Origin of the sequence: Aeromicrobium sp. MLTX1, from assembly GCF_046452335.1 — a bacterium.
Taxonomy (GTDB): Bacteria; Actinomycetota; Actinomycetes; order Propionibacteriales; family Nocardioidaceae; genus Aeromicrobium.
On record NZ_JBKFDN010000001.1, the window covers coordinates 1,794,545 to 1,903,856 of the forward strand.

Below are 109,312 nucleotides of genomic sequence, written 5' to 3' on the forward strand. Positions count from 1 at the left end.
CGAGCATGACGTCGGCGTCGCGCCGGGCGATCTCCTCCAGCGTGCGCTGGATGGCCAGGTCGACGACCTTCTGGTCGGGCGTTCCCGACAGCGGCACGGGCCGGTAGCCGATCGACGTCAGCGCCTGCACGAACGGCATCGGCAGGTCGGTGTCGACCGCGAGGAAGAACAGGCCCTGCACGGGCTGGCTCCACAGGTCCTCGGCGAACCGGAGCAGCCGGTCCCACCGCGGGCGCTCCTGCGGTTGGGGACGGCGGCCGAGGATCGACATGCCGAGAGTGGCGTCGATGTTCTCGCCGTCCACCAGCAGGTAGGTCTGGGAGCCCGAGTCGCTGTTCACGCTCCGAACCCTACGCGGCCCCGGCGGTCGCCGGAGGCCGCGGACACGACGACGCCCCCGGGACCGAGGTCCCGGGGGCGTCGTGCGGAGGTGGATCAGACCAGGTCGAACCGGTCGAGGTCCATGACCTTCGTCCACGCGGCGACGAAGTCCCGGACGAACTTCTCCTGCGCGTCGGAGCTGCCGTAGACCTCGGCCAGCGCGCGCAGTTCGGAGTTCGAGCCGAACGCCAGGTCGGCACGCGTGCCGGTCCAGCGGCCGTCCTTCGTCGCGAAGCGCGTGCTCGACGGGTCCGTGGCGGTCCACTGGGTGTCGATGTCGAGCAGGTTGACGAAGAAGTCGTTCGTCAGCGTGCCCACGCGATCGGTGAGGACGCCCAGGTCCGAGCCGTCGTAGTTGGCGCCCAGCACGCGCAGGCCACCGACGAGGACGGTCGTCTCCGGGGCGGTCAGCGTGAGCAGGTTCGCGCGGTCGATGAGCTCGTACTCGGCCGGCATGCCGCCCTTGCCCTCGTAGTTGCGGAAGCCGTCGTGACGCGGCTCGAGGTGGCCGAACGACTCGACGTCCGTCTCCTCGAGGCTGGCGTCGACACGGCCCACCGTGACGGGCACCGTGATCTCGACGCCGCCGTCGCGCGCGGCCTTCTCCACCGCGGCCGCACCGGCGATCGCAATGACGTCGGCCAGCGAGACCGCCTTGTCGTAGCCGTCCGCGACGCCCTGGAGGACGTTGAGGACCTTCGCCAGCTGCGCGGGGTTGTTGACCGCCCAGCCGTTCTGCGGCGCGAGGCGGATGCGGGCGCCGTTGAGGCCGCCGCGCTTGTCGCTGCCGCGGTAGGACGACGCAGCGGCCCACGCGGTGGAGACGAGCTCGGAGACGGACAGGCCGGTCTCGAGGACCTTCGCCTTGAGCGCGGTGACGTCGGCGTCGCCGATGACCTCGCCCTCCCACGCCGGCAGCGGGTCCTGCCAGAGCAGGTCCTCCTGCGGGACCTCGGCGCCGAGGTAGCGCGCCTTCGGGCCCATGTCGCGGTGCGTCAGCTTGAACCAGGCGCGGGCGAACGCGTCGGTGAACGCCTGCGGGTCGTTCTTGAAGCGCAGCGAGATCTCGCGGTAGGCGGGATCCTCGCGCAGCGCGATGTCCGACGTGAGCATGCGCGGCTCGCGGGCGCCGGAGCCGTGGGCCTCGGGGACCATGTCGGCGCCGCCGCCGTTGACCGGCCGCCACTGGTGCGCGCCGGCGGGCGAGGTGAACAGCTCCCACTCGTACGCGAACAGGATGTGGAAGAACTCGTTGTCCCAGCGCGTCGGGTGGTAGGTCCAGGTGACCTCGATGCCCGACGTGATGGTGTCGGCGCCGTGGCCGGTGCCGTGGTTGTTCTTCCAGCCCAGGCCGAGCTGCTCGATCGGGGCGCCCTCGGGCTCGGGCTCGAGGTTGTCGGCGTCGGCCGCACCGTGCGTCTTGCCGAAGGTGTGGCCACCGGCGATCAGCGCGACGGTCTCCTCGTCGTTCATGGCCATGCGGCCGAACGTCTCGCGGATGTCACGGGCGGAGGCCAGCGGGTCGGGGTGACCGGCGGGGCCCTCGGGGTTGACGTAGATCAGGCCCATCTGGACCGCGGCGAGGGGAGCCTCGAGCTCGCGGTCGCCGGAGTAGCGGTGCTCGTCGCCCAGCCACTCGGTCTCGGCGCCCCAGTAGACGTCGGCGTCGGCCTCCCACACGTCCTCACGGCCACCGGCGAAGCCGAAGGTCGGGAAGCCCATGGTCTCCAGCGAGACGTTGCCGGCGAGGATCATCAGGTCGGCCCAGCTGATCTTCTGGCCGTACTTCTGCTTGACGGGCCACAGCAGGCGGCGGGCCTTGTCGAGGTTGACGTTGTCCGGCCACGAGTTCAGGGGAGCGAAGCGCTGCTGGCCGGCGCCCGCGCCGCCGCGGCCGTCGGTCACGCGGTACGTGCCCGCGCTGTGCCACGCCATGCGGATCATGAGCGGGCCGTAGTTGCCGAAGTCGGCCGGCCACCAGTCCTTGGAGTCGGTCAGGACGGCGGCGATGTCGGCCTTCACCGCGGCGAGGTCGAGCGAGCCGAACTCCGCGCGGTAGTCGAAGTCGTCGTCCATCGGGTTCCGGACCGGCGCGTTCTTGGCCAGGATGCCCAGGTTGAGGCGCTCGGGCCACCACTTGCGGTTCGCGTCACCGGCCACCGGCTTCGGCAGCTGGTTGTGCACGACGGGGCACTTGCCCTTCGCCTCGTCCGGGTCGTTGACCTCGGCGAGGATCGCGTCGTCGTGGTTCTTGTCAGACATGCTGGTCCTTTCGGGATTCGTCAGGCGTTCTCGGCAGAGCAGGAGGGGCACAGGCCCCAGAAGACGACCTCGGCCTCGTCGATGACGAAGCCGTGGTCCTCGGCGGGCGTGAGGCAGGGCGCGGCGCCGATGGTGCAGTCGATGTCGACGATGCGGCCGCACGACCGGCACACCAGGTGGTGGTGGTTGTCGTCCGTGCGCGACTCGTAGCGCGCCACCGAGCCGGCGGGCTTGATGCAGCGGACGAGGCCCGCGTCGGTGAGGGCGTGCAGGGCGTCGTAGACGGCCTGGTGCGAGATCTCGGGGAGCGTCGACCGGGCGTGGTCGATGATCGTCGAGGTCTCGGCGTGGGGGTTGGCGGCGACGGCGTCCATGACGGCCGTGCGCTGACGCGTGACCCTCAGCCCGGCGTCGCGGAGCGACTGCTCGATGGCGGGAGAGGAGGTCATGGCTCCACCCTAGGGGCTTTTCTTGAATGAATCAAGAAAAGGTCGTGGGTGTGTCGCGCTGGCCCGCGAGCGCGGCCGAGCGGCGGTCGCGCGCCACGATGATGTGCGCGCGGCGCCGACTCGTGAGCAGGCGGGCGTCCCCAAGCCGAATGCGGTCGCCGAAGTCGAACGCCCAGCTCTGGGACCCGCCGGCCGACCGGAGCATCGAGCGCGCCGGGCTCGAGACGTCGCTGTGTAGACCGAACCGAGCACTGAGGTCCTTCGCGGTCATCAGCCGCAGCCGCCCGGGCCGAGGTCGTCGTTCGCGCGCAGCACGACCCAGGCGATCGTGGCGGCACGACGCACCAGAGGCCCACGACGCAGGGCGCGAGGATCGCGGCGAGCGACCGTGGCAGCCAAGCGGCGCATCGCGGTGCGGTGCTCGATCGTGAGCCACTGGTCGGCACACGAGTCGAGCAGCGGCACGAGATCCTCGAGCGCAGGCACCAGGAAGCCCGGGACCCCCGTCCAGTCGAACGGCTCGTCAGGGAGCGGCTCGGCGTCGAGGCGCTCCAGCGTGGCGAGATCCCCGACGAGCTCGACGAGGTCCTGGAGCGGATGAAGGGGGTCGACGTCCCTCCAGCTCGTCACCGGTGTCCGCCAGCCGGCGGCGCCGACGACGCACAGGAACTCGGCACGGAGGCGCTCGATCATCTGGAGCGCCGCGCTGGTCTGGTCCGGCGACACGCGGTCGCGGTGCGCGAACTCGATGAAGTCGCTCAGCAGGTCGGGCAGGAAGCGCGCACCGTCCGGATCATGTCCGGAGGGATCTTCCAGCCAGGAGTTCAGAGCGCCGGCGGCGTCCTCCGGGGTCCAGCACCACGCGTCGCCACCGCGACGCAGGTGATGACCGATCGCTCCCTCGAGCACGCTGACGCACGCGCCGTACGGGTAGGCGCGGGCTCGTGGCTTGCGCAGGAACTCGTGCGAAGCCATCGCGGCGATGGACGGGTCCGGATCGGACGAGGCCGGCAGGTCGGGAAGCGCGTGGAGGTGGCGACGGATCATGGGAGGAGACGGTAGGACCGGGATACGACAACCCGTGCCGCTCGTCCACAGCCACCCGTCGCGGCTGTCGGCCCCGCGTGCTTTGCTGGAATCGAACCGACCCCGAGGAGATCAGATGCCGCTGACCGGAGAGTACGAACCGAGCACGTCCGAGTGGGCCCGTACGCAAGCCGAGACCTTCGAGGCCACCGACGGACGCGAGGCCAACCTGCTGCAGGGGGTGCCGATCATCGTCCTCACCAGCGTGGGTGCGAAGTCGGGCAAGCTGCGCAAGACCGCGCTCATGCGCGTCGAGCACGAGGGTGACTACGCCGTCGTCGCCTCGAAGGGCGGCCACCCGTCACAGCCCAACTGGTACTGGAACCTCAAGGCGAACTCGCACGTCGAGCTGCAGGACGGCGCCGACAAGCGGGACTACCGCGCCCGCGAGCTCGAGGGCGAGGAGTACGAGACCTGGTGGGAGCGCTCGGTGGCCGTGTGGCCCGACTACGCGAACTACCAGAAGAAGACCGACCGGAAGATCCCCGTGTTCGTGCTCGAACCGATGGGCTGAGTCGCGCTCGAGACGGTCGCGGCCCCGACCTGCCACGTGCGCAGGTCGAGTCCGCGGACCGTGTCGGCCAGCACGTCCAGGCGCGCGGCCTCGTCCAGGGTCGCGGCCCCGGCCTTGACCAGGGCCTCCTTGCGCGTCCACAGACGCGTGAAGTCACCGCCCGTCGCGAGCCACGCCCGCTCCGCCTCGGTGATCGCCCGCTGGGGAGCCGGTCCGGCGATCGGAGGCTCCACGTCGACGCCGCAGGGCCCGTGGGTGGCCAAGGCCACCACGGCACCACCGGCGTGGGCCCAGCTGACGCCGACCTCGGGCCGACCGAGAACCGAGGGACGTCCATGGTCGACGCCGCCGCAGGAGGGACAGAGCTGGACCAGTCGCACGTCGTCCGCCTCCGTGTCGAGCAGCGCGGCGACGCACGCGCGGGCCAGGGCGCGGGCCGCCGTGAAGAAGGCGCGGTCGAGGGGATCGGCGAGCCGGTCGCGTCGCGCCTCAGCCATGCGCCACCCGCCCGGCGATGATCGATGCCACCTCGCGCGCGACGGGCGGACGCACGAGCTCCCCGTGGGAGGCGTCGACGGGGACGACGTCGAGGGCGCCGGTCACGTACGGCTCCCAGCCCTCCGCCGCCAGCCAGTCCTCGGGGCGTGGCTTCGCGGCGACCACGACCGTCGCGTCGCCGGAGAGCACGGCATGGTGCGACGTCCGGGTGAGGCGGGCGGCCTCGGACACGGACGCGAGGCAGCCGGCCAGGGTGCGCTCGGGCAGCCGGCCCACCGCGCTGCCCGACGCCCGCAGGAGTCGCACCGCGGTGTCGCGGTCGAGGTCCTCGTCCGGATCGTCCAGCCCGCCGAGTCGCAGGATGCCGCGCAGCGCCTCCGCCTCCGTCGGGTCGGGGAGGTACCGCCACTGGTCGGCCGGATAGGCGTCGAGCAGCACGACCGCACCCACGTCCTGCCCGTCGCCACGAGCCTGGGCGGCCACCGCGTGAGCGGCCATCCCGCCGAGGGACCAGCCCGCCACGTGGAAGCGTCCCGTCCCGACGACCTCGCGGATCGCCGTCAGCTGTCGCTTCGCGAGGGCGTCCAGGTCGGCGACGGGCTCGGGTTCCCCCCGCTCGAGTCCGGGCGCCTGGATCGTGTGCACCGGGACGTCGGGCGGCAGCGACGGGAGCAGCGAGGCGTAGCACCAGCCGAGGCCGCCGGCCGGCGGCAGCAGGAACAGCGGCGACACGTCCGGACGCCCCCGGCGCAGGGTGAGGATCTCGCCGGTCTCGGCGTCCGGCGCACCGCGAGCCGCCCGGCGCGCCAGCAGGGACGGCGTCGGCGCCTCGAAGACGTCGGCCAGCCGGAGCTCCACGCCGAGGTCGGACTCGAGGCGGTCGAGCAGCCTCAGCACCCGCAACGAGTCGCCGCCGAGCGCGAAGAAGTCCTGGTCGGCACCCACGCGTGGTAGGCCGAGCACGTCCGAGAAGGCCGCGCACACGCGCTGCTCGAGCAGTCCGGCGGGCACCGCACCCGCCGCGGCGACCGGGGGCCGGAACGTCCGCGCGAGGGCGGCCCGGTCGACCTTCCCGCTCGTCGTGAGCGGCACGGCGTCGACGCGGATCCAGTGGTGGGGCAGCACCGAGGACGGGAGCACCGAGGCAGCCCGGTCGCGCAGACCGTCGGCGGTGACGGAGGGGTCCGCGGCGAACCACAGCACGAGTCGGTCGTCGACCACGGCGGCGGCACACGCGTCGACGACCTCGGACACGGCGGCCTCGACCTCGCCCAGCTCGAGGCGCTGGCCGCGCACCTTGACCTGGTCGTCGGCTCGGCCGAGGTACTCCAGCGCCCCGTCCGCGCGCCACACGGCTCGGTCGCCGGTGCGGTACAGCCGGTCGCCGTGGCCACGCAGCATCTCCGGCGCCGGAACGAATCGCTCCGCCGTCAGGTCGGGGCGACCCGCGTAGCCCTCGGCGAGCTGCACCCCGGCGAGCCAGAGCTCGCCGGGAGCGCCGATGGGCCGAGGTCGAAGCCGGTCGTCGAGGACGAAGCAGGCGGTGTTCCAGATCGGGCGTCCGATCGGCACGTCCGGCTCGCCGGGCGCGCAGTCCCAGGCGGTGACGTCGACGGCCGCCTCCGTGGGCCCGTACAGGTTCGTCGGCGGGACGCCGAAGGCCTCGGCGCACACGGTGACGAGGTCGGGTGTGAGGGCCTCGCCGCTCGTGACGAGGTGCCGCACGTGGGGCACGGCGTCGCGCGCGACCGGGTCGGCGAGGAAGGCCCGCAGCATCGACGGGACGAAGTGCAGCACGTCGACCTCGTGCCGCGCGACGACGTCGGCGATCGCGCGCGGCTCCCGGTGCGATCCCGGTGGCGCGATCACGAGGGTGGCGCCGTTCTGGAGCGGCCAGAACAGCTCCCACACCGAGACGTCGAAGGAGATCGGCGTCTTGTGCAGCACGCGGTCGCCGATGCCGACCGGCAGGTGGTGCTGCATCCACGCGAGGCGGTTGTCGATCGCGCGGTGGCTCACGACGACGCCCTTGGGACGGCCCGTCGAGCCCGACGTGAACAGCAGGTAGGCCGGGGCGTCGACGTCCACGGGCGGCTCGACCGCGCGTGTCGGGCCTCGCTCCCCGAGCGCCTCGGGGGAGAGCACGACCCGGGCGCCGGCGTCCTCGCGCATCGCCGCGACGCGCGCGACCGGCAGGTCGGGATCGAGCGGCAGGTACACGGCGCCGAGGAGGGCGATGGCGTGGACGGCCTCGATGAGTCCTATCGAGCGCTCCAGGGCCACGCCCACCACGTCGCCGGGTGCGACGCCCCGGTCGCGCAGCGAGCCGGCCAGCACCGCGGCCCGCTGGGCGAGCTCGGCGTACGTGACGGTCTCCTCGCCGTCAACGACCGCCACGGCCTCCGGTGTGCGGGCGACCTGATCGAGGAAGCGCCGTCCCAGGGTCCCGGACGCCCGCTCGACGTGCGTCGCATTGGACCCGTGGACGACCCTCTCGAACTCGGCGGGCGTCGTGAGCGCGAGGTCGGCCACCTCCGCGTCGGCGGGCGCGGCGGCCCAGGTGTCCAGCCAGGTCGCGATCCGGTCGAGGTGTCCTTCGACGTCCGTCGCGGCGTAGAGGCGGGGATTGGCGTCGAGCTCGAGTCGTACCGCACGCCCGCGACCGGGCACGCCTCGCAGGCAGATCGTCATGTCCTCGACCGGGCCGGCGGTGAGGTTGCGGACGTGCCCTCTCGAGTCCCCGAGGCGCAGCGACAGATCGAACGGCACGAGGTTGGCCTGCACCCCGAAGAGCTGGCGCCCGTCCACGCGCAGCACGCGGGCCAGGTCCTCCTGACGGTGCACGGGATGGGCGCGGACCTCGGCGTGGTCGCGGCTCGTGGCGGCGACGCACGAGGCGACGGTTCCCTCGGCGGGCACGGCGACCGGCAGGACGTTCATCGCCGTGCAGACCGTGGTGCCGGCGGGCAGGACTCCGATCCCCGGCCGCGTGCGATTCATGAGCGGCACCCCCAGCCGGGTCGCCGGGCTCCCCGTGAACCGTGCGACGTAGGCGCCGAGGGCCGCGAGGACGACATCGGGCCATGCGGCGTCGAGCCGCGTGGCGGCCTCCACGAGGCGCTGCTGCGCCTGCTGCCCGAGGTCCGCGGAGGCCCTCAGGGCGCGGGGTGCGGGCAGGGCCGTGCGGCCGGAGGGGGAGACCTCGCCGTCCATCGAGGGGAGGCGATCCCGCCAGAAGTCGTCGGCCGCCGCGAGCTCCTGGTCGCGCCGATCGGCCTCGACGAGATCGGCGAGCGGCACCGCCTCAACGGGTGCAGCGCCGTCGTACAGGGCGGCGACACGACGAAGGAGCTGCTGGGCGCCGTAGCCGTCGAGGACGACGTGGTGCGCCGCGTGGTACCACCAGCATCGACCGTCAGGACGTCGCAGCAGCGCGGTGCGGCAGGTCTCGACGGCGAGGTCGAGCGGTCGTGCGAGGTCGGCCTCCAGCCAGGCGGACGCCGCGTCCTCGTCCGGAACGTCGATCACGACCAGCCGGTGCGCAGGCGGCACGACACGCTGCTCCGGACCGGTCGGACCGAGGCGGAAGACGGTGCGCAGCTGCTCGAACTCGGCGTAGGCGCCCTGCACGGCGACCGCGAGGGCGGCCGGGTCGACCGGACCGTCGAGCTCGACCACCTCGGCCGTGGTGTGGCACGGGTTGTCGGGGTCGAGGTGGTGGGCGAAGTACAGCCCTCGCTGCGCGGACGTCAGGGGCAGCCAGGAGGCGGTCACCGGGTCGCCGCGACGTGTTCCTGCTCGAGCAGGAACGTCAGCGTGGGCCGGCGCACGAGCTCGCCGAAGTCGATGTCCACTCCGGCGTCGGCGAGATCGTCGAGCAACTCGAAGGCGCGGAGGGAGGACAGGCCCACGGAGAACAGGTCGGTCTCGGGATCGGCCAGCACGGACCCGAGCGCGGCACCCGGCAGCGCGCGGGAGAGGGACGCCCGCACGACCGCCGCCCAGCCCGACGGGTCCTCGGTCGGCACGAGCCGGTCGACCACGTCCCGGGTGAGGGTCACGACGCCGCAGGAGTCGGCCACGATGTCGAGCGCGCGCGCGTGCTGCTCGTGGGTGAAGGCGGCGATCGCGTCGGCGGGCACGAACGGGTGCACCTCGCGCTGGAAGGCGTCGAGAGCGGTGGCCGTGATCCCGATGTGGGCGTACACCCCCGTGATGACGAGCTGGTCGCGGCCGGCGGCGGCGAGACGCTCGCCGAAGTCGGACTTGGCGAAGGCGCTGTACCGGCGCTTCGTGACGAGGTGGTCGCCCGGCGCGGGCGCGACGCTGGGCACGATGGCCGTGTCCGCGGCGACCGCGCGCATGCCTGGACCCCACAGGTCGCCCTGGAGGCCGCGGTCGGAGTGGTCCCCGTCCTGTGCCGTGTAGAACACGGGCACCCCGGCTCCACGCGCCGCGGACAGGATGCGTGCGGTCGCGTCGAGCGCGGTCGTCAGGGCCGGGCATCCCGGGTCGAACGGGCGCAGGAAGTACTCCTGGAGATCGTGCACGAGCACGGCCGCGCGACGGGGATCGAGGTCCCAGCCGGCCTTGCTCGCAGGCAGGCCCCGGTCGGGCGGCAGCGGGGCCGCGTAGTCGATGAGGGTGGGCAGGGAGGTCATCGCATCTCCTCGGTCAGGCGGACCAGCGCCGGGCGAGCACCCGGCGCAGGTCGCGGCGGCTGTTCTTGCCGACATGGGTCCCGGGCAGGGCGTCGACGAACCGGAACTCGTCGGGAAGCTTGTGGGTGGCCAGCCCGCTGGCGCGCAGGTGGTCGGCGAGGTCGGTGGGCTCTGGACGCCCGGATTCGATCCGCACGGCCACGCAGATCCGCTCGCCGAGCACGTCGTCGGGGAGGCCGACCGCGACGGCGTCGAGGACGTCGGCATGGGCCAGTAGCGGGGTCTCGATCTCGTCGGGGCCGATCTTCTCCCCGCCGCGGTTGATCTGGTCCTTCTCCCGACCGGTCACGACGAGGTGTCCGCTCGTCAGTCGGCGCACGAGGTCGCCGGTGCGGTAGAAGCCGTCCTCGGTGAAGCTGTCGCGGTCGGCCGCCTCGGCGCGGTAGTAGCCGCGGATCGTGTAGGGCCCACGCGTCTGCAGGCGGCCGTCGTCGTCCACCCGGACCTCGTCGTGCTCGGAGATGGGCCGGCCCTGGGTGGTCAGCACGATCTCGTCGGGATCCTCGTCACGCGTGTAGTTGACCAGTCCCTCGGCCATGCCGAAGACCTGCTGGAGTCGGCCGTGCAGCACGGGCTGGACCTCGGCGGCCACGGCGTCGCTGAGCCTCGCCCCACCGATCTGCACGAGTCGCAGGCTGGACAGGTCGGGCGCCCTACGTCGGGCGGCCGAGATCCAGGCCTGGGCGAGCGGCGGCACGAGCGGCACGATGTCCACGCGATCGCGCTCGATCAGCCCGAAGGCCGTTCGCGGGCTGGGATCGCGGGCCAGGACGACACACCCACCGACATGCCAGACGCCCAGCACGCCGGGCGAGCTCATCGCGAAGTTGTGCGACACCGGCAGTGGCACCAGCATCACGCTGGACGCGTCGAGCCCGCAGATGGTGGCCGACTCGCGCACGGAGTACAGGTAGTCCGCCGCCGTGCGCGGGATCAGCTTCGACAGTCCGGTCGTGCCGCCCGAGAGCTGGAGGAAGGCGACGTCCTCGGCGCCGGTCGTGGGTCGTGCCGGCGTCGCGGCGTCGACCACGCCGTCCCACCCCGCCACGTCCACGAGAGCGGGCGCGTCGACGGAGGTGCGCTCGGCCACCCGCCGGTGCAGCGCGGCCGCGTCCGTGTCGGTGCCGCACAGCACGAGAGCCGCGGCGTCCGCGACGTCGCAGAAGTGCGACAGCTCGGCCTCGCGGTGGGTGGGAAGTGCGAAGACAGGCAGCGCGCCCAGGCGGAACAGGCCCAGGACGACCGCGCCGAACTCCACGACGTTCGGCAGGGCCACGACGACGCGGTCGCCCGGGTCCACACCGGCCTCGGCCAGGCGGGCAGCGGCGCCGTCCGCGTGACGTCCGAGGTCGGCGTAGGTCCATCGCTGCTCGACGCCGTGGGCGTCACGACCCACCAGCGCGGTGCGTCCGGCGAACCGCGCCGTGCGGTCGGCGACGAAGTCCGCGAACGTCTCGTCCGTCCACAGCCCGAGGTCGCGATACCGCTGCCTCGCGTCGTCGGGCCAGCTGCGGACCGGTGCGAGCGGCGACCTCACAGTCCCACCGCCCGACTCATCGTGCCGAGCTTCGCCGCGGTCTCCTCCGCCTCGGCGCGGGGGTCCGAGCCGTCGACGATCCCGGCTCCGGCGAAGAGCCGCAGGCGCTCGCCGGCGAGCACGCCTGCGCGGATCGTGACGGCCAGCTCGCCGTCGCCGCGGCCGTCCATCCAGCCGACGAAGCCACCGAACGGCCCGCGCAGGCCCGGCCCCTCCAATCGGTCGATGAGGCCGGTGGCGGCCTCGGTCGGGACGCCGCCGACCGCCGGTGTGGGGTGCAGGAGCCGGCCGAGGTCGAGCGCGGTGTGCTCGCCCGGCTCCGCCAGCCGGCCGCGCAGTGGGCTCGCGAGGTGCCACATCGAGTCCGTCGCGATCACCTCGGGACGGTCCGGGACCTCGAGCCGGTCGCACACGGGCGCGAGGGCCTCGGCGATGTGCCGCACCACGAACGCGTGCTCGGCGAGGTCCTTCGTGGAGTCCGCCAGGGCCGAGGCCCGGCGTGAGTCCTCGTCGGGGTCGGAGGAGCGCGGCACCGAACCGGCGAGCGGGGTGCTGGAGATCTCGGCACCGCGGCGACGGACGAGCAGCTCCGGGCTGGCGCCCACGAGCCACGGCGCGTCGGGGGCGTCGTCGAGCGGCAGGCAGAACACGTACGGACCGGGGCGCCCCGTCAGCAGGGCTGAGGTGATCTCCCCGGGGGAGAGCGCCGGGCTGCTGCACACCTCGAGGCACCGCCCGAGCACGACCTTCGCGACGTCCCCCGAGGCGATGCGGTCGAGCGCGGAGGCGACCAGGACGCGATAGCCCTCGGCGGTCGGCTCGGCGACCACGTCGTGCACGCGGGCGCGCGGCGCGACGGGCTCGGCGTGCCGCAACGTCCGCGGCGTGACGAGGTGCGCCACGACCGGACCGCCCCGCCGGAACGCAGCGCTGAGGACGGCGCGCTCGCCCGGCTGCAGCGCGGCGCGCACGTGGGTCGCGAGTCCGGCATCGTCGTTTCGCGCGTGCAGCGTGCGGCGCACCTCGTCGGCCGCGAACGGGTCCGAGCCGGCGAAGACCAGCGGTGAGTGCCGTAGTGCCGGGGCCGTGAGGGTGGGCTGGAGGGTGGGGTTCACAGGGAGGCGCCTCCGTCGACGTGGATCTGCTGCAGGGTGATGTGGCGGGCCTCCGGCGAGAGCAGGAACTCCACCAGCGCGGCGACGTCGTCCGGGACGGCGATGCGCCCGAGGGGGATGCCGACGCGGAACGAGGCGGGGTCGCCGTCGAGGGCGGCGCGACGCCCGGCCGCGGGGTCGGGCCACAAGTCGCGCTGCATGGCGGTGTCGGTCGACCCCGGCTCCACGACGTTGCAGCGGATCCCGCGCGCGGCGAGCTCGAGACCCGCAGCACGCACGAGCGCAGCCGTGGCGGCCTTGGACGCGGAGTAGGCGAGCATGCCGGTGCGGGGCACCCGCGCGGCATTCGAGCCGACCACGGCGACGGCTGCTCCGTCGCGCAGGCGCGGCTCGACGGCCTGGAGGCAGTGCAGGATGCCCGTCGTGTTCACATCGAAGTGCTGCTGCCAGTCGCTGGGCCGCGTGTCGCGCAGGCCTCCGGGGACGAGGACGCCGGCGGCGCAGGCCAGGCCGTCCACGGGGCCGAGGGCCTGCGCGGCCGCGGCGACCGCGTGGTCCACGTCCTCGGCCGACCGGACGTCGGCGACCTCGGTGTGGACGGGCCCCAGTCCCTCCGCCGTCTCGGCCAGACCGTCGGCGTCGACGTCGATCAGCCCGAGCGACCACCCGGCGGCGCCGAGCCGGTGGGCGATCGCCCTGCCGATGCCCGACGCGGCACCCGTGACGACGGCGACCCGCCCCACTGAGACCTTCATGTGACGATGGTAAGGCAAGCCTTACGCACGTCCAGTGAGGGTCCCGCGGAGCGGGATGCGGGTGCCGGTGACAGGAATCGAACCTGCACGCCCGTGAGGACACCAGGACCTAAACCTGGCGCGTCTACCGTTCCGCCACACCGGCAACGGCCCCAGCGTAGGGCCGCGTGACCGCGACCGTCAGGCCGCGTCGAGGCCCAGGTCGCGTCGCAGCTTCGCGACGTGTCCCGTGGCCTTCACGTTGTACTGCGCGAGCTCGACGTTGCCCTCGGCGTCGATGACGAAGGTCGAGCGAATGACGCCCTCCACGACCTTGCCGTAGAGCTTCTTCTCGCCGAACGCGCCGTACGCGCCGAGGACCTGCTTGTCCGGATCGGACAGCAGCGTGATCGACAGGCCGTCGCGCTCACGGAACTTCGCGAGCTTCTCGGGCTGGTCGGGGCTGATGCCCAGCACGTCGTAGCCCTCGGCCTGCAGCCGGTCGATGGAATCGCTGAAGTCGCAGGCCTGCTTCGTGCAGCCCGGCGTCATCGCGGCGGGGTAGAAGTAGACGATCACGCGGCGGCCGCGCAGGTCCGAGAGCGTGACGGTCTTCCCGGCGTCGGTCGGGAGGGTGAAGTCGGGGGCCGGATCGCCGGGCTGCAAGCGGGTCGTCATGGGCACTATCCTGACAAGGCACCCCGCACCGAACCGAGAGGACTCCCGTGGCACGAGGAAATGCGGACCCCGCCCAGGCGTCCCCCGACGAGATCGTCGACGAGCTCGAGGTGCTGCTCACGCGGCTCAGCGGCAACATCGACGAGCTCGTCGATCGCGTGAAGCCCGGCAACATCGCCAAGCGCCAGGTGCAGCGCCTCAAGGACTACTTCGTCGACGAGGAGACCGGTCCGCGATTCGAGCACATCGTCCCGGTCGTCGCCGCCACGGTCGGCACGATCGCCGGCATCGCGGTGCTGCGCCGACTCCTGAAGTGATGGACGCCAAGCTCCCGATCCGGATGCTGCACGACCGGCTCCTGGTCTCGCTCGACAAGGAGGCCGGCGACCGCCGCTCGTCCGGCGGCATCGTCATCCCCGCCACCGCGGCGATGGGCCGCCGGCTGGGCTGGGCCCGGGTCGAGGCCGTGGGCTCGCAGGTCCGGTCGGTCGAGGTCGGCGACCGGGTCCTGTTCGACCCCGACGACCGCGCCGAGGTCGAGGTGCGCGGCGAGAGCTTCATCCTGCTCCGGGAGCGCGACCTGCACGCGGTGGCCTCCGAGCGGATCGACGAGGGCCAGACCGGCCTGTACCTGTGAGCGATCGCGACCGGCTCCCGTTCCGCCGGTTGCGCGTGCCCCGCCTCGAGGTCACGCTGCAGGACCGGGTCGGCCGCGTGCGCCGCAGTTGGCGCATGCTGCTGCGGATCGCCCTGTCCACGGGGGCCGCGTTCGCCATCGCCACCTACGTCCTGGGCCACAGCCAGGCGTTCTTCGCACCGATCGCGGCCGTGATCACGCTGATGGGCGGCGCCGGCCGACGCCAGCGCGTCGTCTTCGAGCTCGTGCTGGGCGTGGCGTTCGGCGTGCTCGTGGGCGAGATGCTGATCCTGGCGATCGGCCGCGGCGCCTGGCAGATGGCGCTGGTCGCGTCGCTCACCGCCGTGGTGGCGATGCTGTTCAACCTGCGCGGGATGGCGCTCACGCAGGCCGTCAACTCGGGCGTGCTGCTGGCGGCGATCGTCCCGCTCGCGGGCGCGGCCAACCCTGCCGTGAGCCGCTTCATCGATGCCCTCATCGGCGGCCTGTGCGGCTTCGCGATGCTGCTCGTGCTGCCGCGCAACACCCGCCGCGACATCGACGAGGGCCTGCAGGAGCTGCTCGCCGGGCTGACCGGAGTCCTGGAGCGGATCGCCGCGGCCATGCGCGGTCACGACGCCCAGCTGGCCGACGCCGCCCTCGCCGAGGCACGCGACGCGCAGCCGATCATCGAGTCGCTGCACGCGACGGCCGCCAACGTCAGCGAGATCGTGCGGCTCGCGCCGCTGCGCTGGAAGGAGCGCGCCGACGTCGAGCGGTACGCCGGCAGCGTCAACGACCTCGACAACGCGATGCGCGACGCCCGGGTGCTCGCGCGTCGCGTCGGGGCGATGCTGCGCCACGGCGAGCATGCGCCCGACGGCCTGGCCGAGTCCGTCGAGACCCTGGTCGAGGCCGTGCGCATCTACGCCGACGAGTACGCCTCCTCCGTCGACCTCGAGCGGGCGAACGAGCGCCTCGTCCAGGCCTCCGACCTGGCGATGCACGCCATGGCCGACCGACTCACCGTCAACACGGCCTCGATCGCCGCCCAGGTGCGGTCGCTCGCGGCCGACCTGCTGATGGCCGGGGGAGTGCCGCGCACGGCCCTCGACGACCTGCTGGACGTGGACTGATGGAGCCCCGTCACCTGCTCGCCGAGCTGCGCCGACGCCTCGCCGAGCTGGTCCACGACGACGAATCCGACGAAACGCCGCCGGAACCCTCGACAGACGAGGATTGATCCACTAGTTTCGACAGGTCGCTCCGACCGGAGTGACACGTCACACAGACGCAGGAGGTGAGCACCGATGACCCCGTTCCTCGTGTTCACGAACGCCGCCGGGCGCTCCTCCGTCGTGTTGCTGACCTAGTCGACTTCTCTCTGTCGACACGTATCACCAGCCGCTTCGGACGCTCGTCCGGAGCGGCTCTTCTTTTGCCCACCATCCACACGAATCAGAAAGGAGGCGCGTCATGACCACGACTCTCACCCACCTCATGCCCGCGAACACCACCCCTGCCCCGACACCCGTCCCGAACTCCGGGACCGTCCACGCGGAGGCGACCACGGGAGAGGAGGTGACCTCCATGTCGTTGTTCGAACTGAAGATCAAGCCGCGACCGCGCCCCGATCTCGATCGCGTCGTGGTCCTGGAGCGGGTGAAGCACCGTCGACGCGCGCAGCGCCAGACCCGTTCCGTCTACAGCCAGGTGTGGGGCGTTCGCGCCAACCGCTGACTGAACCGCCACGAGGCGCGTACCCGGACTCTCGTCCCGGTACGCGCCTCGTTCGCGTTCTACGGCGTCAGCGGCCCTGCAGCGCCTCGGCATAGGCCAGGATCCGCTTCGCGTCGCGGATGTGCAGCTCCTCGATCATCTTGCCGTTGTACGTGGCGACGCCCTTCTTCTCGGCCATCGCCTCGTCGAACGCGGCGATCATGCCTTGGGCGCGCTCGATGTCGGCCTCGCTGGGCGCGAACGCGGCGTTGGCCGGCTCCACCTGCGAGGGGTGGATGAGGGTCTTGCCGTCGAAGCCCATCTCGCGGCCCTGACGGGCCTCGGCGGCGAAGCCCTCGTCGTCCTTGACGTCGTTGTAGACGCCGTCGATGACGACCTTGCCCGCGGCGCGGACGGCCAGCAGGGTCCACGACAGGGCCGTGAGCACGAGCGGGTTGCGGCCCGGGACGTGCAGCCCGTAGGTCTCGTTCACGATGTCGTTGGTGCCCATGACGATCACCGTGAGGCGCTCGTGCGCCGCGGCGATCTCCTCGGCGTGCAGCAGGGCGGTGGGCGTCTCGATCATGGCCCACAGCTGCGTGTGCGCCGGGGCGCCCGCGGCCTCGATGGCGGCGACGAGGTCGCGCACCTGCTGGGCGGACTCGACCTTGGGCACGAGGATCGCGTCGGGGCCGGCCTGCGCGGCCGCCGCGACGTCGTCGTCGTGCCACTGCGTGCCGATCGAGTTGACGCGGATGGCCAGCTCGCGGTGGCCGTACTCGCCCGAGGTGACCGCGGCGCACACGTTGGCGCGACCGGTCTCCTTGGCGTCGGGGGAGACGGAGTCCTCGAGGTCGAGGATCAGCGCGTCGGCGTCGATCGACTTGGCCTTCTCCAGCGCGCGCTCGTTGGCGCCCGGCATGTAGAGGACGGAGCGGCGGGGACGGATCTCGGTCATGTCAGGCTCCTCAGAGGTCGTAGGCCGCGGCCAGCTCGGGGTCGCGCTCGGCGAGGGACTTGGCCAGGTCGAGCATGACGAGGCACTGCTTGCAGGAGGCGTCGTCCTCCATCTTGCCGTCGATCATGACGGCGCCGGAGCCGTCGCCCATCGCCTCGACGACGCGCTTCGCGTGCGCGACGTCCTCGGGGCTGGGGGAGAAGACCTTCTTCGCGATGTCGATCTGCACCGGGTGCAGGCTCCATGCGCCGACGCAGCCGAGGAGGAACGCATTGCGGAACTGGTCCTCGCACGCGACGACGTCCTTGATGTCACCGAACGGGCCGTAGAACGGGAGGATGTCGTTCATCGCGCAGGCGTCGACCATGCGCGCGATCGTGTAGTGCCACAGGTCCTGCTGGTACGTGGTGCGGCCGACGGTGAGGTCATCGCCGGTCGGGTCCTGGCGCACGATGTAGCCGGGGTGGCCGCCGCCCACGCGGGTGGTCTTCATGCGGCGGCTCGCGGCGAGGTCGGCCGGGCCGAGGCTGATGCCCTGCATGCGCGGGCTGGCCGCGGCGATCTCCTCGACGTTGGCGACGCCCTCGGCGGTCTCGAGGATCGCGTGCACGAGGATCTGGCGGTCGAGGCCGGCGCGGGCCTCGAGCTGGGCCAGCAGGCGGTCGACGTAGTGGATGTCCTGGGCGCCCTCGACCTTCGGCACCATGATGACGTCGAGCTTGTCGCCGATCTCGGTGACCAGCGTGATGAGGTCGTCGAGCACCCACGGGGAGTCGAGGCTGTTGACGCGGGTCCACAGCTGCGTGTCACCGAAGTCGGTGGCCTTCGCGATGTCGACCAGGCCCTGGCGTGCGGCCTCCTTCTTCTCGGTCTTCACCGCGTCCTCGAGGTTGCCGAGGATGATGTCGACCTTCTTCGCGATGTCCGGCACCTTCGCGGCCATCTTCTCGTTGCTCGGGTCGAAGAAGTGGATCATCCGGCTCGGGCGGAACGGGACGTCGGAGCTGGGCTTCGGGGCGCCGACGGCCAGCGGACGCAGGAAGGCACGAGGATTGCGCACGGGAACTCTCTTCCGTGGGAGTCAGGGTCGGGGCCAGTATGGCGCGCCGCGCCCGGACGGGCGCGACGGGTCCGGGCTCACGGACCTCCGCCCGCCTCGAGATGTGCTCCTCAATCCACCTTTCAGGACCTCTCAAAGGTGGATTGAGGAGCACATCTCGGGAGCTAGAGGATCTCGTCGACTGACTCGATGGGCCGGGCCAGACGCGCGCCCTTGTCGGTCACGACGAAGGGGCGCTCGACGAGGATCGGGTGCTCGACCATCGCGGCCAGGATCTGGTCGTCGGTGGCGTCGGCGAGACTTAGCTCGCGGTAGAGCGGCTCGCGCCTGCGAGCCGCCTGGGCCGGGGTGAGCCCGGCCGCGGCGAAGAGGTCGCGCAGCTGCTGCTCGGTCCAGCCCGCGTCGACGTACTTCACGATCGTCGGCTCGACGCCGGCCTCGCGGAGCCGGTCCAGCGTCTTGCGGGAGGTCGTGCAGCGGGGATGGTGATAGATCGTCGCGTCCACGTCTCCACCGTAGTGCGGTGAGCGCCCTAGGCTGCGGGACATGACAACGGCCTCGCACGACCGGACCGGGTTTTGGTCCCGCCCCACCATCGGGAAGGCCGTGCTTCTCGTGCTCGGCTACCTCGCGTTCTACCTGGCCGTCGGCCAGCTGATCGGCCGCCTCTTCGGCGGCGGAGTGGACGAGGACGATCCACTCGGCACGGCCGGCGGCATCCTGCTCGTCGCCGCACCGATCGCGATCGGCGGAGTGGCGCTCGCGCTCTTCGCGGCGCGCCAGGGCTGGCTCGCGGAGATCTTCGGCCGTCAGCCGGTGGAGGGCCGACGCTGGATGTGGATCGCGCCGGTGCTCGTCCTCGGCGCGATCGTGGCGCACCTCGCCGGCGTCGACTGGAGCCGCTGGAGCGCCGGCCAGCTGGCCGCTCTCGCCGTGCTGGGCGTCTGCGTCGGCTTCACCGAGGAGCTCGCCACGCGAGGCTTCGTGGTGCGGATGGTTCGTGAGGCGGGACACGGTGAGCGGCTCGTGGCCTTCCTGTCGTCCCTGCTGTTCGCGCTCATGCACCTGAGCAACCTGATCTCGGGGATGAGCCTGCAGGTCGTGGCCGGGACAGTGGTCTACACCTTCGCGTTCGGCATGTGCATGTACCTGACCATGCGGGTCACGGGAACGATCTGGGCCGCGATCGTCCTGCACGGCCTCACCGACCCGACCACGATGCTCGCGGCGGGCGGGATCGACACCGCTGTGGGCGCAGCGCCCAGCGGCTCGTCGCAGGTGGCGCTCGTCCTGACCACGGCACTGATCGCGTTCGGGTTCGTGGCGGTCCTGTTCGTGAAGGGACGCGGAGGCGTCACCACACCCGAGGGATGACCTCGAGCGTCGCGCCGGACTCCACGCCGCCGGCCGGGACCACGGCCACCGCGTCGGCATCGGCGAGGCCGCGGAGCATGTGAGGACGGCTCGTTCCTGCCGGGACGAGGCCGTCGGGAGTGCGCGCGGCGGGGACGAGCGTGGTGCCGGCCCGACCCTCGAACCCCGCGGCGGCCACCTCCTGGTCGAGCCGGGGCAGTGGCGCGTCCGTGAAGCCCGCGACGAGCGCCGGCACGAAGGACAGCGCGGTGACGGCGGCGGCCAGCGGATTGCCGGGCAGTGCCAGCCACGGGCGGCCGTCGGGCAGGACGGCCAGCGAGACCGGGTGGCCGGGACGCATGTCCACGCCACGGAACCGGACGTCGGCGCCGAGCCGGTCCCACGCGGACTCGATCGGGTCGGCGGGGGACCGTCCGGTGCCGCCGGCGCTGACCACGAGGTCGGCGTCGCTGTGCCCGACCTGGGCGACCAGCGCGGAGGCGTCGTCGTGGACGCGCTCGTGGTGGGAGGTCTTGGCGCCGAGCGCCGCCAGCAGGGGCGGCAGCATCGGGGTCATGACGTCGCGGACCTGTCCGGCCGCGGGAACGCCGGCACCGATGAGCTCGTCACCGGTGACGAGCAGGTGGACGAGCGGCGCATGACGCACGCGGACGAGGTCGTGGCCCGCGGCCGCCAGCACCGCCAGCCGGGCCGGCGTCAGCAGTGAACCCGACGGCACGATGACATCGCCCTCCTGCGCCTCCTCGCCGGCCGGACGGACGTGGCGGCCCGCCGGGGGAGCCTCGCCCTGTAGGAGCTCGCCGTCGAGCTCGCCCCGCTCCGTCGGGAGCACGGCGTCGGTGCCCTCGGGCGGCACGCCGCCCGTGACGATGGGCCGGGCGCGACCCGACTCCAGTGGCTCGTCGGACTCGTCCAGCCGCCACGGACCCGGGCCCGTCACGGCCCAGCCGTCCATCGCCGAGGTCGCGGCGTGAGGGACGGAGCCGAGCGCGCACAGGTCGGCCGCGGCGGTGGTGCCGAGGGCGCCGTGCACGTTGAGGTCGGTGGGCTCGGCCGGGCGCGCGGCCGCGCGGGCCAGCTCCCGGGCCCGCTCCCAGGGCGGATCGGTCACGCGAAGTCCTCGGCCGCCCGCTCGGCCCGCGTGATGAGCTCGGTCATGCCGTCGGCGCCGGCGTCGGCGCGCCCCGCGGCGTAGCCCACGAGGAAGGTGGTGAGCGGGGCTGCGGGACGGACCACGGAGTGCGCGGCGGTGCCGGCCAGGTCGAGCAGCGCCTCGGGGTCCGCCTGCGGGTCGATGCCCAGCTCGGCGGTCAGCGCCTGCCACCAGCGGGTCAGGGTCTCGTCAGTCATCGGCGTGCTCCTCCAGGTCGTCGGGCGTGTCGAGGTCGGCCCCGGCCGCGGCGCCGACGGGGACGTCGACCGGGTCGAGCCGGCCGATCAAGGATCGCAGGGAGGCGCCCTCGGTGGGTGCCGCCGCGACGGCCGAGGCGAGCTCACCGGCGCGCACGACGCAGGCGGCCCACTGGCGTCGGCCGGTGGAATCGACGGCGACGCGGTTGCCCTCACCGCCTCGGAGCGCGGCGACCAGCAGGTCGGGCCGGACGAGGTCGGCCGCCAGCACGAGCACCTCGCCGTCCGCGTCCGGTGGGAGCGCCGCGAGACCGGCGGCCACGGCGTGCGCCGGTCCGGAGAGGGGCGGGTCCTCGCGCACCCACGCGACCTCGCGCGGCAGGTCGAGCCGGCGCCACGGGCCGACCACGACCACGCGATCGGCCTGCGATGCCGCGGCCACCGCGTGGGCGAGGAGCGGCCGTCCGCCGACCGGGACCATGACCTTGTCGATCCCGCCGAGTCGGGTCGCCCGCCCGCCCGCGAGGACGATCGCGTGGAACGGGGGCATGGACTCATCGTGCCCCACGTGATGGGTGGGTTGCGTGTGACCCACCCCACGCGTTCAGGTGGAGTATGGCGAAGCCCCTCGATGGCCCCGCAAGCGCTGCACTGCTGAAGACCGGGAGGTTCTTCACCCGTTGGGAGGAGACCGACGACGGGCGTGCCGTGTTCCGCGAGGGCGGCCGCCGGGGCGACGTCTTCTACCGCGACCGCTGGAGCCACGACAAGGTCGTCCGGTCCACCCACGGCGTGAACTGCACGGGCTCGTGCTCGTGGAAGGTCTACGTCAAGGACGGGATCATCACGTGGGAGGCGCAGCAGACCGACTACCCCTCCGTCGGACCCGATCGCCCCGAGTACGAGCCGCGCGGCTGTCCTCGGGGCGCTGCCTTCTCCTGGTACACCTACTCGCCCACGCGGGTCCGCTACCCGTACGCGCGCGGCGTGCTGCTGGAGATGTACCGCGAGGCGAAGCAGCGCCTCGGCGACCCGGTGCTGGCCTGGGCCGACGTCGTCGGCGACCCCGAGCGCCGCCGCCGCTACCAGCAGGCGCGCGGCAAGGGCGGCTTCGTCCGCACCAACTGGCAGGAGGCCGTCGAGATCACCGCCGCCGCCCAGGTGCACACGATCAAGCAGCACGGGCCCGACCGGATCGCGACCTTCAGCCCCATCCCGGCGATGTCGATGGTGTCGCACGCCGTCGGCGCCCGCTTCACCCACCTGCTCGGCGGCGCGATGACGTCGTTCTACGACTGGTACGCCGACCTGCCGGTGGCCAGTCCGCAGGTGTTCGGCGACCAGACCGACGTCCCCGAGTCCGGCGACTGGTGGGACTCCACCTACCTCATGATGTGGGGCTCGAACGTCCCCGTGACCCGCACGCCGGACGCGCACTGGATGGCCGAGGTCCGCTACCGCGGCACGAAGGTCGTGACGATCAGCCCCGACTACGCCGACAACACGAAGTTCGCCGACGAGTGGCTTCCCGCGCAGGCCGGCACCGACGGCGCGCTCGCGATGGCGATGACGCACGTCATCCTCAAGGAGTTCTTCGTCGACCGGCGGGTGCCGTTCTTCGTCGACTACGTCCGCCAGTACACCGACCTGCCCTTCCTCATCACGCTGAAGCAGAACGAGGAGCACGGCGGCCTCGTCCCGGGCAAGTTCCTCACGGCGCGCGACCTCGGCGACGAGACGCCGGAGGCCGCGTGGAAGACGGTCCTGGTGAACGCGGCCACGGGCGAGACCGTGGTCCCGAACGGCACGCTCGGCGACCGCTACTCCGAGTCGGGCGAGGGCAGGTGGAACCTCGACCTCCAGGGCGTCACCCCGGCGCTGTCGCTGCGGGACGCGAGGCTCGAGACCGAGGCAGCCGAGGTGCTGCTGCCGTCCTTCGCGGGCGTCGACGGCGAGGGCGAGGTGCTGCGCCGCGGCGTGCCCGTCACCCGCGTCGGCGACCAGCTGGTCACCACGGTCTTCGACCTCATGCTGGCGCAGCACGGCGTCGGTCGTCCGGACCTGCCGGGCGAGTGGCCCGCGGGCTACGAGGACGCGACCTCGCCCTACACGCCCGCGTGGCAGGCGGAGGTCACGAGCGTCACGCCCGAGGCGTGCGTGCGCGTGGCGCGCGAGTTCGCGAGGAACGCCGAGGAGTCGAACGGCCGCTCCATGATCATCCTGGGCGCCGGCGTCTGCCAGTGGTTCCACGCCGACGCGACCTACCGCGCGATCCTGTCGATGCTGCTGCTCACCGGCAGCATGGGCCGCAACGGCGGCGGCTGGGCGCACTACGTGGGCCAGGAGAAGTGCCGGCCGATCACGGGCTGGATCTCGCTGGCGAACAACCTCGACTGGAGCCGTCCGCCGCGCACGATGACGGGCACCTCCTACTGGTACATGCACACCGACCAGTGGCGCTCCGACGGCTACCAGGCCGACGCGCTCGCCTCGCCGCTCGCGGAGGGGCACCTGACGGGCATGCACACGGCCGACACGATCGCGCAGTCCGCGCGGCTGGGCTGGATGCCGTTCTACCCCCAGTTCGACCGCAACCCGCTCGACCTCGCCGACGAGGCGTTCGCCGCGATCGAGGCGGGCACGGCCGAGGACGTCAACGACTACGTCGTACAGCGGCTCAAGGACGGGTCACTGAGGTTCGCGATCGAGGACGTCGACGCCCCCGAGAACTGGCCCCGCACGCTCACCCTGTGGCGCTCGAACCTGTTCGGGTCGTCCGCGAAGGGCAACGAGTACTTCCTCAAGCACCTGCTGGGCACGCACTCGAACACGAAGGCGGTCGACGGGGAGGCCTCGGTCCGGCCGAAGGACGTCGTCTGGCGCGACGAGGCGCCCGAGGGCAAGCTCGACCTGCTCGTCTCGGCCGACTTCCGCATGACCTCGACGACCCTGCTGTCGGACGTGGTCTTCCCGGCCGCCACCTGGTACGAGAAGCACGATCTCTCCTCGACCGACATGCACCCGTTCGTGCACGCGTTCACGCCGGCGATCGACCCGCCGTGGGAGTCCCAGACCGACTTCTCGATGTTCCACCACGTGGCGAAGAGGTTCTCCGAGCTGGCGAGGACCCACCTCGGCGTGCGTCGCGACATCGTGGCCGTGCCGATGCAGCACGACACCCCCGGCGAGACGGCCCAGCCCGGCGGCGTGGTCCTGGACTGGAAGCGCGGCGACGTCGAGCCGATCCCGGGGAGGACGATGCCCGCGCTGCACCTGATCGAGCGCGACTACACCGCGGTCGCCGACAAGCTCAAGGCGATCGGGCCGCTGGCCGACCGCATGGGCTTCGGGGTCAAGAACGTGACGTTCGACCTCACGCAGGCGCTGTCGCTGCTCGCGCAGTCCGGGGGAGTGTTCGACTCGGGCGTCGCCGCGGGTCGCCCGGCGATCGACACCGACGCGAAGATGGCCGAGGCGATCCTGACGCTCTCGGGCACCACGAACGGCGAGCTCGCGACGCAGGGCTTCCACACCCTGGAGAAGCGCGTCGGGAAGCGGCTGGCCGACCTGGCCGAGGGCTCGGAGGAGAAGCGGATCACCTTCGCCCAGACGCAGGCCGCGCCCGTCCCGGTCATCACGTCGCCGGAGTGGTCGGGCTCGGAGACCGGAGGCCGGCGGTACGCGCCGTTCACCGTCAATGTCGAGCGGCTCAAGCCGTGGCACACGCTCACCGGCCGCATGCACTTCTTCCTCGACCACGACTGGATGCGCGACCTCGGCGAGGCGATGCCGATCTACCGACCACCCCTCGACATGAGCCGGCTCTTCGGCGGGCCACGGCTGGGCGAGAACGGCGACCGCGAGATCACGGTGCGCTACCTGACGCCGCACTCGAAGTGGTCGATCCACTCCGAGTACCAGGACAACCTGCTGATGCTGTCGCTCTCGCGCGGCGGCCCGACCGCCTGGCTCAGCCAGGAGGACGCGGCCGCGATCGGGGTGAAGGACAACGACTGGATCGAGTGCTCGAACGCCAACGGCGTGTTCGTGTGCCGCGCGATCGTCACGCATCGACTGCCCGAGGGCGTCACGTACGTCTACCACGCGCAGGAGCGCACGATCGACGTGCCGAAGTCGGAGTTCACGGGCCGGCGCGGCGGCATCCACAACAGCGTGACCCGCGTGCTCGTGAAGCCGACGCACCTCATCGGCGGCTACGCGCAGCTGTCCTACGCGTTCAACTACCTGGGCCCGACGGGCAACCAGCGGGACATCATCGCGACGATCCGTCGCCGGTCGCAGGAGGTGACGTACTGATGAGGGTCATGGCCCAGATGGGCATGGTGATGAACCTCGACAAGTGCATCGGCTGCCAGACGTGCTCGGTCACGTGCAAGCAGGCGTGGACGAACCGCGCGGGCACCGAGTACGTGTGGTTCAACAACGTCGAGACGCGGCCCGGACAGGGCTACCCGCGCCGGTACGAGGACCAGGAGCAGTGGAAGGGCGGCTGGGAGCTGAACCGCCGCGGCAACCTGACGCTCAAGGCGGGCGGCCGGCTGCGCAAGCTGTTCGGCATCTTCGCCAGCCCCGTCCAGCCCGAGCTGAGCGACTACTACGAGCCCTGGACGTACGACTACTCCACGCTCATCGAGGCCCCGCTGGGCGACGACTTTCCGGTCGCGCGCCCGAAGTCGCTCATCACCGGTGAGGACACGAAGGTCTCGTGGTCGGCCAACTGGGACGACAACCTCGCCGGAACGAGCGAGCTGGGGCACCTCGACCCGATCGTGGAGAAGGTCCGCCGCGAGAGCGAGGACAGGATCAGGTTCGAGTTCGAGCAGACGTTCATGTTCTACCTCCCGCGGATCTGCGAGCACTGCCTCAACCCGTCGTGCATGGCGTCGTGCCCCTCGGGCGCGATCTACAAGCGGGCCGAGGACGGCATCGTGCTGGTCGACCAGGACCGCTGCCGCGGCTGGCGCCAGTGCATCACCGGCTGCCCCTACAAGAAGATCTACTTCAACCACAAGTCCGGCAAGGCCGAGAAGTGCACGTTCTGCTACCCGCGGATCGAGGTCGGACTGCCCACCGTCTGCGCCGAGACGTGCGTCGGCCGGCTGCGCTACCTGGGCCTGTTCCTCTACGACGCCGACGCCGTGACGGACGCCGCCTCGACCCCGGACCCGCAGAACCTGTACGAGGCCCAGCTGGACCTCATGCTGGACCCGAACGACCCCGAGGTGGCGCGGCTGGCCCGCCAGCAGGGCATCCCCGAGGACTGGATCGACGCGGCCCGGAGGTCGCCCGTCTACGCGCTGGCGAAGAAGTACCGCGTGGCGCTGCCGCTGCATCCGGAGTACCGCACGATGCCGATGGTCTGGTACGTCCCGCCGCTGTCGCCGATCGTCGACCTGCTGCGCGAGCAGGGCCACGACGCGGAGGCGCCGGAGACCCTCTTCGGCGCGATCGGCTCGCTGCGGATCCCGATGGAGTACCTCGCCGAGCTGTTCACCGCGGGCGACACCGAGGTGATCGCCGAGGTGCTCAACAAGCTCGCGGCGATGCGCTCCTACATGCGCGACGTGAGCCTGGGGCGCGAGCCCGACGGCTCGATCCCCGAGGCCGTCGGGATGACCGAGGAGTCGATGTACGAGATGTACCGGCTCATGGCGATCGCCAAGTACGAGGAGCGCTACGTCATTCCGAAGGCGCACGCCGAGGACGCCCACCACCTCGAGGAGATCGGCTGCTCGCTCGACTTCGAGGACGGCCCCGGCATGGGCGGATCGGGCCCGTTCGGCGAGGCCAGCGGCGGACCGGTCCCGGTCGCGGTCGAGACGTTCCAAGCCCTCCGTGACCGTCAGCAGACCGACACCCCGGCCGGCGGCGAGCACCTGCGGTCGCGCGTCAACCTCCTCAACTGGGACGGCAACGGCGTGCCGCAGGGACTGTTCCCCGAGCGGGGCGAGGAGTCATGAGCACCCCGGTGGTCCACCAGGTCGCGTCGTGGGTGCTGTCGTACCCGCACGACGACGTGGTCGAGGCGCTGCCGCAGCTGGCCGCGGCTCTGCGCGAGCAGCGACCGACGCGGGCCGTCCGCGAGCTGCTCGACGTGATCGAGCGGCTCGTCGCCACGGACCCGGAGGAGCTGCGCCACCTCTACGTCGACACGTTCGACCTGACCCGCCGGCACGCGCTGCACCTCTCGTACTGGACCGAGGGGGACACCCGCCGCCGCGGCGAGGTGCTCGCCGCGTTCAAGCAGGTCTACCGCGACAGCGGCCAGGTCGTGCGGCTCGGCGGCGAGCTGCCCGACCACCTCCCGGTCGTGCTGGAGTTCGCCGCGGTCGTCGACCCGGAGGCCGGCGCCGCGCTGCTGCAGCGCTACCGCGCCAGCCTCGAGCTGCTGCGCATCGAGCTGGAGGACGACGCGTCCCCGTGGGCCGGGGCCGTGCGCGCCGTGTGCGCGACCCTGCCGGGCGAGTCACCCCGGACGCGCACCGAGGCGATGGCCCTCGCCGGGCCCGTGCAGCCCACCGAGACCGTCGGCCTGGAGCCGTTCGACCCGCGGCTGCTGCCGCTCGCGGAAGGAGCACGCCGATGAACGTCCTGCTGTGGGGCGTCCTGCCCTACGTCATGCTGGCGGTGCTGGTCGGGGGCACGATCTGGCGCTACCGGTACGACAAGTTCGGCTGGACGACCCGCTCGTCGCAGCTCTACGAGTCCCGACTGCTGCGGATCGGCTCGCCGGCCTTCCACTTCGGCATCCTCATGGTGGCGATCGGCCACTTCGGCGGCCTCGTCATCCCCGAGAGCTGGACCGAGGCGGTGGGCGTCTCGGAGGACCTCTACCACTTCAACGCGCTGTTCTTCGGCACGATCGCGGGCGTGCTGACGCTCGGCGGGCTGGCGCTGCTGATCTACCGCCGGCGCACGACCGGCCCGGTCTTCATGGCCACCACCACCAACGACAAGGTCATGTACGTCGTGCTCGTGGCCGCGATCGTGCTGGGTCTGTGGACCACGCTCGTCTCGATCGGCGCGGGCCACGAGGCGCACAACTACCGCGAGACGGTCTCGCCGTGGTTCCGCTCGATCTTCGTGCTCCAGCCCGACGTCGACGCGATGGCGGCGGCGCCGTTCCAGTTCCACATCCACGTGCTGGTGGGGATGCTGCTGTTCACGATCTGGCCGTTCACGCGGCTCGTGCACGCCTTCACCGCGCCCCTGCACTACCTGTTCCGCCCCTACATCGTCTACCGGAGCCGCGACGCGGCGCACGGTGCCGGAGCCCGCGACCCGCGGCCCGGCTGGGACCCCGTCGGCACCCGTGACAACGCGGGAAGAAGGAGAGACCGGTGAGCGATCAGCAGCAGGCCCTCGCGGCGGGCCGGGGCCGGAACCTGGCACTGGCGACGCTCGCGTTCGCGATCAGCTTCTGGGCGTGGAACGTCATCGCGCCACTGGGCGTGAGGTACGCCGAGCAGCTCGACCTGACCGCGGGGGAGAAGTCGCTGCTCGTGGCCACGCCCGTGCTGGTCGGCTCGCTCGGCCGCATCCTCGCCGGCGCCCTGACCGACCGCTTCGGCGGCCGGATCATGTTCCCCGTCCTCATGCTGGTGTCGGCGCCGTTCGTGCTGTTGGTCGCGTTCGCCGGCGACCGAGGCTCGTACCCGCTGCTGCTGCTGTTCGGGTTCTTCCTGGGCATCGCCGGCACGACGTTCGCGGTGGGCATCCCGTTCGTGAACGCGTGGTTCGACAAGCCGCGCCGGGGCTTCGCGACGGGCGTGTTCGGCGCGGGCATGGGCGGCACGGCCCTCTCGGCGTTCTTCACGCCGCGGATGGTCGAGTGGTTCGGCTACGGGATGACGCACGTCCTCATCGCGGCCGCCCTGGTGGCGGTGGCGCTCCTGTCGTGGACGATGATGCGCGACTCGCCCGCGTGGTCGCCCAACCACGACCCGGTGGTGCCGAAGCTGGTCGGCGCCGCGAAGCTGCCGATCACGTGGCAGCTGTCGTTCCTGTACGCCGTGGCGTTCGGTGGCTTCGTCGCCTTCTCCACCTACCTGCCGACCTACCTCAAGGACGTCTACGACTTCGACCTCGCCGCCGCGGGCACCCGGACCGCCGGCTTCGCCCTGGCCGCCGTGGCCGCACGTCCGCTGGGCGGCATCCTGTCGGACAAGGTCGGCCCCAAGATGATCACCGGGATCTCGCTGCTCGGCACCGTCGTGATGGCCGGCGTCGTCGCCCTCCAGCCCGTGCCGGAGGTCCCGGCCGGGGCGTCGTTCATCCTGCTGGCGCTCTTCCTGGGCCTGGGCACCGGCTCGGTGTTCGCCTGGGTCGCTCAGCTGGCCCCTGCCGAACGGGTCGGCAGCGTCACGGGCATCGTCGGTGCGGCCGGCGGCCTCGGTGGCTTCTTCCCGCCACTGGTCATGGGGGCGACCTACAACGAGGCCGACCACAGCTACACGGTCGGCCTCGTCCTCCTCATGGTCGTGGCGCTCGGCGCCTGCGCCTTCTCCCAGTGGGGGATCAGGTCGAAGCGGACCGCCTCGGCCTAGCGCCCCGTCTCCTTCGCCCTCGCCCCGACTCGACTTTTGTGACGCCTCTGCCGACTTCTGTGACAGGTTTCGGGCGAGATCGGGCGATCCGCCCGAAACGCGTCACAAAAGTTGGGTCGGGGCGCGCGTCAGCCGATCCCGAGCAGGTTCGCCATCACGGTCACGCCCGTGACGATGATGACGATGCCGATGATGTCGAACACGATGCCCGAGCGGAGCATCTTGGTGATCGGCACCATGCCCGTGCCGTAGACGATCGCGTTCGGCGGCGTGGAGACCGGCAGCATGAAGCCGAACGAGGCGCCGAAGACGGCGGCCAGCACGGGGATGGCCGGGTTGACGTCGGCGGCCAGCGCGAGCTGCGCGGCGATCGGCGCCACCACGACGACGCTCGCGGTGTTGCTGGTCGTCTCGCTGATGAGCACCGCGATGACGGTGGCCAGGATCGTGATGCCGACGAGGGTGTCCGTGCCGAGCAGGTCGGACAGCGACGTGCCCATCGTCTCGGCCAGGCCGGTGGACGACAGCAGACCGCCGAGCGCGATGCCGCTGCCGAAGAGGATGATCGTGCCCCAGTCGATCTTCACCGCGTCGTTCCAGTTCAGCGTGAACTCGCGCTTGCCCCAGTCGAGCGGCAGCAGGAACAGCAGCGAGGCGGCGAAGATCGCGACGGCGCCCTCGTCGAGGTGCTCGAGCAGCCAGTCGTACGTGTCGGACTCGCCTCCGGTGACCAGACCGACCGCGCCGGGCAGCACCCACAGGGCGACGGCGACGGCGAACGCGATGAGGGTGTTGCGGCCGCCGGGGCCCATCGTGCCGAGCTTCTTCCGCTCCTCGGCGATGTAGCCCTCCACGCCCTCGACGCGCTTGATCTCGGGCTTGTTCAGCCGCACCAGCACGATGCACAGCACGAGGAACATCAGCAGGACGAGCGGGAACGCCAGGATCATCCACTGGAAGAACGGGACGGTGACGTCGAGCTCCTCCTCGAGGTACGCGCGGCCGATGAGGTTCGGCGGGCTGCCGACGGGGGTGAGCAGGCCGCCGACGCTCGCGCTGTAGGCCACCATCAGCATCAGTGCGGTGGCGAACTGGAGTCGCTGCGGGTTGAGGTCGGTGTCGCCGTCGCTGCTGCGGCGCATGGCCGAGGCCATGAAGCCGACGATGCCGGCGCCGATCGGCATCATCATGGCGGCGGTCGCGGTGTTGGAGACGAAGCCGCTCAGCAGGGCGGTGATCGCGCCGAACGCCACGATGATGCGCGTGGTGGACGCGGCGACGCCGGGCAGGCTCAGGATCCCGAAGGCGAAGCGCCGGTCGAGCCCGTGCTTGCGCATCGACTCGGCGAGGATGAAGCCGCCGATGAACACGAAGATCGTGCTGTTGCCGAACGCGCCGAAGACGTCGTCGGCGGTCGCGATGCCCAGGGCGATCACGGCCGCCATGGCGAGCATCGCGGTGACCGGGATCGGGATCGCCTCGCAGATCCAGTAGACGGCGACCCAGGTGAGCACGCCCGCGAGGCGCTGCGCCGGCTCGTCCAGCGAGCCGCAGGCGATGTACGCCACGATGCCCAGGATCGGACCCGCGAACAGCCCGGTCGTGCGGCGGATGCGCTCGAAGCGCTGCTCGGCCGGACTGAGCGTCTCCTGGACCTCGTCGAACGTGCGGTAGGTGGTCGGTCGTTCCTCGGCCGTGCTCATCGCGCCCCCCCTGGCGGTGGTGATCGGAGTCACATCAGCCTAGGGAGGCCCCAGGGGTTACGCGAACGGGAGCTCGGCCTGGTCGTCCTCGTCGTCGGCGCTGCTGGCCAGGTGGCGGTGCGCCTGGAGGATCTCCACCTCGGGCCGCTCGGCCACCCAGCGCTCCACGGCGTCGAGCACCTCGACGACGTGCGCGCGGTCGATCGAGACGAGGGAGCCACCGATCCCCGCGCGGCGGTAGAGGTCGAGCGAGTCGGTCTCGGCGGCGGACACCGAGAACCGACGCCGCAGCTCGTTGACGATCGGGCGGACGATGGCGCGCTTCTCCTTGAGGGAGTGCACGTCACCGAGCCGCAGGTCGAACTCGATCCATCCCACCCACACGTGATCAGTGTGGCAGGAGGTCGTCGACGAGGCGGTGGAGGTGCGTGCGCAGGTCCTCCAGCGGCTGGACGGTGCGCAGGGCGCGCGCGGTCAGGATCGCGCCCTCGATGGCGCTGATCTGGAAGCGCGCGAAGGCGGTGGCGGGCTCCGGCTGCGCACCGGCCTCGACCAGGAGGTCGGCGAAGGAGCGCGTCCACGTGTCGAAGACCTCGGCCGCCGCCTCGACGACCTGGGGGAACTCGCTGCCGGCGATCGCGGCCGCGGCGACCGGGCAGCCGAGGGCGTAGTCGTGGCGCTCCAGCTGGCCCACCCACCAGTCGATCCGGAGATCGAGGTGGGCGTGCGGTCCGGCCGCGCCGTCGCGGCGGGCCATGAAGTCGCCGGCGCGACGGGTGGCCGCCGCGACGAGCTCGGCCTTGCCGCCGGGGAAGTGCTGGTAGATCGACTGGCGCGCCGTCCCGCTGGAGCTGAGCAGCTCGGCGATGCCCGTGCCCTGGACGCCGTGGCGCCGCAGCGACGTGATCGTGGCGTCGAGGAGCCGCTCGCGGGGCGAGGTGCGGGAGGCCATGGTGGACACCATAGACCGATCGGTCTACATTGACCAGCATGATCGCCCTGCCGCTCACCGATGAACAGCTCGCCCAGATGTCCCGCATGACCGGGCTCGAGTTCCTCCGGTTCGCCTTCACGCTGCCGCGCGACCAGCGCCCCGCCGTGATCGGTGACCTCTTCGACATGCAGGTGATCTCGCTGGAGGAGGGGAAGGCGACGTTCACGATCCAGTCGCTGCCGACGGCGGCCAACCCACTCGGCACGCTCCACGGCGGCGCCTGCGCGACCCTGTTGGACTCGGTGATGGGCTGCGCCGTGCACACGATGCTGGGCCCCGGAGTCGGCTACGGCACGCTCGAGCTCAAGGTCAACTACATCCGCACGGTCCCGGTGGACGGCCGCACGCTGACGGGCACCGGCTCGATCATCCACGCCGGTCGCAGCACCGCCACGGCCGAGGGCAAGGTGCTCGACCCCGACGGCAAGCTCGTCGCGCACGGCACCACGACGTGCATGATCTACTCCTGAGCGGTCGCGACGACGCCCGCTAGGGTGGTCGTCAGGTGTGCCGGGAAGTCTGGTCGGCGTCCTGCCACCGACCCCTGAAGGACCACCATGACCTCACCCGGCCTGTTCACCCGTGGCAGCTGGCCCGAGTCCGCCCGCATCGCCGACATCCTGCGCCGCGAGACCGTGGGCGGCACGATCCTCGTGGTCGCCGCCCTCGCCGCGCTCGTCTGGGCCAACTCGCCCTGGTCCGCCGCGTACTTCGACCTCGCCCAGACCCGCATCGGCCCTGCGGCGCTGCACCTGGACCTCACCGTCTCGCAGTGGTCGGCGGACGGCCTGCTGGCGATCTTCTTCTTCGTCGTCGGGCTCGAGCTCAAGCGTGAGTTCGTCGCGGGCGACCTCAGCGACCCGCGCCGCGCGGCCCTGCCCGTGGTGGCGGCGGTCGGCGGCATGGCCGTCCCGGCGCTGATCTTCGTGGCGTTCAACCTCGGCCACGGCACCACCGACGGCTGGGCGATCCCCACCGCCACCGACATCGCGTTCGCGGTGGCGGTGCTCGCGGTCCTCGGCACGCACCTCCCGTCGGCGCTGCGCACGTTCCTGCTGACCCTCGCCGTCGTCGACGACCTGCTCGGGATCACGGTGATCGCGGTCTTCTACACCGCCTCGGTCGACCTGCTGATGCTCGCCGCGATGCTCGTCCCGCTGGCGCTGTTCGCCCTGGTCGTCCGGCGTGGGCCGCGCACGGCGTGGCTGCTGGTGCCGCTCGCGGTGCTGACCTGGATCCTCATGCACGAGTCGGGCGTGCACGCGACCGTCGCGGGCGTGCTGCTGGGCTTCACCGTGCCGGCGCGCGGCGACCACAGCACCGCCGAGCGGATGGAGCACCGGGTGCGCCCCGTCTCCACGGGCTTCGCCGTGCCCGTGTTCGCGTTCTTCGCGGCGGGCGTCGCCGTGTCGGGCGACGTGCTGGCGGACGCGTTCAGCTCGCCGGTCACCCTCGGCATCGTGGCGGGCCTCGTGCTCGGCAAGCCGATCGGCATCGTCGGCAGCGCGATGCTGCTGTCGGCCACGACGAAGGCGCAGCTCGACCCGAGCATCCGCTGGATCGACGTCCTCGGCGTGGCGATGCTCGCGGGCATCGGGTTCACGGTCTCGCTGCTGATCGGCGACCTCGCGTACGCCACCGACGAGCTCGAGGAGTACGTGAAGATCGGCGTGCTCGCCGGCTCCCTGACGGCGTCGGTCCTCGCCGCGATCGTGCTGCGACGCCGCAACCGGCACTACCGCGACGTCGAGCGCGAGGAGTCGCTGGACGACGACGGCGACGGCGTGCCCGACGCGTTCCAGCGCTGAGTCAGAGCACCCAGACGAAGCCCGCGGCGCAGATCCCCAGCAGCAGGACGAGCCACGGGGTGGTCCTCCAGCCGAGGAACGGCTTCTGCAGGATCACGACCGTGACGGCGTAGATGATGATCGCGAGCGGGACCGAGACGCCGAGCAGGATGATCTGGTCGCTGCGCCGGTCGGCGCCGATCGCCTGCGCGGCACCGATCGCGCCGAACAGGCCGTGGATCGAGGTGACCACCCACGTGATCGCCATGATCCGGCGGCGGACGATGTTGAGGGACTCCTCCGAGGCGTCGGGGAGGCGCTGGCTCATGCCGTGGTCCTTTCGTGGGCCCGGTCGGCCCGCTCGATGAGTTCGTGCAGCCATCGGTTGACCTGCTGGAGCTCGGCGACGTCCATGTCGAAGCGCTCGAGCATCGTGGCCGGGACGGCCAGCGCCTGCTCGCGCAGGGCGCGACCCTCGTCGGTGACGGTGAGCGAGAAGGCCCGGTCGTCGCCGGCACGCCGGTCGCGGCGGATGAGGCCGGCCGTCTCCAGGCGCTTGACGAGCGGCGACACGGTGGCCGGCTCGAGGCGCAGGGCGTCGCTCAGTCCGCGCAGGGTGAGGCCATCGTTCTCCCACAGCGCCAGCATCACGAGGTACTGCGGATGGGTGAGGCCGAGCGGCTCGAGGACGTCGCGGTAGCAGCCGATCACGGTGCGAGACGCGACCGAGAGCGCGAAGCACACCTGCTCGTCCAGGGAGAGCGGGTTCGGGGCCGTCGTCATGTCATCAGTGTACTAATGGTTCGTGGGCTCACGAAATCGTCTCGCGCCCGGACCCGCCGGGGCTTAAGTTGGCCCCATGGCCTTCCGCCACCGTCGCGAGTACGACGAGACCGTGCCCCGGGCGCTCCGCGCGGCGCGCGACTCGTACGACGCCGCCACCTCCGAGTACGAGGAGGCCATCTCCCGCGCCCGGCGCGAGTGGGCGGCCGCCCTGGCCACGGCGATCGAGGCCGGGATGTCGTACCAGGAGATCGCCGACGAGGTCGGCGTCTCGCACACCAGCATCAGCCGCGCGATCAAGCAGTACGGCTCGGACTGAGGCCTCGGTGAGGCGGGTCCACGTGACGGTGCGCGGCCGGGTGCAGGGCGTCGGCTACCGCTGGTCCACGCGCCTCGTGGCCGAGCGCGCGGAGGTCACCGGCTGGGTGCGCAACTGCGACGACGGCACGGTCGAGGCCGAACTGCAGGGAGAGCCCGAGCGGCTCGATGCCGTCCTCGCGTGGATGGCCGAGGGGCCTCCCGGCTCGGTGGTGGAGTCGCACGACGTGACCGATCTGGAGCCGGTGGAGTCGAGCGGATTCGACGTCCGCTGAGACGACGAAAGCCCCGGTGTGAACCGGGGCCTCAGTGCTGGTGGTACACCCCCAGGGACTCGAACCCTGAACCCGCTGATTAAGAGTCAGCTGCTCTGCCAATTGAGCTAGGGGTGCTCGGTGACGCGATCACCAACTCTAGCGCACACCCTCCCGCGACATGAAATCGAGTGCCACCATGACGACATGACGACCATCGCGGACTGGAATCGCAGCACCTTCGCCCACGAGGGGATCACGCACGAGACGTTCCGGCGCGGCACGGGTCCCGGTGTCGTCGTCCTGCACGAGCTGCCCGGGATCACGCCGGAGGTCATCGCGTTCGCCGACGAGGTGGTCGAGCGCGGCTTCACGGTGGTCATGCCGAACCTGTTCGGCGACCCCGGACGGCCGATGACGGCGGGCTACACGGTCCGGTCGGTGGTGCGCGGCTGCGTCAGCAAGGAGTTCACGGCGCTCGCGCTGCGCCGCACGGCTCCCGTGACGCGATGGCTCGCGGCGCTCGCGTCCGACCTGCACGCCTCGGTGGGCGGTCCCGGCGTCGGCGCGGTCGGGATGTGCTTCACGGGCGGGTTCGCCCTGGCGATGCTGGTGGACGACGCGGTGGTCGCACCGGTCCTCGCCCAGCCGTCGCTGCCGTTCCCCGTCACGCCCGCGCGCTCGCGCGACCTCGGGCTGTCGCCCGCCGACCACGCGCGGGTGCTGGACCGGGTCGCTTCCGGCTGTCCCGTGCTGGGTCTGCGCTACGAGGACGACCCGGCCTCCGGCGGGCGCTTCGAGGTCCTGCGGCGCGAGCTGAGGGAGCGGTTCATCGCCGTGGAGTTCCCGGGCCGCAAGCACAGCACCCTGACGCTGCACCGACAGCAGCGCGCCGTCGATGCGGTCCTGGACTTCCTCGACGAGCGGCTGCGGTGACGGTCAGGAGAGCGCGTCGAGCAGCGCCCGGGCCGCGCTGTGGCCGCCGAGGCCGCTGACCGCTCCGCCGCGGCGCGCGCCGCTGCCGCACAGCAGCACCCGCGGGTGCGCGGTCGCGACGCCCCAGCGCTCGGCCGGCGAGTGCGGGCGCTCGCCCTCCTCGAGCCACGGCCACGCGAGGTCGCCGTGGAAGATGTGGCCGCCCGGCATCGCCAGCTCGTGCTCGATCTCGGTGGGGGTCTTCGCCTCGATCCCGAGGATGAGCGGCTCGATCGGCTCGGCGAGGTGCTCGTCGAGCGCGGCCAGGACCCGCTTCACGGCCTCCTCCTTGGCGCCGGGGGCGTCGAGGACGCCGGGCGGCGTGTGCAGGCCGAAGTACGTCAGCGTCTCGGCGCCGGTGTCGCGCAGCTCGGGTCCGAGGATCGAGCGGTCGGTCAGGGTGTGGCAGTAGAACTCGCCGGTGGCCGGCGGCAGGTCGCCCGACTCGGCGACCGACCACGCGTGCTGCAGCTGCTCGAAGGACTCGTCGAGGTGGAACGTGCCGGCGAACGCCACGCGCGGGTCCACGCCCGAGGCGAGCTCGGGCAGTCGTGAGAGCAGGACGTTGAGCTTGAGCTGGGCGCCCGCGGGCTTGCTGGTCGGGGAGTGGCCGAGCAGCCGCTCCAGCACGTACGGCGCCGCGCCGAACAGGACGTGGTCGGCGCGCTCGACGAACCCGTCGCCGCAGATCGTGACGTCGACGTCGCTCACGTCGATGCCGTCGACGGCCGAGTTGAGGCGGATCTCCGCGCCGGCCTCGGTGGCGACCCGGGCGAGCTCCTGCGTGACCGCGCCCATGCCGCCGACGGGGACGCGCCACTCACCCGTGCCGTTGCCGATCAGGTGGTAGAGGAAGCAGCGGTTCTGCACGAGGGAGAGGTCCTCGAGCGACGCGAAGGTGCCGATCAGCGCGTCGGTGGCGACGACACCGCGCACGACGTCGTCGGCGAACCGGCGGCGGATGGCCTCGCCGATGGGCTGCTCGACGAGATCGGTCCAGATCGCCATCTCGACGTGGTCGCGCATGTCGCCGATGTGGGGGAGCGGTTGGAGCAGCGTGGGCGCGAGGGCCCGGGCCAGCGTGCCGACCTCGTCGTAGAACGCGTTCCAGGCCTCGAACTCGGCGTCGCCGCCGGTGAGCTCGGCGAACGAGGCGCGCGTGGCCTCGCCGCCGGAGGTCTCGATGAGCAGCCCGCCGGCGCGTCCGTCGCGGCGCCACGGCGTGAACGACGCGGTGTCGCGAGACCGCAGCTCGAGGTCGAGCCCCAGCTGGTCGATGAGCGCCTGCGGGAACAGGCTCACGAGGTAGGAGAAGCGCGAGAGCCGCGCGTCGTGCCCGTCGAACGCCTGCGCGCTCACCGCGGCACCGCCCACGCGGTCGAGCCGCTCGAGCACCAGCACGTCGAGCCCCGCCCGCGCCAGCAGCGCCGCCGCCACGAGCCCGTTGTGTCCTGCCCCGACGATGACGACGCGTTCGGCCATGTCCCGAGCCTACGGGCGCGCCGGCTCACGAACGATGAGGCATTCGGGTACCTCGGCGGGGCGAAATGCCTCATCGTCCGTCCAAGCGACCCCGGCTCGTTAGGGTGAGGCGCATGTCACAGGAGTTCGTCGGCGCGATCGACCAGGGGACGACCAGCACGCGGTTCATGGTGTTCGACCACCGCGGGGAGGAGCAGGGGCGGCACCAGGTCGAGCACGAGCAGGTGCTGCCGCAGGCCGGCTGGGTGGAGCACGACGCGACCGAGATCTGGGAGAACACCCGCGAGGTCATCGAGAAGGGACTCGAGGCCGCTGGGATCACCGCGGCCGACCTCGCCGCCGTCGGCATCACCAACCAGCGCGAGACCACGGTCGTGTGGGACCGGCGCACGGGCGAGCCCTACGCGAACGCGATCGTCTGGCAGGACACCCGCACCGCCGACCTCGCGAAGCGGCTCGACGAGGAGGGCCACGGATCGGTCATCCACGCCAGGTCCGGCCTGCCGCCCGCCGCGTACTTCGCCGGCGGCAAGCTGCACTGGATCCTGGAGAACGTCGACGGGGTGCGCGAGGACGCCGAGGCCGGGCACGCGCTGTTCGGCACGATCGACACCTGGCTCATCTGGAACCTCACCGGCGGCACCGACGGCGGCGTCCACGTCACCGACGTCACGAACGCCAGCCGCACCATGCTGATGAACCTCGAGAGCCTCGAGTGGGACGACGAGCTGCTCGAGATCTTCGACGTCCCGCGGCAGATGCTGCCCGAGATCACCTCCTCGTCGCAGGAGTTCGGACGCACCACCAAGGACGGCCCGTTCGGCGCCGAGGTGATCCTTGCGGGCAACCTCGGCGACCAGCACGCCGCGCTCGTCGGTCAGGCCTGCTTCGAGCCGGGCATGCTCAAGAACACGTACGGCACGGGCAACTTCCTCGTGCTCAACACCGGCACCGAGATCGTGCGCTCCGACCGCGGGCTGCTGACCACGCTGGCCTACCGGTTCGGCGACGAGCCGCCCGTCTACGCGCTCGAGGGCTCGATCGCCGTCACGGGATCGGCGATCCAGTGGCTGCGCGACCAGCTCAAGGTCTTCGACGACGCCGCCGACTCCGAGGCGCTCGCCGAGACGGTGGACGACAACGGCGGCGTCTACTTCGTGCCGGCGTTCAGCGGCCTGTTCGCGCCGTACTGGCGCTCCGACGCCCGCGGTGTGATCGTCGGGCTCTCGCGCTTCAACACCGTGGCCCACGTGGCCCGGGCCGCCCTCGAGGCGATCTGCTACCAGAGCAAGGATGTCGTCGACGTCATGATCGCGGACTCGGGCATCGAGCTGGAGGTGCTGCGCGTCGACGGCGGCATCACCGCGAACGAGCTGTGCATGCAGATCCAGGCGGACATCCTCGACATCGAGGTCAGCCGCCCGGTGGTCCCCGAGACCACGTGCCTCGGCGCCGCCTACGCCGCCGGCCTCGCCGTCGGCTTCTGGGCCAGCACCGACGAGCTCGTGGCGAACTGGTCGGAGTCGAAGCGCTGGAGCCCCGACTGGGACGACGAGCAGCGCGAGGCCGGCTACCACCAGTGGAAGAAGGCCGTCGAGCGCACGCTGGGGTGGGTCGAGTGAGCGCCGGGACCAGCGCGGGCCTGTCCGCCGCGGCGATGGCCGAGCGGGCCGTGGTGCGCGGCTTCGCCCGACTGCCGGAGTCCGTCGTCGCGCGGCTCGGCCGGCATGCCCCGGTCAATCGCGACGGCGAGCAGCTCTCGCCCGAGATCGCCGTGGCGCTGCGCGTCCTCAACCGGATCCCCGGAGGCGACTTCACCGAGCACCCCGTCGAGCAGGCCCGCCGCATGCTGACCGACGAGGCCCTCGTGTTCGCCGACGTCTTCCCCGACTTCGCCGTCGAGGAGGACCTTCTGATCCCGAGCGCGGCCGGTCCGATCCCGGCCACCCGCTACCGCGCGACCACCGAGTCGAAGGGGCTCGTCGTGTACTTCCACGGCGGCGGCTGGGTGCTGGGCAGCCGTGTCAGCACCGACTCGGCGGTGCGCTTCCTAGCCACCGAGGCCGGCGTCGACGTCCTGTCGGTCGACTATCGGCTCGCCCCCGAGCACCCGTTCCCGGCCGCGGTCGAGGACGCCGAGGCCGCGTGGGACTTCGCCGTCGAGCACGCACCCGGCTGGGGGCTCGACCCGCATCGCATCGTCGTCGCGGGCGACAGCGCCGGCGGCAACCTCAGCGCCGTGCTGTCCAACCGGCTCCGCGGTCGCGACGTCGTGCCCGCGCTCCAGGTGCTGCTGTTCCCTGTCACGGACCTGTCCACCAAGCACCCGTCGTACCAGGAGTTCTCCGACGGCTTCTTCCTCACCGAGAAGCACATGGACTGGTACCGCGAGCGCTACCTGGCGGATCCGGCCGACGCGCTCGACCCGCAGGCCTCGCCGCTGCTGGAGCCCGACCTGTCCGGGGCCCCGCCGGCGTACGTCGCCGTGGCGGGCTTCGACCCGCTGCGCGACGAGGGGATCGCCTACGCCGAGCGTCTCGAGCAGGCGGGCGTGCCGACCACGCTGGCGCGCGAGGGATCGCTGATCCACGCCTTCGTGAACATCACCGGCGTCAGCCGTCCCGCACGGGAGGCCACCACCCGCATTGCCCGAGCGATCGCGGCGGCCATGGCCTGACACTGGTTGACTGGAGCCCATGCGACCGGTTGCCCTCTCCCCGCAGCACCGCCAGGAGGCGCTCGACGCGCTGGCCTCGGAACACCTCGACGTCCTCGTGATCGGCGGTGGCGTCGTCGGCGGAGGCGCGGCCCTCGACGCGGCGACCCGCGGCCTGTCCGTGGGACTCGTGGAGGCGCGCGACTTCGGCTCCGGCACGTCCAGCCGGTCGAGCAAGCTCGTGCACGGTGGCCTGCGCTACCTCGAGATGCTCGACTTCCGCCTCGTCGCCGAGGCCCTGGGCGAGCGCAGCCTGCTCATCGACAAGCTCGCGCCGCACCTGGTCAAGCCGGTGCCGTTCCTCTACCCGCTGACCCACCGCGTCTGGGAGCGCTTCTACGCGGGCTCCGGCGTCGCCCTGTACGACTCGATGGCGCTGTTGTCGGGCCGCTCGCGTGGGGTGCCGCGACACCGCCACCTCACCCGCACCGGCGCCCGCCGGATCATGCCCGCGCTCCGCAAGGACGCCCTCGTCGGCGCCCTGCACTACTACGACGGCCAGGTCGACGACGCCCGCCACACGATGTTCCTCTCGCGGACGGCCGCCGCGTACGGCGCGCACGTCGCCAGCCGCACCCGCGTGATCGACCTCCTGCGCGAGGGCGACCGCGTCGTCGGCGCGCGGGTGAAGGACCTCGAGTCCGGCCGTGAGATCGACATCCGCGCACGCCAGGTCGTCAACGCCACGGGCGTGTGGACCGACGAGACGCAGTCGTTCGCCGCCGAGCGAGGCCAGTTCAACGTGCGCGCCAGCAAGGGCATCCACCTCGTCGTGCCGCGCGACCGGATCCGCGGCGAGTCGGGCCTGATCCTGCGCACCGAGAAGTCGGTCCTGTTCGTCATCCCGTGGGGCCGCCACTGGATCATCGGCACCACCGACACCGACTGGTCGCTCAGCAAGGACCACCCGGCCGCGAGCGCCAAGGACATCCAGTACCTGCTCGACCACGTGAACCGCGTGCTCGTCGAGCCGCTCGAGCCCGAGGACGTCGAGGGCGTCTACGCCGGCCTGCGCCCGCTGCTGGCGGGGGAGGACGAGGCCACGAGCAAGCTCTCGCGCGAGCACGCCGTGTCGACCTCGGTGAAGGGCCTCGTCGTGATCGCGGGCGGCAAGTACACGACCTACCGGATCATGGCCAAGGACGCGATCGACGCGGCCGTGCAGCAGATGGGCACGCTGCTCGACCGGCGGGTGCCGGAGTGCGTCACCGACGACATCCCGCTGCTCGGCGCCGACGGGTACTCGGCCCTGTGGAACCAGCGCCAGGCGCTCGCCGCCGCGCACGGCATCGGCGTCGGCCGGGTGGAGCACCTGCTCAACCGCTTCGGCACGCTGGCCACCGAGGTGCTCGACCTCATCGCCGAGCGTCCCGACCTGGGCGAGCCGCTCGCGGGCTCCGACGACTACCTGCGCGCCGAGGTCGTCTACGGCGTCACGCACGAGGGCGCCCGCCACCTCGACGACATCCTCGCCCGCCGCACGCGCATCTCGATCGAGACCTTCCATCGCGGCACCGAGTCCGCGCAGGACGCGGCGGCGCTCATGGCCGAGGCGCTCGGCTGGTCCGACGAGCAGCGCGAGCGCGAGGTCGACCACTACCTCAAGCGGGTCGACGCCGAGCGTGAGAGCCAGACGATGCCCGACGACGAGACGGCCGACGCGGCCCGCCTCGGCGCCCCTGATGTCGTGCCGGTGGCGCGCCAGTGAGCCCCGAGAAGGTCCTCGTCGTCTCGGCGACGAAGGCCGAGGCCGCCCACCTGCCCGCCGAGATGCCGCTGGTGCTCACGGGGATCGGCAAGGTCGAGGCCGCCGCCGCCACCACCGAGGCGATCGCGGCGCTGCGGCCCGAGCTCGTGCTCAACGTGGGCACGGCGGGCGCCCTGCGTCCGGGCCTCACGGGGCTGTTCCTGCCGTCCACGGTGCTCAACCACGACTACTCGGCCGATGCGATCCGCGCCCTCGGGCACGACGCGGTCGACGAGATCGACCTGCCTGACGGTGATGGGTCCGTGCTCGCCACGGGCGACCTGTTCGTGACCGACCCGGTCGTGCGCGACGCCCTGGCCGAGCGCGCGCACCTCGTCGACATGGAGGGCTTCGCCGTGGCCCGCGCGGCCCAGCGCGCCGGCGTCCCGTGCCGGCTCGTGAAGATCGTCAGCGACGCCGCCGACGACTCCGCCCTGGAGTGGACGGCCGTGGTCGACGCGTGCGCCCGCCTGCTCGGCCACTGGGTGCGCGAGCAGATCGTCTGAGGCTCAGGGCTCGGGGTCGTCCTCGCGGGCCCACGCGATCGCCACGAGCCGGCGCAGCACCTCGAGGTCGACGTCGTCGAGCTTCTTGACGTACACGCAGCCCGCGCCCTCGATGTAGGTGCCGAGCGAGGGCAGCAGCGCGGCGCCCTCGGGACGGTCCTTCAGCCCGTAGAGCGACAGCGAGGCCTTGCGCGGCGAGAACGCGACCTTGGGCCAGTTCCCGCGGGTGCGCGGGTTGGCGGGGGAGACGTAGCGGTAGCTGCCGTACCCCACCATCGACGGCCCCCACAGGACCGGGTCCGCGCCGGTGACCTCGTGGAAGAGCTCGGCGAGCCGCAGTCCGTCCTCGCGACGGCGCGCGGGAGTGGCGGTCTCCAGGAAGGCCTCGACGTCGGCGTCCGTGGGCTGGGTCTTGATCTCGGCCATGAGGCCATCATGACGCATGAGAACGGCCCGGAATCATCGATTCCGGGCCGTTTCCTGGGGTGGATGACGGGACTTGAACCCGCGGCCACCGGCACCACAAGCCGGTGCTCTACCAACTGAGCTACACCCACCATGTGCGCCTCTCGGCACAGCGCGACGAGTCTACCGGACGTCGCGCGCGGGACCTACTCCGAGGGGGTGGTCCCGGCGATCTCGGCCGCGATGGCACGCGCCGACTCGCTGTCGATGCCCGGATCGGGCGTGAAGACGGTGCGGCGGTAGTAGCGCAGCTCGTCGATGCTCTCGCGGATGTCGGCCAGCGCGCGGTGGGCGCCGCCCTTCTCCGGGGCCGCGAAGTAGGCGCGCGGGAACCAGTGGCGCGCCAGCTCCTTGATGGAGGAGACGTCGATGACGCGGTAGTGCAGCCAGTCCTCGAGCTCGACCATGTCGCGGGCCAGGAAGGCGCGGTCGGTGCCGATGGAGTTGCCGGCCAGCGGGGTCTTGCGCGGCTCCTTGGCGTACTGGCGCACGTACTCGAGCACCTGCTCCTCGGCCTCGCGCACCGTGATGCCGTGGGCGAGCTCGACGAGCAGCCCCGAGGACGTGTGCATCTGCGTGACGACCTCGTTCATCTGGTCGAGCGCCGCCTGCGGGGGCTTGATGATGAGGTCGACGCCGTCGCCGAGGATGTTGAGGTCGTAGTCGGTGACCAGGGCGGCGATCTCGACCAGGGCGTCGTCCTGGATCGACAGGCCCGTCATCTCGCAGTCGATCCACACCAGCTTGTCGTTCACCCCGCCACCCTAGTCCGCGACGCCGACGGGTGGGCGGCGACGGGTAGGCTTCCGGCCGTACCGCGTATACGTCTGAGGAGCCACACGTGACGAACGACCGCCAGGCCCGCGCCGCCCGCGCCGAGCAGATGCGCAAGGAGCGCGAGAAGGCCGAGCGCAAGCAGCGCAACAAGATCACCGTCGCGATCGTCGCCGTGGTGGTCGTGCTGATCGCCGCGGCCGGCTGGGGCATCAAGTCCCTCTCGGACTCCAACGAGAAGAACACCGAGGTCATCGAGCCGAAGAACCTCACCGAGAGCGGCGTCGACTTCCCGGCGACCGGCGGCGACGTCGAGAACGCCGACGCGCCCCTCGTGGAGATCTTCGAGGACTTCCTGTGCCCCGCGTGCGGCTCGTTCGAGCAGCTGAGCGGCCAGTTCCTGCAGGACCAGGCCGCGTCGGGCGCCATCCGCCTGCGCTTCATGCCGTTCTCGTTCCTGCACAACCAGAGCACCAACGACTACTCGCGTCGCGCCACCAATGTGGCGATGTGCGCCGTCGACCAGGACGGTCCCGAGGCCTTCTGGAAGGTCCACAACGCGCTGTACGCCAACCAGCCCTCCGAGGGTGGCGCCGGTCCCGAGAACGCCGCGCTGATCGACCTGGCCGAGGAGGCCGGCGTCACCGGCATCGACGACTGCGTCCGCACCGAGCGCTTCGTGCCGTGGATCGACGACGTGAAGGACACCTTCACCGACGAGCGCGACATCTCCGGCACGCCCACGGTCCACATCGACGGCAAGAACTCCGAGGCGCGCACGCCGCAGGAGCTGCAGGCCGCGATCGACGAGGCGTCCAAGTCCTGACGTGACGAACGACCGCAAGGCCCGCGCCGCTCGAGCCGAGCAGGCGCGGGTCGAGCGCGAGCGGGCCGCGCGCCGCAAGCGCCTCACGATCACGGCCACGGGCGTGGTGGGAGCGCTCGTGCTGGTCGCCGTCGTCGCGTGGGGGATCTCCTCGCTCGGCGGCGACGACACCGCTGACGGCCCGGTCGTCGAGCCGCGGGGACTCACCGAGGGCGGGGTCCAGCACCCCGGCACGCCGGCGAGCGACGCGCCGGTCGTGGAGGTCTACGAGGACTTCCTCTGCTCGCACTGCGCGGACTTCGAGGACGAGCACGGCGCCTACCTGACCGACCTCGCGGAGCAGGGCGAGATCGCGCTGCGCTTCGTGCCGATGACGGTCCTCGACGGCACGGCCGACTCCGGCCCGGCCCACGACGCGATGAACGCGGCGTTCTGCGTCGCCGACCGCCAGGGCGCCGAGGCGTTCTGGGCGATGAAGCCCGCGCTGTTCGCGGCCGGCTTCGCTCGGGGAGAGGCCGAGCCCACGCAGCGGGCGCTCGCCGCGGTCGCCCGCGACGTCGGCGTGCCAGACGTCGAGGCCTGCCTCGAGGAGGGTACCTTCGTGCCGTGGCTCAACGAGGTGCGCGAGCAGGCCCGCGAGCGGGGCGTCGGCGGCACGCCATCGGTGTTCGTCGACGGCACGAAGCTCGAGGACCCGGCGACCGTGCGCTCGGCCGTCGAGGACGCGCTCGCGTCCTGACGGCCCTCAGGTCACCAGCGCAGCTCGACCTCGATCTCGTTCTCGTCGCCGATCTCGACCTCGACGGTCAGCTCGACCTCGTCGGGCACGTCGACGGTGATGCGGTGCCCGTTCTTCTCGAACTCCACGGAGTTGTGGCGCGCGAGCGCGTCGGCCAGGGCGTGCAGCCGGGCGGCGGCCTCCTCGCGGCGCAGGCGCTGGGTCTGGTCGAGCTCGAACAGGTCGCTCATCGCGGTCTCCTTCGGTGGAAGCTGGCGCGCCCGGCAGGATTCGAACCTGCGACCTCGAGATTAGAAGGCTCTTGCTCTATCCAGCTGAGCTACGGGCGCCTGCGGCCACACTATCGGTGGCGGCCGCGGTCGTGACGGCGCTCTAGGCTGTCCCCGTGACGACGACCGAGGTGCAGGCCGCCCTCCCGCGCGAGGACGACCCCCTGCGCCAGCGGGGTCGCAAGCTGCTCGTGATCGCCGTCTGGATCGCCGGCGTCGTCGGCGCGGGCGGTGCGGTGTTCTTCGCCTCCACGTCCGGCTCGGTCGCGGGAGCCTCGCTGGCCCTGGTCTACGCGCTCATCCCGCTGCCGGTCGCGCTCGCCGCGTACTGGTGGCTCGACCGGGTCGAGCCCGAGCCGTTCCGCTACAAGGCCGCCGCGTTCGTGTGGGGCGCCGTGATCGCCGTCGCGATCGCGCTGCCGATGGAGATCGGCATGTCCCGCCTCGGGATGAGCGAGGACTGGCTCATCGCGCTGGGCGCCCCCGTGGCCGAGGAGCTCGCCAAGGGCCTGTTCGTCGTGCTCACGCTGGTGCGGCTGCGCCGGATCATCGACGGCGTGCTCGACGGCCTCATCGTCTCGGGCCTGGTCGCGCTGGGCTTCGCGGCGATGGAGAACGTCGGCTACTACGCCGCGAGCTACCTCGGCTTCGACGAGGTCCCGTACTCGGGCACCGAGATGGCCACCGCCACCTTCGTCGTCCGCGGCCTCTTCAGCCCCTTCGCCCACCCGCTGTTCGCCTCGGCGATCGGCATCGCGATGGGACTCGCGGTGCACCGCTCCTCGCGCCTCCAGCGCTGGGGCCTGCTCGCGCTCGGCTACGTGGCCAGCGTCACCCTGCACGCGCTGTGGAACGGCTCGATCGTCGTGGGCGGGGGTGTCGGCTTCCTGCTGGCCTACGTGGTGCTGGCGTGCCTGCTGCTGGGCCTGGGCATCACCGCCGTCGTCCTGCGGATGCGCCAGTTCGACGTCCTCACCCGGGCGCTCGGCGACATGGCGCGCCGGGGATGGATCCACCCCGCCGAGGTGCCGTGGCTGGTCCGCTTCGGCCGCCGCCGCCAGGCCCGCACCTTCGCCACGCAGTACGGACCCCTCGCCGTCGAGGCCGTCGAGCGCTACCAGCGGCTCGCCACCGAGGCCGCGTTCCTGCACGACGCCGTCATGACCGGACGGGCCAAGCCCGGGGGTCCCGACCGCACCTACGCGCTGCTCGACCGGATGTGGCACCTGCGCCCGTTCCTGCGGCTGCCTCCGGCCCTGCCGCCGGGCGTCAGATGAGTGTCGCGTCGATTCGTTGAGGCTCGGTACTCGCCGGTACGCTGGTGGGCATGGATTATCGCGTCAAGGACCTGTCCCTCGCCGAGTTCGGCCGCAAGGAGATCGAGCTCGCCGAGCATGAGATGCCGGGCCTCATGGCCATGCGCGAGCGCTACGGCGACAGCAAGCCGCTGTCCGGCGCCCGCATCGCCGGCTCGCTGCACATGACGGTGCAGACCGCGGTCCTGATCGAGACCCTCACCGCCCTGGGCGCCGACGTCCGCTGGGCCACCTGCAACATCTTCTCCACCCAGGACCACGCCGCCGCCGCGGTCGTCGTCGGCCCGAACGGCACCGTCGACGCGCCGGCCGGCACGCCGGTCTTCGCGTGGAAGGGCGAGACCCTCGCCGAGTACTGGGACGAGGCCGAGAAGGTCTTCGCCTTCACTGATGAGCAGGGTGCCGAGTGCGGACCGAACGTCCTGCTCGACGACGGCGGCGACATCACGATGCTGCTGCACCTGGGCGTCGAGTACGAGAAGGCCGGCGCCGTCCCGCCGCAGGACTCCACCGACAACGAGGAGTTCAAGGAGGTGCTGCGCGTCCTGGCCCGCTCGCTGGAGACCAAGCCGCAGCACTGGACCAACATCGCGAAGGACATCAAGGGCGTCTCGGAGGAGACCACCACCGGCGTCCTGCGCCTCTACGAGCGCTTCCGCGAGGGCACGCTGCTCTTCCCGGCGATCAACGTCAACGACTCGGTCACCAAGAGCAAGTTCGACAACAAGTACGGCTGCCGCCACTCGCTGATCGACGGCATCAACCGCGCCACCGACGTCATGATCGGCGGCAAGGTCGCGGTCGTGTGCGGCTACGGCGACGTGGGCAAGGGCTCGGCCGAGTCGCTGCGCGGCCAGGGCGCCCGCGTCATCGTCACCGAGATCGACCCGATCTGCGCGCTGCAGGCCGCGATGGACGGCTACGAGGTCAAGCGCCTCGAGTCGGTCGTCGAGTACGCCGACATCTTCGTCACCACGACGGGCAACTTCGACATCATCCGGGTCGAGCACTTCGAGAAGATGAAGCACCAGGCGATCGTCGGCAACATCGGTCACTTCGACAACGAGATCGACATGGCCGGCCTGGCCAAGGTCCCCGGCATCGTCAAGGACGAGATCAAGCCGCAGGTCCACCAGTGGATCTTCCCCGACGGCAAGAAGATCATCGTGCTGTCCGAGGGCCGCCTGCTCAACCTGGGCAACGCCACCGGCCACCCGTCGTTCGTGATGTCGAACTCCTTCACGAACCAGGTGCTCGCGCAGATCGAGCTGTTCAGCAAGGCCGACCAGTACGAGCTGGGCGTGCACGTGCTGCCCAAGCACCTCGACGAGGAGGTCGCCCGGCTGCACCTGGACGCCCTCGGCGTCGAGCTCACGGAGCTGTCGAAGGCCCAGGCCGAGTACCTGGGCGTCGACGTGGCCGGTCCGTACAAGTCGGACCACTACCGCTACTGAGCATGTCGCAACGTCGCCCCAAGAACGATCGGGTGCTCGTCGTCGACGACGACGCGTCGTTGGCCGAGATGCTCACGATCGTCCTCGAGGGCGAGGGCTTCCGGACCTCGGTGTGCCGCACCGGTGACGGCGTGATGGAGGCCTTCGAGGCCTTCAAGCCCGACGTGGTCCTGCTCGACCGGATGCTCCCGGGCCTGGACGGCATGGAGGTGTGCCGCCAGATCCGGGAGCTCTCGGGCGTCCCGATCGTCATGCTCACCGCCAAGGGCGACACCCGCGACATCGTCGAGGGGCTCGGCGTCGGCGCCGACGACTACATCACCAAGCCGTTCCGCAACAGCGAGCTGATCGCCCGCATCCGCGCGCGGCTGCGCCGCAGCGATCCGCTCGGCGCACGGATCGAGTTCGGTGGCATCGTGCTGGATCCCCAGGCGCACACGGTCACGCGCGACGGCCGTCCGGTCTCGCTGACCCCGCTGGAGTTCGACCTCCTGGCGTGCCTGATCTCGGCGCCCGAGCAGGTCTTCAGCCGTGAGGCGCTGCTGCAGAAGGTGTGGGGCTACCACCACCCGGGCGACACCAAGCTGGTGAACGTCCACATGACCCGGCTGCGCCAGAAGATCGAGGACGACGCCGAGAACCCGAGCGTCATCCGCACGGTCCGGGGCGTCGGCTACCAGGCCATCGAGCCGGCGCCGCAGTGATGGGCCGGCTCGTCGGGCTGTGGCGCCGTTCGCTGCGCACGCGAGTCGTCATCAACACCCTGCTGCTCAGCACCGCGGTCATCATGATCGTCGGCTGGGCGCTGCTACGGGACGTCGCCGGCGGCCTGGCCGACAACCGGCGCGACGCGGCCATCGCGGAGGCTCGTGCGGGTCTCGAGCAGGCGCAGTCCCAGCTCGACGCGGCGGTCGACAGCGAGCCCGCCCGCCAGTCGCCGGCGCTGACCCAGCTCGTCGACTCCCTCGCCGCCACGCGGGGGGAGAACCGTGCGTACGAGCTCGTCCTGCAGGGCCCGCTGGCCGAGGGCGGCGACGCCCCCGTCCGGGCCTCCGGCAGCGTCGGCATCGACGAGGTGCCGCCGTCGCTCGCAGAGCGCGTGGGCTCCGACCAGGGCACGTACTGGACCTTCTCCGAGCTCTCGCCTTTCGGCGCCGGCGACGAGGTCCCGGTGGTCACGGTGGGAGGGCGCGTCACCGCGCCGGGCTCGAACGACCAGTACGCGCTCTACTACGTCTTCTCGATGGCCGACCAGCAGGAGACGCTCGACCTCGTGCGCACGGCACTGCTCGCCGGCGCGGGCGTCCTGCTCGTGATGGTCACGCTCGTGGCCTTCCTCGTCGCGCGCCAGGTGGTCGACCCGCTGCGTCTCGCCCGCCGCATCGCCGAGCGCTTTGCCGCCGGCAACCTCGAGCAGCGCATGCACGTCAAGGGCGAGGACGACATCGCCCGTCTGAGCACCTCGTTCAACCAGATGGCCGAGAGCCTGCAGAGCCAGATCCGGCGGTTGGAGAACCTCTCGCGTCTCCAGCAGCGCTTCGTCTCCGACGTCTCGCACGAGCTGCGCACCCCGCTCACCACCGTGCAGATGGCCGGCCAGGTGCTCTACGAGGCCCGCCCCGGCTTCGATCCCCAGACAGCCCGCGCGGCCGAGCTGCTGCACACCGAGGTCGGCCGCTTCGAGGCGCTGCTGTCCGACCTGCTCGACCTCAGCCGCTTCGACGCCGGTGCGGCCACGCTCGAGCTCGACCCCGTCGACCTCACGGCCGTGGCCCGGGCGGCCGCCGCCGACGAGGCGCTGACCCGCGCCGGGATCAAGGGTCGAGCCCTCGGGGTCGCGGTGCCGGCGATCGTCGACGCCGACATCCGCCGCGTCGACCGCATGGTCCGCAACCTCATCGTCAACGCCGCCCGGTACAGCCAGTCCAAGCGCGTCGAGGTCGTCGTCTCGCAGGCCCCCGACCGCGTCTCGCTCTCGGTGCGCGACCACGGCGTGGGCATGGAGACCGAGGAGGTGCGTCGTGTGTTCGACCGGTTCTGGCGCGGCGACCCGGCGCGCTCGCAGGGCGGCACGGGGCTCGGCCTGGCGATCGCGCGCGAGGACGCGGCACTGCACGGGGGCACCCTCGAGGTCTGGTCGCGCAAGGGCGAGGGCACGGAGTTCATCCTGACGCTGCCGCGCGTCGCGGGGGAGCGGGTCTGGTCGCCCGTCACGAAGTCGGTGTACGCATGACGCGCCGCTCCGTGGGCCTCCTGCTCGCTCTCGCCGTCGCGGTGCTCACAGGCTGCGCCGGCATCCCCACGTCCGGCCCGGTCGAGCGCGTCGAGGACGAGGTCGGCCTCGGCGAGAGCACGGTCCGCTACACGCCGTCGGGTCCCACCGCGGGCATGACCGAGACCCAGGTCGTGCGCGGCTTCCTCGACGCGATGCTGGCCTACCCGGTCACGCACCGCGTGGCGGCCGAGTACCTCACGCCCACCGCCGCCCAGCGCTGGCGGCCGGGAGCCAGCACCACGGTCTACTCCACCGTCGAGGCGTTCTCCGCGTCGGTCGGGTCCACGCGGGTCGAGCTCGGCACTGAGGTGCGCCTCGACGAGCAGGGCAGCCTGACGCCCGCCGAGGGCACGGAGCGGCTGCGGTTCACGCTCGAGCGGATCGACGGGCAGTGGCGGATCGCGAACCCGCCCGAGGGCGTCCTCGTCAGCCGGGACTGGTTCGAGGACTACGTGCGCGCCTTCGACCTGTTCTTCCTCGACGCGTCGGGCCGTCACCTCGTGCCCGTGCCGGTCCACGAGGTCGTCGGCGACCAGCTTGCGACCTCCCTCATGACCAGCCTCGCGCTCGGCCCGCCTCCGGATCCGCCGGGACTCACCACGGCCGTTCCGCCCGAGGGCGAGCTGCGCGCCTCGGTGCCGGTCGTCGGCGGCGTCGCGCAGGTCGACTTCGCGCGTCGCGTCGGCGACCTCTCCACCTCGACGCAGAAGCGTCTCTCGGCCCAGGTCGCCTGGACGCTGCGGCAGGTGCCGGCGGTCACGGACGTCCAGATCACCGGCGACGGCACTGTCGTCGCGCCCACGGGCGATCTCGTGCAGGACGCCCGCGGCTGGGCCTCGTACGGCCCCGACAAGTCGCGGCGGTGGGTCCACGTGACGGCGGGCGACATCGTGCACCAGGTCGGACCGCGGGCGCAGCAGCCGGTGCCGGGCGCGTGGGGCCGCACCGACGGCGGTGCCACGGCAGTGGCCGTCGGCGAGGAGCTGGCGGTCGGCGTCTGGACCGACCGTGCCCGCGTCACCACCGCCCGCGGCGGCCGGCCGGTCGACCTCAGCGGCGACCGCTTCGTCCGCCCCACGGTCGACATCGACTCGATGGGCTGGCTCGTCGACCGGCAGGGCCGCCAGGCGCGCGTCCGCGTGTACGACGGCGAGTCCCTGGCGCTGATCCCGAGTCCCGATCTCCCGGTCGTCTCCTCGTTCGCGATCTCGCCCGACGGAGCGCGCTACGCGGCCACGTCGGGCGGACGCCTGCTGCTCGGCGGCTTGGAGCGGCGCGAGGGACGGGTCGTCGGCCTGACCGAGCCCGAGCAGCTGCCCACCCAGGCCGCGGCGCGCGAGGTCGCCTGGGTCGACGGGACCCGCGTCGCACACCTCGGGCCGCGGGGCACGCAGGTCCGCTCGGTGCGCATCGACGGCACGGGCGCCGTGGACGCCTGGCCCGGGGGAGGGCAGCTGCTGCCCGGGATCGATCCGGTCGCCCTCGTCGCGACCCCGGCCGCGCGGTCCGACCTCTACCTGCTGGACGCCGATGGCGGCGTCTGGGTGCTCGACCGCACGCGGTGGGTGCAGCTCGACCTGCCGGCCGCCCGCGGCATCGCCTGACCGTCCACAGGTGCTCGTCGGGCGCTGGCGACCACGTTCCCGCGCGCCCACACTGGGCGGATGGAGCGGTGGTGGCAGGCGGCGGCCGACCTCGTGCTGGGCGCGTGCTGTCCGCTCTGCGAGACGCCCGGAGGACGCGTCTGCCGCCCCTGCGCCGCGAGTCTGCCGCCCCAGCCGGTCCACGTCGCCGCGGGTGACCTCGAGGTGGTCGCCGCGGGCATCCATGCCGGACCGCGCCGCGACGCCGTGCTCGCCTGGAAGCTCCGCGCCGCCTCGGGTCTCGATCCACTCCTGGCCCACCACCTGGCCGCCGCCGTGCTGACCCTCGTGGGCGACGCGGACGCGGTCACCCTCGTGCCGGTGCCGTCGACCCGCCGCTCGCGCCGCGAGCGAGGACGCGACCTCGTGGCCGACCTGGCCGCGGCGGCCGCGCGTGATCTGGCGGGGATCGGCCTCGACGCCTCGTCGGACCGGTGCCTGCGCCTCGTGCGCCAGACCGCCGACCAGCACGCGCTGGGACGCGACGATCGGGCCCGCAACCTGGCCCGGAGCATGCGCGCGACGGCCCTCCCGACCGGTCCCGTGGTGGTCGTCGACGACGTCGTGACGACCGGCTCCACGCTGCGCGAGGCGGCCCGGGCCCTGGCGTCGCAGGGCGATGTCGAGGTGCTCGGCGCGGCGGCGCTCGTGGTCGCCGACGAGGGCGCTCCAGCGGTGGCGGGTCACCCCGTGGTCGGGCTACGGTCGAGGTGAGTCAGGAGCTCGAAACCTCGGGACTGGAGAAGGAGACGGAACATGGAAATCGTGGTCACCGGACGCAACAGTGAGATCTCGGAGCGATTCCGCTCCCACGTCACCGAGAAGCTCCAGCGCATCGAGAAGTTCGACGGGCGTCAGCGCATCAACCGCGTCGAGGTCGAGGTGACCCACGAGAAGAACCCGCGCCAGCACGACAAGGCCGCGCGGGTCGAGATGACGCTCCGCTCGCGGGGCCCCGTCGTCCGCGTCGAGGCCAACTCGACCGACCAGCACTCGGCCCTCGACGCCGCCGTCGACAAGCTGGAGAAGCGACTGCGCAAGATGGGCGAGCGCCAGATCCGCCACCGGGACAAGCACGCGCCGGCGTCGATCGAGGAGGCCACCGCCGATCTGCGACTCGCCGGATCGCCCGACGAGGACTCCGGTGAGCCCCACGTGCGGCAGGTCGCGACGCTCGAGGTGCAGGGCGACGGCCCGCTCGTCGTGCGCGAGAAGGACCACACCTCGCCGGCCATGACCCTGGACCAGGCGCTCTACGAGATGGAGCTCGTCGGCCACGACTTCTTCCTCTTCGTGGAGAAGGACTCGATGAAGCCGAGCGTGGTCTACCGCCGCAAGGGGTACGACTACGGCGTGATTCGCTTGTCGGTCGAGGGGTGAAACGCCCCGAACGTGGCATGATCGTGCCGTGACTACGAACGCCGACGCCATCCGGGTGCTGCTGGTCGACGACCAGGAGCTCTTCCGCAGGGGCGTGACGATGGTCCTGGGCGCCGACGGCGGGTTCGAGATCGAGGACGTCGACGACGGCGACGCCGCGCTGGAGCGCATCGCGGAGGAGCCGTTCGACGTCGTCCTGCTCGACGTCCGCATGCCCGGGCGCAGCGGCGTCGAGATCTGCGGCGCGATCAAGGAGACCGCGCCGACGACCGGCATCATCATGCTCACCGCGAGCGACGACGAGGCCGACCTCTACGAGTCGATCAAGGCCGGTGCCGCGGGCTACCTGCTCAAGGACGGCTCCACCTACGACCAGGTCGCCGAGGCGGTCAAGCTGGTCGCGGCGGGGCAGTCCCTGATCAGCCCCAGCATGGCCACCAAGCTGCTCGACGAGTTCGTGCACATGGCCAAGGGCCCGGCCCCGGCCACCAGCCTGACCGCGCGCGAGCTGCAAGTGCTGCGCCTGGTCGCCCACGGCAAGAGCAACCGCGACATCGCCGGCGAGCTGTTCATCAGCGAGAACACGGTGAAGAACCACATCCGCAACATCCTGGAGAAGCTCCAGATGAAGTCGCGGATGGAGGCGGCCATGTACGCCGTCCGCAGCAAGCTCATCGACGACGTCCTGTGACCCCGCGCCTCTCGGCGCTGCAGGCCCGGCGCATCGCGCTCGCGGCCCAGGGGTTCACCCGTCCCGCGCCCGCCGAGGTGCGGCGCGAGCACGTGGCTCGCGTCGCCCGGCGGCTCGGGTTCTTCCAGATCGACTCGGTGAACGTCCTGCAGCGGGCGCACTACCTGCCGCTGTACTCGCGGCTCGGGCCCTACGACACCGAGCTGCTGCACCGCGCCGCGGGGCGCGCCCCGCGGCTGCTGTTCGAGTACTGGGCGCACGAGGCCGCGCTCGTCGACGTCGACCTGTGGCCGGCGATGAGCCACAAGATGCGCTCGGGACGCGGCATGTGGGGCCAGATGGCGCGCACGGCTGCGGAGAACCCCACGCTCATCGACGACGTCGAGGCCGCCGTGGCGCGCTTCGGCCCGATCACGGCGCGCGAGCTCGAGGCCCGGCTGGGCGCGGAGGAGCGCGACCGCACGCACTGGGGCTGGAACTGGTCGCAGACCAAGCAGGCGCTGGAGTACCTCTTCTTCGTCGGACGGGTGTCGGCCGCCCGGCGCAACGCGGCGTTCGAGCGCGAGTACGACCTGCCCGAGCGCGTGCTGCCGGCCCGCGTGATGGCGATGCCGGAGCCCTCCGACGAGGAGGCGTACCTGACGCTCGTCGGGCACGCCTCCCGCGCGCTGGGCGTCGCCACGGTGCAGTGCCTGCGCGACTACTTCCGCCTCGCGCCCGCGCCGACCGCACAGGCCGTGCAGACGCTCGTCGCCGACGGCACGCTCGAGCCGGTGACGATCGACGGCTGGAAGCGCCCGGCCTACCTGCACGCCGAGGCCACCCGGCCGCGCCGCGTGGACGCGCGGACGCTGCTGAGCCCCTTCGACCCGCTCGTCTTCGAGCGCACCCGCACCGAGCACCTCTTCGACTTCCGCTACCGGATCGAGATCTACGTCCCGGCGGAGAAGCGCGTGCACGGCTACTACGTGCTGCCCTTCCTGCTGGGCGACCGGCTGGTGGCGCGGGTCGACCTCAAGGCCGACCGGGCGCGCGGGCGGCTGCTCGTCCCGGGGGCCTTCGCCGAGCCCAACGCGCCCGCCTCCACCGCGGCCGAGCTCGCCCGCGAGCTCCACCGGATGGCGGGCTGGCTCGGCCTGGACGGGGTCGAGGTCGGAGATCGTGGTGATCTGGCCCGCAGGCTGGCGACGGAGTGTGCCACCCCGCACTAGGATGTTCGGGTGCCGAAGATCATCGACAGTATCCTGCGGGCCGGCGAGGGCAAGATCCTCAAGCGCCTCGACCGCATCGCCGACCAGGTCAACGCCCTGAGCGACGAGTTCTCCGCCATGAGCGACGCCGAGCTGCGCGCCATGACCGACGAGTTCAAGGAGCGCCTCGAGGGCGGCGAGTCCCTCGACGACCTGCTGCCCGAGGCCTTCGCCACCGTCCGCGAGGCGGCCACCCGCGTGCTCGGCCAGCGGCACTTCGACGTCCAGATCCTCGGTGGCGCCGCCCTGCACCTGGGCAACATCGCCGAGATGAAGACCGGTGAGGGCAAGACCCTCGTCGCGACCCTGCCGTCCTACCTGAACGCGCTGTCCGGCAAGGGCGTCCACGTGGTCACCGTCAACGACTACCTGGCCAAGTACCAGTCCGAGATGATGGGCCGCGTCCACCACTTCCTGGGCCTGACCGTCGGCGTCGTCGTCGCCGGCCAGACCCCCGCGCAGCGCCGCGAGGCCTACGCCTGCGACATCACCTACGGCACCAACAACGAGTTCGGCTTCGACTACCTGCGCGACAACATGGCCGACTCGCTCGACGAGTGCGTCCAGCGCGGCCACAACTTCGCGATCGTGGACGAGGTCGACTCGATCCTCATCGACGAGGCCCGCACGCCGCTGATCATCTCGGGCCCCACCGAGGACGAGGTCAAGTGGTACGGCGAGTTCGCCCGCATGGTCGGCGCCATGCGCATCGACGAGCACTACGAGGTCGACGAGAAGAAGCGCACCGTCGCCGTCACCGAGAAGGCCATCGACGTCGTCGAGGACCAGCTCGGCATCGCGAACCTCTACGACGCGGTCAACACGCCGCTCATCGGCTTCCTCAACAACGCCGTCAAGGCCAAGGAGCTGTTCAAGCGCGACAAGGACTACGTCGTCATCGACGGCGAGGTCCTGATCGTCGACGAGCACACCGGCCGCCTGCTCGAGGGCCGCCGCTACAACGAGGGCCTGCACCAGGCGATCGAGGCGAAGGAGGGCGTCCGGATCCGCGAGGAGTACCAGACGCTGGCCACCATCACGCTGCAGAACTACTTCCGCCTCTACAGCACGCTCTCGGGCATGACCGGCACCGCGATGACCGAGGCCGCCGAGTTCGACAAGATCTACAAGCTCGGCGTCGTCCCGATCCGCACGAACAAGCCGATCCAGCGCGACGACCTGCCCGACCTCGTCTACCGCACCGAGGACGCCAAGTTCAACGCCGTCGTCGACGACATCGCCGCGCGCCACGCGAAGGGCCAGCCGGTGCTGATCGGCACCACGAGCGTCGCCAAGTCCGAGCGCCTCAGCAAGCAGCTGAAGAAGCAGGGCATCGCCCACGAGGTGCTGAACGCGAAGCACCACGACCGCGAGGCCGCGATCGTCGCCCGCGCCGGTCACAAGGGCGCCGTCACCGTCGCCACCAACATGGCCGGCCGCGGCACCGACATCATGCTCGGCGGCAGCGTCGAGTTCCTCGCCGACGCCGAGCTGCGCGGCAAGGGCCTCGACCCCGTCGAGACCCCGGAGGAGTACGACGCCGCCTGGCCCGAGGCGCTCGAGCGCATCGAGAAGCAGGTCGCGGCCGAGAAGGACGAGGTCGTCGCCGCGGGCGGTCTGGCCGTCATCGGCACCGAGCGCCACGAGTCGCGCCGCATCGACAACCAGCTGCGTGGCCGCTCCGGCCGTCAGGGCGACCCGGGCAGCACTCGGTTCTACCTGTCGCTCGAGGACGACCTCATGCGCCTGTTCAAGGGCGAGTGGGTCAACTGGATCCTCCAGACGATGAAGATCCCCGACGACGTGCCGATCGAGAACAAGCGCGTCACCAAGTCGATCGCGTCGGCGCAGGGCCTGGTCGAGGCGCAGAACTTCGAGACCCGCAAGAACATCCTCAAGTACGACGACGTCATGAGCGCCCAGCGCGAGGTCGTCTACGCCCAGCGCCGCCGGGTGCTCGAGGGCGAGGACCTCGAGCCGCGCGTGCGCCAGATGATCGAGGACGTCACGGGCGCCTACGTCACCGCGGCGACCGAGGGCTACCCGACCGCGTGGGAGCTCGACAAGCTCTGGACCGCGCTGCGCACCCTGTACCCGATCTCGCTCGATCACGAGCAGCTCGTCGAGGAGGCCGGCGGCCAGGAGCGCCTGGACGGCCCCACCCTGCGCACGCAGATCGTCGAGGACGCGCTGGCAGCCTACGACAAGCGCGAGGCCGAGCTCGGCGACGAGGTCGCCCGCGAGCTCGAGCGTCGCGTCGTGCTGAGCGTGCTCGACCGCAAGTGGCGCGAGCACCTCTACGAGATGGACTACCTCCGCGAGGGCATCGGCCTGCGTGCGTACAGCCAGCGCGATCCGCTGGTCGAGTACCAGCGCGAGGGCTACGACCTGTTCAACGCGATGATGGAGGGCATCTCCGAGGAGTCGGTCGGCTACCTGTTCAACCTCAACGTCGAGATCGAGGTCGAGGAGGACGGCGAGGACGGCGAGGCGCCGCACATCCACGCGAAGGGCCTCGAGGCCGACAGCACGCCCAAGCAGCTGTCGTACTCCGCCCCGTCGGAGGACGGCTCGGCCATCGCGGTGGAGGAGTCGGTCGTCGACGAGGACGACGAGCTCGACCCGAACGAGCAGGCCCGCCAGAACAAGGCCAAGGAGGCCGCGCGCCGCAAGGCCAAGGCCCAGCGTCAGTCCCGCAAGAAGAACCGCTGACCCAGGCCGCTCGTCACGCCCACTCTGCTCGCTAGGCCCACTCTGCCGCCGTGCAGCGCCAGGTCGCGCGCCCCTGAGGGTCGCGACCGCGCTGCAGGCGGACGGCGAGGGCGTGCGAGCGGCCTCGATGCACCATCCGGGCCGCGATCTCGGCGGCACCGTCCTCGACCATGGCGATGTGCACCGACACGACCCGCGGACTGTGGCGCGGGCCGCCGGAGACGAACCGGTCGGCCACGTACTGGTGCAGCTGCTCGTAGACGTCGCGGCTGAGCCACGGCCCGAGCTGGCGCACGGGCCGGATGCCGGTGATCACCTCGGCCAGCGCCTGCGTGAAGCGGGCGCACCGGTGGCGCAGCTCGCTGGCGTCGCCGCGCTCGACCGGCACCGGCAGGAGCGGGGCCGAGGCGGTGAACGGCAGCGGCACCTGGCGCGGCGCGAACGGGTCGGTGGCGAGGGCGGTGGCGGTGATCATCGTGCTCCTGGCGGGTCGAGGCGTTGTCCGGGATGGATCAGGTCGGGATCGGGGCCGAGGACGGCGCGGTTCGTGCGGTACCAAGCGCGGACCTGATCACCCACGTCGGCCTCGCCTGCGTCGGGGGAGTGCTCGCGCACGATCGACCAGAGGCTCTCGCCCGGGGCGACCACGTGGGCGTCCGCGACGGGTTCGTGTGTCGGCGCCGGCGCCGGGGCGGCTGTCAACGGGCGCTCGGGCAGGGACAGTCCGCGGAGCGCGTCGACGCCACCCACGGCGGCATGGCTGGGCGCCTGCACGGCCACGACGGCGCCGGTGGCCAGCAGGGCCCGCAGCAGGGGAGGGGCGAGACGCGCCGCAAGCCTGCGGTCGACGAGTGCCACGACCAGGCCGACGCACCACCACGCGGCCCACACCAGCAGGACGGCGGTGAGCACGGTCCGCAGCGCCGTCTCCGGCCCCATGGACGTCAGGTCCTGCATCCGATCCCCCGATCGACGAGCCATGACGTCCGATGTAGTCATTTGACGACAGATGGCGTGTGATGGCGACCAGCGAAGCGCATGTCGGCGCGGCCGTCAACGGGTGCGAGGACGGCTTGTGGAGATCAGGTCAGGACGACGGCCGCGAGCGCAGTCGCCGGTTCTCGCGCTGCAGCCGGGTCAGCTGCTCCTCGAGGTCGAGCACGCGCTCGATGCCGGCGAGGTTGAGGCCCTCGGCCAGCAGGTCGCGGATGCGCACGAGGCGCCGCAGGTCGGTGCGGCTGTAGCGGCGGGTGCCGCCGGGCGTCCGGGTGGGCTCGAGCAGGCCGCGTCGCTCGTAGACGCGCAGGTTCTGGACCTGCATCGAGACCATCTCGGCTGCGACCGAGATGGCGTAGAGCCCGGTGTCGTCGTCGTCGCGCATGCTCCACCTCCGTGTGGAACTGAACTCTACTTGACAAGGAATATGAAATGGCGAATATAGGTTTTAACGGATGAACCTCACCACCCAGCAAGGAGGAGACGACGATGATGATCCGCACCACCGACCCCTTCCGTGACTTCGACCGGCTGACCCAGCAGCTGTTCGGGACGACGAACCGACCGGCGATCATGCCGATGGACGCCTGGCGCGAGGGCGACACCTTCGTGGTCGAGTTCGACCTCCCGGGTGTCACGAAGGACAGCATCGACCTCGACGTCGAGCGCAACGTGCTGACGGTCCGCGCCGAGCGCGTCGCGCGCAACGGCGACTGGGAGATGCTCGCCTCCGAGCGTCCCCGCGGAGCGTTCAGCCGCCAGCTCGTCCTGGGCGACAACCTCGATCTCGAGCGGATCGAGGCGGCCTACGACGCTGGCGTGCTGCGTCTGAGCATCCCGGTCGCGGAGCGGGCGAAGCCGCGCAAGATCCAGATCGGTGGCGGCGCCAGCGAGAGCACCGCGATCGAGGCCTGACCCACCCCCTTCCCCGAGGACACCGTGGGGCCTCCGCACGAGGCCCTACGGTGTCCTCATGCGTTGGGACCGACTCTTCGCCGACCTCGAGGGCGCGGCGATCGACGAGCACGCCGACGAGCGCGACGCCCTTGCCGAGGACCTGCGCGACGAGCAGTGGTCCGCCCTGGCGTGGACCGACCTGCTCGGCGGCGCCGACGTCCGGCTCGACGTCGTGGGCCTGGGTGAGATCGGCGGCCGGGTGACCGGTGTGGGCGACGTGGTCCTCGTGCAGGACGAGACGTCCCGCATCGTCGTGCTGCCCGAGGCGATCGCGGCGGTGATCGGGCACGACGGTCGGGCCGCCGCAGCGCCGTCGATGTCGCGGACGAGGCGTCAGGTCGCCCGGGCGGTGCGCGACGCGGGCGTGGAGGTGCGGGTGGTCCGCCGTGACGGCCGGATCGTGGAAGGGCCGATCGTGGAGGTCGGCTCGGACTTCGTGCAGGTGGCCGCGGCCGGACGGAGGGTCAGTCCGCCGTGGGCGTGGATCGCGGCTCTCGTGCCGCGTTGACCGAGGTCTCGCGCGCGGTGCGCTCGTACTGCCGGGCGATGTAGTCCTCGAGGGCACTGGCCTCGATGCGCCACATCTTGCGGCCGCCCACCTGGAAGCCGCGCAGCTCGCCCGACTTCAGCAGTCCCCACACGACCCGCACGTCGACCTTGAGGGTGTCGGCGACGTCGGTCGCGGTGAGGAGATCGTGCTCGGGGGCCATGGCGCCCATTCTCACACGCAGCGCCGACGACGAGGCGCAGGTCACGCCCGGACTGTGGACGACCGGTGGCAGCCTCGGGTCGCGACCCCGTATGACTGGCCCATGCATGTCACGGGGGGTGACACGTCCCGGCGCGCGCTCGCCCGGCGCACCTCGATCTCCAGATGGCGCCAGCCGCGACTCGTGCTCGGTGCCGTCCTCGTCCTGACCTCCGCCGTCGCCGGCGGCTGGCTCGTCGCCGCCGCGCGCGACTCCACCGACTACTGGCTCGTTCGCGCCGAGGTGAGGGCCGGCGATCCGGTCGAGTCCTCGCAGCTCACGCCCGTGGCCGGGCGGGTCGAGGCGGCGGCGGCCGACTCGCTGGTTCCTGCCCGCGACGGCGTGCCGCGCGGCGTCTGGGCGCGCGACGCCGGTCCCGGCACGCTCGTCACACGGGACGCGGTCGCCGCGTCGGTCGACCGCGGCCGCGAGCTCGCGATGGCGGTCCCCGCGGGCACCGCGCCGCCGGACCTCGCCGCGGGCGACCGGGTCGACGTGTGGGCCGGGCCCGGCGAGAGCGGTGACCCGAGCCGATCCACCCGGCGCGTCCTCGTCGACGTCCCGGTGGTCTCGCTGTCGGGCGTCGACGGCACCGGCTCGCGGACCCTCGTCGTGGACACGGGGCGCGGCGGCCCCGGCGGCGACGTGGTCGCCGCGCTGGGCGCCGGTCACCTCACGGTCGTGCGGGTCCCGTGAGCGCGACCGAGTCCCTGCGCGTGGCGGTCGCGGCGTGCGGGGCGCACTGGGAGGCGGCGGCGCTCGCCGAGATCGAGTCCGACCCGCGGCTCACGCTCGTGCGCCGCTGCGTCGACGTCGCCGACCTGCTCGCCACGGCCGGCACCCACCGTCTCGACCTGGCGCTCCTGGCCGTCGACAGCCCCGGCCTCGACGTGGGAGTGGTGCAGCGGCTGCTCCAGCTGGGCGTGCGCCCGGCCGCCGTCGAGGGCGACGGCTCGCCCCTGGGCATCGACCAGTCGGCGCGGCTCGGCGCGCTGGCGGAGGCGGCGTCGTTGCCGGTCCCCGAGCCGGAGCCCGAGAGCGAGCCCGGTCAGCTCGTCGCGGTGTGGGGTGCGACTGGGGCACCGGGCCGCAGCAGCCTCGCGGTGTCGCTCGCTGCGGCGGCCGCGGCAGCGGGTCGCTCCACCGCCCTCGTGGACGCCGACGTGTACGGCGGCTCGCTCGGCCAGCTGCTCGGGGTCCTCGACGAGGTCAGCGGGATCATGGCCGCCTGCCGCGACGTCAACCGCGGGCGGTCCGGCGCGGCGGGGTCACACCTGCTGCGACTCGCCCCGCACTGGGACCTGCTCACCGGCCTGCCCCGCTCGGACATGTGGCATCACCTGCGGCCCGATGCCCTCGAGGCCGTGCTGCGCGACCTGCGCCGCGACCACGAGCTGGTCGTCGTCGACTGCGGCTTCGGGGTCGAGCCGGCGATGGGGCAGGGGCCGTCGCGCGACCAGGTCACCCGACGCGTGCTCGACCTCGCCGACGAGGTGATGGCGGTCGGCCGAGTCGATCCGGTGGGTCTCGCGCGGCTCGTCCGCGCCCTCGACGATGCGGGTCCGTGGCGGCGCCCGCCGCGTCTCATCCTGAACGGGTTCCGTGCCTCGCTGGGCTGGACCGAGCGCGAGGTCGCCCAGACGGTGCGAGAGCTCACCGGCGTCACGCCGTGGGCGTTCCTTCCGCACGACGGGGCGGGCCACGACCTCGCTCTCATGACCGGGCGTCCGCTCCGTGAGGTCGCGCCGACCTCGGGCTACGTGTCGCGCGTCGAGCGGCTCGCGTCCGAGCTGGTGGCGGCGCGGTGACGGGACGGGCGTCAGATCAGGCTGCCCTCGCCGATCGCGTCGTACACCCCCACGATCTCCGAGCCCAGCACGAAGGCACCGAGGGCGAACAGCACCACGAGCAGGCCGCGGAGGAGCCAGGCTCCGGCCTCGGGCATCCGACGTCCCACCGAGTGCCACAGCAGCCAGCCGAGGGCGAAGAGGATCGTCACCGGGAAGAGCGGGAAGACCCACGGCACCAGTCCGAGCCATGGCCAGCCGCCGCGCAGCAGCGCGGACCCGTCGCGCACGGCCCAGTCCACGGCCGGCGGCATGAGCAGGCAGAAGACCAGCGGCACGGCCAGGGTCAGCGCGATCGCGGCCCACGTCGGATCGAGCCGGGTGAAGTCGACGCCCTCGTCGTGCACCAGCGCGGCACCGACCATCACCGTGCCGCCCACGGCGACCGACAGCCGGCGGAACCACGGCGGACCGAGCGCGAGCCAGCCCAGCGCGAGGTAGATGCCGGCGCCCAGCACGCCCAGGGCCGCGCCGGTCATCAGCAGCTGGAAGGTCCCCGAGGTCGTGAACTCGCCCATGGGGAAGCCGTCGTCGGTGATCGTCCCGTGGTCCTCGGGATTGAGGCCCGCCAGCAGGGCCATGAACAGACGGCCGCCGATGCCGCCCACCAGCAGGCCCAGCGCGGCGCCGACCCACGAGGCTGCGGCGAGACGGCGCGCCGCGGCCATCGCCGGCGCCGACGCTCGGGTCCGTGTCTCCATCCGGGGAGGATGGCACGGTGAGGGCGCGGCTGTCAGCGACTCGCAGCCTTTTCGTTGCCCGTTCGACGGGTGGGTCGGGTGGTAAGTTTCTGGGCTACCGGCGGACCGGACCGAGGCGAGGACAGCAGGGGATCGCATGCAACGACTGAGCCCTCTCGACGCGATGTTCCTGCACCAGGACCATCCCGAGACGCCCCGCCAGGTCGCGTCGCTCGCGATCCTCGAGCCGGGAGACCGACCCCTCGACTACGACCGCCTGATCCAGGTCATCAACGACCGCATCGACCTCGTGCCGCGCTACCGCCAGGTGCCGCGCCGGATCCCCGGCGGCATCGGCATGCCCGTGTGGGCTGACGACGAGCACTTCGACCTGTCGCTGCACGTGCGCCGCTCGGCGCTGCCGCGACCCGGCGGGCGCGATGCCCTGCACGAGCTCGTCGGCCGGCTCATCGCGCGGCGGCTCGACCACGAGCGCCCCCTGTGGGAGCTCTACCTCATCGAGGGACTCCAGGGCGGCGAGATGGCGCTGCTGTTCAAGTCGCACCAGGCGCTCGTCGACGGCTCGCACACGGTCGACCTCGCGCAGGTCCTCCTCGAGGAGACCCAGCGCGACCGCACGATCCCGCACGACGAGTGGACCCCGCGCGCCACGCCCGGCACGGTCGAGCTGCTGGCCGGGTCGGTCCGCTCGCAGCTGAGCCACCCGGCCGAGCTGCTGTGGAACGGCGAGTACCAGTGGTCGCGCGTCGCCTCGCACCTGCCGGTGCTGGGCCCCGACGCCGCCACCCACGGCCCACTCACCGCCACGCTGTCGCGGCACCGGCGCTTCACCTCGGTCAGCGCCCCGTTCAGCGAGTTCCGGCGCGTCCGCGACGAGCACGGCGGCACGGTCAACGACGTCATCCTCGCGGCGATCGCGGGTGGCCTGCGCGGCTGGATGCTCACGCGTGCCGAGCCCGTCACCGCCAAGACCAGCTTCCGCGCCATGGTGCCGATGTCGGTCACCCGCGACGGCCAGGCCGAGGGCGGGCTCCCGACGTCGCTCGGCCCTCTCGTGCGTGGGCTCATGCTCACGCTGCCGGTGGGGGAGTCCAACGCGGTCGTGCGGCTGCACCAGGTCTCCTACGCCCTCAAGGGACACCGTGAGACCGGCTCGGCCGTCGCCGCCAACAAGCTGGCCAACCTGCCCGGCTTCGCCACCTCCACCTTCCACACCGTGGGAGCGCGGGTGGCGGCCGACGAGGCCAACCGCCCCTACCACCTGGTCATCACCAACGTGCCCGGCCCGCAGGACCCGGTCTACATGGCGGGCCAGCAGCTCAAGGAGATCTTCCCGGCGATCCCGCTCACGGGGCACCGGGCGATCTCGGTGGGCGTCACGTCCTACGACGGCCGGGTGTTCTTCGGCATCGTCACCGACCGCGAGTCGGTGCCCGACGCCGACGTGCTGGGCCAGTGCATCCTGGAGGCGCTGGAGGAGCTGACCGAGACGATCGGTCCGAGGCGAGCGCGGGCACCGCGCGGACGGAAGAGGCCCACATGAGCAGGACCCGCGTCTACGCGGCCGCCGACGCCGAGCTGCTGCGCGCGCTGGCCGACGACCGGCCGATCACGCCCGAGCGCGTCACCGCGGCGTCGCAGGACGAGGAGGACGAGTACGACGCCCTGCTGACCGCGGCCGAGCAGGGGCCCGTCGTCGTGTGCGCCGAGCTCGACGACGAGGACGGCCAGATCGTGCTGCGGGACGTGCAGTCGTTCCACGTCGACGCCGACGCCAGTGGCGACCTGGCCTGGTACGCGCCGCAGGAGCTCGCGCAGGTCATCGCGCTGCTCGCGCGCTGAGGGCTCACGCCCGCCAGTCGTAGTCCATCTGCCGCGCCACGCGGGCGCCGAGGCCGTCCTCGATCCGGTCGACGAGGTGCAGGGCCAGGTCGATGCCCGCGGAGATGCCCGCCGAGGTGTAGACCTCCCCCTGCCGGATCCACCGCGGTCCGTCGACGACGTCGAGCCGCGGGAACCGCTCGGCCAGGGCGGCCTGGTCCTCCCAGTGCGTCGTGACGCGCTGGTCGGTGAGGATGCCGGCCTCGGCCAGCAGGAAGGCGCCGGTGCAGATCGACGCGATCGTGGGCGTGCGCGCGCGGGCGGCGATCCACGCGATGACCCGGGCGTCGCGCTCCACGGCGTCGGTGACGCCGCCGGGCACGAGCAGCAGGTCGAAGTCGGGCGCGTCCTCGAGCGAGGCGTGCGTGCCCAGGACCAGCCCACCCCGGGCGACCACGTGGGATCGCCCCGGGTGGACCGAGACCAGGGTGACGGTGAGCTCGGTGGGCGCCGGCTCGCGACCCAGCAGCCGCGCCGCCACCGAGAACACCTCGAAGGGCCCGCACGCATCGAGCACCTCGACGTCGTCGAACGCGAGGATGCCGAACCTCACGCGCGGGACCTCGCCGTCACAGCTGGGTCTTGCCGAACTCCACCTCGTCGCGCAGCGAGGCGGAGATCGCCTTGGCGACCTCGGGCTCGATGCGGCGTCCGATGAGTGGGATCGAGACCTTGACGTCGCCGTCGAGCGACATCGTGGTGGACGAGGCCGTGCCGGCGATCGTGGACGTGCCGGTCATGCGGGCGGGCTGACCGTGGATGTCCACCGAGACGTCGGCGGTGCGGCCGCCCGAGGCGTCGGCCGGGCCCCACTTCTCGACCTGGGTCACCGTGACCGTGTCGCCCGTGAGCTTCCTGATGAAGTCGGGCATGTCCGACTCCATCGTGCGCACGATCGTGACGACGGTCCTGCCGTCCTGCTCCTCCACGGTGACCGTGTAGTCGCGGGCGCCCTGGCGCTCGCACGACTGCTCGCGGAAGGCCTGGTCGCTGACCAGCCCGAAGACCTGCTCGGGGCTGGCGGGGTACTCGTACCGCTCGGTGAGCTTCACGCGTTCTCCTCGGGGGTGGGGGTGCCCTGGCCGAGCCCCTTGAGCTCGGCCAGGCGGGCCTCGATCTCGAGCTGTCCGGCGTCGGCCTCGAGCTCGGCGAACTGGGCGTCGAGGCTGGAGGAGGCCAGCTCCTGCTGGCCGCGCACCTGCGCCTCGACGCGACGGACGCGGTCCTCGTAGCGGCTGAGCTCGCTCGTGGGGTCCAGGATGTCGATCGACTTGATCGCGTCGTTGACCTGCGCCTGCGCCTCCGCCGAGCGGTGGCGGGCGACGAGCTCGTCGCGCTTGGAGTTGAGCTCGGTGAGCTTGGACTTCATCCCGACGAGGCCGGTCTTGAGCTTCTCGACGACCTCGCTCTGCTGCGCGATCATCGGCGCGGCCGCCTTGGCCTCGTTCTCGGCGGTGATCTGCTTGCCCAGCGCGAGCTTGGCGAGCTGGTCGAAGCGGTCGGCCTCGCCCGCGTGGCCGCCTGAGCGCAGCTGGTCGGCCTTGTTGGAAGCGGCGATCGCCTTGGCGCCCCACTCCTTCGCGGCGGCGACGTCCTCGGCGTGGTCGGCCTCGGCGAGGCGCAGGTTGCCGATCGTCTGGGCGACGGCCTGCTCGGCCTCGGCGATCGAGTTCGTGTAGTCGCGGACCATCTGGTCCAGCATCTTCTGCGGGTCTTCCGCCTTGTCGAGCAGCGCGTTGATGTTCGCCTTCGTCAACTGGGAGATGCGTCCGAGGATGGACTGTTTCTGAGCCATGCGTCGAGCATAGTGGCGAACGTGAGCGTGAAGGTGGTGTCGCCGGGACGGCTCTGCACCGAGGCGTCGCCGCCGTGGGCCTGCATGATGGCGCGCACGAGCGACATGCCCAGCCCGGCTCCGCCGGCGCTGCGCGTGCGCGACGAGTCGCCGCGCGTGAAGCGCTCCCAGACCACCGGGACGAGGTCGTCGGACAGGCCCGGGCCGTCGTCGTGCACCTGCACGCGCGTGGGGCCGGTGAGGATGCGCACGGTCACGGTGGTCCCCTCGGGGGTGTGACGCGTGGCGTTGGTCAGCAGGTTCGTCACGGCCTGGTGCAGCCGCAGCTCGTCGCCCTCGACCGAGACCGGCTCGGGCGGCACCTCCAGGCGCCACTTGCGGCGCGGGTCGACGACGCGGGCGTCGGCCACGGCCTCGACGACGAGGTGGGTCAAGTCCACTTCGCGCTGCTCGAGCGGGCGACCGGAGTCGAGTCGCGCCAGCAGGAGCATGTCCTCGACGAGCGCCGTGACGCGCCCGACCTCGGACTCGATGCGGGCGAGGGACTCCTTCGGGTCGGCGTCGGTGCGGCGGGTGAGCTCGGCGTAGCCGCGGATCGTGGTCAGGGGAGTGCGCAGCTCGTGCGACGCGTCGGCGAGGAACTGGCGCACCTGCTGCTCGCTCTCGTGCCGCGCGTGGAGCGCGTCGTCGACGTGGCCGAGCATCTGGTTGAAGGCGGCGCCCACGCGACCCACCTCGCTCACGGGGTCGGTCAGCTCCTCGGGCACACGCGGGGTGGAGGCGACGTCGCCACTGGCCAGGGGCGTCTCGGCGACCTCGTGAGCCACCGAGGCGACCTGCTGCAGCGGCCGCAGCTGGCGCCGGACGATCTCGCGCGCCACGACCGCGGCGGCGCCGATGCCCAGCAGCGACAGCAGCACCTCCCAGCCGATGAGGCTGCGGATCGTGTCGTCGACGTCGTCGGTGGGCAGGCCGAAGGCCACCCGGTCGCCCGTGGCGTTCGTCGTGGCGGCGACGCGGTAGGAACCGAGGCCGGGCAGCTCGACGGTGCGCGGCTCGGAGCCCACCTCGGCCTCACTCATCGCGTCCACCGCCCCGGAGGTCAGCTGGCTGAGCTGGCCGCGGTCGGTGATCCGCACGCCGATGCGGCAGGCCGAGCCGAAGACGGCCGTGACGCTGCCGGCGTTCTGTCCTGGTGGCAGGGTCGGCAGGTCGCCGCAGTCCGTGACGAGTCCGTTCGATCCCGCGCCCGGCCCCTCGACGCGTTCGGCCCGCTCGACCGCTCGCTGCAGGTCGCGGTCGAGCCGCTCCATGAGCGACGAGCGCATGATGATCGTGGCCGTCAGCGCGACCAGCATGCTGACGACCGTCACGAGGGCGACGGAGGACGCGATCAGCCGGCCCGTCAGGGTCTGCGGCCGCATCAGGACGCCGGCGCCTTCAGGACGTAGCCGGCGCCACGCTTCGTGTGGATCATCGGCTCGCGGCCGGCGTCGATCTTCTTGCGCAGGTAGGAGATGTAGAGCTCGACGATATTGTCGTTGCCGCCGAAGTCGTAGTCCCAGACCCGATCGAGGATCTGCGCCTTCGACACGACCCGTCGCTCGTTGCGCATGAGGTAGCGCAGCAGTTCGAACTCGGTGGCGGTCAGCTCGATCGGCGTGCCGCCGCGGGAGACCTCGCGACCGTCCTCGTCGAGCTCGAGGTCGCCCACGACGAGGGTGGGGGTCTCGACCTGCTGGCGTCCGCCGGCGCGTCGCAGCAGGCCGCGCAGCCGCGCGACGACCTCCTCGAGGCTGAAGGGCTTGGTGACGTAGTCGTCGCCGCCCGCGGTGAGGCCGGCGACCCGGTCCTCCACGGAGTCGCGGGCGGTCAGGAAGATCACGGGGACGTCGGGGGAGAAGGCGCGCACCTTCGCCAGGACCTCGAGCCCGTCGTAGTCCGGCAGCATCCAGTCGAGGATCATCGCGTCCGGCGCGAACTCGCGCGCCGCGGCGACGGCCTTGCGACCGGTGCCGGCGATGCGGACGTCGAAGCCCTCGTAGCGCAGCGCCATCTGGAGCAGCTCGGCGATGTTGGGCTCGTCGTCGACCACGAGGACGCGCACGGGGGTGCCGTCGACTCGGGTGAGGGCAGGGGCGACGCTCATGGGTCCAGTGTGGACCGATCCGCGCGGGATGGGCTGAGTCCTCGCTGTGAGACCGCTGTGCGCCCTGGAATCACAGCGGTGTCATTAACACAACTCAACCCTAAAGTTCAACTTTAAGTTCATTTCGGCGTGTCGGTGGTCTAGGCTGTCGCCCATGCGCCGGTTGGGACTCGTGGGACTCGTGTGCCTTTTCGTCATGGCAGGGCTCACCGCCACCACGACCTCGGCGCAGGCGTTCACCGTGATCTGCACCGGCAAGACCAAGTCCGAGGTCGCCAAGTGCGACACCTCCGGCTACGCCGACGTGATGCACCAGATGCACTGGCGGATGTACGCCGGGCACAACTGCACGAACTACGCCGCGTGGCGGATGAAGAAGGCCGGCGTCCCCGAGCCGAAGATCCTCATGGGCAACGCCCGCGACTGGCACACCAACGCCAAGAAGCTCGGCTACGTCGTGGACAACCGGCCGGCCGTCGGCGCGATCGCGCAGTGGTCGAAGGCCGCCAGCCACGTCGCCTACGTCGAGCAGGTCGGCGCGGGCTTCCTGATCCTCTCCGAGGACAGCTACACCTCCAAGACGTACCGCCGGTACAAGGTGCTGACGGGTGCCTCCTGGTACCCCGAGCGGTTCATCCACTTCAAGGACGTCGTGGCGCCGCCGCCGGCCGAGTCTGACCCGACCCCCGCGCCCACGACCCCGGCGCCCGCGCCGGCGCCGGCGGTCACATCGAAGGTCACCGTCTCGGGCCCGGCGAAGGTCACCACGTCGGCCAAGCCGAAGGTGACCGTGAAGGTCGCGGCCGCGAAGGGCGTCGTGCCGCAGGGCACGGTCCGGGTCCGTCGCGGTGGGGTCACGGTCAAGACCGTGAGCCTCAAGGCCGGCCACCGCGGCACGGTCGCCGTCACGCTGCCGAAGATGAAGAGCGGCAAGCAGTGGATCTCGGCGGTGTTCGACGGCAGCGCCCAGGTCCGCAAGGCCACCAGCCCGACGATCAAGGTGGTCGTGACGAAGCCGGCGAAGGTGGTCTCGGCGAAGACCGCGATCGTCCTGCCGGCGAAGCAGTTCACGGTCGGCACGCGCCCCACGGCCACCGTCACCGTCACGCCCACCGACGGGCGCACCACGACCAACGCCGTCTCGGTGTACGTCGACGGCAAGCGGATCGCCTCGCCGAAGCTGACGAAGGCGAAGAAGGGCCGGGTCACGGTCCGCCTGCCCGCCCTCGCGCCCGGCCGCCACACGATCCGCGCGACCTACTGGGGCTCCAAGACCGTTCGCCGCTCGAAGGCCAAGGCCCAGGCGTTCGCGGTCGTCGAGCCCACCACCGTCAACGCGTCGCTGGCGAAGGCCGCGGTGCGCTCCAACGAGCCCGCTCAGGTCACCGCCACCGTCGGAACCGCCCGCGGCGTCGCCCCCACCGCGGGCGAGGTCTGGGTGCTGGCCGACGGCGCGAAGGTCGCCTCCGCCCCGCTCTCGGCGGCCGCGCGCGGCACCGTGACGGTGGCGCTGCCGGTCCTGGCGCCCGGCATCCGTGCGATCTCGGTGCAGTACCGGGGCTCGACCTACCAGACCGCCTCGGCCACGGGCACGATCCCGCTGCTGGTCCAGGAGCGCTCGATCACGGGCACCTCGCTGTCCGCCACGACGATCAAGTCGACCGCGCAGGCGAAGCTCACCATCTCGGTCCACTCCGGTCGCACGGTCCCGCAGACGTCGGGCACGATCGCCGTCCAGGTCGGCGGCAAGCAGGTGGCCACGGTCGCGCTGACCGCCGCGTCGAAGGGCAAGGTCGTCGTGACGCTGCCGAAGCTGGCGGTGGGCAAGCACGCCGTCAGCGCCTCCTTCGGCGGCACCGACCTGCTGGAGCCGTCCACCAGCGTGGTGCGGACCCTCACCGTCACGAAGTAGGCGTCCCGGGGCACGTGCGCGGGCACGTACCCTTGATGTCATGCCTGTCGACTCCGTCTACGCCCGACTCGAGCCGCTGCTCTCGGGAGTCTCCAAGCCGATCCAGTACATCGGCGGTGAGCTCAACTCCACCGTCAAGGACTGGGACGAGGCCGACGTCCGCTGGGCGCTGATGTACCCCGACGCCTACGAGGTCGGCCTGCCCAACCAGGGCGTCCAGATCCTCTACGAGGTGCTCAACGAGCGCGAGGGCATCCTGGCCGAGCGCACGTACGCCGTCATGCCCGACATGGAGGCCGTGCTGCGCGAGCACGACATCCCGCAGTTCACGGTCGACGCGCACCGGCCGGTGGGCGCGTTCGACCTCTTCGGTCTGAGCTTCTCCACCGAGCTGGGCTACACGAACATGCTGACCGCGCTCGACCTCGCGGGCATCCCGTTGCACGCGGTCGACCGCGACGACTCGCACCCGATCGTCCTGGCCGGCGGCCACAGCGCCTTCAACCCCGAGCCGATCGCCGACTTCGTCGACGCCGCCGTCATGGGCGACGGCGAGGAGGTCGTCCTGGCGATCAGCGAGGTCGTCCGCGAGTGGAAGGCCGAGGGCCGTCCCGGCGGCCGCGACGAGGTGCTCGCACGCCTGGCCGCGTCCGGCGGCGTCTACGTGCCGAAGTTCTACGACGTCTCCTACCGCCCCGACGGCCAGATCGGCGCGGTGGCGCCGAACCGCCCGGGCGTGCCCACGCGCGTCGCGAAGCACACGCTGATGGACCTCGACAGCTGGCCGTACCCGAAGAAGCCGCTCGTGCCGCTGGCCGAGACCGTGCACGAGCGCTTCAGCGTGGAGATCTTCCGCGGCTGCACGCGCGGCTGCCGCTTCTGCCAGGCCGGCATGATCACGCGCCCCGTGCGGGAGCGCTCGATCCAGACGATCGGCCAGATGGTCGACAACGGCCTCAAGCAGTCCGGCTTCGAGGAGGTCGGCCTGCTGAGCCTGTCGAGCGCCGACCACTCCGAGATCGGCGAGGTCGCCAAGCAGCTCGGCGACCGCTACGAGGGCACCAACACCTCGCTCTCGCTGCCGTCGACCCGCGTCGACGCCTTCAACATCACGCTGGCCAACGAGTTCAGCCGCAACGGCCGCCGCTCGGGCCTCACGTTCGCCCCCGAGGGCGGCAGCGACCGCATGCGCAAGGTCATCAACAAGATGGTCAGCGAGGACGACCTGATCCGCACCGTCGCCGCGGCGTTCTCGCACGGCTGGCGCCAGGTGAAGCTCTACTTCATGTGTGGCCTGCCCACCGAGACCGACGAGGACGTCCTCCAGATCGGCGAGCTCGCCAAGCGGGTCATCGACACCGGCCGCGAGGTCTCGGGACGCCGTGACATCCGGTGCACCGTCTCGATCGGCGGCTTCGTGCCCAAGCCGCACACGCCGTTCCAGTGGGCCTCGCAGCTCGACCACGAGACCACCGACGAGCGGCTGCGCAAGCTGCGCGCCTCGGTGCAGTCCGACAAGCGCTACGGCAAGGCCATCGGCTTCCGCTACCACGACGGCAAGCCCGGCATCGTCGAGGGACTGCTCTCGCGCGGCGACCGTCGCGTCGGCGGCGTCATCGAGGCCGTGTGGCGCGACGGGGGCCGCTTCGACGGCTGGAGCGAGCACTTCAGCTACGACCGCTGGGCGCAGCAGGCCGCCGAGGTCCTCGAGCCGCAGGGCGTCGACCTCGACTGGTTCACCACGCGCGAGCGCGACCACGACGAGGTCCTCCCGTGGGACCACATGGACTCCGGCCTCGACCGCGAGTGGCTCTGGGAGGACTGGCAGGACGCGATCGACCCCGAGGGTGCCGTCGAGGTCGAGGACTGCCGCTGGACCCCGTGCTTCGACTGCGGCGTCTGCCCCGAGATGGATCTGGAGATCCAGATCGGTCCCACGGGCCAGAAGCTCCTGCCCCTCTCGGTGGTCTGACATGGCCGAGCAGTCGCCCCGCCAGTCGCTGGTGTTCGCCGCCCTCACGGGCCTGGCCTCGATCGTGCCCATCTGGCGCGCCCCGCGTCCCGTCCGCGTCGCCCTGGTGGCGGGCTCGGGTCTGGTCGCCGGTGGCGCCGCCTACGTCGCGCTCACCCGTCCCGACCTGATCGACGCCGACCGCGAGCCGGTCGCCGCACCGCAGTCCGCCGCCATCGGCGCCGGCGTCGCGGTGCTGGCCGGGGGAGGGGCGGCGGTGGGCCTCGCTGTCGACCGTGCCTTCGAGCAGGGTCTCGTCCGGCGCGGCGTGAAGCACCCGCGCCTCGTGCTCGGCGCCGCGGGCGCGGTGCTGTCGTACGCGATCGACGTGCTCGACCGCCGGTTCGACTCGAACTAGCCCGACGTCTCGCCCTGGCTCTCCGACCGCCCCGGCCCCCGACTTTTGTGACGGGATTCGGCCGGATCCGCCTCGGACGGGCGAAAGGCGTCACAAAAGTGGGCCCGGGACGGGTGCGAGGCGGGGGTCGGTCCCGCCTAGCGCAGCGTGTCCTCGAGCATCCGAGGACGGCTGATGACGATGCCGGCGGCGGTGATCGCGCCGGCCGACACGATGAGCGCCACGAGCGGCGCGGTCCACGAGCCGGTGGCGTCGTGGAGTGCGCCGACGCCGAACGGTCCGAGTCCGGCCAGCAGGTAGCCCAGTCCCTGCGTCAGCAGCGACAGCGCGGTCGTCGCCGCGGGCGTCCGGGTGCGCTTGCCGATCATGGCCAGCACCCACGTGAACGCGCCACCGCCGAGGCCGAGCAGCACCGACCACAGCACCGGCAGGCTCGCCGGCGCGATGAGCACGCCGAGCCAGCCCGCCGCGCTCACGACGCCGAAGAACACCGGGAGCACCGGGGTGTCGCCGGTGCGGGCCATGAGCCACGGCAGGGCGAGCGTCAGCGGGATGCCGACGCCGGTGATGACGCCCAGCAGGATGCCGGCCTGGTGCTCGCCGACCCCGCCGTCGGTGAGGATCTCGGGGTACCAGCCGAACTGCGCGTACGCGCCGGCCGACTGGGCGCCGAAGCAGGCGACCATGGCCCAGGCCAGTGGGGACCGCGTGATCTCGCGCAGGGGCAGCCGGTCGGCCGTGGCGGGCCCGGTGTGCACGTCGTGCCGCAGCAGCGCGAGCCACGGCAGGATCGTCACCGCGGCCAGGAGCGCCCACGCCGCGAGGCCGGGCCGCCAGCCGCCGAGCGCCTCGCTGAGCGGCACCGTCGTGATCGACGCGATCGTGGCGCCGCCCATGATCGCGGCGCCGTAGAGGGCGCTGATGAGGGGAATGCGGTCGGGGAAGTGCACCTTCGCCAGTGGGGGAAGGATGACGTTGCCGACGGCCGCGCCGGCGAGGGCGATCGCGGTCGTGCCGAGGAACAGGGGCGTCTCGTCGAGCAGGGTCCGCGCGACCAGGCCCGCGGCGAGCACGGCCAGCAGCGCGACGGCGGCGTGGTGCAGGCCGAAGCGGCGGACGAGCCCGCCGGCGCTGAAGCCGATGATCGCGAAGCACAGGACGGGCAGGGTCGTGAGGATTCCGGCCGTGGTCGGGGCCATCGCGAGGTCGTGGCGCACCTCGGGCAGCACGACGCCCAGGCTGGCGACCACCACGCGCAGGTTCAGCGCGAGCAGGACGATGGCGGCCCCGACGAGCCAGCGCCCGCCGACGCTCGGAGCGGGGGTGGTGGGCTGGTCGGGCACGTGCTCCATCTACGCACACGCCGCGGACGGCGTGACGGGTGGGGCAGGATCAGCGAGGCGCGCCGAAGTTCTGCACCCAGTAGGTGCCGTAGGTCGACGACGAGTCGGTGGCGTAGCCGACGCCCAGGTGGGTGAAGGCGTCGCTCATGAGGTTGGCGCAGTGCCCGGGACTGCCCAGCCAGCCCTGCATGACCTCGGCGGGGGAGCCGTACCCGGCGGCGATGTTCTCCCCGACGGCGCGCCAGTCGTAGCCCTGACGGTCCGCACGGGTCGCGACGGTCGACCCGTCGCGGCCGGTGTGGCTGAAGTAGTCGTGCACGGCCATGTCCTTGGCGTGTCCTTGCGCGGCGGCGGTCAGCCGCTGGTTCAGCGAGACCGGGGCCTGAGCCTCGTGGGTCTTCGCGCCGCACTCGCGCTCGGAGGCGCGGGCCTCGTTGACGAGGCGGAGGATCTCCTGCGAGCGCGCGTCCGGCTTCCACGGTGCCGTGGCGGCGACGCGCTTCACCGGACTGTTCGCGGCCTTGAGCGAGCCCTTGGCCGACACGCGGACGCGCAGCTTGATCGCGGCGCCCGCCTTCGCCGGGGCGCGGTACCGCAGCACGACGCGCCCGTAGCGGTTCGTCCGGGCGCGGTCGGCACTCACCCAGCGGCCGCCCACGTGACGCTGGAGCGTGACGACGCGCGCCTTCGACGCACGACCCTTCGCCGTGACCTTCACCGAGTACTTCAGCGCGGCCCCCGGCTTGGCGGCCTGGCCCGCCTTCGTGAACCCGGCGATCCTCGTCGGGGTCGCGGCGTGTGCCGGCGCGGCGCCCAGGACGAGGGCGCCTGCGGTGAGCAGCACGGCGATGGTGTGACGCATGTGACTCATGTTACGCGCTTTCGACGGCTGTCGGGGCCGGGATTCGAGGCGCCGTAGGCTGGTGCGGTGAGCAACGACGGCAGCACGACCCTCGAGGGCACCCCCAATCCGGAGGCCCCCAACCCCCAGCTGCCGATCATGCAGAAGCTGCGCATCCGCTACGCCAAGCGCGGCCGGATGCGGTTCACCAGCCACCGCGACTTCGCCCGCGCCTTCGAGCGCGCGATCCGGCGCGCGGCGCTGCCGATCGGCCACTCCTCGGGCTACACGCCCCACCCCAAGATCTCCTACGCCGGGGCGTCGCCCACCGGTGCCGCCAGCGAGGCCGAGTTCGCCGAGATCGGGCTGACCCGCCCGATGGAGCCGGCCGACGTCCGCGCGGCCCTCGACGAGGCGCTGCCCGACGGCCTCGACGTCGTCGACGTGGTCGTCTCGCCCGGCGGCGCGCTCGCCGATCTCCTGCAGGCCAGCCGCTGGTCGATCGAGCTGCCCGACGTCTCGCCGGAGGACGCGCGCACCGCCGTCGAGGCCTTCCTGGCCCGTGACGAGGTCCTGGTGGAGCGCATGATGAAGCGAGGCCTGCGCACGTTCGACTGCCGGGCGGCGGTGGTGCGTCTCGCCGTCGATCCCCGAGCAGGCACACACGGGTGTGCGATACTGGACCTGGTCGTACGCCATGACACCCCGTCGGTACGACCGGACGACGTGATCACCGGACTGCGCACCCTGTGCGGCCTGCCGATCGAGAAGGCGCCCCTGGCGACCCGCTCGGACCAAGGGCCGCTGGATGAGCAGCACGGTACGGTCGGCGATCCGCTCGCCACCGGCCGCGACGCACCCTGACAGGTGCCGACCGCGGCGGGTCGGGCAGGTGGCCGCGTGACAGGCCGTGGCGAAGTCCTGACAGACAGACTTGAGGTCCCGCGGGACCGTTGACCAGCCCGGTGGGTGGCTGCGCCGCTGCCGGGCGAAGGAGAGCACATGCTCGATCCGAACGACGCGGCCGACACGCCCGAGACGCCCGGGGAGGACGCCCCCGAGGCGCCTGCCACCACCACGACCACCACGCGCACGCGCCGCCGCGCCGCCGGCCGGCCCGCCGGGCCGCCCGCCGCGGTCTTCGCGGCTCCGATCGAGGAGGAGCCCGAGCCCGACCTCGTCACCGACGAGGACGAGGACGCCGAGGAGGGCGAGGCCACCGAGCCCGCCCCCGTGGTCCGCACCCGCCCGCCGGTCGGCGCGATGTTCCAGGCTCCGCCCACCGAGCTGGCCCCGCCGCTCGAGCGCAAGCGCCCCGAGACCGACGACTCCGGCTCGGACTCCGACGACGACGAGGACGGCTCGGACGACGACGGCAGCGAGGGCGGCCGCCGCCGGCGCCGCCGCGGAGGCCGCCGCCGGCGCAAGAGCGACCAGGACGCCAACGACGACGACTCCGAGTCCGGCTCCGACGACGCCGAGTCGAAGGACAAGGACTCCTCCGAGTCCGGCGACGACGAGCAGTCCGGCTCGGGCTCCACCCGCCGTCGCCGCCGCCGCGCCCGTGCGGGCGAGGGCGCCGAGGGCTCGCCCGACGATCCCGAGAACACCGTCGTCAAGGTCCGCGAGGGCCGCACCGCCGAGGACGAGATCACCGGCGTCACCGGCTCCACCCGGCTCGAGGCCAAGAAGCAGCGCCGCCGCGAGGGCCGCGAGGCCGGCCGCCGCCGCGCGCCCATCGTCAGCGAGGCCGAGTTCCTCGCCCGCCGCGAGGCCGTCGAGCGCGAGATGGTCGTGCGCCAGCGCGACGACTACACGCAGATCGCGGTGCTCGAGGACGGCGTGCTCGTCGAGCACTACGTCGCCCGCGAGTCGCAGACCTCGCTCATCGGCAACGTCTACCTCGGCAAGGTCCAGAACGTGCTGCCCAGCATGGAGGCCGCGTTCGTCGACATCGGCGCGGGCCGCAACGCGGTCATCTACGCCGGCGAGGTCGACTGGTCGAACATCCAGAACGGCAAGCAGCGCAAGATCGAGGACGCGCTCCAGCCCGGCCAGACCGTGCTCGTGCAGGTCTCGAAGGACCCGATCGGCCAGAAGGGCGCCCGCCTCACCAGCCAGATCAGCCTGCCCGGACGCTTCCTGGTCTACGTGCCCGGCGGCGGCTCCAACGGCATCAGCCGCAAGCTGCCCGAGAACGAGCGCGCGCGCCTCAAGGGCCTGCTGAAGGAGGCCCTGCCCGAGAGCGCCGGCGTCATCGTCCGCACGGCCGCCGAGGGCGCCACCGAGGACCAGCTGCAGCGCGACATCGCCGCGCTGACCGCACGCTGGGAGGACATCGAGAGCAAGGTCACCGCAGGCAAGGCGCCCCAGCTGCTCTACTCCGAGCCCGACCTCATGATCAAGGTCATTCGCGACCTGTTCAACGAGGACTTCGCGTCGCTGACGATCCAGGGTGACGAGGCCTGGGACATGGTCGCGGGCTACGTCGCCCACGTCGCGCCCGACCTCGAGGAGCGCGTCAAGCGCTGGGAGGGCGACGAGGACATCTTCGCCGCGCGCCGCCTCGACGAGCAGATCCACAAGGCTCTCGACCGCAAGGTGCACCTGCCCTCGGGTGGCTCGCTCGTGATCGACCGCACCGAGGCCATGGTCGTGGTCGACGTCAACACGGGCCGGTTCACCGGCTCGGGCGGCAACCTCGAGGAGACCGTCACCAAGAACAACCTCGAGGCGGCCGAGGAGATCGTGCGCCAGCTGCGCCTGCGCGACCTCGGCGGCATCATCGTCATCGACTTCATCGACATGGTCCTGGAGAGCAACCGCGACCTCGTCATGCGCCGGCTCGTCGAGTGCCTGGGCCGCGACCGGACGCGCCACCAGGTCGCCGAGGTCACCTCGCTGGGCCTGGTCCAGATGACCCGCAAGCGCATCGGCACGGGCCTGCTCGAGTCGTTCAGCCACGACTGCGAGGAGTGCAACGGTCGCGGCGTCGTCATCCAGGACGCCCCGGTCGAGCCGAAGAAGGACGAGGGCCAGCGTCGCGGACGCCGCGGCGGCCGCTCGAACCGCGGTGGCGGCAACAACAACGGCGGTGGCAACAACGGCGGCGGCAACGGTGGCGGACGCCAGCAGCGCTCGGACAAGGGCGACCAGGCCAAGGACGAGCAGCCCAAGTCCGACGAGCCGCAGCAGGACGCCCCGAAGCCCGCGGAAGCGCAGGCCCAGGAGCAGCCCGCGCAGACATCCGATGCCCCCGTTTTGACCGACGATGGGGCGCCCGAGTAGAATCGGCAGTCGGTGCGCTCGGCGCACCCTTCAGACTTTCACGACCCAGTCTTTTTCAGTAAGTACAGAGTGAGGAATCCCGTGGTGTACGCAATCGTGCGCAATGGCGGCGGCCAGGCCAAGGTCGCGGTCGGCGACGTCATCTCGATCGACCAGGTCCAGGCGACCGAGGGCGACACCGTCCAGCTCGCCGCCGTCATGGTGGTCGACGGTGACCAGGTGACGGCCGGTGCCGACGCCTCCAAGGTCAAGGTCGACGCCGAGGTGATCGGCGGCGCCAAGGGCCCCAAGATCATCATCCAGAAGTACAAGAACAAGACCGGTTACAAGAAGCGCCAGGGTCACCGTCAGAAGTACACCCAGGTCAAGATCACCGGAATCAGCAAGTAAGGGACTGACGACATGGCACACAAGAAGGGCGCAGCCTCCACCAAGAACGGTCGCGACTCCAACGCCCAACGCCTCGGCGTCAAGCGTTTCGGCGGCCAGCTGGTCAACGCGGGCGAGATCATCGTCCGCCAGCGTGGCACCCACTTCCACCCCGGCTCCAACGTCGGTCGCGGCGGCGACGACACGCTGTTCGCCCTCGCCCCCGGCGCGGTCGAGTTCGGCACGAAGCGCGGCCGTCGCGTCGTGAACATCGTTCCGGAGCAGTGACACGCAGATCCTCCTGAGAGGGGCGGTCCGCTGATGCGGGCTGCCCCTTTCTCATTTCCCCCTCGGGGCCTCGTGCCCCACCCAGACGCATCCAGGAGACACCCATGGCGATCCCCACGTTCGTTGACCAGGTGACCCTGCACGTCTCGGGCGGCAACGGCGGGCACGGCGTCGCGTCGGTCCACCGCGAGAAGTTCAAGCCTCTCGGTGGTCCCGACGGCGGCAACGGCGGTCACGGCGGCGACGTCGTCCTCGTCGTCGCGTCCGACGTCACCACGCTGATCGACTACCACCACGAGCCCCACCGCAAGGCCACCAGCGGTGCACCCGGCGCGGGCTCGAACCGCAACGGCGCCAACGGCGACGACCTCGTCCTGAAGGTCCCGGACGGCACCGTGATCCGTGACGAGTCCGGCGAGGTGCTGGCCGACCTGGTCGGCGCCGGCACCTCCCTGGTCATCGCGGCCGGCGGTCGCGGGGGTCTGGGCAACGCTGCGCTGGCCTCCAGCAAGCGCAAGGCGCCCGGCTTCGCGCTCAAGGGCGAGCCCGGCGAGGAGCGCACGGTCACGCTCGAGCTCAAGGTCGTGGCCGACATCGGCCTCATCGGCTTCCCCTCGGCCGGCAAGTCCAGCCTCATCGCCTCGCTCTCGCGCGCCCGTCCCAAGATCGCGGACTACCCGTTCACCACGCTGGTGCCGAACCTCGGCGTCGTGCGCGCGGGCGACACCACCTTCACCGTCGCCGACGTGCCCGGCCTCATCGAGGGCGCCAGCGAGGGCCGCGGCCTCGGCCACGACTTCCTGCGCCACGTCGAGCGCTGCGCCGCGCTGGTGCACGTCATCGACTGCGCCACCGTCGAGCCCGGCCGTGACCCGCTCAGCGACCTCGACGTGATCGAGACCGAGCTCGCGCGCTACGGCGAGTACGCCGACGTCGACTTCAGCGACCGTCCCCGACTCGTCGCCCTCAACAAGACCGACGTCCCCGACGCCGCCCAGATCGCCGAGTTCGTGATCGGCGAGCTGCGCGAGCGCGGCCTGCGCGTGTTCGAGGTCTCCGCGGCCAGCCATGCGGGCCTGCGCGAGCTGTCGTTCGCGATGGCCGAGATCGTCGCCGCGCGTCGCGCCGCCGAGCCGAAGCGCGAGGCCACCCGCATCGTGCTGCGCCCGCCGGCGCCCTCGGGCGTGGGCCGCGAGTTCGAGGTCCGCAAGATCGACGGTCGTTGGCACGTCGTCGGCGAGAAGCCCGCCCGCTGGGTGCGCCAGACCGACTTCAGCAACGACGAGGCCGTCGGCTTCCTCGCCGACCGGCTCAACCGCCTCGGCGTCGAGGACGAGCTGCTCGGCCTGGGCGCCCAGGCCGGTGACGACATCGTCATCGGTGCCGCGCACGCCGGCGAGGTCGGTCGCGACGAGGTCGTCTTCGACTTCGATCCCACGATCACGGCCGGTGCCGAGGTGCTCGGCCGTCGCGGCGAGGACCTGCGCCTCGACCAGAGCACGCGTCGCACCAACGCCGAGCGCCGCGAGCTGCTCGCGGCCCGGCGCGCCTGGGAGCTCGAGGCGGCAGCCTTGCGCGCGGAGGGTCGCGAGCCCGAGCCGTTCGACCCCAGCACGGTCCTCGAGGACTGGACGATCGGTGAGGAGTACCCCGGCGACGACGAGCTCGACGACGAGGATGCCCGGTGAGGGTCGTCGTCAAGGTCGGCTCCTCGTCGCTGACGACGCCCGACGGACACCTCGACCCCGACCGGATCGGCACGGTCGTCGACGCCGTCGTCACGGTGCGTGCCCGCGGTGACGAGGTCGTCCTCGTCTCGTCCGGCGCCATCGCCGCCGGTCTCGGTCCTCTCGGCCTGCCGCGCCGTCCCCGCGACCTGCCCACGCAGCAGGCCGCGGCCGCCGTGGGTCAGCGCGCGCTGATCGCTCACTACTCCGAGGCCTTCGCGGCCGCGGGCCTGGTCGTCGGCCAGGTGCTGCTCACGGTCGACGACGTCACGCGGCGGAGTCACTACCGCAACGCCCACCAGACGTTCGCGAAGCTGCTCGAGCTCGGCGTCGTGCCGGTCGTCAACGAGAACGACACGGTCGCCACCTCCGAGATCCGCTTCGGCGACAACGACCGGCTGGCCGCCCTCGTGGCCCACCTCGTCCACGCCGACCAGCTGATCCTGCTGTCCGACGTCGACGGCCTCTACACGGGCCACCCGGACCTGCCCGACTCCCGGCCGATCACGACGGTGCGCTCCGAGGCCGACCTCGCCGGCATCGACGTCGCGCGCGTCGGCTCGGCGGTGGGCACCGGTGGCATGGTCACGAAGCTCGACGCGGCCCGGATCGCCACCGCCGCCGGGATCCCCGTCCGCCTCACCTCGGCCGCGCGTGCGGTCGAGGCCGTCGAGGGCGAGCCCGTCGGCACGCTGTTCGAGCCCACCGGCAAGCGCCGCGGCACACGCCTGCTCTGGCTCGCGCACGCCAGCGAGACCCGGGGCCGCCTCCTCCTCGACGCCGGCGCCCGGCGGGCCCTGGTCGACCGCGGCGCCTCGCTGCTGGCCGCCGGGATCGTGGGCGTGGAGGGCGACTTCTCCGCCGGCGACCCCGTCGACGTGGTCGATCCCGACGGCGCCGTCATCGCACGCGGTCTGGTCAACTACGACAGCGACGAGCTGCCCGGCATGCTGGGCCGCTCCACGGCCGAGCTCGCCGCCGAGCACGGGCCCGAGCGCGAGCGCGCGGTCATCCACCGCGACGACCTCATCCTGGTGCCCTGACGCATCACGCGGGCTTGCCCGTGACTCTCCTTCGGTGACACGGTCACCCCAGGAGGTCGGTCATGTCCGGTCAGGACGCCAGCACGGTCGTGATGGAGCTGCGCGTGCACGGCGTGCGCGGCACGCCGACGGACTCGATGCTCGGCGTCCCGGCCGACGAGGTCGTCCAGGTCGCCGGTGACGGGCGGACGGGCTTCTACCGCATCCGCGACGGGGCCGACCCGCCCCTGCGCACGCTGCCGCGCGGCATGGCGCTCGAGGCCTACTCGTGGGGCGAGCTCACGTCGGGCGTGCGCGGCGTCCTCGGCTGGGTGACCCGGGTCCTGTGGCTCGTGCTGCTCCCGTTCGCGCTGGTGAACCTCGCGTTCTGGGCCCGCACGCAGGCGGGGGAGGACAGCGGTCAGGCGCGCTGGGGGATGCGCGCGGTCCGGCTGAGCGCCCTGCTGCTCACCGTGATCGCGATGCTGACGGTCTGCTTCGTCGCGATCGACCTCGTCGCCTGGCAGTGCTTCCGCGCGAACGCCGTGGCCTGCCCCGTCCTGCCGGACGCGCTCGACCGGGTGGCCGGGCTCTCGGCGGGCGCCCGGATCGCGGTGATGTCACTCGTCCCACTCGGTGCCCTGCTCGCGCTCGTGGCGCTGTCGTTCCAGAGCCTCGCTCGGTACGAGGCCGCCGTGCACGAGGCGGACGTGACGATGACCGACGAGGAGCGCGGTCGGCCCCGTGCCAGCATCCTCGAGCACCCGCTGATGTGGCGGGGCGAGCAGCGCACCCGACGGCTGCAGCGCCTGCACGTGGCCGCCGGCCTGACCACCGTGGTGCTGTTCACCGGGATCCACGTGCTGGTGCGGGAGGGGCCGTTCCGGGTGTGGCCGACGACGGTGGCGGCGGCCGTGATCATGGCGGTCGTCGTGCTGCGGACGATGGCGGTGGACCAGGACGACCTCGAGTACCGCGACCGGCCGCACCAGGGCCGGCTCAGCCGCCGGGTCTTCCCGTGGACGGGCCCGGGCCGGCTGATGCGGCGGCTGCCGCTCGACGCTCTGGCCTGGGTCGCCCTCGGCGTCGTGGTGGCGCACCTGGCGGTGCTGTGGACGGTCGAGCTGCCCTTCGCGCAGCAGGACCTGGCCTGGTACGGCTCGAACCTGTGGTTCATCGGCCTGTTCGTCCTGCTGACGATCGTGCACGTCATCGTGTTCGTCGGCGGCCGGGTGCGGCTGCGGTGGACGTGCGTCGTCGTCCTCGGCGTCCTGCTCGTCGTGGCGTCCGGCTGGCTCGTGCCCGCCTGGGTGCTCGCGGCCGAGACGGTCGCGGCGTGGGTCGTGCTGCTGATGTTCCACCGGAACCGCAGCCGCAAGGAGCGGAACCGCCGCGTGGCCTGGGGTGGTGCCGGGGCCTCGGTGATGCTCGGAGCCGCCACCATGGTGGCCCTGCTGTTCACCTCGGCGGGTGCCGTGGCCGCGGCGAACTTCCTCAACGGCGACACCCAGACCGTGGCCGACCTCATCACCGTCCGCAACGAGCGCTCGCCCGTCTCGGCCCAGGGGGAGCGGCGGCTGGCGCTGTCGGGCGACATCCGGCTCCAGGGCGCGCGCATCGTGCTGGAGAGCGGCGCGGTCCGGGTCACCCACGGCACGATCCGCTCCGATGCGCTGTCCCGTGAGAGCGACGGGGTCGCCTCGTACTCCCTGGCATCGACCCTGGTCGACCGGGCAGTCCTCGTGCTGCCGCCGGGCACGCGGACGGTCCGGCTGGTCGGGTCGTGCTTCGGCCGCGCCGACGACCCCGCCTACCCGGCGCAGGAGCCGTGCACGGGGGAGTCGAAGGGCTTCCGCACCGCCGGCGCCCTCGACGTCTCGCCCTCCTGCGTCCGCGACGACGCACTCGTGCCGTGCCTCCGCGTCAAGGCCGCCGACGGGAAGGTGGCGCTCAAGGTCTCCGACCCGCCGCAGACGCCGATCGTCGTGCCCCAGGTGCTCGTGTGGACCCCGCTCATGCAGTCGTCGATGCTCGTCCTTGGCGGGCTGCTGACCGTCGTGATGGTGGTCCGCTACCGGACGAAGGCGGGTCCCGCGATCCGCGGGCTGGTCGGCCGCGACAGCCTCCAGGTGCCGTCGCAGGACCGCGACGGCGTGACCGACGCCCGCCTCGCCGCGGGCCTGGCGCACCGGGCCGAGCGCCTCCTGGACTGCTCGGGCATGGTGACGACGGCCCTCGCCGTGGCGACGCTCGCGCTCTCGTCGGGAGGGCGGGCGCCGTGGTCGGTCTACCCGGGGCTGCGGCCGCTCGCGACGATCTCGCTCTACGTCGCGCTGCTCGGCAGCATCGGCCTCATGATGGCCGGGGCGCGCGTCCGGCGATCGCCCACGGCACGCCGCAACGTGGGCATCCTGTGGGACGTCACGACGTTCTGGCCGCGGGCGGCCCATCCCTTCGCGCCGCCCTGCTACGCCGAGCGGGTCGTCCCCGAGATCACGGCCCGGGCGCGCTGGGCGCTCGGGGACGACCCCCGCCGTGCGGTCGTCCTGTCCGGCCACAGCCAGGGCTCGCTCATCTGCGTGGCCGTGGCGTGCCGCCTCAACGGCCAGGCGCCGCGGTTGCGGCTGCTGACGTACGGGAGCCAGGTGCGCGCGATCTACGGGCGGGTGTTCCCCGCGGCGGCGGGCCCGTCGGCTCTCGGCTACGTGCCGACGCCCGGGCCGACGCGGCTGGACGAGGCCTGGCCGGACGTGCCCGACGGGCGCCCCCAGGCCCAGCCCGAGACGACCGGCCTGCGGTACCAGCTCGCAGATCCGACGCACTGGGTGAACCTGTTCCGCCGCGGCGACCCGCTCGGCTACCGCGTCTACTCCGACCGCGACCACGCGGTGTTCGACGTCCCGACGCTCGAGGTGCGACCCGCGGGCTCGGGCGATCCCGGCTCCCTCGTGATGACGCACGGCGGGTACCAGCACTCGCCGGAGTACCGCGCGGCCATCGCGGCGTGGACGGGGGAGCCCGTGCACGTCTCCCCGGCGGATCCGGCCCGGGCGGACGCGCTCCCACCGACCTGATGCATCAAATCTGAAAAACATTGCATGTGACCCACGTCATACGGCAGGATGCGGGACGTGGACCAGACGCGGCAGGATCTCGTGCGAGCGGCCCGCCACGCGCTGATCGCGGGCGAGCCGGTCGACGTGGGCAAGGTCGCGGCCGAGGTGGGCGTCGACCGCAGCACGGTGTTCCGGCGCGTGGGCCGTCGTGACCGACTGGTCGCCGACGCGCTGTGGGAGACCACCGAGCACCTCGCCTGGCCGCGGGTCGTCGCCGCGCACCCGCCGGGTACCGAGCACCGGGCCGCGCGCGTCCTGCGGGCCTACGTGCAGCTGCTGATCGACGAGGCGTGGTTCCGTGCGTTCCTGCACCGCGACCCCGCCCGGGCGCTGCGCATCCTCACCACGTCCGAGCAGCCCAACCAGGCCCGGATGCTCACCCTCGTGCGTGAGCTCATCGAGACCGAGCCGGCCGGCCCCGTCGACCTGCCGGCCGACGAGCTCGCGTTCGTCGTCGTCCGGGTGGCCGAGTCGTTCATCTACGCCGACCTCATCACGGGCGGCACCCCCGACGCCGACGCGGCGTACCAGGTCTTCGTCGCCCTGCTCGGGTGACCGGAAGGAAAGAGAGAGAGACATGACCCCCCACGGAACAGCCGACCCCCGCTTCGACCGCCTGCGCGATCTGTTCGCCGCGAACCTCGAGTCCGGCGAGGAGCTCGGCGCCGCGATCGCCGTCGACCTCGACGGCGAGACCCTCGTCGACCTCTGGGGCGGGCACGCCGACGTCGCCCGCACCCGCGAGTGGGACCGCGACACGATCGTGAACGTCTGGTCCACCACGAAGGAGATCTCCGCGCTGGCCGTCCTCGTGCTGGTGGAGCGCGGACTGGTCGACCTCGACGCGCCGGTGGCCACGTACTGGCCCGAGTTCGCCCAGAACGGCAAGGAGGGCGTGCTCGTCCGGCACGTCATGTCGCACACGTCGGGCGTCTCGGGCTGGGAGCAGCCGTTCGTGCTGGAGGACATGTTCGACCGCGAGGCCTCCACGGCGCGCCTGGCCGAGCAGGCGCCGTGGTGGGAGCCGGGCACCGCCTCGGGCTACCACGCGCAGAACCAGGGCCACCTGCTCGGCGAGATCGTCCGGCGGGTCAGCGGCCGCACGCTCACGCAGTTCGTGGCCGAGGAGATCGCGGGCCCGCTCGGCGTCGACCTGCAGATCGGTGCCACCGAGCAGGACGACGACCGCATCGCCGAGATCGTGCCCCCGCCGCCGCTGGACATCGACCTGAGCGCCGTCGCGATGGACTCGCCGATGGTCAAGACGTTCACGGGGCCGGTGGCCGACGCGAACGCCGCGAACACGATCCCGTGGCGCCGGGCCGAGCTCGGCGCGCTCAACGGGCACACGAACGCCCGCGCCCTGGCGCGCACGTTCTCGGTCGTGTCGCGCGGGGGAGAGGTCGACGGGGTCCGGCTGCTGTCGAAGGGCACGATCGACCAGATCTTCCGCGAGCAGTCGCACGGCGTCGACCTCGTGCTGGGCGTGCCGCTGCGGTTCGGCATCGGCTTCGCCCTGCCCGAGCTGGAGACGCTGCCGTACCTCCCGGACGAGCGGATCTGCTTCTGGGGCGGCTGGGGCGGCTCGATGACCGTGATGCTCCCGGACCGTGGGCTCACCTTCTCCTACGTCATGAACAAGATGGCGCCCGGGATCATCGGCTCGGAGCGCTCCGCGGGATACATCACCGAGATCCTCGCCGCCGTGCGGTGAGCCGGCGGTCCCAGGCCAGCACGATCGCGAGTCCGACCAGGACGCCGAGCACGGTGTCGACCACCCGGTCGAACACGAGGGTGGAGGCCGGGGCGTCCGAGCCGAGGCTCACCATCAGCAGGGCGCACGGCGTGATCGCGACGAGAGCGACGGCGTAGTTGCGACCCACCAGCAGCTCGGCGACCACCTGGAGGACGATCACGACGAGGATCGTCGCGAGCGGGCTCGGCTCGAGAGCGAGCAGCCCGCCCGCGACGACCACGCCGACCGTCGTGCCGACGGCGCGGTGCAGGCCGCGCAGGACCTGGTGACCCGTGCTGGGCCCGGACGCGACCGCCGCCGCGCCGACCGCCGCCCAGTAGGCGTGCCCGAGCTCGAGCGCGACGGCGGCGGCGCCCGCCGCGCCGACGACGAGGGCGACCCGCGCGACCTCCTCGAGCGTGCGCCCACTGCGCAGCGCGCGGTGCAGGGGCGCGTCCCAGGCTGATCGCGGTCGGCGGCGCGACGGCGTGAGGGCGCCGAGCGAGCCCACCACGAGAGCCAGCACCGCGGTCGTCGCGGCCACGGCCACGTGGGGCAGGATCTCGCTCTGGGCGGCGCCGGTGCTGGACGTAGCACCCACGGCGAAGACGGGGAAGAGGGCGCCCGGCGGGTGCCACGACCACGCGATCGATGCGAGCGTGGCGAGCGCGGCCGCCGCCGTGAGCGCCAGCACGAGGACCCAGGGCCCGGCCTCCGCGGCGGCGAGCGTGGTGCCCAGCGCGACGGCCGCGACGAGCACCGTCGCGGCGGAGGTCTGCATGGCCGCGCGGGACCGGTAGGCGTTCGCCCGCCCGTACAGCGCGGTGAAGGCTCCGAAGGTGGCCGGCAGGGCGAGGTCGAGGCGACCGATCGCCCAGAGCAGGAGCAGCGGGACGCCGAAGCTGACGCCGGCCCGCAGCGCGATCCAGTGGGCGTGGCCGTGCGGCGCGAACTCGGTCAGTGACCGCCACGACCGGCGCAGTGGCGAGTCGGGCGAGGGCACCTCCCGAGCCTAGTTCGCGCCACTAGACTCGCCGCATGGGTACCGAGGTCCGTGAGGCCGCAAGACGCGCGCGCGACGCCGCGCGCGTGCTGGCGCTCGCGACGCGCAAGGACAAGGACGCGGCACTGACCGCGATGGCCGAGGCGCTCGTCGCCGGCACCGACCGCATCGTCGCGGCGAACGCCGAGGACGTGGCCGAGGCGCGCGCCGAGGGCACGCCCGAGAACGTCATCGACCGGCTCGCGCTCGACGCCGACCGCGTGGCCGCCTTCGCGCAGGGCGTGCGCGACATCGCCGCCCTGCCCGACCCGATCGGCGAGGTCGTGCGCGGCTCGACCCTGCCGAACGGCCTGCAGCTCCAGCAGATCCGCGTGCCGATGGGCGTCATCGGCATGATCTACGAGGGCCGCCCGAACGTCACCGCCGACGCCGCGGCGATCTGCCTCAAGGCCGGCAGCGCGTCGCTGCTGCGCGGCTCGCGCTCCGCCCGACGCTCGAACGCCGTCATCGTCGAGATCATGCGCGACGCCGTCGCCTCGGCCGGTCTGCCCGCCGACGTGATCCAGGCGATCAGCGCCGAGGACCGCAGCACCTCAACCGACCTCATGACCGCACGCGGCCTGGTCGACCTCGTCATCCCGCGCGGCGGCGCCGGCCTCATCCGCACCGTCGTCGAGCAGTCCACCGTGCCCGTCATCGAGACCGGCACGGGCAACGTGCACGTCTACGTGGACGCTGACGCCGACCTCGACATGGCGCTGGACATCGTCCTCAACTCCAAGACCCAGCGCAACAGCGTGTGCAACGCCGCCGAGTCGCTGCTCGTGCACCGAGCGGTCGCCGACGAGTTCCTGCCGCGCGTCGTGAAGGAGCTCCAGCACCGCGGCGTCGCGATCCACGGCGACACGGCGTTCGGCGCGTTCGACGGAGTCGACGAGGCCACCGAGGACGACTACGCCACCGAGTACCTCGACGCGCAGATCGCGGCGCGCGTGGTGGACTCGCTCGACGAGGCCGTCGACCACGTCCGCCGCTACACCTCGGGGCACACCGAGGCGATCGTCACGCGCTCGCTCGACGCCGCCCGGCGCTTCACGATGGGCGTCGACTCGGCCGCCGTGATGGTCAACGCCTCCACCCGGTTCACCGACGGCGGGGAGTTCGGGTTCGGCGCCGAAATCGGCATCTCCACGCAGAAGCTGCACGCCCGCGGGCCCATGGGCCTGACCGAGATGACCACGACCACCTACGTGGTGACCGGCACCGGTCAGACGCGCTGATAGATTGTCGCCCATGCTCGATCTGATGCTGGCCGCCGAGGAAGTGGCCGAACACGGCGAGGCCGCGATCAACCACTGGGTGGTCGGCGGCATCGCCCTCGGAGTCCTGATGCTGCTGCTGCTCATCACGTTCCTGTTCGGATTGGGTCGCGAGCACACCTGAGCATGACCGACCGTCGCCGCCGCATCGGCGTGATGGGCGGCACGTTCGATCCCATCCACCACGGACACCTCGTTGCCGCCAGCGAGGTGCAGTCGTGGTTCGACCTCGACGAGGTCCTGTTCGTCCCCACGGGCCAGCCCTGGCAGAAGACCGACCGCGACGTCTCGCCGCCCGAGGACCGCTACCTGATGACGGTCATCGCCACGGCCGCCAACCCGCGCTTCCGGGTGAGCCGTGTGGACATCGACCGCGCCGGCCTGACCTACACGATCGACACGCTGCGCGAGCTGGCCGCGACGTACCCGGACGACGAGCTCTACTTCATCACCGGCGCCGATGCGATGGCCGCGATCCTCACGTGGCGCGACCACGGCGAGCTGTTCGAGCTGGCGCACTTCGTCGGCTGTACGCGACCCGGCCACGAGATGGACGAGTCCACCCTGGAGGGCCTGCCGAAGGAGCGGGTGACGCTGGTCGAGATCCCGGCCTTGGCGATCAGCTCCACCGACTGCCGCGCACGCGTGCACAGCGGCGAGCCGGTCTGGTACCTCGTGCCCGACGGCGTCGTCCAGTACATCGGCAAGCACGGCCTCTACCAACCCCACGACCCACCGAAGGACCCCTCATGACCGCCACCGATCGCGCGATCGAACTGACTCGTGCCGCTGCTGCTGCCGCCGCCGACAAGCAGGCGGCCGACATCATCGCCTTCGACGTCTCCGAGCAGCTGGCCATCACCGACGTCTTCCTGCTGTGCTCGGCGTCGAACCAGCCGCAGATGAACGCCGTCAAGGACTCCATCGAGGAGAAGCTGCTCGAGATCGGCGCCAAGACGATCCGCCGCGAGGGCCAGCGCGAGTCGCGCTGGATCCTCATGGACTACGGCGACATCGTCGTGCACGTCCAGCACTCCGAGGAGCGCGCGTTCTACGCCCTCGAGCGGCTCTGGAGCGACTGCCCGACCATCGACCTGAAGCTGTCGTGAAGCCCGGCTTCAACCCCGGTCGCCGCGTGATCCTGTGGCGGCACGGGCGCACCGAGTGGAACGTGGCCGGCCGCGTGCAGGGCCAGACCGACATCCCGCTCGACGAGGTCGGCCGCCAGCAGGCCGTCGACGCCGCGGCCCGTCTGGCGTCGCTGCGTCCCGTGCGGATCGTCAGCTCCGACCTGTCACGTGCCGCCGACACGGCGCAGGCGCTCGCCGACCGCACGGGCTTGGAGGTCGAGCTCGACCCGCGGCTGCGCGAGCTCGCGTTCGGCGCCCGCGAGGGACTGACGTGGCGCGAGTCGTGGGAGCGGTTCCCGGCCGAGATGCAGGCATGGGCCGACGGCGACGAGACCCGCATCGAGGGCGCCGAGACGCACGCCCAGGCCGGTGCCCGCCTGGAGGTGGCGCTGCGCGACCACCTCGACGCGCTGCCGCTGGGGGAGACCCTCGTGGTCGTCGCCCACGGTGCCGTCCTGCGCACGGGCATCCTGTCGTTCCTGGGCATCGCCGAGGAGTCGTGGCGCCAGTTCGGCGGCCTGTCGAACTGCCACTGGTCGGTGCTGCAGGAGGCCCGCTACGAGGAGTGGTCGCAGTGGCGCCTCTCGGAGTGGAACTCCGGATCCTTGCCCGAGCCGGTCATGTCGGACGACGAGGCCGACGAACCCGACCCCGGTTTGGGCAACTCGGCACCGGCCGTGTAATCTTACGGAGGTTGTTAGAGGGGCATTGGCGCAGTTGGTAGCGCGCTTCCATGGCATGGAAGAGGTCAGGAGTTCGAATCTCCTATGCTCCACAGGACACAGGTCCGGATCCTCACCGAGGATCCGGACCTGCTGCTTTTCCGGGTGGTGGCGACGCCTACCAGCTGGACTTCGTGATCCCCGGCAGCTCGCCGCGGTGGGCCGCCTCGCGGAACCGGATCCGCGACAGTCCCGCCTTGCCCACGTGCCCGCGCGGACGCCCGTCGACCTGGTCGCGTTTGCGGACGCGGACGGGGCTGGCGTCGCGGGGGAGCCGGGCCAGGGCGCGCACCGCCGCGCGGACCTCGTCCGGGGTGACGGCCGTCCGGACGGCCTCCTTCAGCTGGGCCCGACGAGCGGCATGACGCGCCACGACCTGCCGGCGGCGCTCGTTCGCGACGATCTTCGACCGCTTCGCCATCAGCGCTCCTCCCGGAAGTCGACGTGCCGGCGGACGACGGGATCGAACTTGCGCAGCAGGAGCCGGTCGGGGTCGTTGCGCCGATTCTTGCGCGTGACGTAGGTGAATCCGGTCCCAGCCGTCGACCGGAGCCTCACGATCGGACGGACGTCGTGGCCGCGCCGCGCCATCAGACCCTCACCCCTCGGGCGAGCAGGTCGGCGACGACCGCATCGATGCCGCGGCGGTCGACCGTCTTGACCCCGCGGGCGCTGAGGGTGAGTGTGACGCGGCGGTTCAGGCTCGGCACCCAGTAGTGCTTCGTCTGGACGTTGACGTCGAACCGTCGCTTCGTGCGGCGGTGGGAGTGGGAGACCCGATAGCCGAATCCCGGCTGGGCGCCGGTGACCTGGCAGACACGCGACATGCGCACCTCCATGATGTAGAATGATAATCATTGTCAACTACGACGTTAGCAGGAGACCGTGAAGAAGGACATCCATCCCACCTACGAGCCCGTGGTCTTCCGGGACAAGTCGGCCGGAACGACCTACCTGACCCGCTCGACCCTCACGAGCGACGAGCGCCTCGAGGTCGACGGCGTGACCTACCCGGTCGTCGACGTGGAGATCTCGAGCGCCAGCCACCCGTTCTGGACGGGCCGCGGCCGGGTCGTCGACACCGAGGGCCGCGTCGAGCGCTTCCGACGCCGCTACGGAACCCCCAAGGAAGGAGCGAGCCGATGAAGGTGCGCAACTCACTGAGGTCGCTGAAGGACCAGCCCGGGTCGCAGGTCGTCCGCCGCCGCGGGCGCACGTACGTGATCAACAAGCGCAACCCGCGGCTGAAGGCGCGACAGGGATGACGCCGGCAGTGCCCGTGGTCCTCGTCAGCGGCGTCGAGGACGAGCCCATGGCCGCCGCGGCGATCGCCCTGCAGTGGGACCTGCCGCGCGCGGTCTCGGTGCGCCACGTCATCGACCCCGAGCGCGAGGTCCTGTGGCGGATTGTCAGCGACGCCACGGGGGTCGTCGAGCGGACCGAGATCGACGTCGAGCACGCCTGTGTGAGCTGCGCGATCCGCGAGGACGTCGTGCCGACGCTGGAGCGGCTCGGCGCCGACGGCCGCTGGGAGACCATCATCGCCCAGCTGCCCGTCACGGCGGAGGCGGTGCAGGTCTGCCGGGTGATCGGCTGGGCGCCCCACCAGGTGCCGCACGTGCGCATCGCCGCGTCACTCGTGGCCCTGTCGAGCGACACCCTGCTCGACGACCTGCTGGGCGACGACCTGGTCAACGAGCGCGACCTCGCGGTGCGCGCCGACGACAGCCGCGGCGTGGCCGAGGTCGCCTGCGCGATGGTCGAGTACGCCGACGTCGTGGCGGTCGGGGACGCGCTCGACGCCGAGGAGCGCGAGGTCCTCGAAGCGCTCGTGCGGCCCGGCGCCGCGGTCGTGGAGTCGTTCAGCCAGGTCGACGCCCGGCCGCTCGTCGTGGGCGTGCACGACCACCGTGCGAACGAGTCGTGGGTCGCGGAGGTGCGGCGCGACGCGCTGCCCGACCGCGACCTCGAGGCCGCCTGGGTGCTGGACCTCACGTCCGACCGGCCGTTCCACCCCGAGCGGCTCCGCGACGCGATCGCCGTCCTCGGCGGCGGTCCGCGTCGCTCGCGCGGCTGCTTCTGGCTGCCGTCGCGCCCCGGGCAGGTCTGCGTCTGGGACGGTGCCGGCGGACAGCTCAGCGTCGGCTCGACCGAGTCCTGGGGCCGCGCCCGCCCGCTCACCCGGATCACGGTCGTCGGCGTGGACGACGGCCGTGAGGACCTCGAGCGCGCCTTCGCCGCCTGCGTGCTGACCGATGCCGAGATGCACGAGCGCGGCCCGTACTGGGAGGTGACCGAGGACGGCTTCGAAGCCTGGCTCGGTCCGATCCGCCGCGCCGCCTGACCCGACCACACCCCCTCCGAAGGAGCCGTCATGGCCGTTCCCAAGCGCAAGCTGTCCCGCAGCAGCACCCGTCACCGCCGCTCGTCGTGGAAGGCGACGGCGGCCGACCTCGTCCCGGTCGAGATCGACGGTCGCGTCCACCGCGTGCCGCGCCGACTCGTGAAGGCGGCGCACCGGGGCCTGCTCGACCTCGACCGCCGCGGCTGAGACGGTCCCCGGCCGCTGGGCGTCTGCGCCAGACTGGTCGCATGGCGCGCTACGTGACGTACACCCAGACCGGCGGACCCGAGGTCCTCGAGGTGACGGAGGGACCCGAGCCCCTGCCCGGCGAGGGCCAGGTGCTCGTCGGCATCCGGGCCGCCGGCGTGAACCCGATCGACACGAAGCTGCGGGCCGGCATCCGGCCGTCGCCCCCGTTCGAGGAGCCGCGACGGGTGGGCTTCGACGGCGCGGGCGTCATCGTGGCGGTCGGCGAGGGCGTCGACGGCTGCGGGCCGGGCGACGAGGTGGTCCTGCAGAACACGCAGGGCACCTACGCCACCCACGTGCTGGCCGACCCGGCCAACCTCACGGCGCTCCCCGCGGGCGTCGACTTCGAGGTGGCCGCGGCGCTCGGCGTGCCGGTCTCCACGGCCTACCAGGTGCTGAACTCTCTGGGCGTGGAGACGGGCGACCGCCTGCTCCTGCACGGTGGCTCGGGCAGCGTCGGCCAGGCCGCGATCCAGCTGGCGCGCTCCCGCGGCGCGCAGGTCGTGGCGACGGCCGGCGAGGCCAACCACGACCGCCTGCGCGAGCTGGGCGCGATCCCCGTGACGTACGGCGACGGTCTGCTGGACCGACTGCGCGAGGCGGCGCCCGAGGGCTACACCGTCTCGCTGGACTGCGCCGGCACCGAGGAGGCCCTGGAGGCCAGCCTCGAGCTCGTCGACCGCACCCGCATCGGCACGATCGTCCAGGGCGCGCAGTACCACGAGCTCGGCCTGCAGGCGTGGTCCGGCGGCTCGCCCGAGCCGCTCACACCCGAGCAGCAGGGCTGGCGGAACGAGGCGCTCGGCGTCGTGCTTCCGCTCATCGCCGCCGGCTCGTTCGAGGTCGAGATCGGGACGGTGCTGCCGCTCGACCAGGCGGTCGAGGCGCATCGCCTCAGCGAGCAGGGCGGCGTGCGGGGCAAGATCGTCCTCGTGCCCTGACGCACGCCCGCGCCCACAGCAGGCGCACAACGAGCCCACATGGACGGCTGACGTGCCGTTGGTCTGCTGTTCACCATGAACTCCTACCTGGGCTACGCAGCCGACCTCGTCGCCGTCGCGGTGATGGTCTTCGTCCTGTTCCTTCCACGCGGCGGCCGCCGCGAGCTCGTCGTGGCGTACCTCGCGGTCAACGTCGGCGTCCTCGCCGTGGCGGCGGTGCTGTCCTCGAGTGGCGTCAGCGCCGGCCTCGGCCTGGGCATCTTCGGCGTGCTGTCGATCATCCGGCTGCGGTCGGAGGAGCTCTCGCAGCGTGAGGTCGCGTACTACTTCGTGGCCCTCGCCCTGGGGCTGCTGGGCGGCCTCGCGCCGGCCGACTCGTGGCTCGCGCCGGCCCTCATGGTGGCGCTGCTCGCCGTGCTGTGGGTCGGCGATCACCAGCGCTTCACGACCGGTGGCAGCCGGCAGGAGCTCGTGATCGACCGCGCCATCACCGATCGCGGCGAGCTGGCCGCGCACCTCGAGGCGCTGCTGGGCGCCGAGCCGGCGAGGATCGAGGTCCGGCGCACCGACCTGGTCAACGACACGACCACGCTCGTCGTCCACGGTGGCGCCCGATGACGCTCGTGGCCCCCGAGCGGCTCGCGCCGATCGGGCTGGACGAGCTCGTCGAGGACGCCGCGCTGCTGACGCGGGTCGACCGGAAGTACCTGGTCCCGGCGGACGAGGTGGCCGCGCTGCTGGACGCCGCTCCTCTGGGGACGCGCGAGCTGGAGATCGACGGGCGGCGCGCCTTCGCGTACCGCTCCACCTACTTCGACACCGCCGACCTCGCGGCGTTCCACCTCGCGGGCCGGGGACGCCGTCGGCGGTTCAAGGTGCGCTCCCGGTCCTACGAGGACACCGGGACGACGTGGCTCGAGGCGAAGGTCCCGGGCCCGCGCGGCACCACCGTGAAGGAGCGGATCGAGCACCCCGGGCTCGACGCGGCGTTCGTCGACGCGGCCCTGGCGGTCGGCCGGATCACGGGCGTGACGGCCGCCGACCTGCGGCCGGTCGTGGTGACCTCGTACCGACGCCGCACCCTGCTGCTGCCCGAGGGCAGCCGCGTGACGATCGACCTCGACCTCGGCTGGACGGACCTCCGCGGCGGCCGCGGCGCCCACCTCGCGCGCCCGGGGCTCGCGATCGTCGAGACCAAGAGCCCCTCCACCCCGTCGGCGTTCGACCGGCTGCTGTGGCGGCGGGGCCACCGACCCACCACCCTCTCGAAGTTCGCGGTCGGCCTGGCCGCGCTCGACCCCGACCTGCCGCGCCTGAAGTGGGCGCGCGTCCTCAAGGAGATCCGATGAAGACCTCGACCTGGAAGCACCGCATCGCCCTGTCCACCGCCGCCGCCGGACTCTTGCTGCTGTCCGCGTGCGGTGGCGAGGAGGGCGCCGCGGGATCGACCTCGACCACGGGAGCCGTGACGGCTCAGGAGGCCCTCGCCGACAACGCGGAGCCGCACGCGGACGGCGACGACGCCGAGGACAACGTCGACACCGCGAGCGCCACGACCATCACGCTCGCCGACGGCGGCTCCACCAGCTCGGACGAGAGCGCGGCGACGGTCGACGGCGACACGGTGACGATCTCCGCGGCCGGGACGTACGTGCTCTCCGGATCGCTCGACGACGGCCGCGTCGTTGTGTCGAGCGAGGGGGACGGTGAGGTGACGCTCGTCCTCGACGGCGTCGACATCACGTCGGAGTCGGACTCGCCCCTCGTCGTGACGCAGGCTGACGCGGTGACCGTCGTGCTGGCCGACGGATCGCAGAACGCCCTGTCCGACGGCGCGGGCTCGGCGGCGGACGACGAGGAGGAGGACGCGGCGAACGCGACCCTGTGGTCGTCGGACGACCTGACGATCGCGGGCTCGGGCGCCCTGTCGGTGACCTCGCAGGAGGCCGACGGCATCACGTCGAAGGACGGACTCGTGGTGCTGGGCGGCGAGATCACGGTGGAGGCCGGCGACGACGGCATCCGCGGCAAGGACTACCTCGCCCTCGACGGCGGCACGATCGAGATCCGCGCCGGCGGCGACGGCCTCAAGTCGGACGACGACACCGAGGACGGGACGGGCTACGTCCTGCTCGACGGCGCCACGGTGACGGCCGACGTCGGCGACGACGGGATCTCGGCCACGACCGATGCGCTGGTGGTCTCGGGCTCGCTCGACGTCACCGCGACCGCCCCGGCGGACGAGCAGGACCCGTCGCCGAAGGGGATCAACGCCGGAGCGATCGTCGCGATCTCCGGCGGCGAGGTCACGGTCGACGACTCCGAGGAGGCGATCCAGGGCACGGTCGTGAGCATCACGGACGGGATGGTCGACCTCACGGCGACGGACGACGGCATCAACGCGTCCAGCGGCTCGGGCGAGTCGATGGCGGCCGAGGACGGCGTCGAGCCGGTCATCGCGGGCGGCACGGTCACGGTGGACGCCGAGGGCGACGGACTGGACTCGAACGGCACCAGCACGATCACGGGCGGCACGGTCGTCGTCGACGGACCGACCCGGGACGGGAACGGTGCGCTCGACGCCGCCGGCGGAACGACGGTGGACGGCGGATCGCTCGTCGCGGTCGGCAGCGCCGGCATGGCGGAGGCTCCTGCAGACGGGTCGGAGCAGGGTTGGCTCCAGGCCAGCCTGGGCACCGCGGCCGCCGGCGCCGAGGTGACCGTGCAGGACGAGGACGGCCGAGAGGTCGCGACGCACACCCTCGCCAAGGCGGCCGCGAACCTCGTGGTCGCGAACGACGACATCGAGGCGGGGCGGACGTACACCGTGCTGGTCGACGGCCAGCAGGTCGCGTCGGTCACGGCGGGGGAGTCCACCGTCGGCGGCATGGGCGGCGGCCCCGGGGGCGGTGGCCCGGCCGGCGGTGGTCCCGGCGGCGACATGGCGCCACCCGACCGGCAGGAATGAGTTCACGCGGCGTTCAGCCTGACGCGGCCCGGAGTTGGGCCGGGCCCGTCAGGGTGACGCCGTGTCTCGTTCCCTCGCGTGCCTCGCCGGCACCGCCGTGCTGGCCACGGCCCTCCCGCTCCTGACCACCGCTGCCGCGGACGCGGCGCCCGAGAAGTCCTTCCACCGCGTCGCGACGTACCCCGTGTTCCAGAACGTCCCGGCGGGCACCCCCGCCTCGGCCGAGACGGTCGCCGAGATCTCGGCGGTGTCCGACGACGGCCGGACGCTCGTCTACACCGATGCCCTCGGCAAGCGCATCGGCTTCCTCGACATCAGCGACCCGTCGTCGCCGCGCGGCGAGGGCTCGCTGTCGCTGGAGGAGCTCGGCGACGCCGACGACCAGCCCACCTCGGTGAGCATCGTCGGGAAGTACGTCCTCGTGGTCGTCGACACCTCGGCGTCCTTCACCGAGCCGAGCGGTCGCCTCGACGTCGTCCGCCTGTCCGACGGCGTGCGGGTCCGCAGCATCGACCTGGGCGGCCAGCCCGACTCGATCGCCCTCGACCCCGCGAAGTCGGTGGCGGCGATCGCGATCGAGAACCAGCGCGACGAGGAGGCGACCCCGGCGGGCCGCGCGAAGGGCGACCTGCCGCAGGCCCCGGCGGGCTTCGTGCAGCTGCTCGACCTCGAGGGCGCGCCGGCCGACTGGAGCCTGCGCCGCGTCGACCTCGACCCCGCGGTGCTCGGCGCCGCCGGCATCGTCGAGCCGACCGACCCCGAACCGGAGTACGTCTCCATCAACGGGAAGGGCACGCTCGCCGTGACCCTCCAGGAGAACAACGGCATCGTGCTGATCGACACGGCCACGGGTGAGGTCGAGAAGGCCTTCAGCGCCGGCTCGGTGGCGCTCAGCGGCGTCGATGCGAAGAAGGACGGCGCGATCTCGCTGACCGACTCGCTGGCCGCCGCGCCGCGTGAGCCCGACGCCGTCGCTTGGATCGGCGACGACCACCTGGCCACCGCCAACGAGGGCGACTGGAAGGGCGGCACGCGCGGCTGGACCGTGTTCGACACCGACGGCGACGTCGTGTGGGACGCCGGCAACACCTTCGAGCGGATCGCGGTGAGGCACGGCCTCCACAACGACGACCGGGCCGCCAAGAAGGGCGCCGAGCCGGAGGGCCTCGCGATCGCCGAGTTCGACGGCACGCCGTACGCCTTCGTCGGCTCCGAGCGCAGCAACTTCGTCGCCGTGTACGACGTCAGCGATCCGGCCGACCCGGAGTTCGTCCAGATCATGCCGACGACGAACGGCCCCGAGGGCCTGCTGCCGATCCCGTCGCGCGGCCTCTTCGCGGTGTCCAGCGAGACGGACGACGCCAGCGTCGGCGTCCGCGCCACCGTGGGCCTCTACTCCTGGAAGCCGGGCCGGGCGGCGTTCCCGTCGATCGTGTCGGACGACAAGAGCGGCGCGCCGATCGGCTGGCAGGCGCTCGGCGCGCTGTCCGGCGACCCGAAGGACGCGACGACGCTGTGGACCGCGGCCGACACCGTGATCAAGAACGGCTCGCTCTACCGGGTCGACGTCTCGGCCACTCCGGCTCGCATCACCGACTCGGTGGCCGTGACGGACGGCGGCGCTCCGGCCGCGCTCGACATCGAGGGCCTGTTCAAGCGCCCTCAGGGTGGCTTCTGGCTCGCCTCCGAGGGTGCGACCGGCCCGGCCAACGTGCTCGTGCGCACCGACGACGCCGGCGCCGTGCAGGAGCGCGTCGCGCTGCCCGCCGATGTCACGGCGCGCCTGGGCAAGTGGGGCCTCGAGGGCGTGACCGCCACGAACGACGCCGACGGCGAGCACGTCTGGTTCGCCCTTCAGCGCCCGCTCGCCGGCGAGGACGTGGTGCGGATCGGCCGGTACGACGTCGCGGACGGCACGTTCCACTGGCTCGGCTACGAGCTGGAGAGCCCGCTGCGCGGCAGCGGCGACTGGGTGGGCCTGTCGGAGATCACCGCGATCGACGACGACACCTTCGCGGTCATCGAGCGCGACAAGCTCAACGGCCCGGCCGCCCGGAACAAGCGGATCTACACGTTCTCGGTCCCGAAGGACTCCACCGACGAGCTGCCGGTCGTGGAGAAGCGACTCGCCATCGACGTCCTCCCGCAGCTGCGGGCGACCAACGGCTGGACGCAGGAGAAGCTCGAGGGCTTCACGATCGCGGCCGACGGCTCGCTCTACGCCGTGACCGACAACGACGGCCTCAAGGACGCCACCGGGGAGACGGTATTCCTGCGCCTGGGCCGGGCCACCGACGCGTTCGGCGCGGAGCTCGCCACGACGACGAGCCTGAAGGTGTCGGCGTCGCGTGCCGCGTACGGCGCGCGCCTGGCCGCCACGGTCACGCTCGGGGGAGCGGCCACCTCGGGCTCGGTCGAGCTGCGCGACGGCTCGAAGGTCGTGGCGCGGGCCCGGGTGACGGGCGGGAGGGCCACGGTCACGCTGCCGCGCCTCGCGGTCGGGACGCACCGCCTGACGGCCCGCTTCGCGGGCTCGACCTCGGCGGCGGCGTCCACGAGCACGCCGGTGACCGTCACGGTCGTCAAGGCCGCGAGCCGGACGTCACTCGCGGCGAAGGGGAGCGTGAGGCGCGGCAAGCCGGTCAAGGTCGTCGCGACCGTCCGTGCCGCGGGCCACGTGCCGACGGGGAGGGTCCGGTTCGTGTCCGGAGGACGCGTCCTGAAGACCGTGAGCCTGAGGAACGGCAAGGCCGTTGCCACGGTCCGGCTGCGCACGACCGGTGGCCAGCGGATCCGCGCGGTCTATGTGGGCTCCACGCAGACGAAGGCCTCGACGTCGGCGCCCCGGAAGGTCACCGTCAGGCCATAATGGGCCGATGCCCAAGATCTCCGCGCCCACGGTCGGCGCGCACCGCGCAGCACAGCGTGCCGCGTTGGTGCGCGCCGCCGAGGCCGTCCTGAAGGAGGGTGGCGCCGCGGGTCTCAACCCGCGCACGGTCACCGAGCGGGCGGGGATGTCGCGGTCGAGCTTCTACGACTACTTCCCGTCGAAGGACGACCTGCTGGTGGCCGTCGCGATCGAGGCGTTCGGCCGCTGGAACGCGTCGCTCGCCGAGGCGCTCCGCGACGTCGAGCCCGGCCTGCCGCGGCTGCGGGCGCTCATCGAGACCACGATGCGGATGACCGCCGACGGCGAGCACGACCTGGAGGGTCATCTGCGCCAGGCCGAGTTCTCGCCGGCCCGGCTCGACGACCTCATGGTGCTGCACGACGAGGTGTTGCGGCCGGTGAGCGAGGTGACGGCCGAGCTCGGTGCGCCCCCGCGGTTCGTGCCGCTCGTGCACGGCGTCCTCGGCGCGGGCGTGCAGGCCGTCCAGCACGGCGCGGATCCGGCGGCGACCGCCGCGGACGTCGTCGCGCTCCTGGAGTCGGGACTGCCCCGCGCGTAGCGCCTCAGGAATCGAGTGACACACTGTCGGTATCTTCCCGACACAGTGTCGGGATGTGTCGATCCCGAGGAGTCCCATGTTCCTGGCGCTGCGCGAGCTGCGGTTCGCCCGTGGCCGCTTCGCCCTGATGGGCGCGGTGATCTCGCTGATCTCCGTGCTCGTCGTGCTGCTGTCCGGGATGTCCACCGGCCTGGTCAACGACGGCGTGTCCGGGCTCAAGGCGATGCCCGTCACCGCCTTCGCCTTCGACGAGGGCACGATGAAGGACAACGCCTTCAGCCGCTCGATCCTCGAGGAGGACCAGCTCGCGCCGTGGCGTGACGCCGAGGGGATCGACGCGGCCGAGCCGATGGGCGTCAGCATCGTGAACTCCACGACCGACGAGGACCAGCAGGTCGACCTCACGCTGCTCGGCGTCGATCCCGAGGGCGTCCTCGCCCCGCCGACGTCGAGCGGCGAGGGCCTCGGCACGCCCGACGGCATCGTCGTCTCGGAGACGCTGAAGGACGACGGCGTCACGATCGGCACGGTGGTGACGCTCGACCGCATCGACGTGGAGCTGACCGTGGTCGGGTTCACCGAGGGACAGGCGACGTTCGGCCACGTCGACGTCGCCTACCTGCCGCTGGCGACATGGCAGCTCATCGGGTCGAACGCCGTCCAGCCGGGCGCACCGACGGGGGCGACGGTCGCGGCGGCCGACTACCCGCTGTTCAGCGCGATCGCCGTGCGGGCGCAGGACGGCGCCGAGCCGGACCTCGCCGCGATCGACGAGGAGGCCGGGACGACGAGCATGACGCTCACCGAGTCGTTCAGCGCCTCGCCCGGCTACGAGGCCGAGACGATGACGCTCAGCATGATCCAGGTCTTCCTCTACGTGATCTGCGCGCTCGTCGTGGGCGCCTTCTTCACGGTCTGGACGATCCAGCGCGCCGGCGACCTCGCGGTGCTGCGCGCGATGGGCGCCTCCAGCCGCTACCTGCTGCGCGACAGCCTCGCCCAGGCCACGCTCGTCCTCGTCGTCTTCACCGGCATCGGCGTCGCCGCGGGCGTGGCGATGGGTGCGGTCATGCCGGACGCGATGCCGTTCGAGCTCGAGGCCGGACCGATCGCCGCCGCCTCCGCGCTCACGATCGTGCTCGGCCTGCTCGGCGCAGCCGTCTCGGTCCTGCGCATCACCCGCATCGACCCGCTCGCCGCCCTGGGAGGCCGACGATGACCACCGACACCACCCCGGCCCTGGAGATCCTCGACGCCACGCTGGAGCTCGGCGACGGGGACTCGCGCGTGCGCGCGCTCGACGGCGTCTCGCTGACCGTGCGCCCCGGCGAGCTCGTCGCCGTCGTGGGGCCGTCCGGCTCGGGCAAGTCCTCCCTGCTCGCGGTCGCCGGCGCGCTCTCGCAGCCCGACTCGGGCTCGGTCCGCGTGCACGGCACCGACCTCTCGACCCTGTCGAAGGGAGCAGCGGCGCGGTTCCGGCTCGCGACCATCGGCTTCGTGTTCCAGTCGGGCAACCTGCTGCCCGCGTTGTCGGCGGCCGACCAGGTGCGGCTCGCAGGCCGGATGTCCGGCCGCCGCGGCGTGGACCCCGCGCCCGTGCTCGACGCCGTGGGCATGGCGCACCGGGCGAAGCACCGTCCGGGCCACCTGTCGGGCGGCGAGCGTCAGCGCGTGGGCATCGCGCGCGCCCTCGTGAACGACCCCTCGCTGCTGCTCGTCGACGAGCCGACCGCGGCCCTCGACCGCCGCCGCAGCCACGAGGTCGTGCAGGTCCTGGCCGACCGGGCGCGCGACGCGGACGTCGCCGTCGTCATGGTCACGCACGACCACGACGTCCTCGGGCACTGCGACCGAGTGCTGGAGATGGTCGACGGGACTCTGACAGAGTTGCCCCATGCTGCCCGACGGATGGATCCCGCACCGACGCGGTGACGGCGAGGTGATCGGCTGGCTGGAGATCGTGGGCGACGACGTGATCGCCCACGACCTCCTCGGCCGTCGGGTGACGGCGCCCGGCGTCGACTGGCACGAGGCCGAGCAGGCGCTGGAGGAGCGCGGCATCGGCTACCTGGCCGACCAGTACACGCTCCTCACGGCCGAGGGCGCCATCGTCGCCGTGCGCATCGGCGAGGTGACCACGGACCGAGTGACGGTCGTGGAGGACGCGTTCGGCGGAGCCTCCGTGGTCGGTGCCGATCCTGCGACGCATGTCCTGCCGTTCCCCGTGCCGCGGACGCGGCTCTGGGACTACGTGCGCCCGAGCCTGGACCTCGGAAGCTGGCTCGACGACGACGGACGTCCGATCGCGTACGGATCCCGCTGGCTGGAGCCGCCCGAGGACTCCTACAGCACCTGTCGGCATCCGGAGCGGTTCGCGCCGGTCGTCGAGGTTGCCCGGGCGCTCATCGGCCACCTTGAGCGCACGTACGACGTCGAGCGGACCGAGAACCCGGAGGGCGAACGGACCCGGATCACGCTCACGCCGACGTCGGGCGACGGCACGCCAATCACCGTGCTCCTCCCACTGGCGGGACTTCCCGGCGTCGAGATCACCGCCGGCCTGCGGTACCGAAACTGGTGGCCGGGCTGCGGCTGCGACGCCTGCGACGAATCCGTTCCGGACCTGCTCGACGAGCTGGAGCGGGCGGTCTTCGCGCTGGTCGAGGGCACGATGCGCGAGTGGCGCAGCGGGCCCAGCGGCGACGTGCCGTGGATGATCGAGGTGGAGTTCGACGACGACCTGGTGCACTCGGGCTACGAGGCAGGCTGGTCGTCCGGCAGCCCGGAGCCGGTGGACGTGCCGACGACGCCGCGTCGCTGGGGTCCGTGGCCGCTCAGAGGCTGAGGCGCATCAGCACCCGCGGGAACCGGTTGAGGACCGAGTCGGTGTCGGCGACCTTCGTGAAGCCGGCGCGCTCGAACAGGGCGCGGGTGCCCACGTAGGCCATCGTGAGGTCGACCTTCGCGCCCTCGTTGTCGACCGGGTAGGCCTCGACCGCCGGGGCGCCCTCGGACCGCGCGTACGCGACGGCACCCGCGACGAGGTGGTGCGCGATGCCCTGTCCGCGGTGGCCCGGGCGGACGCGGACGCACCACAGGCTCCAGACGTCGAGGTCGTCGACGTGCGGGATCTTGCGGTTCGTGGCGAACGACGTGTCGGCCCGGGGGTGGATCGCCGCCCACCCCACGACCTCGTCGCCGTCGTAGGCCAGCACGCCGGGCGGACCTTGAGCCATCAGCTCGCGGACCTTCTCGCCGCGCGCCTGACGGTGCAGCTCGCGGTTGACCGTGCCGGGCACGCGGTAGCTGAGGCACCAGCACACGTCGGAGTCGGGCCGCTTGGGCCCCACCATCGTGCGGACGTCCTCGAACTCCGTGGCGGGGCGCACCTCGATCGCCATGCCCCGCATCAGATCAGATGACGGGGACGTTCGCCAGAGCCGCCTGCAGGTCCTCGTCCGACAGGGGGTCGTCCTCGAGCCGGCCGTTCAGGTACGAGTCGTACGCGCCGAGCTCCAGCAGGCCGTGACCGGACAGGCCCACGACGATGACGGGCTCGGTGCCGTTCTCGTTGGCCTCCAGCGCGGCCCGACGTGCCTGGGCGAGCGCGTGGGAGGACTCGGGCGCCGGGACGATGCCCTCGGTGCGCGCGAACTCGATGGCGCTGTCGAAGCACTCGCTCTGGTGCAGCGCCGTCGCCTCGATGAGGCCCTCGTGCACGGCGTGGGACACCAGCGGCGCCATCGCGTGGTAGCGCAGGCCTCCGGCGTGGATCGGCGACGGCACGAAGTCGTGACCCAGCGTGTACATCTTCATGAGCGGGGTCATGCCGCCGGTGTCGCCGAAGTCGTAGCGGTACTCGCCGCGCGTCAGCGTGGGGCACGAGGCCGGCTCGACGGCGAGGATCCGCGGCGACTGGTGGCCCGCGAGCTTCTCGCGCAGGAACGGGAACGTGAGACCGGCGAAGTTCGAGCCGCCGCCGGCGCAGCCGATCACGAGGTCCGCACCGTCCTCACCCGCCAGCGCGAGCTGCTTGAGCGCCTCCTCGCCGATGATCGTCTGGTGCAGCAGCACGTGGTTGAGCACCGAGCCCAGCGCGTACTTGATGGTCTCGTCCTGCGCGGCGACCTCGACGGCCTCGCTGATCGCGATGCCGAGCGATCCGGTGTGGTCCTCGGGCAGCGAGCGGCCGAACTCCGTGAGGCGGCTGGGGGAGCGGTGGACCTTGCCGCCGAAGACCTCGATGAGGGTGCGGCGCTGCGGCTTGGTGTCGAAGGAGGCGCCGACCTGCCAGACCTCGCACTCGAGGCCGAACAGCGAGCACGCGTAGGCGAGGGCGGTGCCCCACTGGCCGGCGCCGGTCTCGGTGGTCAGGCGGGTGACGCCGTGGATCGCGTTGTAGTACACCTGCGGCACCGACGTGTTGGTCTTGTGCGAGCCGGCCGGCGAGACGCCCTCGTACTTGTAGTAGATGCGCGCCGAGGTGCCGAGCGCCTGCTCCCAGCGGCGGGCGCGAACGAGCGGCGACGGCCGGTACTGGCGGTAGACGTCGCGCACGGGCTCGGGGATCTCGACGAAGCGCTCGGAGGTGACCTCCTGGGCGATCAGCTCCGGCGGGAACAGCGGCGCGAGGTCGTCGGGACCGACCGGCTGGTGCGTGCCCGGGTGCAGCGGCGGGGGCGGCGGCGTGGGGAAGTCCGGGACGATGTTGTACCAGTGCGTGGGCATGTCGGACTCGGGGAGCACGAACCTGATCTGATCGGTCACGCGGCGAGCCTAGTGGTCCCGGCTGCTCGCCGAGGGCGAGTGTCGGTTTCCCCGGTGACGTGGGTTCTCCTCACTGAACGTGGTTCCCTGTCACTTCCCGGGGGTTGCGATCCCCGGAGAGTGACGGCAAACCCAGGTAACCGGGGAATCCGTCAGCCCAGGCGAGCCGGTGCGCGGGACGCGAGCACGACGGCGGCGACGACGGGGACCGTCAGCACGGTGGCGACGGCGGTGAGCGCGCCGAAGCTCCAGACGGCGACGACGAGACCGGCGATCAAGCCTCCGGCGGCCCCGGCGAGGTTCATCGTCAGGTCGCTGAAGCCCTGCACGAGCGGCCGGACGTCCGGGGCGACGCTGCGCGTGAGCAGGGCCGCGCCCGCGATGACCGACATCGACCAGCCGACGCCCAGCAGGATCAGTCCGATCGTGATCTGCACGTCGGACGAGCCAGCGGTGCCCGCGATGCCGCAGGCCAGGATCAGCACGGCCTGCCCGAGCAGGATCGTGGGCTCGGGACCCCAGCGGTCGGACAGCCAGCCGAACAGCGGCGACAGCGCGAACATGCCGGCGATGTGGAGGCTGATCGTGAGACCGATGATCGAGAGCTCGGCGCCGTGGCCCGACATGTGCACCGGCGTCAGCGCCATGACCGCGACCATGACCGCGTGCGACAGCGCGACCGAGGTGATCGCGATGGCCGTGGCGCCGCGGACGTGAGGCAGCGCGGCGGCGATCCGCGGCGGCGGGGGAGCGGCGGCGTCGCGGCGCGGCAGCGGGTCGGGCCGCAGCAGCACCCACGTGAGGATCCCGGCCGCCGTGAACGCCACTGCCGAGAAGACCTGCGGGCCCGCCAGCTCGGGGATGCCGAGCGTGCGGGCGACCGCGGCGCCCGGACCGGTGAGGTTGGGGCCAGCGACCGACCCGATCGTCGTGGCCCACACCACGAGCGAGATCGAGCGGCCCACCTGCGCGGACTCGGCCCGGTCGGCGGCGGCGAACCGCGACTGGAGGTTGGCCGCGGTGCTCGCGCCGAACAGCAGGAACCCGACGAGCAGCAGCGGCAGCGAGCGCCACTCGCCGCCCGCGATCACGGCGACGGCGCCGAGCGCACCGCCCAGCCACCCCGCGGTGAGGGCGGGCCGGCGGCCGCGATGCACGGCGAGGTTCGACAGGGGCACCGTGAAGCCGGCGGCGCCGAGGGTCATCGCGACGACGGCGAGCCCCGCCCACCCGGCCGAGCCGCTGACGTCCTCGACGAGCAGGGCGCCCACCGCGAGGCCGGCGCCGTTGCCGATGCCGCCCACGACCTGGGCCAGCGCGAGCGTGCCCAGGGCGCGCCGCTGGTGCGCCCAGGTCACCTCAGGCCCAGATCGTGACGCGCTCGGCCGGGTCGAGCCACAGCGCGTCGTCCGGGGTCACGCCGAACGCCTCGTAGAAGGCGTCGATGTTGCGCACGACCTGGTTGCAGCGGAACTCCGGCGGCGAGTGCGGGTCGACCGTGAGGCGACGGATCGTCTCGGCCGGTCGCACCTTGCCCTGCCACGCACGCGCCCACGCCAGGAAGAAGCGCTGGTCGGGCGTGAGGCCGTCGATCGGGTCGGCGGGCTTCCCCTCCTGTGCGAGCTTGAACGCGAGGTACGCGATGCCGAGTCCGCCCAGGTCGCCGATGTTCTCGCCGATCGTGAGCGCGCCATTGACGGTCTGGCCGTCGGCGTTCTCGGGGCTGAGGTCGTCGTACTGCGCGATGATCCTCGCGGCGAGGCCGTCGAACGCGGCACGGTCCTCGTCGGTCCACCAGTTGCTCAGGGCGCCGGTGCCGTCGTACTGCGAGCCCTGGTCGTCGAAGCCGTGTCCGATCTCGTGGCCGATGACCGAGCCGATCGCGCCGTAGTTCACCGCGTCGTCGATCCCGGCGTCGAAGAACGGCGGCTGCAGGATCGCGGCGGGGAAGACGATCTCGTTCATCGTCGGGTTGTAGTAGGCGTTGACCGTCTGCGGGGTCATGTACCACTCGTCGCGGTCGATGGGCTGGCCGATCTTGGCCAGCTCGCGGTCCATCGCCACCGACTGCGCGCGGCGCGCGTTGCCGACGAGGTCGGCCGGGTCGGTCTCGAGGGCCGCGTAGTCCTTGAACGACTCGGGGTGGCCGATCTTCGGCGTGAACGCGTCGAGCTTCGCCAGCGCGCGCTGCTTGGTCTCGTCGCTCATCCACGGCAGCTCGCGGATGCTGATGCGGTAGGCCTCGAGGAGGTTCGCGATGAGCTCCTCCATGCGCGACTTCGCGTCGGCCGGGTACTCGGTGCGGACGTAGATCTTGCCGACGGCCTCGCCCATCGAGCCCTCGACGAAGCCGATGCCGCGCTTCCAGCGGGGACGCAGCTCGTCGGTGCCCTGCAGCGTCTTGCCGTAGAACGCGAAGTTGGTCTCGACGAAGTCGTCGGACAGGAACGGCGCGGCACCGTGCACGAGCTGCCAGCGCAGCCAGTCGCGCCACGCGGGGAGCGAGCCCTCGTCGAGGAGGCCCTGCAGGCCCTCAAGGTAGGACGGCTGCGAGACGACGGCCTCGGCCAGCACGGACAGGTCGATCCCGGCGGCCTGCGCCCACGCCTGCCAGTCGAAGGCGGGGGTGAGCTCGCCGAGCTCGGCGAACGTCTTGA

The 109,312-nt window shown here is 72.1% G+C and carries 115 protein-coding genes and 5 tRNA genes (2 of these 120 cut by a window edge); 69 read left to right on the plus strand and 51 right to left on the minus strand.

Annotated elements, in window-relative coordinates; genetic code table 11:
• The 5 genes from ACK99Q_RS08660 to ACK99Q_RS08680 all read right to left on the minus strand — a co-directional run.
• Nucleotides 1-340, minus strand: partial view of an NYN domain-containing protein gene (locus ACK99Q_RS08660; protein WP_269303192.1) — the 5' portion only. 227 nt of this gene lie to the left of the window's left edge; the window shows 340 of its 567 coding nt (coding positions 1-340); the start codon lies at nt 338-340; its stop codon lies off the left edge, out of view.
• Between the two features lie 95 nt (nt 341-435).
• Nucleotides 436-2,643, minus strand: a complete 2,208-nt coding sequence (katG, locus tag ACK99Q_RS08665) for a catalase/peroxidase HPI (protein ID WP_410185731.1) — start codon at nt 2,641-2,643, stop codon at nt 436-438.
• A 20-nt stretch (nt 2,644-2,663) separates the two neighbouring features.
• A complete protein-coding gene (locus ACK99Q_RS08670) occupies nt 2,664-3,092 on the minus strand; it encodes a Fur family transcriptional regulator (RefSeq protein ID WP_410185732.1) in 429 nt (142 codons plus the stop codon).
• Between the two features lie 31 nt (nt 3,093-3,123).
• Entirely contained in the window at nt 3,124-3,363 is a 240-nt protein-coding gene (locus tag ACK99Q_RS08675) for a hypothetical protein (protein ID WP_410185733.1), read from the minus strand.
• Nucleotides 3,363-4,139, minus strand: coding sequence for a hypothetical protein (locus tag ACK99Q_RS08680; RefSeq protein WP_410185734.1), 777 nt, complete (start codon nt 4,137-4,139; stop codon nt 3,363-3,365). The genes ACK99Q_RS08675 and ACK99Q_RS08680 overlap by 1 nt, the downstream gene beginning before the upstream one ends.
• Before the next feature lie 115 nt (nt 4,140-4,254).
• On the opposite strand from ACK99Q_RS08680, the gene ACK99Q_RS08685 reads away from it, so the two are divergent.
• Nucleotides 4,255-4,692: a nitroreductase family deazaflavin-dependent oxidoreductase gene (locus ACK99Q_RS08685; protein ID WP_410185735.1), complete on the plus strand. Its 438-nt coding sequence runs from the start codon at nt 4,255-4,257 to the stop codon at nt 4,690-4,692.
• Here the strand turns inward: ACK99Q_RS08685 and ACK99Q_RS08690 are convergent.
• The 8 genes from ACK99Q_RS08690 to bcp all read right to left on the minus strand — a co-directional run bounded on the left by ACK99Q_RS08690 (nt 4,635) and on the right by bcp (nt 13,975).
• The gene (locus ACK99Q_RS08690; protein WP_410185736.1) at nt 4,635-5,189 is read right to left on the minus strand and encodes a 4'-phosphopantetheinyl transferase family protein; all 555 of its coding nucleotides are present in this window, start codon (nt 5,187-5,189) and stop codon (nt 4,635-4,637) included. The two genes, ACK99Q_RS08685 and ACK99Q_RS08690, sit on opposite strands and share 58 nt — an antisense overlap.
• Nucleotides 5,182-8,964, minus strand: a complete 3,783-nt coding sequence (locus ACK99Q_RS08695) for an amino acid adenylation domain-containing protein (RefSeq protein ID WP_410185737.1) — start codon at nt 8,962-8,964, stop codon at nt 5,182-5,184. Before ACK99Q_RS08695 ends, ACK99Q_RS08690 begins: the two co-directional genes overlap by 8 nt.
• Entirely contained in the window at nt 8,961-9,851 is an 891-nt protein-coding gene (locus ACK99Q_RS08700) for an isochorismatase family protein (protein WP_410185738.1), read from the minus strand. The genes ACK99Q_RS08695 and ACK99Q_RS08700 overlap by 4 nt, the downstream gene beginning before the upstream one ends.
• 13 nt (nt 9,852-9,864) lie before the next feature.
• The gene (locus ACK99Q_RS08705) at nt 9,865-11,448 is read right to left on the minus strand and encodes a (2,3-dihydroxybenzoyl)adenylate synthase (RefSeq protein WP_410185739.1); all 1,584 of its coding nucleotides are present in this window, start codon (nt 11,446-11,448) and stop codon (nt 9,865-9,867) included.
• On the minus strand, nt 11,445-12,563 hold the full coding sequence (locus tag ACK99Q_RS08710; RefSeq protein ID WP_410185740.1) for an isochorismate synthase MenF: 1,119 nt from the start codon (nt 12,561-12,563) through the stop codon (nt 11,445-11,447). The genes ACK99Q_RS08705 and ACK99Q_RS08710 overlap by 4 nt, the downstream gene beginning before the upstream one ends.
• Complete coding sequence (locus ACK99Q_RS08715; protein WP_410185741.1) at nt 12,560-13,318, minus strand: SDR family oxidoreductase; 759 nt, start codon at nt 13,316-13,318, stop codon at nt 12,560-12,562. Before ACK99Q_RS08715 ends, ACK99Q_RS08710 begins: the two co-directional genes overlap by 4 nt.
• Nucleotides 13,319-13,380: 62 nt before the next feature.
• A tRNA-Leu gene (locus ACK99Q_RS08720) sits at nt 13,381-13,463 on the minus strand.
• Between the two features lie 35 nt (nt 13,464-13,498).
• A complete protein-coding gene (bcp, locus tag ACK99Q_RS08725; RefSeq protein ID WP_410185742.1) occupies nt 13,499-13,975 on the minus strand; it encodes a thioredoxin-dependent thiol peroxidase in 477 nt (158 codons plus the stop codon).
• Between the two features lie 47 nt (nt 13,976-14,022).
• Between bcp and ACK99Q_RS08730 the strand changes: the two genes are divergently transcribed.
• The 4 genes from ACK99Q_RS08730 (at nt 14,023) to ACK99Q_RS08745 (ending at nt 16,331) form a co-directional block, all read left to right on the plus strand.
• The gene (locus ACK99Q_RS08730) at nt 14,023-14,292 is read left to right on the plus strand and encodes a DUF3618 domain-containing protein (RefSeq protein WP_410185743.1); all 270 of its coding nucleotides are present in this window, start codon (nt 14,023-14,025) and stop codon (nt 14,290-14,292) included.
• On the plus strand, nt 14,292-14,612 hold the full coding sequence (locus tag ACK99Q_RS08735; RefSeq protein ID WP_410185744.1) for a GroES family chaperonin: 321 nt from the start codon (nt 14,292-14,294) through the stop codon (nt 14,610-14,612). Before ACK99Q_RS08730 ends, ACK99Q_RS08735 begins: the two co-directional genes overlap by 1 nt.
• On the plus strand, nt 14,609-15,727 hold the full coding sequence (locus ACK99Q_RS08740) for an FUSC family protein (protein WP_410185745.1): 1,119 nt from the start codon (nt 14,609-14,611) through the stop codon (nt 15,725-15,727). The genes ACK99Q_RS08735 and ACK99Q_RS08740 overlap by 4 nt, the downstream gene beginning before the upstream one ends.
• 340 nt (nt 15,728-16,067) lie before the next feature.
• Nucleotides 16,068-16,331, plus strand: coding sequence for a hypothetical protein (locus tag ACK99Q_RS08745; RefSeq protein WP_410185746.1), 264 nt, complete (start codon nt 16,068-16,070; stop codon nt 16,329-16,331).
• Between the two features lie 67 nt (nt 16,332-16,398).
• Here ACK99Q_RS08745 and ACK99Q_RS08750 read toward each other — a convergent pair whose 3' ends face one another.
• From ACK99Q_RS08750 to arsC, 3 genes are all read right to left on the minus strand, one after another.
• Nucleotides 16,399-17,268, minus strand: coding sequence for an HpcH/HpaI aldolase/citrate lyase family protein (locus ACK99Q_RS08750; RefSeq protein WP_410185747.1), 870 nt, complete (start codon nt 17,266-17,268; stop codon nt 16,399-16,401).
• Nucleotides 17,269-17,278: 10 nt separating this feature from the next.
• Nucleotides 17,279-18,328 (minus strand): HpcH/HpaI aldolase/citrate lyase family protein, encoded by a 1,050-nt coding sequence (locus ACK99Q_RS08755; protein ID WP_410185748.1) that lies wholly within the window; start codon nt 18,326-18,328, stop codon nt 17,279-17,281.
• A 164-nt stretch (nt 18,329-18,492) separates the two neighbouring features.
• Nucleotides 18,493-18,834 (minus strand): arsenate reductase (glutaredoxin), encoded by a 342-nt coding sequence (gene arsC / locus ACK99Q_RS08760; protein ID WP_410185749.1) that lies wholly within the window; start codon nt 18,832-18,834, stop codon nt 18,493-18,495.
• 40 nt (nt 18,835-18,874) lie between these two features.
• Here arsC and ACK99Q_RS08765 point away from each other — a divergent pair, with 40 nt between their 5' ends.
• Nucleotides 18,875-19,702 (plus strand): CPBP family intramembrane glutamic endopeptidase, encoded by an 828-nt coding sequence (locus ACK99Q_RS08765; protein ID WP_410185750.1) that lies wholly within the window; start codon nt 18,875-18,877, stop codon nt 19,700-19,702.
• On the opposite strand, the gene ACK99Q_RS08770 is transcribed toward ACK99Q_RS08765, so the two are convergent.
• The 3 genes from ACK99Q_RS08770 to ACK99Q_RS08780 are packed head-to-tail and all read right to left on the minus strand — an operon-like array spanning nt 19,683 to nt 21,602.
• Complete coding sequence (locus ACK99Q_RS08770; RefSeq protein ID WP_410185751.1) at nt 19,683-20,813, minus strand: molybdopterin molybdotransferase MoeA; 1,131 nt, start codon at nt 20,811-20,813, stop codon at nt 19,683-19,685. The genes ACK99Q_RS08765 and ACK99Q_RS08770 overlap by 20 nt on opposite strands.
• Entirely contained in the window at nt 20,810-21,052 is a 243-nt protein-coding gene (locus tag ACK99Q_RS08775; protein WP_410185752.1) for a DUF6457 domain-containing protein, read from the minus strand. Before ACK99Q_RS08775 ends, ACK99Q_RS08770 begins: the two co-directional genes overlap by 4 nt.
• A complete protein-coding gene (locus ACK99Q_RS08780; protein WP_410185753.1) occupies nt 21,045-21,602 on the minus strand; it encodes a molybdenum cofactor guanylyltransferase in 558 nt (185 codons plus the stop codon). Before ACK99Q_RS08780 ends, ACK99Q_RS08775 begins: the two co-directional genes overlap by 8 nt.
• A gap of 65 nt (nt 21,603-21,667) precedes the next feature.
• Here ACK99Q_RS08780 and ACK99Q_RS08785 point away from each other — a divergent pair, with 65 nt between their 5' ends.
• The 5 genes from ACK99Q_RS08785 to ACK99Q_RS08805 are packed head-to-tail and all read left to right on the plus strand — an operon-like array spanning nt 21,668 to nt 29,619.
• Nucleotides 21,668-25,369 (plus strand): nitrate reductase subunit alpha, encoded by a 3,702-nt coding sequence (locus ACK99Q_RS08785; RefSeq protein WP_410185754.1) that lies wholly within the window; start codon nt 21,668-21,670, stop codon nt 25,367-25,369.
• Nucleotides 25,369-27,033 carry a nitrate reductase subunit beta gene (gene narH / locus ACK99Q_RS08790; protein ID WP_410185755.1) on the plus strand — a complete coding sequence of 555 codons (1,665 nt, stop codon included), beginning with the start codon at nt 25,369-25,371 and terminating at the stop codon, nt 27,031-27,033. The genes ACK99Q_RS08785 and narH overlap by 1 nt, the downstream gene beginning before the upstream one ends.
• The gene (gene narJ / locus ACK99Q_RS08795; protein ID WP_410185756.1) at nt 27,030-27,659 is read left to right on the plus strand and encodes a nitrate reductase molybdenum cofactor assembly chaperone; all 630 of its coding nucleotides are present in this window, start codon (nt 27,030-27,032) and stop codon (nt 27,657-27,659) included. Before narH ends, narJ begins: the two co-directional genes overlap by 4 nt.
• Nucleotides 27,656-28,417: a respiratory nitrate reductase subunit gamma gene (narI, locus tag ACK99Q_RS08800; protein ID WP_410185757.1), complete on the plus strand. Its 762-nt coding sequence runs from the start codon at nt 27,656-27,658 to the stop codon at nt 28,415-28,417. The genes narJ and narI overlap by 4 nt, the downstream gene beginning before the upstream one ends.
• Entirely contained in the window at nt 28,414-29,619 is a 1,206-nt protein-coding gene (locus tag ACK99Q_RS08805) for an MFS transporter (protein ID WP_410185758.1), read from the plus strand. The genes narI and ACK99Q_RS08805 overlap by 4 nt, the downstream gene beginning before the upstream one ends.
• 128 nt (nt 29,620-29,747) lie before the next feature.
• On the opposite strand, the gene ACK99Q_RS08810 is transcribed toward ACK99Q_RS08805, so the two are convergent.
• From ACK99Q_RS08810 to ACK99Q_RS08820, 3 genes are read right to left on the minus strand one after another with little or no spacing between them, the layout of a single operon-like run.
• Nucleotides 29,748-31,322, minus strand: coding sequence for an SLC13 family permease (locus tag ACK99Q_RS08810; protein ID WP_410185759.1), 1,575 nt, complete (start codon nt 31,320-31,322; stop codon nt 29,748-29,750).
• A 57-nt stretch (nt 31,323-31,379) separates the two neighbouring features.
• Nucleotides 31,380-31,706 carry a DUF503 domain-containing protein gene (locus ACK99Q_RS08815; RefSeq protein ID WP_410185760.1) on the minus strand — a complete coding sequence of 109 codons (327 nt, stop codon included), beginning with the start codon at nt 31,704-31,706 and terminating at the stop codon, nt 31,380-31,382.
• A gap of 4 nt (nt 31,707-31,710) precedes the next feature.
• Nucleotides 31,711-32,274 carry a TetR/AcrR family transcriptional regulator gene (locus ACK99Q_RS08820; RefSeq protein WP_410185761.1) on the minus strand — a complete coding sequence of 188 codons (564 nt, stop codon included), beginning with the start codon at nt 32,272-32,274 and terminating at the stop codon, nt 31,711-31,713.
• Nucleotides 32,275-32,312: 38 nt separating this feature from the next.
• On the opposite strand from ACK99Q_RS08820, the gene ACK99Q_RS08825 reads away from it, so the two are divergent.
• Both ACK99Q_RS08825 and nhaA read left to right on the plus strand, forming a co-directional pair.
• On the plus strand, nt 32,313-32,786 hold the full coding sequence (locus tag ACK99Q_RS08825) for a PaaI family thioesterase (protein ID WP_410185762.1): 474 nt from the start codon (nt 32,313-32,315) through the stop codon (nt 32,784-32,786).
• Nucleotides 32,787-32,873: 87 nt separating this feature from the next.
• Nucleotides 32,874-34,124, plus strand: coding sequence for a Na+/H+ antiporter NhaA (gene nhaA / locus ACK99Q_RS08830; RefSeq protein WP_410185763.1), 1,251 nt, complete (start codon nt 32,874-32,876; stop codon nt 34,122-34,124).
• Nucleotide 34,125: 1 nt separating this feature from the next.
• Here the strand turns inward: nhaA and ACK99Q_RS08835 are convergent, their stop codons facing one another.
• Nucleotides 34,126-34,431: a hypothetical protein gene (locus ACK99Q_RS08835; protein ID WP_410185764.1), complete on the minus strand. Its 306-nt coding sequence runs from the start codon at nt 34,429-34,431 to the stop codon at nt 34,126-34,128.
• On the minus strand, nt 34,428-34,886 hold the full coding sequence (locus ACK99Q_RS08840; protein ID WP_410185765.1) for a MarR family winged helix-turn-helix transcriptional regulator: 459 nt from the start codon (nt 34,884-34,886) through the stop codon (nt 34,428-34,430). The genes ACK99Q_RS08835 and ACK99Q_RS08840 overlap by 4 nt, the downstream gene beginning before the upstream one ends.
• Nucleotides 34,887-34,962: 76 nt before the next feature.
• Between ACK99Q_RS08840 and ACK99Q_RS08845 the strand changes: the two genes are divergently transcribed.
• Complete coding sequence (locus tag ACK99Q_RS08845; protein WP_410185766.1) at nt 34,963-35,205, plus strand: helix-turn-helix domain-containing protein; 243 nt, start codon at nt 34,963-34,965, stop codon at nt 35,203-35,205.
• Between the two features lie 22 nt (nt 35,206-35,227).
• Nucleotides 35,228-35,479, plus strand: coding sequence for an acylphosphatase (locus ACK99Q_RS08850; RefSeq protein ID WP_410185767.1), 252 nt, complete (start codon nt 35,228-35,230; stop codon nt 35,477-35,479).
• Between the two features lie 41 nt (nt 35,480-35,520).
• On the opposite strand, the gene ACK99Q_RS08855 is transcribed toward ACK99Q_RS08850, so the two are convergent.
• A tRNA-Lys gene (locus ACK99Q_RS08855) sits at nt 35,521-35,596 on the minus strand.
• Between the two features lie 69 nt (nt 35,597-35,665).
• On the opposite strand from ACK99Q_RS08855, the gene ACK99Q_RS08860 reads away from it, so the two are divergent.
• The gene (locus ACK99Q_RS08860) at nt 35,666-36,394 is read left to right on the plus strand and encodes a dienelactone hydrolase family protein (RefSeq protein ID WP_410185768.1); all 729 of its coding nucleotides are present in this window, start codon (nt 35,666-35,668) and stop codon (nt 36,392-36,394) included.
• Between the two features lie 3 nt (nt 36,395-36,397).
• On the opposite strand, the gene ACK99Q_RS08865 is transcribed toward ACK99Q_RS08860, so the two are convergent.
• Nucleotides 36,398-37,915 (minus strand): phytoene desaturase family protein, encoded by a 1,518-nt coding sequence (locus ACK99Q_RS08865; protein ID WP_410185769.1) that lies wholly within the window; start codon nt 37,913-37,915, stop codon nt 36,398-36,400.
• Between the two features lie 113 nt (nt 37,916-38,028).
• Between ACK99Q_RS08865 and glpK the strand changes: the two genes are divergently transcribed.
• From glpK to ACK99Q_RS08885, 4 genes are read left to right on the plus strand one after another with little or no spacing between them, the layout of a single operon-like run.
• Nucleotides 38,029-39,537 carry a glycerol kinase GlpK gene (glpK, locus tag ACK99Q_RS08870; RefSeq protein WP_410185770.1) on the plus strand — a complete coding sequence of 503 codons (1,509 nt, stop codon included), beginning with the start codon at nt 38,029-38,031 and terminating at the stop codon, nt 39,535-39,537.
• Nucleotides 39,534-40,592 carry an alpha/beta hydrolase gene (locus ACK99Q_RS08875; protein ID WP_410185771.1) on the plus strand — a complete coding sequence of 353 codons (1,059 nt, stop codon included), beginning with the start codon at nt 39,534-39,536 and terminating at the stop codon, nt 40,590-40,592. The genes glpK and ACK99Q_RS08875 overlap by 4 nt, the downstream gene beginning before the upstream one ends.
• A gap of 19 nt (nt 40,593-40,611) precedes the next feature.
• Complete coding sequence (locus ACK99Q_RS08880; protein WP_410185772.1) at nt 40,612-42,339, plus strand: glycerol-3-phosphate dehydrogenase/oxidase; 1,728 nt, start codon at nt 40,612-40,614, stop codon at nt 42,337-42,339.
• Nucleotides 42,336-42,884 carry a nucleosidase gene (locus tag ACK99Q_RS08885; RefSeq protein ID WP_410185773.1) on the plus strand — a complete coding sequence of 183 codons (549 nt, stop codon included), beginning with the start codon at nt 42,336-42,338 and terminating at the stop codon, nt 42,882-42,884. Before ACK99Q_RS08880 ends, ACK99Q_RS08885 begins: the two co-directional genes overlap by 4 nt.
• Before the next feature lie 3 nt (nt 42,885-42,887).
• Here the strand turns inward: ACK99Q_RS08885 and ACK99Q_RS08890 are convergent, their stop codons facing one another.
• From ACK99Q_RS08890 to orn, 3 genes are all read right to left on the minus strand, one after another.
• Nucleotides 42,888-43,310, minus strand: coding sequence for a DUF1801 domain-containing protein (locus ACK99Q_RS08890; protein WP_410185774.1), 423 nt, complete (start codon nt 43,308-43,310; stop codon nt 42,888-42,890).
• A gap of 55 nt (nt 43,311-43,365) precedes the next feature.
• Nucleotides 43,366-43,441: transfer RNA gene (locus ACK99Q_RS08895), tRNA-His, on the minus strand.
• A 54-nt stretch (nt 43,442-43,495) separates the two neighbouring features.
• Nucleotides 43,496-44,104, minus strand: coding sequence for an oligoribonuclease (gene orn / locus ACK99Q_RS08900; RefSeq protein ID WP_410185775.1), 609 nt, complete (start codon nt 44,102-44,104; stop codon nt 43,496-43,498).
• An 86-nt stretch (nt 44,105-44,190) separates the two neighbouring features.
• Between orn and ACK99Q_RS08905 the strand changes: the two genes are divergently transcribed.
• Both ACK99Q_RS08905 and ACK99Q_RS08910 read left to right on the plus strand, forming a co-directional pair.
• The gene (locus ACK99Q_RS08905) at nt 44,191-44,949 is read left to right on the plus strand and encodes a DsbA family protein (RefSeq protein ID WP_410185776.1); all 759 of its coding nucleotides are present in this window, start codon (nt 44,191-44,193) and stop codon (nt 44,947-44,949) included.
• 1 nt (nt 44,950) lies between these two features.
• Nucleotides 44,951-45,688, plus strand: coding sequence for a DsbA family protein (locus ACK99Q_RS08910; protein ID WP_410185777.1), 738 nt, complete (start codon nt 44,951-44,953; stop codon nt 45,686-45,688).
• 11 nt (nt 45,689-45,699) lie between these two features.
• On the opposite strand, the gene ACK99Q_RS08915 is transcribed toward ACK99Q_RS08910, so the two are convergent.
• Nucleotides 45,700-45,918 carry an amphi-Trp domain-containing protein gene (locus tag ACK99Q_RS08915; protein ID WP_410185778.1) on the minus strand — a complete coding sequence of 73 codons (219 nt, stop codon included), beginning with the start codon at nt 45,916-45,918 and terminating at the stop codon, nt 45,700-45,702.
• A 22-nt stretch (nt 45,919-45,940) separates the two neighbouring features.
• Nucleotides 45,941-46,017, minus strand: a tRNA-Arg gene (locus ACK99Q_RS08920).
• 56 nt (nt 46,018-46,073) lie between these two features.
• Between ACK99Q_RS08920 and ACK99Q_RS08925 the strand changes: the two genes are divergently transcribed.
• The 10 genes from ACK99Q_RS08925 to secA are packed head-to-tail and all read left to right on the plus strand — an operon-like array spanning nt 46,074 to nt 58,678.
• Nucleotides 46,074-47,234 (plus strand): PrsW family intramembrane metalloprotease, encoded by a 1,161-nt coding sequence (locus ACK99Q_RS08925; protein WP_410185779.1) that lies wholly within the window; start codon nt 46,074-46,076, stop codon nt 47,232-47,234.
• A 50-nt stretch (nt 47,235-47,284) separates the two neighbouring features.
• Complete coding sequence (ahcY, locus tag ACK99Q_RS08930) at nt 47,285-48,727, plus strand: adenosylhomocysteinase (protein ID WP_410185780.1); 1,443 nt, start codon at nt 47,285-47,287, stop codon at nt 48,725-48,727.
• 2 nt (nt 48,728-48,729) lie between these two features.
• Nucleotides 48,730-49,431 (plus strand): MtrAB system response regulator MtrA, encoded by a 702-nt coding sequence (gene mtrA / locus ACK99Q_RS08935; RefSeq protein WP_410185781.1) that lies wholly within the window; start codon nt 48,730-48,732, stop codon nt 49,429-49,431.
• The gene (gene mtrB, locus ACK99Q_RS08940) at nt 49,431-50,960 is read left to right on the plus strand and encodes an MtrAB system histidine kinase MtrB (protein ID WP_410185782.1); all 1,530 of its coding nucleotides are present in this window, start codon (nt 49,431-49,433) and stop codon (nt 50,958-50,960) included. The genes mtrA and mtrB overlap by 1 nt, the downstream gene beginning before the upstream one ends.
• A complete protein-coding gene (locus tag ACK99Q_RS08945; protein ID WP_410185783.1) occupies nt 50,957-52,606 on the plus strand; it encodes a GerMN domain-containing protein in 1,650 nt (549 codons plus the stop codon). Before mtrB ends, ACK99Q_RS08945 begins: the two co-directional genes overlap by 4 nt.
• A gap of 60 nt (nt 52,607-52,666) precedes the next feature.
• Nucleotides 52,667-53,359: a ComF family protein gene (locus ACK99Q_RS08950; RefSeq protein ID WP_410185784.1), complete on the plus strand. Its 693-nt coding sequence runs from the start codon at nt 52,667-52,669 to the stop codon at nt 53,357-53,359.
• 42 nt (nt 53,360-53,401) lie between these two features.
• Nucleotides 53,402-54,025 carry a ribosome hibernation-promoting factor, HPF/YfiA family gene (hpf, locus tag ACK99Q_RS08955; protein WP_179423518.1) on the plus strand — a complete coding sequence of 208 codons (624 nt, stop codon included), beginning with the start codon at nt 53,402-53,404 and terminating at the stop codon, nt 54,023-54,025.
• 28 nt (nt 54,026-54,053) lie between these two features.
• Nucleotides 54,054-54,716: a response regulator gene (locus tag ACK99Q_RS08960; RefSeq protein ID WP_231948952.1), complete on the plus strand. Its 663-nt coding sequence runs from the start codon at nt 54,054-54,056 to the stop codon at nt 54,714-54,716.
• Entirely contained in the window at nt 54,713-55,927 is a 1,215-nt protein-coding gene (locus tag ACK99Q_RS08965; RefSeq protein WP_410185785.1) for a winged helix-turn-helix domain-containing protein, read from the plus strand. The genes ACK99Q_RS08960 and ACK99Q_RS08965 overlap by 4 nt, the downstream gene beginning before the upstream one ends.
• A 21-nt stretch (nt 55,928-55,948) precedes the next feature.
• Nucleotides 55,949-58,678: a preprotein translocase subunit SecA gene (secA, locus tag ACK99Q_RS08970; protein WP_410186079.1), complete on the plus strand. Its 2,730-nt coding sequence runs from the start codon at nt 55,949-55,951 to the stop codon at nt 58,676-58,678.
• Between the two features lie 31 nt (nt 58,679-58,709).
• Here the strand turns inward: secA and ACK99Q_RS08975 are convergent, their stop codons facing one another.
• The 3 genes from ACK99Q_RS08975 to ACK99Q_RS08985 form a co-directional block, all read right to left on the minus strand.
• A complete protein-coding gene (locus ACK99Q_RS08975; protein WP_410185786.1) occupies nt 58,710-59,153 on the minus strand; it encodes an Rv3235 family protein in 444 nt (147 codons plus the stop codon).
• A complete protein-coding gene (locus ACK99Q_RS08980; protein ID WP_410185787.1) occupies nt 59,150-59,635 on the minus strand; it encodes a LysM peptidoglycan-binding domain-containing protein in 486 nt (161 codons plus the stop codon). Before ACK99Q_RS08980 ends, ACK99Q_RS08975 begins: the two co-directional genes overlap by 4 nt.
• A 130-nt stretch (nt 59,636-59,765) precedes the next feature.
• Nucleotides 59,766-60,059 carry a MerR family transcriptional regulator gene (locus ACK99Q_RS08985; RefSeq protein WP_410185788.1) on the minus strand — a complete coding sequence of 98 codons (294 nt, stop codon included), beginning with the start codon at nt 60,057-60,059 and terminating at the stop codon, nt 59,766-59,768.
• Nucleotides 60,060-60,163: 104 nt separating this feature from the next.
• Here ACK99Q_RS08985 and ACK99Q_RS08990 point away from each other — a divergent pair, with 104 nt between their 5' ends.
• Both ACK99Q_RS08990 and ACK99Q_RS08995 read left to right on the plus strand, forming a co-directional pair.
• A complete protein-coding gene (locus ACK99Q_RS08990) occupies nt 60,164-60,589 on the plus strand; it encodes an Hsp20/alpha crystallin family protein (RefSeq protein WP_410185789.1) in 426 nt (141 codons plus the stop codon).
• Between the two features lie 58 nt (nt 60,590-60,647).
• Nucleotides 60,648-61,139, plus strand: coding sequence for a hypothetical protein (locus ACK99Q_RS08995; protein WP_410185790.1), 492 nt, complete (start codon nt 60,648-60,650; stop codon nt 61,137-61,139).
• On the opposite strand, the gene ACK99Q_RS09000 is transcribed toward ACK99Q_RS08995, so the two are convergent.
• Nucleotides 61,096-61,341: a helix-turn-helix domain-containing protein gene (locus tag ACK99Q_RS09000; RefSeq protein WP_410185791.1), complete on the minus strand. Its 246-nt coding sequence runs from the start codon at nt 61,339-61,341 to the stop codon at nt 61,096-61,098. The genes ACK99Q_RS08995 and ACK99Q_RS09000 overlap by 44 nt on opposite strands.
• A 102-nt stretch (nt 61,342-61,443) precedes the next feature.
• Between ACK99Q_RS09000 and ACK99Q_RS09005 the strand changes: the two genes are divergently transcribed.
• Nucleotides 61,444-62,076, plus strand: coding sequence for a hypothetical protein (locus ACK99Q_RS09005; RefSeq protein ID WP_410185792.1), 633 nt, complete (start codon nt 61,444-61,446; stop codon nt 62,074-62,076).
• On the plus strand, nt 62,073-63,188 hold the full coding sequence (locus tag ACK99Q_RS09010; RefSeq protein ID WP_410185793.1) for a CpaE family protein: 1,116 nt from the start codon (nt 62,073-62,075) through the stop codon (nt 63,186-63,188). The genes ACK99Q_RS09005 and ACK99Q_RS09010 overlap by 4 nt, the downstream gene beginning before the upstream one ends.
• Before the next feature lie 11 nt (nt 63,189-63,199).
• On the opposite strand, the gene ACK99Q_RS09015 is transcribed toward ACK99Q_RS09010, so the two are convergent.
• On the minus strand, nt 63,200-63,928 hold the full coding sequence (locus ACK99Q_RS09015) for a hypothetical protein (protein WP_410185794.1): 729 nt from the start codon (nt 63,926-63,928) through the stop codon (nt 63,200-63,202).
• A 136-nt stretch (nt 63,929-64,064) separates the two neighbouring features.
• Between ACK99Q_RS09015 and ACK99Q_RS09020 the strand changes: the two genes are divergently transcribed.
• Both ACK99Q_RS09020 and ACK99Q_RS09025 read left to right on the plus strand, forming a co-directional pair.
• Nucleotides 64,065-65,471, plus strand: coding sequence for a wax ester/triacylglycerol synthase family O-acyltransferase (locus ACK99Q_RS09020; protein WP_410185795.1), 1,407 nt, complete (start codon nt 64,065-64,067; stop codon nt 65,469-65,471).
• Nucleotides 65,468-65,770 (plus strand): hypothetical protein, encoded by a 303-nt coding sequence (locus tag ACK99Q_RS09025; protein ID WP_410185796.1) that lies wholly within the window; start codon nt 65,468-65,470, stop codon nt 65,768-65,770. Before ACK99Q_RS09020 ends, ACK99Q_RS09025 begins: the two co-directional genes overlap by 4 nt.
• Nucleotides 65,771-65,774: 4 nt before the next feature.
• On the opposite strand, the gene ACK99Q_RS09030 is transcribed toward ACK99Q_RS09025, so the two are convergent.
• From ACK99Q_RS09030 to ACK99Q_RS09050, 5 genes are read right to left on the minus strand one after another with little or no spacing between them, the layout of a single operon-like run.
• Nucleotides 65,775-66,362 (minus strand): DJ-1/PfpI family protein, encoded by a 588-nt coding sequence (locus ACK99Q_RS09030; protein WP_410185797.1) that lies wholly within the window; start codon nt 66,360-66,362, stop codon nt 65,775-65,777.
• A gap of 16 nt (nt 66,363-66,378) precedes the next feature.
• Nucleotides 66,379-66,861, minus strand: a complete 483-nt coding sequence (locus tag ACK99Q_RS09035; RefSeq protein WP_410185798.1) for a DUF2505 domain-containing protein — start codon at nt 66,859-66,861, stop codon at nt 66,379-66,381.
• Entirely contained in the window at nt 66,858-67,604 is a 747-nt protein-coding gene (locus ACK99Q_RS09040; RefSeq protein ID WP_410185799.1) for a PspA/IM30 family protein, read from the minus strand. Before ACK99Q_RS09040 ends, ACK99Q_RS09035 begins: the two co-directional genes overlap by 4 nt.
• The gene (locus ACK99Q_RS09045) at nt 67,562-69,028 is read right to left on the minus strand and encodes an ATP-binding protein (RefSeq protein WP_410185800.1); all 1,467 of its coding nucleotides are present in this window, start codon (nt 69,026-69,028) and stop codon (nt 67,562-67,564) included. Before ACK99Q_RS09045 ends, ACK99Q_RS09040 begins: the two co-directional genes overlap by 43 nt.
• Nucleotides 69,028-69,753 carry a response regulator transcription factor gene (locus ACK99Q_RS09050; RefSeq protein WP_179423552.1) on the minus strand — a complete coding sequence of 242 codons (726 nt, stop codon included), beginning with the start codon at nt 69,751-69,753 and terminating at the stop codon, nt 69,028-69,030. The genes ACK99Q_RS09045 and ACK99Q_RS09050 overlap by 1 nt, the downstream gene beginning before the upstream one ends.
• A 154-nt stretch (nt 69,754-69,907) precedes the next feature.
• On the opposite strand from ACK99Q_RS09050, the gene ACK99Q_RS09055 reads away from it, so the two are divergent.
• The 3 genes from ACK99Q_RS09055 to ACK99Q_RS09065 are packed head-to-tail and all read left to right on the plus strand — an operon-like array spanning nt 69,908 to nt 74,034.
• Complete coding sequence (locus tag ACK99Q_RS09055) at nt 69,908-71,665, plus strand: Ig-like domain repeat protein (protein ID WP_410185801.1); 1,758 nt, start codon at nt 69,908-69,910, stop codon at nt 71,663-71,665.
• 40 nt (nt 71,666-71,705) lie between these two features.
• Nucleotides 71,706-73,637 carry a TIGR03960 family B12-binding radical SAM protein gene (locus ACK99Q_RS09060; RefSeq protein WP_410185802.1) on the plus strand — a complete coding sequence of 644 codons (1,932 nt, stop codon included), beginning with the start codon at nt 71,706-71,708 and terminating at the stop codon, nt 73,635-73,637.
• Nucleotide 73,638: 1 nt separating this feature from the next.
• Nucleotides 73,639-74,034 carry a hypothetical protein gene (locus ACK99Q_RS09065; RefSeq protein WP_410185803.1) on the plus strand — a complete coding sequence of 132 codons (396 nt, stop codon included), beginning with the start codon at nt 73,639-73,641 and terminating at the stop codon, nt 74,032-74,034.
• Nucleotides 74,035-74,171: 137 nt separating this feature from the next.
• Here ACK99Q_RS09065 and ACK99Q_RS09070 read toward each other — a convergent pair whose 3' ends face one another.
• Together ACK99Q_RS09070 and ACK99Q_RS09075 are read right to left on the minus strand one after the other, a co-directional pair.
• Nucleotides 74,172-75,377: a CynX/NimT family MFS transporter gene (locus tag ACK99Q_RS09070; RefSeq protein ID WP_410185804.1), complete on the minus strand. Its 1,206-nt coding sequence runs from the start codon at nt 75,375-75,377 to the stop codon at nt 74,172-74,174.
• A 49-nt stretch (nt 75,378-75,426) separates the two neighbouring features.
• Complete coding sequence (locus ACK99Q_RS09075; RefSeq protein ID WP_410185805.1) at nt 75,427-76,239, minus strand: CAP domain-containing protein; 813 nt, start codon at nt 76,237-76,239, stop codon at nt 75,427-75,429.
• A 66-nt stretch (nt 76,240-76,305) separates the two neighbouring features.
• On the opposite strand from ACK99Q_RS09075, the gene ACK99Q_RS09080 reads away from it, so the two are divergent.
• The 9 genes from ACK99Q_RS09080 (at nt 76,306) to ACK99Q_RS09120 (ending at nt 87,742) form a co-directional block, all read left to right on the plus strand.
• On the plus strand, nt 76,306-77,082 hold the full coding sequence (locus ACK99Q_RS09080; RefSeq protein WP_410185806.1) for a TIGR03936 family radical SAM-associated protein: 777 nt from the start codon (nt 76,306-76,308) through the stop codon (nt 77,080-77,082).
• A 138-nt stretch (nt 77,083-77,220) separates the two neighbouring features.
• On the plus strand, nt 77,221-79,506 hold the full coding sequence (locus ACK99Q_RS09085; RefSeq protein WP_410185807.1) for an Rne/Rng family ribonuclease: 2,286 nt from the start codon (nt 77,221-77,223) through the stop codon (nt 79,504-79,506).
• An 84-nt stretch (nt 79,507-79,590) separates the two neighbouring features.
• Nucleotides 79,591-79,896: a 50S ribosomal protein L21 gene (gene rplU, locus ACK99Q_RS09090; RefSeq protein ID WP_179427982.1), complete on the plus strand. Its 306-nt coding sequence runs from the start codon at nt 79,591-79,593 to the stop codon at nt 79,894-79,896.
• Between the two features lie 12 nt (nt 79,897-79,908).
• On the plus strand, nt 79,909-80,163 hold the full coding sequence (gene rpmA / locus ACK99Q_RS09095; protein WP_179423566.1) for a 50S ribosomal protein L27: 255 nt from the start codon (nt 79,909-79,911) through the stop codon (nt 80,161-80,163).
• A gap of 104 nt (nt 80,164-80,267) precedes the next feature.
• Entirely contained in the window at nt 80,268-81,851 is a 1,584-nt protein-coding gene (gene obgE, locus ACK99Q_RS09100) for a GTPase ObgE (protein ID WP_410185808.1), read from the plus strand.
• The gene (proB, locus tag ACK99Q_RS09105) at nt 81,848-82,933 is read left to right on the plus strand and encodes a glutamate 5-kinase (protein WP_410185809.1); all 1,086 of its coding nucleotides are present in this window, start codon (nt 81,848-81,850) and stop codon (nt 82,931-82,933) included. The genes obgE and proB overlap by 4 nt, the downstream gene beginning before the upstream one ends.
• Before the next feature lie 62 nt (nt 82,934-82,995).
• Nucleotides 82,996-85,986: a hypothetical protein gene (locus ACK99Q_RS09110; RefSeq protein WP_410185810.1), complete on the plus strand. Its 2,991-nt coding sequence runs from the start codon at nt 82,996-82,998 to the stop codon at nt 85,984-85,986.
• A 57-nt stretch (nt 85,987-86,043) separates the two neighbouring features.
• Entirely contained in the window at nt 86,044-86,583 is a 540-nt protein-coding gene (locus ACK99Q_RS09115; protein WP_410185811.1) for a QsdR family transcriptional regulator, read from the plus strand.
• A gap of 22 nt (nt 86,584-86,605) precedes the next feature.
• Nucleotides 86,606-87,742: a serine hydrolase domain-containing protein gene (locus ACK99Q_RS09120; protein ID WP_410185812.1), complete on the plus strand. Its 1,137-nt coding sequence runs from the start codon at nt 86,606-86,608 to the stop codon at nt 87,740-87,742.
• Here ACK99Q_RS09120 and ACK99Q_RS09125 read toward each other — a convergent pair.
• Entirely contained in the window at nt 87,714-88,766 is a 1,053-nt protein-coding gene (locus ACK99Q_RS09125; protein ID WP_410185813.1) for an FUSC family protein, read from the minus strand. The two genes, ACK99Q_RS09120 and ACK99Q_RS09125, sit on opposite strands and share 29 nt — an antisense overlap.
• A 35-nt stretch (nt 88,767-88,801) precedes the next feature.
• On the opposite strand from ACK99Q_RS09125, the gene ACK99Q_RS09130 reads away from it, so the two are divergent.
• From ACK99Q_RS09130 to ACK99Q_RS09155, 6 genes are all read left to right on the plus strand, one after another.
• Nucleotides 88,802-90,046 carry a glutamate-5-semialdehyde dehydrogenase gene (locus tag ACK99Q_RS09130; protein ID WP_410185814.1) on the plus strand — a complete coding sequence of 415 codons (1,245 nt, stop codon included), beginning with the start codon at nt 88,802-88,804 and terminating at the stop codon, nt 90,044-90,046.
• 13 nt (nt 90,047-90,059) lie between these two features.
• A complete protein-coding gene (locus ACK99Q_RS09135) occupies nt 90,060-90,209 on the plus strand; it encodes a hypothetical protein (protein ID WP_179423582.1) in 150 nt (49 codons plus the stop codon).
• Between the two features lie 2 nt (nt 90,210-90,211).
• On the plus strand, nt 90,212-90,838 hold the full coding sequence (gene nadD / locus ACK99Q_RS09140) for a nicotinate-nucleotide adenylyltransferase (protein ID WP_395486207.1): 627 nt from the start codon (nt 90,212-90,214) through the stop codon (nt 90,836-90,838).
• On the plus strand, nt 90,835-91,194 hold the full coding sequence (rsfS, locus tag ACK99Q_RS09145; RefSeq protein WP_269303085.1) for a ribosome silencing factor: 360 nt from the start codon (nt 90,835-90,837) through the stop codon (nt 91,192-91,194). Before nadD ends, rsfS begins: the two co-directional genes overlap by 4 nt.
• Entirely contained in the window at nt 91,191-91,898 is a 708-nt protein-coding gene (locus ACK99Q_RS09150) for a histidine phosphatase family protein (protein WP_410185815.1), read from the plus strand. Before rsfS ends, ACK99Q_RS09150 begins: the two co-directional genes overlap by 4 nt.
• Before the next feature lie 19 nt (nt 91,899-91,917).
• Nucleotides 91,918-91,990: transfer RNA gene (locus ACK99Q_RS09155), tRNA-Ala, on the plus strand.
• Nucleotides 91,991-92,055: 65 nt separating this feature from the next.
• Here ACK99Q_RS09155 and rpsN read toward each other — a convergent pair.
• The 3 genes from rpsN to rpmB are packed head-to-tail and all read right to left on the minus strand — an operon-like array spanning nt 92,056 to nt 92,764.
• On the minus strand, nt 92,056-92,358 hold the full coding sequence (gene rpsN / locus ACK99Q_RS09160) for a 30S ribosomal protein S14 (protein WP_410185816.1): 303 nt from the start codon (nt 92,356-92,358) through the stop codon (nt 92,056-92,058).
• Nucleotides 92,358-92,528, minus strand: coding sequence for a 50S ribosomal protein L33 (gene rpmG / locus ACK99Q_RS09165; protein WP_395486204.1), 171 nt, complete (start codon nt 92,526-92,528; stop codon nt 92,358-92,360). Before rpmG ends, rpsN begins: the two co-directional genes overlap by 1 nt.
• Nucleotides 92,528-92,764 carry a 50S ribosomal protein L28 gene (rpmB, locus tag ACK99Q_RS09170; RefSeq protein ID WP_410186080.1) on the minus strand — a complete coding sequence of 79 codons (237 nt, stop codon included), beginning with the start codon at nt 92,762-92,764 and terminating at the stop codon, nt 92,528-92,530. Before rpmB ends, rpmG begins: the two co-directional genes overlap by 1 nt.
• 58 nt (nt 92,765-92,822) lie before the next feature.
• Here rpmB and ACK99Q_RS09175 point away from each other — a divergent pair, with 58 nt between their 5' ends.
• The 13 genes from ACK99Q_RS09175 (at nt 92,823) to ACK99Q_RS09235 (ending at nt 104,733) form a co-directional block, all read left to right on the plus strand.
• Nucleotides 92,823-93,083 (plus strand): type B 50S ribosomal protein L31, encoded by a 261-nt coding sequence (locus ACK99Q_RS09175; protein ID WP_410185817.1) that lies wholly within the window; start codon nt 92,823-92,825, stop codon nt 93,081-93,083.
• Entirely contained in the window at nt 93,080-93,202 is a 123-nt protein-coding gene (gene ykgO / locus ACK99Q_RS09180; RefSeq protein WP_179423598.1) for a type B 50S ribosomal protein L36, read from the plus strand. Before ACK99Q_RS09175 ends, ykgO begins: the two co-directional genes overlap by 4 nt.
• Nucleotides 93,199-94,281: a GTP-binding protein gene (locus ACK99Q_RS09185; RefSeq protein ID WP_410185818.1), complete on the plus strand. Its 1,083-nt coding sequence runs from the start codon at nt 93,199-93,201 to the stop codon at nt 94,279-94,281. The genes ykgO and ACK99Q_RS09185 overlap by 4 nt, the downstream gene beginning before the upstream one ends.
• A gap of 30 nt (nt 94,282-94,311) precedes the next feature.
• On the plus strand, nt 94,312-94,488 hold the full coding sequence (gene rpmF, locus ACK99Q_RS09190; protein WP_410185819.1) for a 50S ribosomal protein L32: 177 nt from the start codon (nt 94,312-94,314) through the stop codon (nt 94,486-94,488).
• A gap of 41 nt (nt 94,489-94,529) precedes the next feature.
• Nucleotides 94,530-95,471: a zinc-binding alcohol dehydrogenase family protein gene (locus ACK99Q_RS09195; RefSeq protein ID WP_410185820.1), complete on the plus strand. Its 942-nt coding sequence runs from the start codon at nt 94,530-94,532 to the stop codon at nt 95,469-95,471.
• A gap of 75 nt (nt 95,472-95,546) precedes the next feature.
• Entirely contained in the window at nt 95,547-96,089 is a 543-nt protein-coding gene (locus ACK99Q_RS09200; protein WP_179423606.1) for a DUF4956 domain-containing protein, read from the plus strand.
• Nucleotides 96,086-96,820 carry a polyphosphate polymerase domain-containing protein gene (locus ACK99Q_RS09205; protein WP_410185821.1) on the plus strand — a complete coding sequence of 245 codons (735 nt, stop codon included), beginning with the start codon at nt 96,086-96,088 and terminating at the stop codon, nt 96,818-96,820. Before ACK99Q_RS09200 ends, ACK99Q_RS09205 begins: the two co-directional genes overlap by 4 nt.
• Nucleotides 96,817-98,439 (plus strand): carbohydrate-binding domain-containing protein, encoded by a 1,623-nt coding sequence (locus ACK99Q_RS09210; protein WP_410185822.1) that lies wholly within the window; start codon nt 96,817-96,819, stop codon nt 98,437-98,439. The genes ACK99Q_RS09205 and ACK99Q_RS09210 overlap by 4 nt, the downstream gene beginning before the upstream one ends.
• 61 nt (nt 98,440-98,500) lie before the next feature.
• Nucleotides 98,501-101,308: an esterase-like activity of phytase family protein gene (locus tag ACK99Q_RS09215; protein ID WP_410185823.1), complete on the plus strand. Its 2,808-nt coding sequence runs from the start codon at nt 98,501-98,503 to the stop codon at nt 101,306-101,308.
• Between the two features lie 7 nt (nt 101,309-101,315).
• Nucleotides 101,316-101,888: a TetR/AcrR family transcriptional regulator gene (locus ACK99Q_RS09220; protein WP_410185824.1), complete on the plus strand. Its 573-nt coding sequence runs from the start codon at nt 101,316-101,318 to the stop codon at nt 101,886-101,888.
• A 76-nt stretch (nt 101,889-101,964) separates the two neighbouring features.
• On the plus strand, nt 101,965-103,107 hold the full coding sequence (locus tag ACK99Q_RS09225) for an ABC transporter permease (RefSeq protein ID WP_410185825.1): 1,143 nt from the start codon (nt 101,965-101,967) through the stop codon (nt 103,105-103,107).
• On the plus strand, nt 103,104-103,820 hold the full coding sequence (locus ACK99Q_RS09230) for an ABC transporter ATP-binding protein (RefSeq protein WP_410185826.1): 717 nt from the start codon (nt 103,104-103,106) through the stop codon (nt 103,818-103,820). Before ACK99Q_RS09225 ends, ACK99Q_RS09230 begins: the two co-directional genes overlap by 4 nt.
• Nucleotides 103,783-104,733 carry a DUF6226 family protein gene (locus tag ACK99Q_RS09235; protein ID WP_410185827.1) on the plus strand — a complete coding sequence of 317 codons (951 nt, stop codon included), beginning with the start codon at nt 103,783-103,785 and terminating at the stop codon, nt 104,731-104,733. Before ACK99Q_RS09230 ends, ACK99Q_RS09235 begins: the two co-directional genes overlap by 38 nt.
• Here ACK99Q_RS09235 and ACK99Q_RS09240 read toward each other — a convergent pair.
• From ACK99Q_RS09240 to ACK99Q_RS09255, 4 genes are all read right to left on the minus strand, one after another.
• Nucleotides 104,723-105,289, minus strand: coding sequence for an N-acetyltransferase family protein (locus ACK99Q_RS09240; protein ID WP_410185828.1), 567 nt, complete (start codon nt 105,287-105,289; stop codon nt 104,723-104,725). The genes ACK99Q_RS09235 and ACK99Q_RS09240 overlap by 11 nt on opposite strands.
• Before the next feature lie 13 nt (nt 105,290-105,302).
• A complete protein-coding gene (locus ACK99Q_RS09245) occupies nt 105,303-106,655 on the minus strand; it encodes a TrpB-like pyridoxal phosphate-dependent enzyme (RefSeq protein WP_410185829.1) in 1,353 nt (450 codons plus the stop codon).
• Nucleotides 106,656-106,807: 152 nt separating this feature from the next.
• On the minus strand, nt 106,808-108,013 hold the full coding sequence (locus ACK99Q_RS09250) for an MFS transporter (protein ID WP_410185830.1): 1,206 nt from the start codon (nt 108,011-108,013) through the stop codon (nt 106,808-106,810).
• 1 nt (nt 108,014) lies between these two features.
• Nucleotides 108,015-109,312: the 3' portion of a M13 family metallopeptidase gene (locus tag ACK99Q_RS09255; RefSeq protein ID WP_410185831.1), read on the minus strand. The gene runs 655 nt beyond the window's last position; the window shows 1,298 of its 1,953 coding nt (coding positions 656-1,953); the start codon falls outside the window, past its right edge — the gene reads right to left on this strand; its stop codon occupies nt 108,015-108,017.

What these genes read in the sequence shown, in the direction of transcription:
- ACK99Q_RS08685 (WP_410185735.1), top strand. Translation starts at nt 4,255, where the DNA reads ATGCCGCTGACCGGAGAGTACGAACCGAGCACGTCCGAGTGGGCCCGT.
- ahcY (WP_410185780.1), top strand. Translation starts at nt 47,285, where the DNA reads ATGGATTATCGCGTCAAGGACCTGTCCCTCGCCGAGTTCGGCCGCAAG.
- ACK99Q_RS09220 (WP_410185824.1), top strand. Translation starts at nt 101,316, where the DNA reads ATGCCCAAGATCTCCGCGCCCACGGTCGGCGCGCACCGCGCAGCACAG.
- ACK99Q_RS09135 (WP_179423582.1), top strand. Translation starts at nt 90,060, where the DNA reads ATGCTCGATCTGATGCTGGCCGCCGAGGAAGTGGCCGAACACGGCGAG.
- ACK99Q_RS08995 (WP_410185790.1), top strand. Translation starts at nt 60,648, where the DNA reads ATGCGTTGGGACCGACTCTTCGCCGACCTCGAGGGCGCGGCGATCGAC.
- ACK99Q_RS08700 (WP_410185738.1), bottom strand. Translation starts at nt 9,851, where the DNA reads ATGACCTCCCTGCCCACCCTCATCGACTACGCGGCCCCGCTGCCGCCC.
- ACK99Q_RS09235 (WP_410185827.1), top strand. Translation starts at nt 103,783, where the DNA reads ATGCTGCCCGACGGATGGATCCCGCACCGACGCGGTGACGGCGAGGTG.
- mtrA (WP_410185781.1), top strand. Translation starts at nt 48,730, where the DNA reads ATGTCGCAACGTCGCCCCAAGAACGATCGGGTGCTCGTCGTCGACGAC.
- ACK99Q_RS09020 (WP_410185795.1), top strand. Translation starts at nt 64,065, where the DNA reads ATGCAACGACTGAGCCCTCTCGACGCGATGTTCCTGCACCAGGACCAT.
- ACK99Q_RS08915 (WP_410185778.1), bottom strand. Translation starts at nt 45,918, where the DNA reads ATGAGCGACCTGTTCGAGCTCGACCAGACCCAGCGCCTGCGCCGCGAG.
- ACK99Q_RS08735 (WP_410185744.1), top strand. Translation starts at nt 14,292, where the DNA reads ATGGACGCCAAGCTCCCGATCCGGATGCTGCACGACCGGCTCCTGGTC.
- rsfS (WP_269303085.1), top strand. Translation starts at nt 90,835, where the DNA reads ATGACCGCCACCGATCGCGCGATCGAACTGACTCGTGCCGCTGCTGCT.
- ACK99Q_RS09005 (WP_410185792.1), top strand. Translation starts at nt 61,444, where the DNA reads ATGCATGTCACGGGGGGTGACACGTCCCGGCGCGCGCTCGCCCGGCGC.
- ACK99Q_RS09065 (WP_410185803.1), top strand. Translation starts at nt 73,639, where the DNA reads ATGGCCGAGCAGTCGCCCCGCCAGTCGCTGGTGTTCGCCGCCCTCACG.
- glpK (WP_410185770.1), top strand. Translation starts at nt 38,029, where the DNA reads ATGTCACAGGAGTTCGTCGGCGCGATCGACCAGGGGACGACCAGCACG.
- ACK99Q_RS08840 (WP_410185765.1), bottom strand. Translation starts at nt 34,886, where the DNA reads ATGACGACGGCCCCGAACCCGCTCTCCCTGGACGAGCAGGTGTGCTTC.
- ACK99Q_RS08670 (WP_410185732.1), bottom strand. Translation starts at nt 3,092, where the DNA reads ATGACCTCCTCTCCCGCCATCGAGCAGTCGCTCCGCGACGCCGGGCTG.
- ACK99Q_RS09205 (WP_410185821.1), top strand. Translation starts at nt 96,086, where the DNA reads ATGACGCTCGTGGCCCCCGAGCGGCTCGCGCCGATCGGGCTGGACGAG.
- ACK99Q_RS08845 (WP_410185766.1), top strand. Translation starts at nt 34,963, where the DNA reads ATGGCCTTCCGCCACCGTCGCGAGTACGACGAGACCGTGCCCCGGGCG.
- ACK99Q_RS08860 (WP_410185768.1), top strand. Translation starts at nt 35,666, where the DNA reads ATGACGACCATCGCGGACTGGAATCGCAGCACCTTCGCCCACGAGGGG.
- ACK99Q_RS08750 (WP_410185747.1), bottom strand. Translation starts at nt 17,268, where the DNA reads ATGACCGAGATCCGTCCCCGCCGCTCCGTCCTCTACATGCCGGGCGCC.
- ACK99Q_RS08890 (WP_410185774.1), bottom strand. Translation starts at nt 43,310, where the DNA reads ATGGCCGAGATCAAGACCCAGCCCACGGACGCCGACGTCGAGGCCTTC.
- ACK99Q_RS08675 (WP_410185733.1), bottom strand. Translation starts at nt 3,363, where the DNA reads ATGACCGCGAAGGACCTCAGTGCTCGGTTCGGTCTACACAGCGACGTC.
- ACK99Q_RS08785 (WP_410185754.1), top strand. Translation starts at nt 21,668, where the DNA reads ATGGCGAAGCCCCTCGATGGCCCCGCAAGCGCTGCACTGCTGAAGACC.
- rpmG (WP_395486204.1), bottom strand. Translation starts at nt 92,528, where the DNA reads ATGGCGCGGCGCGGCCACGACGTCCGTCCGATCGTGAGGCTCCGGTCG.
- ACK99Q_RS09060 (WP_410185802.1), top strand. Translation starts at nt 71,706, where the DNA reads ATGCCTGTCGACTCCGTCTACGCCCGACTCGAGCCGCTGCTCTCGGGA.
- ACK99Q_RS08690 (WP_410185736.1), bottom strand. Translation starts at nt 5,189, where the DNA reads ATGGCTGAGGCGCGACGCGACCGGCTCGCCGATCCCCTCGACCGCGCC.
- ACK99Q_RS09130 (WP_410185814.1), top strand. Translation starts at nt 88,802, where the DNA reads ATGGGTACCGAGGTCCGTGAGGCCGCAAGACGCGCGCGCGACGCCGCG.
- ACK99Q_RS09200 (WP_179423606.1), top strand. Translation starts at nt 95,547, where the DNA reads ATGAACTCCTACCTGGGCTACGCAGCCGACCTCGTCGCCGTCGCGGTG.
- ACK99Q_RS08680 (WP_410185734.1), bottom strand. Translation starts at nt 4,139, where the DNA reads ATGATCCGTCGCCACCTCCACGCGCTTCCCGACCTGCCGGCCTCGTCC.
- ACK99Q_RS09055 (WP_410185801.1), top strand. Translation starts at nt 69,908, where the DNA reads ATGCGCCGGTTGGGACTCGTGGGACTCGTGTGCCTTTTCGTCATGGCA.
- nadD (WP_395486207.1), top strand. Translation starts at nt 90,212, where the DNA reads ATGACCGACCGTCGCCGCCGCATCGGCGTGATGGGCGGCACGTTCGAT.
- ACK99Q_RS08880 (WP_410185772.1), top strand. Translation starts at nt 40,612, where the DNA reads ATGCGACCGGTTGCCCTCTCCCCGCAGCACCGCCAGGAGGCGCTCGAC.
- katG (WP_410185731.1), bottom strand. Translation starts at nt 2,643, where the DNA reads ATGTCTGACAAGAACCACGACGACGCGATCCTCGCCGAGGTCAACGAC.
- bcp (WP_410185742.1), bottom strand. Translation starts at nt 13,975, where the DNA reads ATGACGACCCGCTTGCAGCCCGGCGATCCGGCCCCCGACTTCACCCTC.
- rpsN (WP_410185816.1), bottom strand. Translation starts at nt 92,358, where the DNA reads ATGGCGAAGCGGTCGAAGATCGTCGCGAACGAGCGCCGCCGGCAGGTC.
- ACK99Q_RS09045 (WP_410185800.1), bottom strand. Translation starts at nt 69,028, where the DNA reads ATGCGGCCGCAGACCCTGACGGGCCGGCTGATCGCGTCCTCCGTCGCC.
- ACK99Q_RS09015 (WP_410185794.1), bottom strand. Translation starts at nt 63,928, where the DNA reads ATGGAGACACGGACCCGAGCGTCGGCGCCGGCGATGGCCGCGGCGCGC.
- ykgO (WP_179423598.1), top strand. Translation starts at nt 93,080, where the DNA reads ATGAAGGTGCGCAACTCACTGAGGTCGCTGAAGGACCAGCCCGGGTCG.
- ACK99Q_RS09025 (WP_410185796.1), top strand. Translation starts at nt 65,468, where the DNA reads ATGAGCAGGACCCGCGTCTACGCGGCCGCCGACGCCGAGCTGCTGCGC.
- ACK99Q_RS08775 (WP_410185752.1), bottom strand. Translation starts at nt 21,052, where the DNA reads ATGACTGACGAGACCCTGACCCGCTGGTGGCAGGCGCTGACCGCCGAG.
- ACK99Q_RS08810 (WP_410185759.1), bottom strand. Translation starts at nt 31,322, where the DNA reads ATGAGCACGGCCGAGGAACGACCGACCACCTACCGCACGTTCGACGAG.
- ACK99Q_RS08865 (WP_410185769.1), bottom strand. Translation starts at nt 37,915, where the DNA reads ATGGCCGAACGCGTCGTCATCGTCGGGGCAGGACACAACGGGCTCGTG.
- ACK99Q_RS08950 (WP_410185784.1), top strand. Translation starts at nt 52,667, where the DNA reads ATGGAGCGGTGGTGGCAGGCGGCGGCCGACCTCGTGCTGGGCGCGTGC.
- rpmA (WP_179423566.1), top strand. Translation starts at nt 79,909, where the DNA reads ATGGCACACAAGAAGGGCGCAGCCTCCACCAAGAACGGTCGCGACTCC.
- ACK99Q_RS09075 (WP_410185805.1), bottom strand. Translation starts at nt 76,239, where the DNA reads ATGCGTCACACCATCGCCGTGCTGCTCACCGCAGGCGCCCTCGTCCTG.
- nhaA (WP_410185763.1), top strand. Translation starts at nt 32,874, where the DNA reads ATGACCTCACCCGGCCTGTTCACCCGTGGCAGCTGGCCCGAGTCCGCC.
- ACK99Q_RS08985 (WP_410185788.1), bottom strand. Translation starts at nt 60,059, where the DNA reads ATGCGCGACGACGACGACACCGGGCTCTACGCCATCTCGGTCGCAGCC.
- ACK99Q_RS08715 (WP_410185741.1), bottom strand. Translation starts at nt 13,318, where the DNA reads ATGAAGGTCTCAGTGGGGCGGGTCGCCGTCGTCACGGGTGCCGCGTCG.
- ACK99Q_RS08820 (WP_410185761.1), bottom strand. Translation starts at nt 32,274, where the DNA reads ATGGCCTCCCGCACCTCGCCCCGCGAGCGGCTCCTCGACGCCACGATC.
- ACK99Q_RS09195 (WP_410185820.1), top strand. Translation starts at nt 94,530, where the DNA reads ATGGCGCGCTACGTGACGTACACCCAGACCGGCGGACCCGAGGTCCTC.
- obgE (WP_410185808.1), top strand. Translation starts at nt 80,268, where the DNA reads ATGGCGATCCCCACGTTCGTTGACCAGGTGACCCTGCACGTCTCGGGC.
- ACK99Q_RS08945 (WP_410185783.1), top strand. Translation starts at nt 50,957, where the DNA reads ATGACGCGCCGCTCCGTGGGCCTCCTGCTCGCTCTCGCCGTCGCGGTG.
- ACK99Q_RS09040 (WP_410185799.1), bottom strand. Translation starts at nt 67,604, where the DNA reads ATGGCTCAGAAACAGTCCATCCTCGGACGCATCTCCCAGTTGACGAAG.
- mtrB (WP_410185782.1), top strand. Translation starts at nt 49,431, where the DNA reads ATGGGCCGGCTCGTCGGGCTGTGGCGCCGTTCGCTGCGCACGCGAGTC.
- ACK99Q_RS09210 (WP_410185822.1), top strand. Translation starts at nt 96,817, where the DNA reads ATGAAGACCTCGACCTGGAAGCACCGCATCGCCCTGTCCACCGCCGCC.
- ACK99Q_RS09110 (WP_410185810.1), top strand. Translation starts at nt 82,996, where the DNA reads ATGTCCGGTCAGGACGCCAGCACGGTCGTGATGGAGCTGCGCGTGCAC.
- ACK99Q_RS08765 (WP_410185750.1), top strand. Translation starts at nt 18,875, where the DNA reads ATGACAACGGCCTCGCACGACCGGACCGGGTTTTGGTCCCGCCCCACC.
- ACK99Q_RS08990 (WP_410185789.1), top strand. Translation starts at nt 60,164, where the DNA reads ATGATGATCCGCACCACCGACCCCTTCCGTGACTTCGACCGGCTGACC.
- narJ (WP_410185756.1), top strand. Translation starts at nt 27,030, where the DNA reads ATGAGCACCCCGGTGGTCCACCAGGTCGCGTCGTGGGTGCTGTCGTAC.
- ACK99Q_RS08745 (WP_410185746.1), top strand. Translation starts at nt 16,068, where the DNA reads ATGACCACGACTCTCACCCACCTCATGCCCGCGAACACCACCCCTGCC.
- narI (WP_410185757.1), top strand. Translation starts at nt 27,656, where the DNA reads ATGAACGTCCTGCTGTGGGGCGTCCTGCCCTACGTCATGCTGGCGGTG.
- rpmB (WP_410186080.1), bottom strand. Translation starts at nt 92,764, where the DNA reads ATGTCGCGTGTCTGCCAGGTCACCGGCGCCCAGCCGGGATTCGGCTAT.
- narH (WP_410185755.1), top strand. Translation starts at nt 25,369, where the DNA reads ATGAGGGTCATGGCCCAGATGGGCATGGTGATGAACCTCGACAAGTGC.
- hpf (WP_179423518.1), top strand. Translation starts at nt 53,402, where the DNA reads ATGGAAATCGTGGTCACCGGACGCAACAGTGAGATCTCGGAGCGATTC.
- ACK99Q_RS09050 (WP_179423552.1), bottom strand. Translation starts at nt 69,753, where the DNA reads ATGAGCGTCGCCCCTGCCCTCACCCGAGTCGACGGCACCCCCGTGCGC.
- ACK99Q_RS09240 (WP_410185828.1), bottom strand. Translation starts at nt 105,289, where the DNA reads ATGGCGATCGAGGTGCGCCCCGCCACGGAGTTCGAGGACGTCCGCACG.
- ACK99Q_RS09085 (WP_410185807.1), top strand. Translation starts at nt 77,221, where the DNA reads ATGCTCGATCCGAACGACGCGGCCGACACGCCCGAGACGCCCGGGGAG.
- ACK99Q_RS09120 (WP_410185812.1), top strand. Translation starts at nt 86,606, where the DNA reads ATGACCCCCCACGGAACAGCCGACCCCCGCTTCGACCGCCTGCGCGAT.
- ACK99Q_RS08975 (WP_410185786.1), bottom strand. Translation starts at nt 59,153, where the DNA reads ATGATCACCGCCACCGCCCTCGCCACCGACCCGTTCGCGCCGCGCCAG.
- ACK99Q_RS08835 (WP_410185764.1), bottom strand. Translation starts at nt 34,431, where the DNA reads ATGAGCCAGCGCCTCCCCGACGCCTCGGAGGAGTCCCTCAACATCGTC.
- ACK99Q_RS08780 (WP_410185753.1), bottom strand. Translation starts at nt 21,602, where the DNA reads ATGCCCCCGTTCCACGCGATCGTCCTCGCGGGCGGGCGGGCGACCCGA.
- ACK99Q_RS09225 (WP_410185825.1), top strand. Translation starts at nt 101,965, where the DNA reads ATGTTCCTGGCGCTGCGCGAGCTGCGGTTCGCCCGTGGCCGCTTCGCC.
- ACK99Q_RS08825 (WP_410185762.1), top strand. Translation starts at nt 32,313, where the DNA reads ATGATCGCCCTGCCGCTCACCGATGAACAGCTCGCCCAGATGTCCCGC.
- ACK99Q_RS09230 (WP_410185826.1), top strand. Translation starts at nt 103,104, where the DNA reads ATGACCACCGACACCACCCCGGCCCTGGAGATCCTCGACGCCACGCTG.
- ACK99Q_RS09000 (WP_410185791.1), bottom strand. Translation starts at nt 61,341, where the DNA reads ATGGCCCCCGAGCACGATCTCCTCACCGCGACCGACGTCGCCGACACC.
- ACK99Q_RS08980 (WP_410185787.1), bottom strand. Translation starts at nt 59,635, where the DNA reads ATGCAGGACCTGACGTCCATGGGGCCGGAGACGGCGCTGCGGACCGTG.
- rpmF (WP_410185819.1), top strand. Translation starts at nt 94,312, where the DNA reads ATGGCCGTTCCCAAGCGCAAGCTGTCCCGCAGCAGCACCCGTCACCGC.
- ACK99Q_RS09185 (WP_410185818.1), top strand. Translation starts at nt 93,199, where the DNA reads ATGACGCCGGCAGTGCCCGTGGTCCTCGTCAGCGGCGTCGAGGACGAG.